This is a genomic window from Ruegeria sp. CG4 (assembly GCF_056537185.1).
Genome location: NZ_JBQFRB010000014.1, coordinates 1 through 89199, shown reverse-complemented (window position 1 = coordinate 89199; position 89199 = coordinate 1). Strand labels below are relative to the sequence as shown.

Below are 89199 nucleotides of genomic sequence, written 5' to 3'. Positions count from 1 at the left end.
AGCGGAACGACACCAACCCAGCCCGATAGCGGCGGCACAGGGGGCGGCAGCAACCTGCTGGCGGTGTGCGATGACTTTATCCTGGACATCGCAGGTTTGCCCGGCAATGGCGAAGCGGATCTTTTGGGGGATGCCTCGGTCGTGAACACGGCTTCTGGCCCGGCCATTCATTTTGACGGGCAGGGCGATGCCGTGAAACTTGGCCGCCTTCAGCAGTTTGAGTCTTCGGATAAGCTGGCGTTTACCGTCGAATTTACCCGCGATCAGGCGGATGGCAGCGAGCAGCGCCTGGTCTGGAACAAGGGCCGCGTGGGTCTGACCCTGGATGATGACGGACTGATTGCGCATGTTCAGAACAATGACGCCAAGTTCAGCAAAGGGTTCCGGGTCGATAATATCGGTCTCAATGACACCGATACTCATCAGATCACACTCATTGTCGATGAAACGGCGGATCGTCTGCAGGTTCTGGTCGACGATGTTCTGGTCCTGGAGGAAACCTCCGTGGATTTCGACTTTGTCGATGCGCATGGTGGCAAGCAATGGGGATGGAACCTCGGCTCAACGCGCAAGTACAACGTGGATGGTGAAATCAGCCACTTTGCCGTCGATGACGACGTTGCCTTCATCGACTCGCCGGTTACACCTGACGATTGGCTGGGCGCCTAAAAATACACTGTCTTGCATGCGTGCAGAGACAGAAAAAAGCGTGTTGGCCGGGTGTAAACTTGCACCCGGCCAAAATAGCATTCAAGGGTATGCGCAGTGTGGACTTGTGCGTTCAGGATAACGGGTTCAGACAGTGCAGAGAGTTTTGGGTTTTTGAGTTATGATTTTATCTGATCGTCACCGCTTTGTGTTCATTCACATACCAAAATGCGCCGGCACATCGGTGCGCAATGCGGTTTTGCCTTTTCACGACGCAGATGTCAGATTTTTGAAAGAGGTCGAGAGCCACCCGGAACTGGGCGAGGTCGATTACCGCCATCTGCCACTTGCGCTTTTGCGTGATCTGGACCCCGAGGCGTTCCGGAAACTGCAGGAATACGAAAGCTATGCTTTGCTGCGCGATCCGTTCCGGCGGTTCCAGTCTGCGATGTCGCAGCGGGCCAAGATGTATCTGGGCAAGGAATTCGCCCAACTCGGCGATGAGGAAATTCGCGGCGAAACCCAAAAGGTCATCGCCTATCTGCAGTCCGGCCCCAAGGTGATCGCGCCCGATTACGTTCACTTTTCGCGGCAGTCCGATTTCATCAGGCTCAATGGGGAACGGCTGGTGCGGCACCTCTATCCGGTCGAGCGGCTTGATCTTCTGGTTCAGGCACTGTCCCGGCATATCGGCACAGACGCGCTGGAAATCGGGCACGCAAACAAGACGACCGTGTTTCGCCATCCGGCCCTGAAACACGCCACATACAAGGGCAGTGCGCTGGCCCGGCGGATTCTGCCGGCCCCGGTGCATGAAACCTTGCGCGTTTCGGCCCGGCGCGTGCTGATGAAACCGGGAAGCGCGCAGCCGCATCCGGTTTTCCACGAATCCGACCTGCAGGATTTTGTCCGGGAATATTACGCCGCTGATATTGCGCTGTATCAGGAGGTTCTGGCAGATGTGGCTGCGTGACTTGAGGTTCGGGTAGAAATTGGAGCGGGCGGGTGCGACCGGTACAGGAATGGCGCATACATCTGGGGGCGCATAAGACAGCGACGACGCATCTGCAGGACACATTGCTCGCGCATCGGGATCAGCTGGCGCAAAAGGGTATCGACTATATTCCCAGAGAGGTGTTCGGCCCGCTGCAACGGCGCTATGCCAACCCAAATCACTGGCGGCGGCGGTTCTGGTCCGCGCCGCTGGCCTATCAGTTCCGGCGTCACATTGATGCTTTGCGCAATGGCGCTGAAGCGGTCATGCTGTCGGATGAAGACTTGCTTGGATATTCCGACGATCTGCTTGCACCCGGTCTCTACCCGTCGTTTCGCGGTGCGCATCTTGTGAATGCGCTGTCACGGGGGGCTTCGGTCAAACTCTTTCTCGGTATCCGGGCTTATGACAAGCTGCTGCCATCTGCTTATGCGCAGATGCTCAAGACCTTCGCACCCAGACCGGAATGGGCATCTCGGATCGGTGACGCAGTTCTTGATGCGCCGCCCAGCTGGCCCGACCTCATCGAGCGGCTTCTGAGCGCTTTCCCCAACGCCAGCCTTCAGGTCTGGCAGCACGAGGAATACCGGGTCCACTGGCAGGAGATTTTGACGGAATTCGCGGGTCGGGATGTCGGAGCTTTCCCGGACTTGCCCCCGCCGGCGCGTACGACCTCGCCATCACACGAGGCGATCCGCAAGGCGGAAGATCTGGACAGGTCCCTGTCGGTTCAGGACCGGCGCGCCCGCGTCAAACGCATCTACTACGAAGAACTGCCTGCCGGATCCGGCCGGTCTCCGTTCCACCCATACCGGCCCGAGACCGCCGCCGCCCTGCAGCAGAAATATGCGCAGGACCTGCAGCGGATCGAACGTGACTATCCGGGGATGCTGCTCCGGATGCCCTGAGCTGCGGAAAGGTCAAACGGCCTTTGGATGTTTCACAGGCTCGGTTTCATCAACATGCAGCAGGGATTTTGCAATTGCCAGTTTCTGCTCATCCCATTGCCAGCGCAGCTTTTGTACCGGTGCCGCGCCGTTGTCCAGAATGCGGGCTATTCGGGCGGTGTCGCGGTTGCGAATGATACAGTCATGGACCAGATGCGGCCCTAAACAACCGATTTTGGGAACTTCACGCCAGGCCCGGCGGAAGGGGCGGCGCATGTAGATCAACAGCTCAAAGAGTGTCTGGCACCAGAAATAGAGATGCGGTTTCTGACGGTTTTCCCAGTAGCGGATGCTGTAACTGTACCAGTCCGCCATGATCGGGCTTCCGGGCTCGGAGGCCAGGAACCAGGTTGCAACCTCGCGGGTATATCCGGGCCAGGTGAACCAGCGGGTTTCCGGGGTCCAGAAGAAGGCGAAGAAGCCTCGCTGCCCCACAATCGGCAACCACTCGTCCAGCGGCTTGATGCAGAAGGCCGTCGCGTCCGCCCAGACGCCGCCGTGATCTTTCAGCAGCTTGAAACGGAGGATGTTGGAATAGGATTGAATCGACATTTCTGGCGACAACGGAGGCAGATCGACGAAATCCTTGACCGTATTCCGATCGAGAACACGTATCGTCCAATCCGGGTTTTTTTCCTGCCAGGACGCGATGCACATTTTGACGACTTCCGGCGCCTCGTCGATGCCCTTGTCCCAGAACATCCAGATGTTGCGCGGAATTGTTCGCGGGACTGCGGCTTCAAAGCCATCTGGCTGTTTTTTTCCGATTTTTCGGGTGAGCTTGCGCACCAGGCTGCGGAGCTTTTTAACTTTAACCAGAGATACAAAAAACAAAATCCAAGGGTTTCTCGCCAATTTAATCGCTCCTATCGTCCCCCGCTGGTGTTTTAGCTGCCAATTTGATGTGGCGCCAGACGTCAGTCGAAAAGTGAAATACCATTCACGGACACTGTTGCTCAGCAGGTATAAACTGGAAACAAAACGGTGATTTTGTAACCATTGTTCGAGGTGGGTTCGGGCGTAAGCGGCGCGATTCAGTTCTGCGTTGCGAGCAGGACGGTGGTGTCGGTATACTCTTATGCGGGTGTCCGGGGCGCATTGGACATCAGAGTGGAACCGAAACGAGCAGCTCATACAGGAAGTGGATGCGTTTTGGTAACGCAGGCAGAAATACAGCATAGGTCACGGAAAGGGCGCGGTGCAAAAAGTACCGGGCCTGCGCTTTTCGTTGTGCCCGCCCTGATCCTTGGCTTTATCCTGCCCTATTATTTTGATGTGGCCGGGCTGCGGCTAGGCGGATACCGCATCATATTGATTTTATTGTTTTTCCCGGCGATCATCCGCTGGCTTGACGGAAGCGACCGGATCCGCGCAATCGATATCCTGATGGTATGTTTTGCGCTGTGGGGCGCGTTGGCCATTCTGGTCAATCACGGATTTTCGCAATGGGAATTTATCGGCATCCGGATCATCGAGACGCTGTCGCCCTACTTCATTGCACGCTGGGTGATCAGGGATGCGGATGCGTTCCGGTTCTTTACCCTCTGGTTGTTTATTGCCGTCCTTCTGATGCTCCCGTTCAGCATTCACCAGAACAATACGAACCGGTCCATCCTGTTGGATTTCTTCGGCAATTTCGGCGATGTGTACCGAACCGTCCAACATGAGCCGAGACTGGGTCTGTATCGCGCACAGGGATCGTTGCCGCATCCGATCCTGTATGGCCTGTTCTGTAGCCCGGTATTTGCCCTGGCGTGGTATGTTCTGGGGTATGACCGGAGCATTTTCTACAAGCTCCCAAGAGTGGGCCTTGTTGCTCTGGCCGTATTCTCATCGCTGTCTTCGGGAGCATGGCTGTCGGTGGCGGTACAGTTCGCACTGATGATGTGGTCGACGGTTCTTGCCACGGTCAAAAAGAAATGGAACCTGCTGCTTTATATGTTTGCGGGCATGTACGTGTTCATTGAAATTTTTTCGAACCGGTCTCCGGCACAGATATTTGCATCATATTTGACGTTGAAGCCGTCAACGGCATGGAACCGGATTCACATCTTCAACAACGTCACCGATGACATCATGCGCAACCCTGTGTTTGGCATTGGTCTGAATGACTGGACCCGCCCAAGATGGATGCTTGCGAGTGTGGATAATTTCTGGCTGGTGCTTGCGATGCGAAATGGCATCCTGGGGTTTGTGTTGTTGCTTGCCCCGGTCATTCTGATTTTTCGCGATGTCGGCCGGGCGCCTCTGACCGGCAGGCTGGCAAGTTATCGGCTGGGGTACCTTTTTTCACTGGCTGGCATGTGCGTTGCGGCCATTTCAGTGCACCTGTGGGACGCGATCTTCTGTCTGCTGATGTTCATTCTGGGGGCGGGCATCTGGTTCATTGATGCCCGGGACGAAAGCGATGTGGAGCAGTCAGAGCCTGTATCCGGGCGCGAGCGGCGGATCAGGTATACCCGGTTTGAATGAGATGAGGGATGCCAGCCAGATGACGGTTCAGGACAGCAAGGTGATGACGGATGCCGGTCTGGGGCATAAACCGAAACGCTCGCGGTTGCGCAAGAAGGTTACTCAGGTTCCCATTTCGATCCGCAAGAATTATGGGCTGCTGAAGAATCCGGAATTCTGGCAGATGCTGCCGCTGCTGCTGGTTTGCAGGTTCAGTGAACGGGCCTTTGCCAAAAGCCGGACCAGGATCTTTGTCGGAACGCACCACAAGGCCATGACCACCTATTTCAAGGCGGTGCTCAAGCTGCTGGCTCTTGGACTTGGGGTGCGGTTCGAGGATATTTCCAAGGGCCCTCCGAAACCGGAAACCCGTGTTTTCCTGTCGCCGCACAGCCGGACGCCTCTGGCCGAGATCGGACCGTACCGGGGGATACATATCATGCGCGATCCACGCGACATGATCGTATCGTCCTATCACTACCATCTGTGGACAAATGAACTCTGGGCCCATGTGCCGGACGAGACCGGCAAGACCTATCAGGAAAAACTGCAGGCTGCCGGAAAGACCGAAGGGCTGTTCATGGAGATCCGCCACTTCATCTATTTCAGCCGCGAGAATCTTGAGAACTGGGATCTGTCCAACCCGGATGTTCTTGAAGTGCAGTATGGTGATCTGATGGGCCCCCGCCGGGACGAAATCTATGCGGAGATTTTCGCGTTCCTCGGGCTGACCGGCAGGGCGCATGAATTGGGCGTCCGGCTGATGCGTCTGTTCGAGGCGGGCAAGCGCAGCAAGGTGTCCGCGACGAAACCAAATGAACGCGCGCATATCCGCAGTGGCCGCAGCGGCCAGTGGAAGGATGAACTGGAGCCCGAACATATCGCCTATATCGAGCAGGAACTCGGGCATATTCTGGACAAGTTCGGGTATGCCCGATCAGGTTAACGGCAAAAGCCGCTTCTTTGTCATTCCAAGCGTACGGCGCAACCGCTTTGCCGGCGGCATACGGCCAGCCAGAATGTCGTCGAACTGAGCTGGTGTCATATCGCCACGCAGGGACGTGCGGGCGCGCAGGAAGCTGTGGTCGTTCATTCGTCCTGCATCGCTGGAAAATGCGACCGTATATCCGTTGCGGCGCAGCGCGCGCAGGACACGGGCGTTGTACAGGCCAAAGGGGATACCCGCCTCGGTAACGGGCAGGCCGCAAATGTCCTGCAGTACACTGCGGGATTGCCCAAGCTCCTGGTCGAGCGCATCCTGATCCAGCCCCGGCCAGCCGACATGCGCGATGCCATGGCTGCCAATACGCATCCCCGCATCCAGCAGGGTCGAAATGTGGCTACGGCCCAGGGACCCGGGCTGGTCCAGCCGTCCGGTCAGCACAAAGAAACTTGCGGATAACCCCCGTTCGGCCAAAGCCGGAAGTGCGATGTCATAATCCGACAGGTTGCCATCATCGAAGGTCAGAACAAAGGCCTGCGGATCGGGGGCTGCGGCGACGCGATCAAGAACTGCCGTAAACTGCGCCTCGGACAACCAATAGGGGGCCTCATCCTTTTCGAGGTCGCGGGCCGGAGAGCCAATGCCGTGAAAATTGAGACCGATCCGTCGTGCCATCTCAGCGCTTCAGCCTCCCGTGCAGCGTTTCGGCCAGGCCGATCAGGCTTGCCATGGGGCCCTTTGGCCAGGCCTCGAAGGGTCCTGCGGCCGTGGTGTCGGTGCCGCCGGTGCGCAACTTGAAACGGGTGACGCTGGGATTTGCATCCTGATCTATGCCACCCAGATCAAAACACCTGATCCCATGTTCCCGGCAATGCAACATGGCGTGCCACATCAGATAGTGCCCGGCATTGAGCGTGCGCCCCGCGTCCGAGGTTGCCCCAAACAGATAGACAGCGTTTGTGCCGGTGCGTCCGATGGTCATTGCGCCGATATCGGCACCGTCCTTGCGCGCGATCAGAACGTCGTGCTCGAAATCCGGCCCCGCGAGCGGATAGTAGAAATCCGGCGGAATATCGGGCTGGAATCCCTTGGCAGCCTGTACCTGTTCGTAAAGCTTGTGAAATCGCCCGGACAGGTCCGAAATCGGGCCGGTCTCAAACTCCATTCCCGTTTTCAGCGCATTGCGCAGCGGATTGCGCCATTTGCCGTGCAGGGCGCGCATCAGGGTATCGTCGTCCTGATCGGGGTCGATCAGAACCGTCCGGTATGAGCTTGCCCGTTCGGAGGGCAGAAACCCTGCCCCTGTTATTGCGTCGTCTGAGGGGGAGGCCATGACCGGGAAGCGCAGGCGCAGGACATGACCGCTTGCATGTACGTGCTGGCGCAGGTCCGAGAGGATTGCGCGGATCATGGCTGCATCGGGGGCGTCGCCCCCCTTGGGGTGGATCAATGGCCCGGCGGCAATCCAGGCGACCCCGCGTTTCAGAACCGGAACCCGCTTGATCCTGAGGCATGCCGCAGCCACCGGTGTTCCCTGCGTATCATGCAGGCTGACAAATTCGGCGGTTGCCCCTATGCGCCTGGCTGCGGCCTCCGCATAGGTCAGGCTTTGTTCATAGGTGAGGTCTTCGAACCCGCCGCTGAGGCGGGGCCAGTCTTCCGCCTCGACCCGGCGCAGAGAGAGAGTGCCAGCCCCCATCAGATCGCCGCGGTTTCCGCACGGGGGGTCAGCATCCGGTCCAAAGCGGCCTCTTCTTCCGCTTCAAGCGGTTTGGAGGCCCGCAGGGTGAACTGTTCGGGAACCGGCCCCTCGGGGCGTGGCGTGGCCGGTACGCCGTGTTGTTCCAGGAATGCCGCAACACTGGTCAGGATGCGTTTCGGGTCGGCGCAAAGCGCCTCGTATTCGACCTGTAAATGCCTGTCTGATCCGATATGGGCGCAATCGCGTTCAATATCATTGGCAACGCCGACAACCTGCCGGCAGGCGCGTTCGATGTCGGTATCACCACCTGCATTCGAGGGGCGGACGGACCACCATTCCTCATGGTCCCGCTCGGGTCCCTTGTTTCGCCTTTGGGCCCGGATGATGGATCTGGCCGTGTCCCTGGCATCACGGCGCACTTCGATGAAAAGGCAACCGGGAAACAACGCGTCCAGCAATCGCACACGATTTGAATGCATCACGTTCTTGTTGATGAACGGAGCGTCCGACAAGGCCGACATGCCGGCCAGCGTTGCCCTGATTTCCTCGACGGGCAGGGACGTAAGGTGCCGTTCATCCACCCAGGGGCCGTCCTCGAGCCATCGCTGCCAGATCCAGCCGCCTTCATTCGGGGCAGCCCACCCCGAAATGTGACCATAGTCGCTTTGGTAGACAGGCGTGTGATCTGAGATCAGTTTCCCTCCGATCCGGGTGGCGGCCAGAGGGGTTTTGTAGAACCGGTGTGCGAGGTTGGAGAAAAAGGAAAAATCGAAGCCGGTTGCCATAAGCTCGTAAAACAGCGAGGTGCCGGATCGGGGGGCGCCGAGAATGAAGACATGCGGCCACCGTGCGGCCGGTTGCCGTGCAAGCATCCGGCGTTCAAGCGGGGTGAGAACGGTGTGGACAATGCCGCGCAACACGGGCTTCGCCATGCTCTTCATGTCATCATGTCCGGGGCGGGTTGCGGCGGCACCTGCCCCTGCGGAGGTCTGATCAGGGCCCCCAGCAAGAACGCAAGCCGCGCCCGCCAGGCTCGGGCGCCTGTGTGGCGGGGCTTTATCAGGCTTACGGGCAGGAACCAGACACCCCGCAGCAGATCACCGATTGTCATGAGGCCGGTTCCCAACCACGCGATCAGGGGGCCACGCGAGAAGCGCAGAAACAGAATATGCCCCTTGGCGATTTCAACGGATTTCCAGGGCGAGGTCTGCCCGGTGGAAACCGCGCCGTAGTGCAGAAGCCGGATATCCGGATTGTAGCGCACTTTCAGACCGGCCTGCCGGACCCGCCAGCACCATTCGGATTCCTCGCTATACATGAAAAAGCGGTCATTCATCACACCGACAGCGTCGATGATGGTCCTTGGCACCATCATGAAACACCCGGCGACGACATCGACATCCTGTACGGTGTCGCGGGCGCGCGAGGCATAGCGCTGATCTCCGAACATGCGGGTTTTGCGGATGATGCGGTTCGGTACCAGAATGTTCCAGAACAGGCTGCTCAGGGAAACCTGACGGAACAGGGTGGGTTGTTGTGCACCGTTTTCAAGTGAGACATGCCCGCCGAGGATGCCAATATCGGGATTGTTTTCCAGATATGAGACGGCGCGTTCGAGCGTTCCGTCATAGACCTGCGCATCCGGGTTGAGGATCAACAGATAGCGTCCCCGCGCCTGCCGGATGCCGATATTGTTGCCCCAGGCATAGCCGCCATTATGCCCCGCCGCCAGGATCCTCGCTTCGGGAAAGGCCGTCCGCAAGGCAGTGACGCTGTCATCGCTTGAATCGTTGTCGACGACAATGACTTCGAGGTTCAGACCCCCGCAATGATCCAGCACGGACTGTACTGCCTTGGACGTCACATCACGGGTGTTGTAATTCACGATTATGACACTGAGATCCAGTTCAGGACGGGCGGGCGGCGTATCGGAAACCGATGATTCCGGCTTCTGACCGTTTTGCTCGTGTTCCATCCTGTCCGGTTCTCTGGCTATGTACATCGAATGATCTGTCACAATTTACTAGTTTAACTCACAGGGTCCCGGCCTGGGATCGGTCTAACGCTGCTTTGCCGGTTTTGAATCCAGGTAATGCTTCAGAAGGCGCTTTGGAAACTTAAGCAGGACTTTTTCAACGCCGTCGGGCTGACCGACAAGCAGCCAAAGCAGCAGATGCGTTGCGATATATGTGAACGTTCCCGCCAGCACCTTTGTCAGGAAGATGACAAGCAGCCTTGGGACGTCATCCCAGGAATCGAAAGCCCAGCCAACATGGGCGGGTGTTCCAAACGCGCTGCCAATGAACAGAACCACCGCAACCATGGCAAGACACGAGATGATGCTTCTCCAGGCCACGGTCAGCGGGCCGAAGAAAGTCCGGGTTCCGTGTCGCTTGGCGATCGTCAGTGTCATTGCAATGGCGGCAACGCTTGCCGCACCAGCGGCGATCAGTGCGCCGGTGAAACCGAAATTGACGCCGACCAACATGAAAATGCACACCAGCATCAACAGAACGGAATTTCGGACAAACAGGAGTTTCGTTGATCCTTCGACATAAGCTGCCGCCCGAACATTGGCCTGCAGGGTCTCAAGGGCCTTGAGCGGAGCCAGGACCCATATCACCTGCGTGGCCGCAAGCCATTTGAAGCCAAAGACAACAAGGATGATGTGATTGGCGACCAAAGCCATGCCGACGGACATGGGCAGTACGATCGCGATGAGTAGTTCGTTCAGCCGGATAAACGCTTCGTCCTTGCGGTCCGTATGGCGGGCGATATCTGCAAGACCCGGATAGATTACCCGCTGCATGGGTGCAAAAAGCTGGGTTGTCACCAGCGTACTGATGCGGTTTCCAAGCCGGAAAATCCCGGCATCTGCCAGCCCCAGGGTCGCGCCGATAATCAGTTGCGGCATGTTCTTGGAAAAGAACTGCGCGATCTGGGCGCCCAGGGACCAGGTGGAGAACGACAGGCTGTCGCGCCACCGCGCCAGCGACAACCGCGGCACCATCGGGGCCATGCTGAATGTCCAGACGCCGCGGGCTGTCAGGGCGCAGAAGTTGGCAACGACAATTGCCCAGAAGTCGCGCCAGATCCAGGCAAGGGCAATCGCGGTAACCGAATAGATGACCCGAATGAGAGTTTCTTCGCCCGCCGCATAACCAAAGCGAAGCGTTCTTTCAAAAAGTATGAAACGCGGGCTTCTGAAGGCGACCGTAATGGCCAGCAGGCAAAGTGCGGGCGTAAGCTGAACCAGTTCAGGGATACCGATAAGGGCAACCAGAGGCCGGGACGCGTAGAACAGAAGTGCGACCGTCACCCCAAATATCACCTGAAAGGTGAAAATGGTCTCAAGGTGGTCCTGTGTGACGTCATCCAGCCGGATCAGCACAATGGCGATCTGGCGTTGCAGCATCTCCAGAAAGGCCGTCGCAATCAGAAAATACGCGGCCACACCGAAATCTTCCGGCGTCAGAAGCCGTGCCGTAATGGCCAGCGTGACCAACCCAAGCCCCTGCCGAAACAAGCCCGAAGCAAGCAGAGTCGCCGCACCCACCGCCAGGGCGGAGCTGCGGTTTGACCTTGGTTCATTAGGGTGTTCCAAAAGCGCTATCTTTCCATTTTGGAGACAAATACCAGCATAGCAGACAATTGTTTCGCTTTCCTCTTTCGCCAAGGCTGCGCCTGAACATACGGAGTCGCCGCACTGGTAAACCGGTGATTGAGTTGATATTCAAACGAATGTTGGTGCGTTGCGAGTGGAAATTGCATGATTTTCGTTTTGAGTCAGAATGTTGAACCGATTTCTAATGTGCACCCTTGTTCCGTGTCAAAAAAATGCAGCACTTTGCAGGGTAATTTTTTTGTAAGTTTCCCAGATTGATCTCTGATTGTGCAAGGGCGCTTAATACAGGGCACCTGATATTTGTATGAGCAGCAGCAGGAACGCCACCTGCCAGTTTTAAAACGGTAAAGCAGTATGAAGATTGCGATTTTTGGCCTGGGGTATGTGGGGTTCACGGCAGCCTGCTGTCTGGCCCGCGAAGGGCATGAGGTGGTCGGCGTCGATGTGAATGCCGACAAGGTTTCCGAAATCAACGCCGGGCAGCCTCCGATCAAGGAACCCAAGGTGGCCGATCTGCTGACGGATGCGCTTGGCCGGAACCTGATCCGCGCAGTGGTTGAAATTCCGGATCTGTCCGATGTCGATCTGGCCATCGTCTGTGTCGGCACGCCCAGCTCGACCGACGGCTCGCACAACATGAATTTCGTGGCCGAGGTGACACGCCAGATCGCCAGGGCCGTCTCGCCCGACCGCGCGCGGCCCCTGACGGTGGCCTATCGCTCCACCTTCCGTCCCGGTACCGTCCGCCAGTTGATCGAGCCGATTTTCCGCAGCACTCTGGGCGACCGGACCGCGCAGGCGGTCGAGATCGTCTATAACCCGGAATTCCTGCGTGAGGCGTCAGCGGTGGATGATTTCTTCAGCCCGCCCAAGATCGTTGTCGGCACAAGTGACGGCGGCCGGTCCGACGTGATGGATGAGATGCACGAAGGTCTGGATGCGCCGGTTTTCTACACCGCCTATGAAGAGGCCGAGATCACCAAGTTCGTCGACAACACCTGGCACGCGACCAAGGTGGCCTTTGCCAACGAGGTTGGCCGCATCTGCCAGCAGATGGGAGTTTCGGCGAAGACCATGCACGAGATTTTCGTCTCGGACACCAAGCTGAACATCTCGGCCTATTACACGCGCCCCGGGGGGGCGTTTGGGGGGTCCTGCCTGCCCAAGGACGTCCGCGCGCTGCAGCATATCGCGGGCGAGGTGGGCGCGCATACGCATCTGATCGACAGCCTGCTGCGCACCAACGAGGCGCACAAGACCCATCAGGTGCAGAACATCATGGCACGGTTGCCCGAAGGGGGCCGGGTCCTGATGGCGGGGCTGGCCTTCAAGGCCGAGACCGACGATCTGCGCGAAAGCCCGAATGTCGACATCGCCCGCCGGCTGCTGCAGGGAGGGTATCAGTTGTCGGTCTACGACCCCGCCATCAGGCCCGCCGATCTGCGCGGTCAGAACCTGGGCTATACCTTTACCCACCTGCCGACGGTGGGCAGCCTGCTGGTCGATCGCGCCACAGCCGAGGCCGGGCCATGGGACTTGGTGATCGGCTCGAACCGGATCATCAACGAGCTGAACCTGGGCGATACAGAGGTGGTGCGAACCTATGAATATGACTAGCCCCGTGCCCGCCGTTCAGCCGGTTTCGTTCGAGGAGCTGCGCCAGAGCCAGCCTCTGAAAGGGCTGAAGGTTCTGATCGTGGTCGAGAACCTGCCGGTGCCCTTCGACCGCCGCGTCTGGATGGAGGCGCGCACGCTGGCCGCCGCAGGCGCGCTGGTCTCGGTCATCTGTCCCACCGGCAAGGGGCATGAGGAACGTGTGTGGGAAGACGAGGGCATCAAGGTCTATCGTCACCCGCTGCCGTTGGATGCCAGTGGCGCGCTGGGGTATCTGCTGGAATATGGCGCGGCGCTGTTCTGGGAAAGCTGGCTGGCGCTGAAGATCAAGTTCACGCGCGGCTTTCACGTCATCCATGGCTGCAACCCGCCCGATCTGATCTTTCTGGTGGCGCTGCCCTTCAAGCTGTTTGGCGTGCGCTATCTGTTCGATCACCACGACATCAACCCCGAGCTGTATGAGGCCAAGTTCAACAAGCGCGGGTTCTTCTGGAAGCTGATGAAGACGTTCGAGCGGCTGACCTTCGCTTCGGCCCGGGTGTCGATTGCCACCAATGAAAGCTATCGCAAGATTGCCATCGAACGCGGCGGCATGGCGCCCGAGGATGTCTTTGTCGTCCGTTCCGGCCCCGACCTCAGCCGGTTGCAGCACCTGCCGCCGAACCCCGCCTGGCGCAATGGTCGGAAGTATATGGTGGGTTATGTCGGTGTGATGGGCGATCAGGAAGGCATCGACCTGCTGCTGGAATCCGTGGCGCATCTGGTGCAGGTGCAGGGCCGCGACGATATCCAGTTCTGCCTTGTCGGCGGTGGCCCCAGCCTTGAGAAGCTGCAACAGCAATCGGTCGATATGGGCCTGTCGGACTACGTCACCTTCACTGGCCGGGCCCCGGACCATGATCTGTTCGAGATCCTGTCGACCGCCGATGTCTGCGTGAACCCGGACCGGGTGAACGAGATGAACGACAAGTCCACCATGAACAAGATCCTCGAATACATGGCGTTCGAAAAGCCCATCGTTCAGTTCGACGTGACCGAAGGGCGGTTTTCGGCGCAGGAGGCTTCGCTTTATGCAAAGGCCAACGATCCGGTGGATATGGCGGACAGGATCGCCGAATTGCTGGCGGATGATGAACGGCGGGCCGTCATGGGCCGCTATGGCCGCGCCCGGGTCGAATCCGAGATGGCCTGGCCGCATCAGGTGCCCGCGCTGATCGCGGCCTACAAGCGGATCTGGAAGGGTTAGAGCGCAATCCGAAAAGTGGGAACCGGTTTTCGGATCACATTGCGCGTCACTTCAAAAGCCTAGAACGGTACGAATTGCGGCAGGCGGTTCAGGCTGGGTTCCATGAACCGTTGCAGCCTTGCATCCGCGTCCGCCTCGGTTTCGCCAGGCAGGATCGGGGTCACAAAACGCACCAGCGCGCCATCGGTGCGCCCCATGGTAAAGCCGTCCTGAACCACACTCATCTTGGCGCGGAAATCGTTGACCATGCGTTTGCCGCGCTGTTCGAACCAGTAATAGACCAGCTGCTTTGAAAGCTCTTTCTGGATCACCGCGCGGTTGACGGTGAAGCTGCCATAGGGCGTGTCGCCCGGGTTGATCTCATAAGGTTCAAGGCTGAAGATTTCCCAGCCGCCCACCGGCAGGCAGACCTCGGGCGAATGGATGCCGTCACCATCGGTCTGCTTGTTGTAGAAGGCCACGAACATGTTCACGAAATCACCCGATCCGCTGTCGATATAAGTGGCATGGAGATAGTCGCTGGCACCCAGCGTCCGTTCGACATTGGGATCAAGGCTGGTGGTCGAGCCGGACCACTCGCCCAGCTGGCGCGGATAAAGAACAAAGGGATCCCGCTCGATCGGTTTTACTTCCGAGGCGGGCCGCAGGGTCCATGCGGTCGAAACCGCAAGCGTCAGAAGGGCGGCGATGGCCAGTGCCACCGAGGCGCGGATGCCCAAAACCCGCAATGCGACGGTGCCCAGCCCTTGGGTGTCCAGATCGATTGTCTCGGCAAAGGGCTGCGGGTTCGGGGCCAGGCGCTGCAGCCCGATGGCCATCAGGAACAGAATGGCCACGCAAAGCAGGAAGATGATCCAGCCTTCGAAGAAATGCATGAACCCTTCGGCCTGCTCGATGCCGTGCTGGTTGACCAGAACGCCAATCACGCCGATGCGGACCGAGTTCATCAGCACGGTCAGTGGCGCGGCTGACACCAGCAGAACCACCTTGTGCCAGATCGGGCCACGGTAAAGCAGCGCAAAGAGGTACGAGAAGCTGAGGATCGGGAACAGGTAGCGCAGTCCGGAACAGGCCTCGGCCACCTGTAGCTTGTAGACCCCCAGATCGATGATGTTGCCTTCGATAAAGACCGAAACGCCCGCCAGTTGCACGAACCAGACGCCAAGCTCGGACGATATCCATTGCAGGAAGATCGTGAGCTTCCAATAGACGAACTGCGGCAGGGGCAGCATGAACACCAGATGCAGCACAGGCAGCTGATGATATTTGCCCCGCTGCCAGCCGAACACGGTCAGCATGACGCCACCGGTCCAGATGATCATGGCATAGGTGACGATATCGGGGATGCGGGCCAGATTGCCCAGAACGGCGATGATCAGTGCGGCCGCGATCACCAGCACACCGGGCCAGCGGTCATGAACAACCGGATTGGGTGGCGGCATGTCCCGCAATTCGCGCAGGAACAGATACAGCGAAATGATCGGGATCAGAGGGCCATGGCTGTATTCCGGGGTGCTCCACGCGGCCCCCAGCGAGACGATCCCGATCCAGAAGATGGGCATTGATCCAAGCAGCAACAGGGCAAACCAGAACAGCCCGGCAGAGCTTATGGCCGGCAGTCCGCCCCGGGCCGCCTCAAGGAGATTGCCGCGGCTGTCTTTCGAATCGAAACGATGCATCACGGATTATCATGCATAATAAAACATGCCCCGAAATCATGACGGCCCGGGCTCCCGCGATTTTGATCCGCAGCCGAAACAATAAGTGATAGCCGGCGCCTTTGTTGACGGTGTGACCCCGGCCCGGAAAAATCAGGGTCTGAGGGTGAACCGCCGCCCAAGTGTCAGGAAGACCGAATTCGAGGTCGCCTTAAAGCCGTTCTGGTCGTCCATCTCGTATTGATAACCCAGATTGACCGCCCAGTCCCTTGAGATCGCGCGCGTATAGGAGGCATTGAACGTGCCGCGCTGTCTTGGATTGGCCGAACCCGTCCCTTCGTCTTCCTGATCGATGAAATTGACGCTGAAAGACAGGCCGGATACCGGGTTTATGAAATAGTCATAGGTCAGGAAAGCCAGGGTTTGCCGGGTTTCCACGCTTTGTGTGCTGGTGCCGACCCGGCGCTGAATCGTTGCGCCGATCCGTGAGCTGGCCAGCTGATAGCTGTAGTCGATCTGACCGATCGGCGTCACCTCGTCAAACGGTCCCCGGGTGAAGCCGGCATTGAAACCGAATACCCCGCTGGCGCGCCGGAACGTTCGGCCGGCGGTTGCGTTGATCCTCGAACCGTTCACGCCGAATGTCTGGTCAAACAGAATATCGGCGTTTCCGTCCGGCAGTATCTTGTTCCAGGCAAAGCTCCAGACGTAATCTTCGGTCACGTCATTTGTGCCATTCGCGCGTTGCGTGTCGTCAACCTGGCTGTAGCCGATATTGGCACTGACACTGGTGATGGCGGAAATGTTGTAGGTTCCACCAACCGATACAACGGTTGTCTGCCGGTCGGTCCGGACGTTGTCGTCAGCTACGAAATCCCTGTAATCAAGGGTCAGGTTCCCCTGTAAAGTCGGAGAAAACCGAAACAGAACCGCTGCCGTGTAGTCGTCGGATTTGTTGTTGAACAGGTTCGGGTCGATTGTGTTCGAATAGCTGCGTTCGCGGTGATTATAGGTGAACCGGAATCCCAGGGGATCGGTCAGACCGGTCTCCCAATCCAGGTTTCCGCGTGTGTTGACTTGATCGCCGATGGTACCGATGACGTCGGAGGCATCGATGACACCGTCCAGGTTGGTATCGGTCAGCGAACGGTTGAAGGACAGATCCCTCTCGCGGTATTCCGCTTGCAGGCCAAGTCGGCTGTTGGCGCGGGTCCGCTGATAGACCAGCCGTGCAAGTGGATCCGAAAAACTGGATTCCGTTCCGATGATCGGTTCATTGGCGATCCGGTACAATCCCGACAGATCGAATCTCAGCGTTGAATCCGATGTCTGGTTCAGGACCCCCAGCGCCAATGTGTTTTCCCACCAGGTGGTGGACCCAAGCGACGGATCGGTCAGGCGCAGGTTGTCGTCATGCCTGAGCGAGGACAGGTAATCCAGCGTGACGGTCAGGCCGGTTCCGGTGCCGGTCTGCTGACCCGCTGCCGGCAGGCCAACCTGCCGCGCGGGGTTTCTCAGCGCCTGCTGCGAAATAAGCTGCTGGCTGGGCGATTGCTGTGCAAGTGTTGAAGCGACCGTCGACTGTTGCGTGGTCGTTTGCTGCGTCGAGGCCTGCGTCTGCTGTGTTGTCTGCTGTGTCGAGGCCTGTTGCCCGACCGCTGGTGTAAGTGAAATTATAAGAGCCGTCCCGCCCCCCAGCATGGTGGACAGCCTGAATTTCGATTTCCCCACCTGTATCAGCCCCTATTCGAACAAGCGGCGTGCTGGCACGACAACAACGTCTCCGGGTCTGAGCACTGTACTGCCTTGGATGCCACTGCCCGAGCCATTGTAGTTATAAGTATACTTGTTCATCACGCCTGTTTTACTGTCAGCCCGGCGCAATTCGATGCGTTTGCGGGCCGCGAAATTGGTCAGGCCGCCGGCCTGCGCCAAAACCTGAAGAATGGTTGTGCCTTCGGTCGCCAGATGTTTGCCGGGTATGTTGACTTCACCCATGATGAAAACATCAATGGTCGGTCCGGTTGCGGCCAGCCCGCCCAGAAGCGGAGGGGGCGCCAGCGAAGCGACCGAAACGAAGACGGTCGGCGGTGTATTGAAATTTGAGGACAACGCCGATGCGAGAGATGAGCTGAGCCCGCTGGTCGAACGACCGGCTGCCCGAAGCGAGCCGGCAAGCGGGAAATTGATGGAACCATCCGGCAGCACCAGAACGGTTCGGTTCAGCGTGGGATCTTCGAGAACTTCAACCTGCAGCGCATCGCCGGCTTTGATCTGATACGAGCCCTGCGCCCACGCCCCGGTCGCCACAATCATGGCGGCGATGAAAGCGATCAATGGTCCTATTACTGTCCGCATATTCAAATCTCTCGTTTTTTTCTTTTATGCCTGTTCGTGGGGCCTGAAACAATCCTTTACGAGTCCGACGGTTATGAGATGCGGCAGAAATGCAGCGAAGCCTGCCATGGGGCACTATTGCCCCGGATTGTCGGTAACGCTGATCTGCTCAATCTCAGTCTCAAGCGAGGGTGAAACGTCCAGTGGAATCCCCGTTTCCAGAGCGGCCCGATACGCCCGCAAGGCGTCTTCTTTCCGGTCAACGGCAACATATGCCTTGCCCAGGTGGTAAAGCACCAGGGGATGGTCGGGAAACGCGCGTGCTGCAGGTTCAAGATAGGTCAGCGCTTCGTCGTAGTTCCCCAGCCGATAGGACAGCCAGCCGTAGGTTTCCTGGAACACGGGATTGCGGGTGCCGCGAAGGCGCCGCGCCAGCATATGGGCGCGTTGCAGGCTTTCCTGATCGCTGCGATGGGTTGTCAGCAGGCTTGCCAGATTGTTGGCGACGACCAGAGACTGGTTGCTGAGGGGATATAGGGTTTCATAAACCGAAATGGCCTGGTCCAGATCGCCGGCGCGTTCATGAACGGCTGCCTGCAGCATCAGCAGATCGGGATTTTCGGGCTGCGCAGCCAGCGCCTGGGTCAGAACGCTCTGGGCCGCGTCCGGGGTGCCGTGTTCGGCTTCCAGCGCATGCAGCGAAATCCATGCCCGGGTAATGTCGGGGCGTTCCCCGAGAACGGCACGGTAAATCTGTGCGGCCTCGTCATATTCTCCGTTGCTGGTCAGGGCATGGGCCTTGATCATCCGGACCGGTAACGAATCAGGATCATCTTCGAGCAACTGATCAAGCCGGGCGAATGCTTCTGCGATTTCGCCCTGCACCAGCATCAGGCGGATCAGGGCGATATCGGCGGGCAGGCCGAATTCGGGATCCTCGGCCAGCTCGTTCAGAAACACTGTCAGGTCATCGGTCTGCTGCCGGGCAGCCAGCCTCTGTGCCTTCAGCTCATTTGCCAGACGCCGCGCTTCTGGGGTATCAAGCTCGCTGATGGACTGCTGTACCGTTTCCAGACGGTCCCAGTCCTGTGTTCCAAGGTAAATCTCACCCAGCAGGAACAGCAGTTCCGGCTGGTTCGTATCCTGACGCAGGGAATCGACCAGAACGCGTTCGGCGATTTCCAGATCGCCATCCGCGATCAGAAACTGCGCATAGCGAAGCGTCTCTTCCGGTGCATTCCGGGACACCTCGGCCGCCAGGGCCAGCATTTCGCCCATCAGTTCCCGGTTGCCGTTGCGCTCATGAGCCTGCGCCAGAAGCGTCATCAGCTGAGGGTCGCGGGGGGCCTGACCAAGGGCTTCACGCAACAGCACGATGGCATCGCCGATATTGTCCTCATCAATCAGCCAGGACGCCTTGAACTTGATCGCATCCACCTGGGTGGCGTCCTCGGAAAGGACCTTTTCGATCAGGGTCCGGGCTTCCTCGGACTGGCCGGCCTGGAACAGAATCCGGGCAAACTCTATCTCGTTCTCACGAGTCTGTTCGGTCCGTTCCGCGCCCTTGAGCAGATCCCGCATGTCGGCAATGGCGGCCTCTTCATCGCCCGAGCGGAATTTCAGTGACGCACGCACGGTCTTGAACCGCGAGGCATTGGGTCCGTCCTGCGCGATGATCCCGTCCAGTTCGGCAATTGCGGCCGCGGTGTCGCGGTGCTGGTCCAGAAAGGCGACCAGCCTCTGGGCCGGCATGTGATCTTCGGCCTGTGGTTCCACTTCGGCGCGCAGCATCCGTTCTGCGGCGTCCAGGTTGTTCTGATCGATGTAATGCTGAATCAGCACCTGCTCGATTCCCTGATCGTCAGGGAAGACCTGCGCCATCTGCTTGAGCAATGCCTCGATTTCAGCGGGCTGATCCAGTTCCTGAAACGCCCGCAGCCGGGTTGAATAGAGATTTGGATGTTCGGGCGCAAATTCCATGGCCGCAGCTGTCTGTTCCAGCACCCCGGTCCAGTCACGCTGACGGATCAGGTGGTCGATCAGGGCCTGCCGGGCAGTCAGAAGCTCGGGGTGGGTGGCCAGCATCTCCTGGGCCGCAATCACGGCAAGCTCAAGGCCGGCAGCGTCGCCATTTCTGACCGCATCCGTATAGGCCAGCGTATTGTTGATGGACCTGATCTCGATATCGTCCGGGGCCAGTGCGGCGGCCGCGGCGCCGTGACGCCGCACACCATCCCAGTTACCCGTCTCAAGCGCAATTTCGGCTAGGCTGCGCTGCCCTTCGAGGTTGTCCGGATATTGCTCTACCAGCCGCAGATACTGACCATAGGCAAGAGACAGATTGCCCTGCTCGCGCTCCAGCCGCGCAAAGGTCAGGCGGGCCTCCTTGTGCTGACCGTTGAGCTTGAAGACATTCTTGAATTCAACGCGCGCGCGGTCGATATCCCCTTTTTCAAGATGCTCCAGCCCGGCCTGGAAATGCGCCTCGGCGCGTTCCTCGGCTGTGTCGCAGGCGCTCAGGAACAGCGAAAGGCTCAGAAAGGCAATCACCAGACGATTGCCGATCAGAAAGCGGGATTTACTAGATGCGGTCATGACTCGGGCTTCCGGCGGCGAAAGATACAGGGTTCTGATCAACTACATTCGGGGGCAGCCCCCGGTGTCAACAGCCTGTGCCGCGCAGAACGACCGAAACCGTTCGCATCAGGATCGAAAGATCGGAGGAAAAAGACATGTTTTTCCAGTATTCGGCGTCGTGATGGGCCCGCTCGGCGAACGAAGAATTGTTGCGCTTGGAAACCTGCCACTGTCCCGTGATGCCGGGCAGCATCGAATAATACTGTTTGCCGGGATACAGTTCCTGCTGGTTCACCATCATCGGGCGGGGGCCGACCATGGACATCTCGCCGATAAGCACGTTCCAGAACTGCGGCAGTTCATCCATCGAGGATTTCCGCAGGAAAGTGCCGAATTTGATGATGCGCGGGTCATTGCGCAGTTTCTGGTTCCGGTTCCACTCCTCGCGCGCCGCGGGATCGTTGGCGAGGTGTTTTTTCAGCACCGCCTCGGCATCGTGGACCATCGTGCGCAGTTTGAGCAGCCTGAACACCTTGCCGTTCCGGCCAACCCGTTCCTGCCAGTAAAACGGTGTAACCCCCTGGCAGGCCAGGAAGATCGCGAGAAAAAGAATCAGCGGCACGGCAAAGGGCGCGGTCAGCAGCACGAACGCGATGTCAAAAATGCGCTTGCCCGTGCTTCTGTAGAACCCCGGACTATTTGTCGGGGCCGACATAACTGCAATATTGTGGTAGCCCGCGCCAGCGTTGGCCACCTCTTTCGAATGACTTGTCACTATTTAAACCCCCAGCACACACGAATACCCAAGAACCACCTACACAACTCAGGAACTAACTACGCTCGACCTCAACTTATATACAAAAAACTTTATGTTTTTATGTCGGTTGCGGTTCCGCCTTCACAAACTCATCAGGCAGACACCCGCAACCAAGTGTTAACAAATTCCAGTCAGCTTGCAAAACATTAATCTCGCGCATCAGCTCCCTTGCCGTGCGATCATAAGTGGCTGAAAGGGGCATCCGGCGCCAGAATTTTTCTGCAATCCGGCGCAGAGAATTGAAGATTTGTTCGCGAACGCAGAACAATGCGAAGGTTTGAGGGGTTTTGGTCCGAAAACGGGCCGATCAGAGGTCGTGGAACGGTTCTGATCATCGGTTTGCGTGGGGCTGCCGCGCCATTTGTTTTGAGCAGGTTTTCAAGGGTTTCAGGGAAACAATCGCCCTATATGTGACGAATTGGATCAGCAGGTGGGTTAATTTACGGCAAGTAGGTATTAGTGGTGCCCCCTGTCTTGATTTTGTGGCAGGGTAAGAGCCAAGTATTATTTGTTCATGTGATTATGTGTGTTGCGTAAAGGTTTGCCGGTGGTTCAGAGTGCGTATTGGAATGTTCTCCAGGGGGGCCGTATTAGTTTTGACAAGGCAGAAGGCAACCGTGGTGCAATGGCGTCCAGCGATGGATTTTATCTAGATTTCTTCGGGCTTGACCGGCGGCCGTTCACGTTGCTTCCGGATCCGGGATTCATGTATTGGTCGCCCCTGCACAAGCGGGGCTACTCGATCCTGCAGTTCGGCGTCATGAGCTGTGCGCCCATTACCGTGCTGACCGGAGAGATCGGCGCCGGCAAAACGACGCTGGTCCAGCATCTGCTCAGTGAAATGGAGCAATCCATCACGGTCGGGCTGATCTCGAATGCGCAGGGCGGCCGGGGAGAGTTGCTGCAATGGGTGCTGCACGCGCTGGGACTGCCGATCGAGGAAAACGCGACCTATGTACAGATGTTCCGCGAGATACAGGACTTCCTGGTCTCGGAATATGCCGAAGGGCGGCGCGTGGTTCTGATCTTCGACGAGGCGCAGAACCTGACGGTCGAAGGGCTGGAAGAGATACGCATGCTGACCAATATCAATGCAAACACGGATGAGCTGATCCAGCTTGTGCTGGTCGGGCAGCCCGAGTTGCGCGATATGGTTCTGGACCCCAAGATGCGACAGCTGACACAGCGGGTGGCGGCCAGTTTTCATCTGGAGCGCATGGATCAAGCCTCGGTCGAGCGCTATATCAGGCACAGGATGAAGATTGCCGGCGGGTCAGGCGAGGAATTCACGGAAGAAGCATGCAGGATCGTTTTTGAACAGACCCGCGGCGTCCCGCGTCTTGTGAATCAGTTCTGTGATTTCGCCTTGCTTTATGCCTGGACCAATGAAACGGACAAGGTAAGCGAAGACGTGGTCAATCAGGTGATCCAGGACGGTGTTTTCTTTGGTGGCAATTCGCTTGAGAAGGAGCTGACAGTCTGAGATGGGCCCGGTTCGCTATTATTCATCTATTTTTCTGAGACGGTTTCAGTATTTCCTCGTTGTGGCGACGATCGTGTCTGCGGTTTCTGTCACAGTCGCGATGATCCTGCCGCCGACTTATGTCTCGCAGATGCGGCTGATCGTGGAATCGCCGCAGATTCCGGGAAGTCTGGCCGCCAGTACCGTCACCACACCGGCGTTCGAGCAGCTGCAGATCGTCGAACAGCGCCTGCTGACACGGCCGGTTCTTCTGGACATATCACGCAAGTTCCAGGTGTTGGCAGATCAGGAAGACGCCAGCCCAGACCAGATCGTCGATGAGCTGCGGGCAAAAACCGATGTCCGTATCGTGGCCGGTCGCAATCAGGCGAACCTGATGACCATCACATTCGAAGGCAGAACCGGGCAGATTGCAGCCGGGGTGCTGAACGAATACCTGACCGAAATCCAGAAACTTGACGTGACCTACCGCAAGGAACGGGCGTCGGATACGCTGGAATTCTTTGAACAGGAGGTCGAGCGCCTGAGTGACGAGCTCGACAAGCGCAGTGCGCGAATTCTCCAGTTTCAGCAGGAAAACTCCGCTGCTCTGCCCGCAAGCCTGCAATTCCGGATGGCACAGCAGGCATCATTGCAGACGAATTTGCAGCAAACCGATCAGCAGGTTTTCTCGCTTCGGGATCAGCGTGAAAAACTGCTGGAAATCTACAGCACGACCGGTCAGATCACCCCCGTCGGGCAACAGCCGCAGACACAGGCGCAGCAGCAGCTCAGCCAGTTGCGCAACCAGCTGGACAACCAGTTGGGGATCTATTCCGAAAGCAGCCCGCAGATTAAGATATTGCGCGCCCGGATCAACCGCCTGGAAGAGGTTGTTGCAGCGGAACAGACCACCACTGCCGCATCGTCTGGCCAGCAGACGGGAAATACGACGCTCGACCTTCAGCTGGCTCAGCTTGATTCACAAATTGCCACGCTTGAAGACCAGCGGGTTGTGACCGAAGAGAACCTTAAGAAGGTGACTCTGACAATCGATCAGACTCCGGCCAATGCGATCACGCTGGCAGAGCTGCAGCGCGACCACAGCAACATCCAGGCCCAGTATAATTCCGCGGTCAGCCGCCTGGCGTCTGCCTCGACCGGTGAGCGCATCGAAGTTACCTCGCAGGGGCAGCGTATTTCGGTGATCGAACATCCCGCCGTGCCAAGTTCGCCAACCAAACCCAACCGGCTGATGATTGCGGGAGGGGGGACAATGTTCGGCATTGCGCTGGGGCTGGGGCTGGTTGTCCTGCTCGAGCTGCTGAACAAGGCCGCGCGCCGGCCCGAGGATCTGATCAACAAGCTGGATGTCTGGCCGATCGCCACCATCCCTTATGTGCGCTCCAAGAGCGAAGTGATGATACAGCGGGCAACCTGGGTGAGTATCATCCTGGCGATCCTGGTGAGCGTGTCCGCAGGGGTCTGGGCCGTGCATACCTACTATCTGCCCCTGGATCTGATTACCGAAAGGGTGATCGAAAAGTTGGAGGTTTATTGGTGATTTCTGTCCTGACTAAATTGGGGGATGCGTGATGGAACGTCTTCAACAGGCGATTCAGAAAGCCCGTGAGGAACGTGAAAGCCGCCAGTATCAACCGCAGCTGCCGCACGAAGATCATGGTCCTGATCCGGATGAAAGCAGCGGAGACAATATCTGGCTGACCGTGCCCGAGATCAGAATTGATCCGCGTTCCGTATCCCGGAAACGCCTGATGTCCTATCGCGGCGGTCCTGATGCCACGCCTTATGACATGCTGCGGACCAAGATGCTGCAGCAGATCCGGTCCAACGGCTGGCGCCGGGTGGCCATCACCTCGCCCTACAGCGGATGTGGTAAAAGCACGACGGCGGCCAATCTGGCCTTCAGCCTGGGGCGGCAGGACGATCTGCGGACGATCGTGATCGATTTTGACATGCGGCGGCGGGGGCTGGCCGAGATCCTGGCCCAGACCGGCAATCACAGCATGGCGGACGTCATTCAGGGGAAGGTGTCCTTTCACGATCATGCTCTGCGCCACGGGGAAAACGTGATTTTCGGCCTGAACTACACGCCGACAAACAACCCGGCGGAAATCCTGCAAAGCAAGCGAATGATCGAAACGCTGGAGCAGATCGAGGCGGAATACCAGCCCGATATCATGTTGTTCGATACGCCGCCGCTGATGGCAAGCGATGACAGCCACGGGTTCCTGAGAAATGTCGATTGCGCCCTGCTTCTGGCGGCTGCCGAAGAGACCAGCATCGACCACATCGATGTTGCCGAGCAGCAGTTGGCAGAGCTGACGAAAGTCATGGGGATCGTGTTGAACAAATGCCGGTATATCAGCGGGGCATTCGGCAATGAGTACGGCAGCTACTGACGCGGTCATTATCCCCCATTACAACGATCTGCCCAGGCTGGAGAGATGCCTTCAGGCCCTCAGAGAGAATGATCTGACGGGGACGGAAATTATTGTCGTCGACAATGCGTCCCCCGTTTCACTGAATGACATGCAGCAGGCCTTTCCCGAGGTGCGCTTTGTGGTGGAGCCGCAAAAAGGCGCGGCCCACGCCCGAAATCGCGGTGTGGCCGAGACCACCGCGTCACGGCTGTTTTTTATCGATGCCGACTGTGTTCCCGCGCCGGACTGGCTGGCGGTGGGGCGTCAGATAGCCGACCGGGCCGATCTGATTGGCGGCCGGGTCGATGTCTTTGATGAAACCCCGCCGCCGCGCAATGGCGCCGAGGCCTTCGAGGCGGTGTTTGCCTTCAACTTTCGCCGGTATATCGAGGTTCAGGGATTTTCCGGTGCGGGCAATCTGCTGACCCGGCGTGATGTGTTCGACGCGATCGGTGGGTTTATCAATGGCGTATCGGAAGACCGGGAATGGACCATGCGGGCGGTCGCCCGCGGCTACAGCCTGATTTACGAAGACAGGTTTCAGGTCAGTCACCCGTCCCGGCAGAACTGGCCTGCGCTCAGGGCGAAATGGCGCCGGACAACGCAAGAGGCTTATCAGCTGAACGGAACCGGGGCTGGTGCGCGTCTGCGATGGGCACTTCGCGGACTGGCGATGCCCGCCAGCGCGGTCGCGCATACGCCGAAAGTCCTGTCCAGCGACAAGCTCGCGTCATCTGGTGAGGTTTTGCGGGCAATATCCACGTTGTTCCGCCTCAGATGCCAGCGGATGCTCTGGATGCTGCGTCAGGCCGCAGGCGGCAACATCTGAACAGACCAAAGAGAAAAGGGACCGCGCTGCGGCCCCTTCCCATAAGGTCAAGTCGTTTACCTTATTCAGGCTGTCTTGCGACGGCGTGTCAGCGCCAGACCACCAAGTGCGGTCAGCAGCAGCAGACCACCGGCCGGCAGCGGAACAGCAGACACATCGAAGTCAAACGTGATCGGACCACCGGTTGCCGATTGCGAATTGGCCCAGCTGAACACCAGGTTCTGGCTCAGAGAACTCGGGCTCACGCTGCTGAAGAGTGTGCGAAGCGTTGTCTGCACACCACCCAGGATCGATGTTGTCGCCAGAACATTGGCAGGGTTTGCCGCGTCGACCCAGCTCATCGTCAGGCCGGTAAACGTACCCAGAACGTTGATCGTCACCGAGGCGTTCGCGGTCCCTTTCAGCGGATCGACCGGCGATGTGAAGTTCACCGAGTACATGCCGGGGCCGCCATTGGTGCCGACAGTTCCGATAAAGAGTTGATCGGACGTAATGTCGTAGCTGTTACCAGCTGACACCACTGTCAGCGCGCTGGCTGATCCGGCCATCATTACAGCTGCGATCAGTCCCGCAGCCATCATTTTCAAAGATTTAAGCATAAATTCCCACCCTCGACCTTTGTACACACAATTACACGCATCTTTGGCGTGGCACCTAACTTCAAAATTTTTACCGTAACTTTCGTGGATTGCGAAGGCTTTTCTGAAAAAATGTGTCTTTTTTAGGGCATTAGGGCGCATCGTGTAACATAATGCGACTATTTGATTAGGTTTGTTTCTCTTGTGTGAACGAATATGCGGCGAATCTGGCATTTGCGAGGCGCCGAGTCGGATCGCGCCCGCCGGGTTTTGCAGATGTTCGCGGCACTTTTTTCCGAACCAGAGGATCGTATCCTTTTGGAAAAGTTGGGAAACAATCGCCGCCAGAGCGGTCAATTGTCCACGGAAAAATTCCCTCAGATCGCCTTCGATCACGCCTGACATGGAAAATTCACCCAAGCGTGCGGCCCGCCATATTTCTCCTTCGACGCACGGGAAGTTTCGTGTAGCGTTGAACTGTTATTGTACCAAGTTCAGGCACGCATTCTCGATCGGGATTTCAGTTCGGCCGTTTGTTTAAACAGTGCCTGCCTATTAGCAAGGAGATGATGCGGATGGGTGGTGAGCCAGAGATGGTGAAAATGACCGGGGACGCTGATGAACGCGCCTGATTTTGATCCCAACGACATGCATCTCGACGCCAAACGGATCCTGGTGACAGGCGGGGCCGGGTTTCTGGGCTCGCACCTTTGCGCCACCCTGCTGGAGCGCGGGTACGAGGTTTTATGTGTCGACAACTTCTTTACCGGGCGGCGCGGGAACCTGCGTCATCTTCTGAGCAATCCCCGGTTCGAGGTCATGCGCCACGATGTGACCTTCCCGCTCTATGTCGAGGTGGACGAGATCTATAATCTGGCCTGTCCCGCCTCGCCGTTTCATTACCAGCACGATCCGGTGCAGACGACCAAGACGGCCGTGCATGGCGCGATCAACATGCTGGGGCTGGCCAAGCGGGTGGGTGCGCGCATCCTGCAGGCCTCGACCTCGGAAGTGTATGGCGATCCGCAAGTCCATCCGCAGACCGAGGATTATGTGGGTCACGTCAATCCGATCGGGCCGCGTTCATGCTATGACGAGGGCAAGCGCTGCGCCGAAACGCTGTTCTTTGACTACAACCGGCAGCACGGCCTGCCGATCAAGGTGGCGCGGATCTTCAACACATACGGGCCGAACATGCACCCCGATGACGGGCGCGTGGTGTCCAATTTCATCATGCAGGCCCTGGCGGGTGAACCGATCACCATCTACGGCGACGGCAGCCAGACCCGGTCCTTCTGTTTCGTCTCGGATCTGATCGACGGGCTGATAAAGCTGATGGAATCGCCCAAGGACGTGACCGGGCCGATCAACCTGGGCAACCCGGTCGAACTGAGTATCCTCGAACTCGCCGAATCCGTGATCCGCCTGACCGGCTCGAAATCGGAACTGGTGTTTCGTCCGCTGCCGCAGGACGATCCGATCCAGCGCCAGCCCGACATCACCCGGGCCCGCGAACAGCTGGGCTGGGCGCCCCGGGTGCCGCTGGAAGAGGGGCTGAAGGCGACGATCACCTATTTCGAGCGGACCGCCATGGCGGTGAAGAACGTATAGGGCGGCAATGACGGCACAGGACGCCTCAGAAAGATCGTCCCGACGGTTTTGGGCCTTTGTCCTGCTGGCCGTGACGGTGATCGGCTGCCTGTCGGTTCTGGCGATCAACCGGGGGCCGCTCTACTACTTCGACACCGGCAGCTATTTTCGGCAGGGCGATGCGGCGCTGTCCTTGATTTTGCCCGAGCCGAAACAGGATGGCGAGGAGGCCGGAACTGGCAATGCCGGCACCAAAGGGTCCGGCAAAAAAGACCAGACGACCGGCGGGTCCCGTTCGATGGTCTATGCGCTGCTGGTTGCCGCATTCTGGCGTGCCGATGCATTGGGCGGGGTTGCGATCGTTCATCTGGCGATGCTGCTGCTTGCGGTCTGGCTGACGATGCGGGTGTTGCAGCGCAGCGCACAGACCGGGCGCAGCACGCTTCAACTGGTGAGCCTTCCACTGTTGGCCGCCGCGACGACCGCGCTGCCTTTCTATGTCGCCTATGTCATGCCGGATATTTTCACATCAGTGATGCTGATCCTGATTGCGGCGGTTGTTGTCGCGGGTCGTTACATGCATCCGCTGGAATGGCTGGGGGCGCTGGCGCTGGCCGGCTTTGCCATTGTGCTGCACCCTTCGCATCTGGGGATTGCCGTGCTGATGGTACCCTTTGCCCTACTGGCGGCCCTGCTGCGCCTTGGGCAGGGGCGGTGGCTTGCGGCAGCGTTTGTCGCGGGGCTGGTCGTTCTGGCCATTGCCGAGCGCAAGGCGTTCGAATTCGCGGCCGAGACCGTCACCAAAAAAGAGGTACTTTACACCCCTCACATCACCGCGCGGCTGATTGTGGATGGTCCCGGGCTGGCCTATCTCAACGATGTGTGCCCCCGGGACGATCTGGCGACCTGCGCTCTGCACGAGGCGCTGTCCTGGTCCGATGACCCTTACCGCCTGACCGCCACCCACATCATTTTCGAACGCTCTGAAAATCTCGGGTCCTTCCGGTTGATGCCGATCGAGGATCAGCAGGCCGTGGCCGCCGAACAGCGTGCCTTCTTCCTGAAGGTTCTGGCGGCGCGTCCCTTTGGCACGATCCTGGCCCTTGGCGGCAATGCGGCAGAGCAGTTGGGTATGAACAGCATCAAGATGACCATCCCGAACGAGGCTGTCATCCGAAATGCGAAATCGCTTTCGGGACTGCCCGAGGCGCAGCTTGCGGTTCTCGACAATACTGTTCTGACCCGCGATCAGCCCTGGCTGAGCCCGGTCAATTCCATCCACGCGACGATCTACCTGATCTCGGCGATTGTCGTGATCGGGTTGCTGCTGTGGCCCGGACGGGTTGCCCCGCCGCTGAAACTGTTTGCGCTGTTCATCCTGATCGGAATTGCCGTCAATGCGCTGGTTTGCGGCGGTGTTTCACAACCCGCGGACCGCTATGGTGCGCGCGTGATGTGGCTGCTGCCCTTTACGGTAGCCTTTCTTCTTCTTGTTCAGCGGTCAGGACCGCCGCGCGCCACTGCCGGAGACCCCACGTGACTTCAGACCAATCCCTTTCCATCAGCGTGATCATGCCCGCCTACAATGCGGAACATCTGCTGCCCCGTGTCCTGCCCCCCCTGATCGGGATGCTGAACACCGGTCAGGTGCAGGAGGTTCTGGTGGTGGATGACCAGTCCCCCGACGGCACCGCGGCGCTGGCCCGCGAAATGGGGGCGAGCGTTCTGACCACGCCGGTCAATGGCGGGCCGGGGGCGGCGCGCAATCTGGCCGCCGAACATGCCACGGGTGACATCCTGTGGTTCGTCGATTCCGATGTCATCGCCTGGCCGGACGGGGCCGAACATATCCGCAGCGCGATGTCCGAAGACAATGTCGGGGCGGTGTTTGGCTCGTATGACGATGCGCCGGACGGGCAGGCCTGGTTTTCGCGCTACAAGAACCTGCTGCACCGCTATCACCATCAGCGCGCGCAGCGCGAGGCCCGCACCTTCTGGGCCGGCTGCGGCGCAATCCGCCGCGATGTGTTCAACGAGGTTGGCGGGTTTGATGTGAAAACCTACGAAGTCCCCTCGATCGAGGATATCGAACTGGGCTACCGGATTGCGGGAACCGGGCGGCGCATCCTTGTCGAGCCCCGGCTGCAGGGCAAGCACCTGAAAGTCTGGACCATGCGCAACAGCCTGAGCACCGATATCTTCTGCCGCGCCCTGCCCTGGTCGCGGCTGATGATTTCACGCGAGGGGCTGACCGATGATCTGAACACCTCGATGGCGGAACGCATCCGGGCCGCGCTGGCCGGGCTGTTGCTGCTGTCGGTTCTGGTGCTGCCCTTCTGGCCGGGGTCGTGGCCCCTGCCCCTGTTGCTGCTGGCTGCTGCTTTTGTCGCCAATTTCGATCTGGTGCGCACGATGGCGGGCCACGGAGGCCCGTGGTTTGCATTCAAATGCCTGCTTTATCATCAGGTCTATTACGTCTACTCGGCCACCGTCTATGTCTGGTGCCTGTTCGAATATCACGTGCTGGGACAAAAGCAGAAACTGCGCGTCACGCGAAACTGACAGATCGCGTGACATTGCCGATCAATCGGGTTGGGATCAGAACTGTTTGGCGGGCAACTGTTCGAACGGCAGCTTCTCGATCTGATCGAAACGCGGGTTGCTTTCGTGCACGTAGAACGTGTCGTAAAGCGAATTGCGCACGAAATGATAGCCATTGGCAAACAGCAACTCGTTCAGTTCGGGCGTCGGGCGTTCGATTGTCATCGCCAGGAAACGGTATTTGTCGAACGGGAAGTCGCGCATGATCCGCGTCTCGGACCCTTCGACATCCAGGCTGAAATAGTCGATGTCCTTGGGGGCGTTGTAACGATCGAACACCTCGTCCAGCGGCACGGCCTCGACCGTGACGACCTTGCCCTTTTCCCGGAACCGGGCCAGCTTTGCGGCGCGGCGCTCGGTCATGTTGTCGGCCTCATCCACCAGCAGGCTGCTGCGCTGGCCGTCGATCATGAATTCCAGCTGACCCGGTTCGGGGTCGACCGCCAGCGGGACCGGGGTGGCCGAACGGTGGTGCCAGTTGATGATCTTGTTGTAATTGACCGGATTGGGCTCGATCAGCAGCCCGGTCCAGCCATAGTGTTTTTCCAGAGCGAAAGTGTTTGAATCGGAAAACCCGTCGGCGGCGCCAAGCTCGACAAAGAACCCGTTGCGCTTGCCGTTGAAGACCTCGTTGATCACCCACATGTCCTGTCCCCGGTCCGAGACGCGCTTGGGCAGATAGCCAAGATTGTTCATGGCGAACCGTCGGCTGAAATTCCGGGTGCTGACCACGCCGATATACGCGAAATAGGCTGGTTTCTGGAGGAGCGGATAGGTTTCAACCAGCTTGGTAAGATTCTGCTTCATAAAGTTCTCCACTTAACCGCCCGCTCTTGGCTTTTCGGGCAAAAACATTGTTGCACAGACATCGGCTATCTTAACCCTGCAATTTTCGCGATATCCCACACCGGGTACAGCGTTTCGCGCGTTCCGCGTCCGAAAATTGTGTCGAATGGCACGTGATAGACACGCGCAATGCTGACCGGAACGTCGGTGGTCCCAAAGTCGCTTTCGTAAGCCGCGCGATCGCGTACCACCAGGATCCGGTCTTCGACCGGTTCACCGATCATGGTCTCCCCGTCTTGCGGGGGTTCGGATGCGGGGCGTATGAAATAGTCGCTGGCGGTGCCGGCCGGTGCCGGCATTCTGGCATGCACGTAAACCGAAAGCCCGCCGGCCATGTAACGGCTTTCAATCTCGGCCTGCGTCCAGATCGGCGGGAAGGCTTCACCAAGCAGCGCCTGCACGACGCGCATCTCGTCCAGATCGGGGAACGGGGCGGCCTCGGTCTCGATGGCGATGCGGTGCCCCAGATCCCGTGTCTGGGTAAACGGGCGCAGAGTTTCCGGCCAGCTGATCCAGGCACTGACCGCCAACCCGGCCAAAGCACAGGCCAGCGCCGGTGCGGTCGCGGCCTGAACCGGACGCAACCGCCAGAAAATGATCAGCGGAATGACTGCGGCGGGCGCGAAATGGTGCGGCAGAATGCGATAGGCCTGAACATAGAAGAACAGAACATAGGCGATAACGGTCAGGGTCAGGGCTTTGGACAGCTTGTCCTGCCAGCGCCACGCCAGCAGGGCCAGCCCGGGCAATATCCCGCAGGGCAGCAGCCAGAACAGGAACCGTCCGGTGTCAAAGATCGTGACAAACCGCAGGCGGCGCAGGATGCTGCCCGTGTTGAACTCGCTGGACGCACTGGTCAGTCCTGACGACCGCAGAACCATTTCAAGCAGCGATGCCAGGATCACGACGCCAAGGGCGATCACCCCTCCGGTGATCACCTGCCGGAACGGCAGGGGCCGGGTCAGCAGGAACCAGGAAATCAGGAAGAAGCCAATCAGCAGAAGGCCGTTCGGCGCGGTCAGCAACGCCAGCGTGGACACAACCGCCATCCAGCCGAATTTCCGCTCGGTAAAGAACAGAATATAGCCCAGCACCCCCAGCAGGATCATCGGTTCGCGCGTCATGGGCAGGGCGATATCGGCGAAATAGGGGTTGTAGGACGGATTGAACGCCATCACGAAGGAGAACAGCAGCAGCGCCATTCCCAGCCCCAGAACGGCCCATACATCGGTGCGCCCGTCCGGGCTGCGCACAAAGCCCAGCATGACCCCGAACAGGATCGAGACGCCCGGCAGATAGGCAAGGCGGATGGAGGCTTCGTAAGGACCAAAGAACCGCATGAACCCGGTTTGCAGGAAGGTTTCCGTCACCATCTTCGGGGTCGGATATCCGCCGATCCCGCCGGAATCCGGCGGCCAGAACGGCAGCCCGCGGGTAATGAACAGCATCGCGTTCAGGAAACTGTGGGCCCCGTCATCATTCAGCGCCTCCCAATAGAACTTGGGCGTCATCAGGATCAGCACCGCCAGCGGCAGCATGATCATCCCGGTGACATCCCATCCCCTGCCCCGAAAAATATCCGGACCGGACCGGGCCGAAACCAGGCCAATGCCGGGCAGGCAGAGCAGAACAATCAGAAAGCTGAAGGCCGCACCCGTCATGGAAATGCCGCTGATGGCCTGCACCGCCGCGGCAGCGGCGGGCACACCAAACAGGGAAAACGTAAACCCCTTGAGTAGCCAGTGTTCGAAACGGTCCCCGGGCGCGGCAATTCCCAGTGCCAGAAGCAGACCCGGCGCAACAAATAGCGCTGACGCCGACAGGACGACCAGTGGTGTCCAGATATACAAAAACAGAGCGTCACCGGGGATGAAGTATGGCGATGGCCCGTCCGCCAGAGCAGTCTTTGCCGCCAGTACCGCCGCCGCATCCTGACCAGCCAGCACAATGCCGGTCAGTACAATCAGGACTATTGAAAGGCGCAATACCATCACGTCTTATACAAACTCATCAAAATACAGCAGGCACAAAGTGCCCTGTAAAAACCATACCGGTTTCCTGCTGAATGTAAGCCACTTCAATCAACCAATTTACGGATAACATGTAATTCTCATCTGGTTGCGAGTTTTATCTCAATTGGATCGATTGCGCGTCTGATACGACATCAATACAGCAAACCGGTTGGCATTGGCGGATATGGGGAAACAAATCGGCTGGGTTGGCCATTCGCGGCGCTCATTGATCCGGTCAGGCAGCCTACCCCGGCCTTCTGCCCCCTCCCGAAGCTGATCGCAAAACAGCGGCACGGGGCCGAGTTCCGGACGGGATCATTCATCGGCAGAAATGATGCGGCGAACAATTCCGGCTTCTGTGCCGGGCAAGATGCACATCACGTCCGCCCCGACCGGAGGTCAGAGGGCGGTGCTTTTGCGAAAACCCTTCTTCAGAGATGATTTCTTCTTGCTGTCGGCCTCGAACTCCTCGTGATAGGACCGTTCGACATTCACATCCCAGACATCGTTGTTTTCACCCATGATGTTGCGGGCGGCATACATCGCCGACAGCATCGAGTGATCCTGATTGTTGTACCTGTGCAGGCCATTGCGGCCGACAGTCTGGAAGTTCTCAAGCGTCTTAAGCCAGCCGCTGACCGTGTCCAGGGCATCCTTGTATTCGCTGTCATAGACCGGATAGGCCTTGGGCTGCCGGATGACCGCGCAATCGATGACGTCACCGGCCTTGGCCAGATTGAGTTTTTCAAGCTCTTCGCTGGCGAGATGTTTGAGATCCTCGTCCGCAGATGACCACAGCCCGTCGCCTTTCTGGCAGAAATATTCCATCCCGATCGAAGCGGTGTTCTGGTCGGGCAGCATTTCCTTGGACCAGGCCCGGAAATTCTGGATACGGCCAACCTTCACCTTGGGACTGTGGATATAGATCCAGTTGTCCGGGAACGGGTCGGCGTGATCCAGGATCAGCGTCACAATCAGGAAATCGCGATACCGCAACCGGTCCGCGGCCTCGATCACTTCGGGTGGCGGCGGCGGGTCGAAGGCGTGGATCAGGTCGCGCACCGCCATCGAATTGATGAACTCTGCGCCTTCAACACGCTCGGTGTGCTTTTCACCATCTTCCGTCCAGTGGCATACATCGATCGACGTGACGCGATTGCCATCGCGGTTCACCTTGGTCACTTCGGAATGGGTTTCGACCGAACCACCCTTTTCCCGGATCAGGTCGCGGGTCTTTTCCCACATCATGCCGGGCCCCAGACGGGGATACTGGAATTCCTCGATCAGGCTGGCCGTGTCATTGGCGCCCGAAATCGCGTTCCAGACCGCCTTGGGCAGGGACAGGTTCTTGATCCGCTGCGCGGCCCAGTCGGCGCGGATTTCCGAGGGCGGGATACCCCATACCTTTTTCGTATAGCTGTGGAAGAAATGCATGTATAACCGCCCGCCAAAGCGGTTGATCACCCATTCTTCGAACGTGTCTTCCTGCGGCTTGGGGCGCAGCTTCCATTTGATGAAGCTGCCTATGATCTTGTAGGTCTCATAGGGACCGATATTGCCCAAAGCGTTGAAAATCCGCAGCGGATAATCATAGAACTTGCCGCGGTAGAAAATTCGGCTGAGGCGCTGCACGGTGATGAAATCATCCCCCATCACCTCGTGCCACATATCCTCGACTTCGCGTACCTTGGTGAAGAACCGATGCCCGCCAATGTCGAAGCGGTATCCTTTATGTGTTTCGGTTCGCGAAATACCCCCCACCATATCCGAGGCCTCAAAGACCCGGGGAACATGTGTATCACTCAGTTTCTGGAGTTCGTAGGCAGCTGTCAGACCGGCTGGTCCACCTCCGATGACTACGACTGGAACAATGTCTTTTGGCAAATCACTAACATCCATACAAAAACCCTTGTCTCAGGGTACAAGAGGTTACCGTCGATTCACAACAAATTCCTAATGGGCCCCAAAAGGCAAATCCCACCCGCCACGTCTTTCCCTCCCGGACGGGGAAAACGGGGGCATGAATAAGCAGGCGGCAGCGGTGTCCGAACCCAAAGGGCCGGAACCCCGGGAAGCCTCGGCCACCTCTTGTGAAAGCGGATAGCTGGCGTGCGGGGCGCGCAGCCCCTGCCGCCTTTCAGGTAACAGATGAGACACCCAACATATTGAATAGTAATACAGTTATTCACCCCAAAAATTGCTTGCACGCCCTTTGAATCCGCCCTTGCCAATCCCGAAACACACCTGCGGCGGGCATCACATATCCGACCTGTACCGCCACCCATTCAGGCTGCGGAATGTGTTGCGATTTGCCCCTGATCCCGGTGCGGAAAGGGGCGTCAACAATACCGCCCCATCCGTCATATTGTGCATGCCCAAGTGCCAGAGTGTCCGGAAATCGGATGCATCATGACTCGGAGCCTTGTGAATCTTGACATGGGCGCAGCGCTCCCGTCCTACTGCTTGCGAGTGTTTGTAGGATCAAGTCACATCGGGTCCGGGTTCGGGGCCTGAAGATTGGTGGCTGGCTTCGTTGTTAACGAGGGAGCAATTTTATGAAGTGCGTTATTCTGGCCGGCGGCTTGGGAACCCGGCTCAGCGAAGAAACCGTCAGGATCCCGAAACCCATGGTCGAGATCGGAGGCAAACCGATCATCTGGCATATCATGAAAATCTATGCCGCCCATGGCATCACCGATTTCATCGTCTGCCTTGGTTACAAAGGTTACGTCATCAAGGAATATTTCGCGAATTTCTTCCTGCACAGTTCAGATGTCACAATCGATCTGGCCAGCGGCGGGCTTGAAATTGCCAACAGCAAGTCGGAACCGTGGCGCGTGACGCTGGTCGACACCGGCGAGGATAGCCAGACCGGGGGGCGGCTGCGCCGCGTCATGCATCTGCTCAAGGATGAAGAGGCCTTTTGCATGACCTACGGGGACGGGGTCGGGAATGTCGACATCAGCTCGCTGGTCGCGTTCCACAAAAGCCACGGCAAACGCGCCACTCTGACAGCGGTCGTGCCGCCAGGGCGTTTTGGCGCGCTGGAACTGGCCAGCGACCAGATCGAACGTTTCGCCGAAAAGCCGGGCGGTGACGGTGGCTTTATCAATGGCGGGTTCTTTGTACTGCATCCTTCGGTCGGTGAACTTCTGGACAACGATGGCGCGATCTGGGAACGCGCCCCGCTTGAAACACTGGCCGCAGACGGCGATCTGATGGCGTTCCGCCATAAAGGCTTCTGGCAGCCGATGGATACGCTCCGCGACCGTCGCCAGCTTGAAGCGCGCTGGCAGGAAGGCAATGCTCCATGGAAGGTCTGGGAATGAAGCTGGGTTCCTCTCCGAAAATCATCCTGCTTGGCAATCTGGGTTATATCGGCCCGGTGGTGGCGTCGGCCTTGCGGAAATCTTATCCCAACGCCAACCTGATCGGCCTTGATCCCGGGTTTTTCTCGGACCGGCTGACCACACATGACGCGTGGCCTGAACGGGTTCTGAACCAGCAGATCATCGCGGATATCCGCGACATCGACGCATCACTGTTCCAGGGGGCCGATGCGGTTGTCGCGCTGGCGGCGATCTCGAACGATCCGATGGGCGCACGGTTTGAAACCGTCACCACGGAAATCAATCAGGACGCCATCGTCCAGGCGGCGCATCTGGCCGCCGAGGCCGGGGTATCGCGTTTTGTGTTCGCCTCCAGCTGTTCGGTCTACGGGTTCGCCGAAGGTGATGCCCGATCCGAGGATGCGCCCCTGAACCCGCTGACCGCCTATGCGCGCAGCAAGATCGGAACCGAGCGCGCGCTTGAGGCCATGGATACGCCGGGGATGCTGCGCACCGCATTGCGCTTTGCCACCGCCTGCGGCCCGTCGCCCCGGTTGCGGCTTGATCTGGTCCTGAACGATTTTGCCGCCTGCGCCATCACCGCAGGCAAGATCACCGTCCTGAGCGACGGCAGCCCGTGGCGCCCGCTGATCGATGTGCGCGACATGGCGCGGGCCATCGACTGGGCGATCACCCGGACCGAAGATGCCGGGGGCCAGTGGCTGGCGGTCAATGCCGGGTCGGATGTGTGGAATTACCAGATCCGCGATCTGGCCCAGGCCGTGGCCGAGGCTGTCCCGGGGGCCAGCTATTCGATCAATCCCGACGCCTCGCCCGACAGCCGTTCCTACCGGGTCGATTTTTCGCTTTATAAGCAGCTCGCGCCTGCGCATCAGCCGGTTCAGACGCTTGAAGGCACCATCCGGGATCTGCTGCAACTGCTGAATGACATCAACTTTGGCGACGCCGATTTCAGATCGTCACCGCTGATGCGGCTGAAGGCGCTTGAAGAGCATATCCGCAATGGCACGCTGAGCGAGGATCTGCGCTGGAGGATGCCGCAATGACACAACCCGTTTGCCGGAGCTGTGGTGCAGCCCTGACCCAGACGCTGGTCGATCTGGGGCTGTCGCCGCTGGCCAATTCCTATGTGCCGCCCGAACGCGCGGACACGGCCTGCCCGCGGTACCCGCTGCATGCCTGGGTCTGCAACGACTGCTATCTGGTGCAGGTCGAAGACGCCGTGCCTGCGGATGAGATTTTCAACGCCGACTATGCCTATTTCTCCAGCTATTCGGACAGCTGGCTGGCCCATGCCAGGGCCTATGTCGAGAAGATGGTCGACCGGCTTGATCTGGGACCGGATGATCTGGTGATCGAGATCGCCTCGAATGACGGGTATTTGCTGCAGTATTTCGTTGAAAAGGGCATTCCGGTTCTGGGGATCGAACCTTCGGGCAGCGTGGCGGCGGCCGCCGAGGAAAAGGGCGTGCGCACGCTGGTCGATTACTTCGGCGAAGCGCTGGCCCGCAAGGTGGCCGAGGCCGAGAAACCTCCGGCGCTGATCACTTCGGCCAATGTGCTGGCGCATGTGCCTGACATCAACGATTTCGTTGCGGGCATCGCCACGCTTCTGACGGGTGATGCGGTTTATACGGTCGAGTTTCCGCACCTTCTGAACCTGATCAACGAAGTGCAGTTCGACACGATCTATCACGAACATTACTCCTATCTGTCGCTGCTGGCGGTCGAGAAGATCTTTGCCAAGGCGGGCCTGCGCGTCTTTGACGTCGAAGAACTGCCCACCCATGGCGGGTCGCTGCGGGTGTTCGCCTGTCTTGAAGGGGCCAGCCATCCCGAAGGGCCCGGTCTGGCCAAGGTCCGTGCGGATGAAGTTGCGGCACAGTTCGACCGCCCGGAAGGCTACATGAACTTCACCACTCAGGTCGAGGCGCTGCGCGACGGGCTGCTTGCCTTCCTGCGCGAGGCCAAGGCCCGGGGCGACACCATCGCCGCCTATGGCGCGGCGGCCAAGGGCAACACGCTGCTGAACTATGCCGGGATCGGCCCCGAGCTGATTTCCTACTGCGTCGACCGCAATCCGGCCAAGCAGAACACATTGCTGCCCGGCAGCCATATTCCCGTGCACGGGGTTGAGGCGCTGCGCGAAGCACCACCCAATTACGTACTGATCCTGCCGTGGAACATTCGGGACGAGGTCACGGACCAACTGGCCGACCTCAAGGCCCATGGCACCCGGTTCGCGACCGCCGTGCCGGAGGTCAGGATCAGCTGATGGCGCGGGTTCTGCTGACCGGGGCGACCGGATTGATCGGTCGCGCGACAGCTTCGGCCCTGGCGGCAGCCGGGCACGAGGTGGTGACGCTGGGCCGGACAGGCTCAAGCGACATCACCTGCGATCTGCTGGACCCCGCAGCGGTCACCACGGCCCTTGAGGGCGCCCGTGCCAGCCACCTGTTACATCTGGCCTGGCATGACGGCGCCCGCGACCGATGGACGTCTCCGGCCAATCTGGACTGGATGGCCGCCACGTTGCATCTGGTGCGCGAATTCGCCCGCACCGGCGGGCAGCGGGCGCTCTGCGCCGGCAGTTGCGCGGAATATGACTGGTCGGTGCCGGAACTGTCCGAGACAACGCCTTTGCGGCCACACACCCTGTACGGGGCGGCCAAGGCCGGGACCGGGCTGGCGCTGTGCGCGGGGCAGGACGCGCTTGGCCTTTCACTGGTCTGGGCACGTATCTTTTTCGTCTATGGGCCGGGTGAACCACCGGGACGCCTGTTCGGCGACCTGATTTCGAACCTCAGGGCGGGTCGGCCGGTGGATTGCACCGACGGCCTGCAAGAGCGGGACTTCCTGCATGTCGGTGATCTGGCGCGCGCGCTGTCACACCTGCTGGAAACCGATGTGACCGGCACGGTCAATGTCGCCAGCGGCACCGCAATCCCGGTGCGCAAGCTGATTGAAGAGGTCGCCAACCAGATGCATCACCCCGACCTGATCCGGCTGGGGGCCATCGCCCGCGCGGCAAACGACCCTGCCCGGCTGGCGGCGGATGTGACCCGGTTGCGGCATGAGGCCGGTTTTGCGCCGCAACATGACATCGCCTCGGGCGTGGCTGATATTCTCAGATCCGAAGGGGGACAGACGTGAAGAAACTGCTTGTCCCCCGAAAGAAGTCTTTCATGCGCTTCGCCATGGTCGGCGTGCTGAACACGGCGTTCGGCTATGCGCTGTTCACCGTTCTCAGCCTGTCCGGCCTGCCCCCGCAGATCGCGCTGATCATCTCGTTCTCCGGCGGGGTTCTGTGGAATTTCATGACCCATGCCCGGCTTGTGTTCGACACCAGGGGCATGGGACGGTTGCCTTATTACATCCTGTCCTACCTGGTGGTGTACGCCTTCAACGCCCTGTCGCTGGAGGGTCTGCTGTCCATGGGATTGCAACCGATCGTTGCGCAGGGGCTGATCGTTCTGCCCGCAGCCATTCTGGCCTTCATCCTGATTTCCCGGGTGCTGACAGACCGTTTCCCCTGGCAGCCGGAGGTTTGAAAATGTGTGAAAACAATACCCCGGCACCTCTGCCATCAAAGAGCAACCCGACCGTGGAGTCTGAAAATTTGACATAGACACTGTCCCGCAAGGATAATTTACAGATGCGTCTTTATCTCGCCGATCTCGGCCACAATCTCGTTACCGCAACGTCGGACACCTATCCGCTGGGTGTCGGCAATCTTGCGACCTTTGCCAAAGCCTATGCGAAAAGCCCGACCCCGATCGAGGTCGCGATCTTTCGTGACCCTGAGGAGCTCAAGGTCGCGATCGACACCGCCACCCCGGATGTGGTCGGCTTTTCCAGTTACTCCTGGAACCACCATCTGGCCCTGTCCTTCGCCGACTATGTGAAAGCGGTCGATCCCGGCATCCTGACCCTGATGGGCGGACCCAACTTTCCGCTGACCGAGGAAGAGCAGGAAAGCTGGATCCGGACCATGCCGCAGATCGACATGCATGTGCGCGGCCCGACCTATGAAGGCGAGCGCGCTTTCCTGAGCACGCTGCAACGTTTCATCGATGTCGGCGGCCGCCGCGAAGGCATGTGGGAAGAAGCGGTCGACGGCGCGCTTTACGTACATCCCAAAACCGGAGAGATCCTGCGCGGCGGCGAACCGCCCCGCATCCGCGATCTGGACGAAATCCCCTCGCCCTATCTTGCCGGGCTGATGGACAAGTTCTTTGACACCGGCCTGTTTGCGCTGATGCAACTGGCGCGGGGCTGCCCGTTTACCTGCGCGTTCTGCAATTCGGCGGTCAAATCGAACTCGAAAGTGTTCCGTCATTCGTTCGAGCGGACCAAGGCCGATCTGGATTACATCGTGGCCCGCATCAACCATGCCAGCCCGCTTTGTTTTGCCGACGACAATTTCGGCATGTACCTGCAGGATGAAGAGGTGGCCGATTATCTGGGCCATCTGATGGAGAAATACGACTGGCCCAAATACATCCGCACGACCACGGGCAAGAACCGGGGTGACCGGATCATCAAGGTGATGCGCAAGGCCAAGGGCCGCTTGCCGATGACCTCGTCGGTGCAATCCCTGAATCCGGAGGTTCTGAAGAACATCAAGCGCGACAACATCAGCCTGGATACCTATACCGAGGTGCAGCAGGAACTGCACGCCAACGGTATGCAATCCTATGGCGAACTGATCCTGTGCATGCCGGGCGAGACCAGGGAATCCTTTATGGACGCGGTGGATCAGCTGATCGAAACCGGTGTCAGCCGGGTGGCCGCGCATCAGCTGATGCTGCTGCATGGCGCACCGCTGGCCAACCCGGACAGCCGCGAGAAATTCGGTTTCAAAACGCTGCATCGCGTGGTTGCCCGGTGCCTGGGCCAGTATACCGGCCCGACGGTCGTCGAAACCGAGGAGATGGTGGTTCAGTCCGAAAACTTCTCGTTCCAGGACTATCTGGACACCCGCGTTTTCCATCTGCTGCTGACGATCTTCTACTACGAGGACAATTTCGAAGAAGCGTTCCGGCTGGCGCGGTCCCGCGGCATCCGGCCCTTCCTGATCGTCAAGCACATGCAGGACATTCTCGATCAGGCCCCGGAACCGTTCCGGGATGCGGTGGCCGGCTATCTGGAAGAGAACCAGCAGGAACTGTTCGAGACCCGCGCCGATTGCGTTGCCTGGGCGCAGGAAAACTACGAGGGTCTGATCAGCGGTGAACTTGGGGGCAATCTGCTCAGCAAGTACTCGATGATTGGCCGGTTCATCGTGCTGGACGAAGCGCTTGCCTTCCTGAAACGGTCCATCAGCGATCTTCTGGACAAGGACGACCACGAAGCGCACGCGATGCTCGACACGATCATCAATTACTACAGCGCCGTGATGCTGCACGTGCCGTTTTCCGAAACCCTGGAACACGAACCCGTCTGGAGTTCGTCCTTCGATGTCGAAGCCTGGCGGAGTTCGGGCTACGAAGGCGTACTGCAGGATTATCAGTTCGACGCGCCGCGCGAGTTCCAGACACAGGTCGATCCGCGTGTGAAAACGACCCTGTTGTCCCGGATCGAAACCTTTGGCGAACATGCCTCGGGGTTGGGGCGGTTTACGCGGACGATGTTTGCCAATGACTTCAGGCGCAACTTCGTGAATGCCGAAAACCAGCACGCCGCCGAATAGGCCCCGGACAGAACGCTGAACGCGCTACTCGGCATCCGCCAGATAGACGACCTCGCGCCCCGGGAAGGCCGCGATCACGGCTGCGTTCTGATCGGCCCCCAGATCGCGCAGGAAGATCGGCTTGTCCTGCGGCAGGAACGGATCGTTCAGATACAGTGCTGACCCGATATCACCTTTGGTCGAGACGAAGACCAGAGCGTTGCCCAGTTCTGAGGCCTGCGCCAGTCGTCTGATGTCACCGGTAAACCCGCCATATCCGTCATATTTCGAAACGCCGCGCCACGAGGTGAAGCTGACAACCGAGACCGCGCAAAGCAGCAGAACGACACAGTGCAGGCGACCGCGATACCGGTCCGGCAGTCGGTCGTTCACCGCCTCGATCCCGGCGGCGGACAGCACCAGAACCGGCAGCAATGCCGTATGCCAGTAGCGCGGCCCCAGATAGAACGTGCCGGTAAACCAATAGAAGAACAGCACACCCACAAGGGCCACAAAGATCACCAGCATGGCCCGGTCGAACCCGGTCAGGTGCTTGCGCCAGATGAACACGATCCAGATCGGCACCAGCGATCCGAAGGTCCAGCCCAGCAGTTCGAGGTTGAGCGAGGCAATCCCGTTGACCAGGTTCAGCAGGCCCTCGGCCGGGCTGTGGCCAACCCAGATATCCAGCGCGCCCCAGCTTTTGGCGGGTGGTCCCACATTGGGTCCGAAACCGAACGCGTTTTGCGTGTCGGGCCAGAGACGGCTGAGGTAATCGGATTGCGGGGTCAGCAGCGCATCACCGGTGATCCCGTAATTGAGCAGCAAAAAGACGGAGCCCGACAGGACACCGCCCACGGCGCAGGCCAGCACCTGACCGATCCCTGAAGGCAGGCGGCGCAGCAGCCACAGGCCCGTCAGCCCGCCCACGATCAGCCCGTCCAGCGGCCGGGTCACAAATCCCCATCCCAGCGCAAGCCCGGCAATGAACGCCAGCAGGATCGCCCCGCGCGCCGAAGCCTCTCCGGCGCGGATCAGGCACCACCAGGCCAGCAGCACCACGACCAGCATCACGGAATGCGTCATCAGCGTGGCCCCGATGGCCAGCACCCAGGGCGAGGTCGCCATCAGCAGCGCGACCAGATCCGCGCGCTCCCGGCTGACGGCGCGGCGGACAATGTCATGGGCCAGCCAGACCGAAATCCCGGTCAGGATCGGATTGATCACCCAGGGTACTCCGATCAGAACACCCAGGCTCAGAACAATGGCCCAGCCCTGCGCCGGAACGCTGATCCATTTGCCCTCATGCGCTTCGAGAAGATAATACTCCAGCGCCGGTTGCGCCGCTTCGGGCGGGGCCGGAGCCCAGAGCGTACCCGCCGCAAAGGTCCGCGCCTGAAAAAGATAGGCCAGTTCATCCTCGACATGGGGCACACGGTCGAACGCCGTCCAGGCAAGGATTGCGCTGGCCACCGCGGCAAAGACCGCCAGAGCGGCAACCGGGATACGCGGCATGTGATCGGGACCCGCCACGGCGAACATGGCGACCAGCGTGGCCATCTGAACAAGGGACAGCGCACCGCCGACACCAACCTGCAGCCCGAAGGCCATGTAATAGCCATAGGCCACGTAAGGCGTTGCGGACAGGCAGAAGACACCGACCAGAACCATCAGAACAAACAGGCGCAAAATGCCCGCCCCGGCGACAAGACCCCTGATAGCCTCGCGGCCGGCAGGGCGCATCAGAACAGCGCCCGTCAGCACCGCCTGCGCGGCCAGTATCATCAGCATGATCAGGTTTTCAGGCGGGTTGGCGGAAATCTCAAGCCGCGGAAACCAAAGCGGCTGGGTCAGCCACAACCGGGCGGAACTGCCCAGAAGAACCAGTGCGGCCAGCGCCCCGAACAGGGGCAGCCCGCGCAACCAGAAGACCCCGATCAGAACCACCGCAGCCGCCGCCATGACCGTAAACCACAGGCGCAACTCGGCCAGCGTGGCATTGGTAACAGGCGCGTCCATGGCCCAGGCGGGACCTGCGCAAATGCAGAACACAAGCGCAAGGCAGCGCCATTGCCACCGGTTTGTCTGCGCGGTCATGCCAGATGCTCTTCTTTGGCCAGGGCCGGATCCCGTGCGGGGCCTTCGATATTGATACGCTCCTGTTCCGTAACGATGGGACCGCCGCGCACCTGATTATGGATCGAGGTGATGTATTCCCCCAGCATCCCGATGAACAGCATCTGGATACCCGACAGGAAGAACAGGGATACGATGATGGTCGTTGTCCCGCGCGGCGCCTGATCGGGATTGACGAAAAACAGCACCACAGAGATGAGCGAGAACAGGATACAGGCAATCGCGATCACCAGCCCGCTGATCGTGCAGAACCGCATCGGGGCCCGCGTGAAGGAGAAGATCGCATTCAACGCCTGATCGACCAGCGCCATCAGGCTGTGTTTCGACAGCCCCTTTGCACGGGCTTTCCAGACATAAGGCTTGATGATCCGACGGAAACCGCAGCTTGCGATGATGCCGCGGATGTAGGGATAGTGGTCCCTATGCGCCAGCACCGCCTTCAGAACCTTGCGGTCGATCAGTTGGAACTCTCCGACCGACGGTTCCAGCCAGACATCCGACAGACCGTTGACGATCCGGTAGAAAAGCCCACGCGCGTTGCGCATCACGAACCCTTCCTCGCGGGTGCTGCGGGCACCGGCCACTACGTCATAGCCGCTTTCCCACAGTTCGACGAATTCCGGGATCAGCTCGGGCGGGTCCTGCAGATCGACCGGCAGCATGACGACGATCCCGTCACCGGTCGCATAGCGCAGCCCGTTGAAGGTTGACCGGAACACCCCGAAATTGCGGGCATTGACCACCACCTTCACATCCTGATCCTTTGCGGCGATCTCGCGCAGGATGTCCACGGTCCGGTCAGAGGAGGCATTGTCGATGAAAATATGCTCGCGCCTGTAGCCCGGCAGTTCCGTGTCGAAAATCGCCTTTACGGTTTCATAACAATTCGCCACGTTGTCTTCTTCGTTGAAGCATGGCGAAACAATGGAAATTGTCTTCATAGCTTTATTTAACATCAAACAGCACCGCTTACCCCACCAATACCCGGGTATAATCATAACATCCCGCGAAGTTCGGGATTCGCACAACACCTAACCTGCAGGAATATCGTGAAATAATGTATGCGAACTGCCACATAGAGGGCTAAATCCCTCCTTGTCCGGCAACTATTCCGCCCTGCTATTGTTTCTTGTGCATTTACTCCGTTTAGTATGCCCGGGCATTGTAAACCGACAGTTGTTCAGATGAATCGTAAAATCCGTAATTCGCTCTTCAAATTTCACACCTGGCTGGGCCTGCATCTGTCGCTTTTCTTCACGTTCATGTTTCTGACCGGCTCGCTGCTTGTCGTCGGATTCGAGCTTGAATCGATCGCCCGTCCGGCAATCTGGACCACCGCCCCACAGGAAGAACGCACCGCCAGTTTCGGCATGATCTACGATGGCGTCAAAGAGGCCCACCCCGAAAGCGATGTCGTCACGGTGCTCAAACACCAGGCCCCGTGGTTTGCGCATCGCGCCTTTAGCCGCACGGGCTGGGGCGAAAGCATAAGTGTCTGGACAGACCCCGCGACCGGGGCCGTTGTCGCGGAAACACGGGCCCTGGGTTTTCGCAGCATCCTGCGCGATCTGCACGACACGTTCCTGACCCAGCAGAAGGTGGTTTTCATGCTGGTTTGCGCCACCTCGGTCCTGCTGCTGTTTCAGATAGTGAGCGGCCTCATTACATACCGGCGCTTCTGGAAAGGGTTCTTCCGATGGCCCAGCAGGTCGGGTGGTTTCCGGGCCTGGGCCGGCAGCACGCACCGGCTGACAGCGCTCTGGTCGGCGCCGATGCTGGTCTTGGTCGCCGTCAGCAGTTTCTATTTCCTGCTGGGTACCCTGGGGTTTGAAGGCTCAGCGCCGAAACCGCAACCGCCGACCCCCCGCGATACGGCCCTGCCCGCCAATTTCAATTCGGCCCTCATCGATCAGGCCGAGGAACGTGCCCGCGCCGCCCTGCCCGGGTTCGAGCCGATCAACATGTTCCTGCCCGGCAGAAAGACCGATGGCCTCGTGTTTGCCGGGTATGTGGAGGGATCTTCGAAACTTTTCGGAACAACCAGCGTGTCGATCGACCCTGTGACGCTTGACGTCCTGAGCACCTCGGCCCCGGGCGAAGCCGGAGTGTTTGCCTATTGGCGGCCCTTGATGAACATGCTTCATTTCGGCACCTGGGGCGGCGCGTTTTCAATGGCCTTGTGGGTCATACTCGGGCTGATCGCCACCGGCCTTGCCTATACCGGTGCACTGATTTTTGCCGCCCGGCTGGCCCCCCAAGCGGCACATCATGGCCCGTTCCGGCGCATCTGGCGTGGCTTGGGATGGACCCGGTGGGCTTATCTGCTGTTGCTGGCGGGTACTTTGGTTACGGCCTTTGTCCGCTATGGTCCCGACTCTTATGAAAAAACCCGCGCTTTCCCGGTTGATGCCCCCGGTTCGGTCGCCCGGCTGATCATGCAGGAACCACTCAGGCGCGATACGCCCCTCGATATCGAATTGCGCATCGGCGAGCCGGATGTCAGTGCCGCTGTGGTAGAAATCAACAAAGGCGAGGCGCAGCCGGTCGATCTTGCCCCAAGCGGCAAAAGGATCAGCGGCCATTTCCGGATGACCCCCTCGGAGGTGGAAAACAACATTGTCGCCCGGTTGCAAAAACCGGATGGAACCGAAAAGACCGTCACTTTCCGGCTGGGGCAGCCGCTGTGGTAGGGGCGGCTTTCCGCCCCTCCTCACTTGTCGGAACAGATACCTGACCGGGCTTTCTATCCTTCCGCCTCACGGATATCGGATTCCGGATTCACATCATCGTCCGGCCGCAGCATCGATACCAACAGGTGCAGCCTGTTGCGCTGAAACAGGAAGGCCAGAAGGCAATAGACCGCAATCCCGGTCAGGGTTCCGACCAGCAGGATCAGAACTCCGGAGACATCCCCCAGTTTCCAGACCACCCCCTGCACCGAAATCGCCATTCCCGCCGACAGCAGGAGCGGTGCCAGATGCTGTTGCATCAGAAGCGGGGCGGGCAAACCGGCGATCTGTCCCAGATTGGCGAACTTGAACGGCCAGACCAACAGAAAGACCAGAACGAAACCTGCGGTCACCACCGTCAGGCCATAAGACGCGGTTGCCGCGATCACGATTGCGGCCAGCACGACCTCGACCCAGGACAGAACCGCCAGACGCCCGGCCTGCCCCGCGGCCAGGCAATAGGTCTGCTGTACCTTTTCGACGCACAGGTACATGCCGAACACTGACATCAGGCTCAGAACCGGGGCCGCCGGGGCCCATTTCTGGCCGAACAACAACACCAGCGCGGGCTCTGACAGAACCGCGAGCCCGGCAAAGGCCGGGAAGGCCACAAACCCGGTCAGACGCATGACATCCAGCAGCAGATCGGCAGCCCGACCGCCCCCCCGCGCTACTGCTCCGAATGCAGGCTGCGCGACGGTACGCATCGGAGTGATCATAAGGAACGAGGCAATCTCGATCACCCGCCAGGCAATCGCGTAATACCCCGCCTGCACCGGCCCCAGCATCGCGCCGATGATCACCGCGGGCGACTGCACCGCAGCCAGTTCCGCCGCGCGCAGTCCCAGGATCCGATGACTGAAATGCAGGATGGCGCGCATGTGATCCCGTGACACGTCAAAGGCCGGCCGCCACGACACCGCGCCCCAGGCCATCACGATATTGGTGGCCGTCATCGCCAGCCGCTGGCCGACCAGGCTCCAGACCCCATATCCCGCCAGTGCCATGCCAATGCCCACGACCCCGCCGACCGCCGCCCCCAGCGCCGCACGGATGGCCAGAACCCGAAACCGCATTTCGCGGCGCAGGATCGCCACCGGCACCGCCGTCAGCGAGATCATCAGTATTGTCGGGGACAATCCGATCAACAATCTTCCCGCAACCGGTTCATTGTAGAAATTCGAGACCGGCACCGCGCCCAGATAAAGCACGATTGTCAGAACTGCCCCCAACAGCGCCAACAGCCAGAAAACCGAATTCAGCCGCTCGGGTGACAGGGCATCATGGGTCAGCAGAATGTCCGAGATCGTCTCACGCACCAGGAATTCGGAAAACAGCACAAACGCCGCAACCATCGCCAGCAAGCCAAAGGCCTCGACCCCTAATATGCGGGCAAGAATGGCAAAAATGATGAAGTTGAACGCCTGCTCGACCCAGATACCGGCCGACATCCAGGCAACTCCGCTGCTGAAACTCTGCCGCCCTGACATCAGTTTCCTTCCCATCGCCCGAAACCGGCCGCCTGCCGGGGGGATATCTGTCTCAGTACATTCACACCTGCTGCACGCAGTAAGAATAAATACAAAACCTGACGCTGAAACGATCGAATGTGGTCAAATTTTTTGTCTATGTTCAGCTCATCTGTGTTTGAATACTATAGACGACAGAGGGAATTAGGCTCGTAGCGCTCCGGATGCCACACATATCATGCGGATGGGAACGGGCAGAATATATTAAGTACGTAAAGGGTTTCCATTTTCATGAACAAGGTTGCCGAGCAGATCACCCCGGACAACGCTACAACCGGTGCGCCGGACACATCGGGCATGAGCCTGAGCGTGGTCATCCCCGCCTATAACGAGGAAAACGCCGTCCGCCATACCGTCGAGGATGTGCGGGCGCATCTCGAACCGCTGGGTATTCCTTATGAGATCATCGTGGTCGATGATGCCAGCCAGGACAACACCCGCGCCGAGGCCAAGGCCAGCGGCGCCACCGTCACCTATAACGACGTCAATTCCGGCTATGGCGCCAGCCTCAAGCGCGGTGTGCGGATGGCGCAGCATGAATATGTGGCCATTCTCGATGCCGACAGCACTTACCCCGCGCGGTATCTGCCAGGCATGCTGGCCATGTGCCGCGATCAGGATATGGTCGTGGGCGACCGGGGGGCTGCGATGAAGAACGTGCCGCTGTTGCGCAGACCGGCCAAGAAATTCCTGTTCGCCTTTGCCTCGTTCCTGGCCGAGCGCAAGATCAACGACCTCAACTCGGGCCTGCGCGTTTTCCGCAAATCCGAACTGATCCCGTTCCTGCCGCTGCTGCCGCAGAATTTTTCCTTCACCACCACCATCACGCTGTGCATGACTTCGAACGGCAAGCGGATGATCTATACGCCGATCGAATACGGCAAACGGGTGGGTAAATCGAAGATCCGGCCGATCGACTTTCTGAACTTCATCATCCTGATCCTGCGCATCAGCACGCTGTTCAACCCGCTGCGCGTTTTCATTCCGCTGGGACTGGCGTTCTTTGTTCTGGGCGTGGTGAAGCTTCTGATCGACATCACGTACTGGAACCTCAGCGAAACGGCGGTGTTCTCGTTCCTGGCGGCGATCATGATCTGGTCGCTGGGGCTGATCGCCGACATGATCTCGCGGCTGCATCTCAGACCGTGAGGTGAGCGGCAGAATGCGTTTCGATTCAACCCGACAGCGCTGGCTGACCCGGATCGCCGGATCGGCTCTTGGTCTGACAATGTCCGGAATGCGGTTTGGCGTTCCGAAAAATTCCCAAAAGGAAAAGTGCAAGTGACGGATGTTTCCCGACCCGAAGGGGGCGACAAGCCTCATATCATCATTCTGGGTGCCGGACCTGCCGGTCTGGCCGCAGCCCATGCCCTGACTGGCCAGGCCCGCATCACGGTGATCGAACGCGCCGCCATCGCGGGCGGCAACTCGGCCTCGTTCCCGATCGAAGGCGTGATCTGCGATTATGGCTCGCACCGGTTTCACCCGGCCGCAGAGCCCGAGGTGCTGCAGGACGTGAAAACACTGCTGGGCGATGATCTGCTGCTGCGTCCGCGCCACGGGCGTATCCGGCTGGGCGGCAAATGGATTCACTTCCCGCTGAAACTGACCGATGCGCTGATGCGTCTGCCCAAACCCTTTGCCGCATCGCTGATCGGGGACATGGTGCTGAAGCCGTTTCGCAAGAAAAGCACGGGGCCCGAGACATTCTCGACCGTGCTTTACGACGGGCTGGGGCCGACGATTTCGGACAATTTCTATTTTCCCTACGTGCGCAAGCTCTGGGGGCTGGACCCCGAGAAACTGGCAGTGACACTGGCGGAACGGCGGGTCGGCAGCGGTTCGGTCGGCAAGATCCTGATGAAGATGCTGCGCCTGCTGCCGGGGCTGCGCAGTGAAACTGCGGGGCGGTTCTTTTACCCGCGCAAGGGGTTCGGACAAATCTCGGGCGCGATGCTGGAAAGCGCGCGCGCAAATGGCGCCACCTTCCTGTTCAACACCGAAATCACCGCCATCGACCGGGACGGCAACCGCATCACCGGCCTGACGATCCGCGACGAAGATGGCGAGCGGCACCTGACCGGCGATCTGATCCTGTCGACCATTCCGCTGACCGGGCTGACGCGCCTGATCGACGCCCCTCCGGCGGAAGTGGTCGAGGCCGCCCGCGCGATCCGCTTCAGGGGCATGATCCTGCTGTATCTGGTGCTGGAAACTGACCAGTTCACCGAGTTCGATGCGCATTACTTCCCCGAACTGTCGATCCCGATCAGCCGGATGTCGGAACCCAAGAACTACAACGCCAGTGGCGAGCCGAAGGGCGTTACCGTGCTGTGTGCCGAGCTGCCCTGCGACCCGGATGAAAAATGGTGGTCCATGTCCGATGAAGAGCTAGGGCAGGAGTTCGCCAAATGGCTGGGCCAGCTGGGCTTGCCCGTCACGGTACCGGTGCGCCGCTGCGAAACCCGGCGGCTGAGCCATGCCTATCCGGTTTACGATGTGGGTTACGAGGCGCGGTTCGATACGGTTGATCAGTGGCTCTCGGATCTGGACGGATTGCTCGTATTTGGAAGGCAGGGATTGTTTGCCCACGACAATACGCACCACGCCTTTGCCATGGCCTATGGCGCGGCGGATTGCATCGACGGCAAAGGCAGTGTCGATCGCGCGAAATGGAACCGGTATCGCGAGGTCTTTGCCACCCATGTGGTGGAAGACTGACCCATGCCCACCTGGCAGGCTGATATCCTGATGTATCATTCGATCTCGGATGCGCCGGGGCCCACCTCGATCGCGCCCGACATCTTTGCCGCGCAGATGCAGGCGCTGGCCGCATCGGGCCTGCCGGTGGTGACGCCGGATGCGCTGGCCAACCCGCCTGCCCCCCGCGTGGTCATCATCAGCTTCGATGACGGGTTTGAGGATTTCGCCGATACCGCATGGCCGATCCTGCGCGATCACGGCTTCTGCCCGATCGTCTATCTGCCATCGGGCCTGATGGGCGGCACCGACAGCTGGGCCGGGGGCAACATCCCCGCCCGCCCCCTGATGGGCTGGGACCGGGTTGAAGCCCTGGCCGGCGAAGGCGTCCGTTTTGGCGCGCACAGCATCAACCACCCCAATCTTGCAGCGCTGGATCCGGAAACGCTGGAAGAAGAAATCTCAGGATCGGGACAGGATATCGCCGCCCGGCTGGACCAGCCCATCCGGCATTTCGCGCCGCCTTACGGTGCGACAAGCACAAGCGTGCGCCGGCAAATCGCGTTGCATTACGACACGTCGGTCGGCACAAGGCTGGGCGTTGCCGGGCCGAAGGATGACATCCACGACCTGCCCCGGCTCGAGATGTTTTATTTCACCGACATTGCCCGCTGGCGGGCGCATCTTGACGGGCGCGGCGGGCCGTATCTTGCAGCGCGCAAACTGATGCGGGGCGTGCGCGCGGCAATACGCGGGAACCCGTGGTGAACAGGTCTTTTTCCACCTGCGGCTATGGCCGGATGCGCAGGGCGGGTTGTACGATCCGGCATATCGGTTCTCAACAAGTGACAGGTACGAACATATGCATATTCTGATTACCGGAGGCGCCGGGTTCATCGGCTCTCACCTGACGGAACGGCTGATCGGGGATGGTCATGCCGTCACTGTTCTTGATGACCTGTCGACCGGGCTGATGTCCAACCTTGGTGCCGTCGCCAATCACCCGGATTTCACCTTTGTCGAAGGCAGCATCCTTGACCGTCAGTTGGTGGCCGATCTGGTTGGCCCGGCGGATATCGTTTTCCATCTGGCGGCGGCTGTCGGGGTCAAGCTGATCATGGACGAACCCAGCCGGTCGATCCTGACCAATGTTGCAGGCACCGAGAACGTGCTGGATGCCGCGCTGGTGGACAAGACGCATACCTTCATCGCCTCCAGTTCCGAAGTCTACGGCAAAAGCACGAACTTCCCGTTTCAGGAAGAGGGTGATCTGACCATCGGCGCCACCCGCAACCTGCGCTGGTCCTATGCCTGCGCCAAGACACTGGACGAGTTTCTGGCGCTGGCCCATGCGCGTGAATCCGGCCTTCCGGTCACGATCCTGCGGTTCTTCAACACCACCGGCCCGCGACAGACGGGGCGCTATGGCATGGTGCTGCCGAACTTCGTGAAATCCGCGCTGGAAGGCGCACCGCTGATGGTGCACGGCACCGGCGAGCAGTCACGCTGTTTCGGCCATGTGGCCGATGTGGTCGAGGCCATGTGCCGGCTGATGACGCTTCCCGAAGCGCGCGGCGATGTTTTCAATGTCGGCACCGATCAGGAAGTCACGATCCGCGCTCTGGCCGAACAGGTCATCCGGACAACCGGGTCTGTTTCGGAAATCCAGTGCGTGCCTTACGAAACGGTCTACCCCGAAGGGTTCGAGGACATGCAGCGCCGCCTGCCCGATGTCTCGAAACTGCAGCGGATCACCGGGTTCCGTCCGATGCGGACGCTGCAGCAGATCATCGATGATATCGTCGCCGAAATGAAACATCCGGTTTCAGCATGAGCGGTCAGGTCCTGTCCCGTGACTGACCTGGTCATCGGCTCGGGGCCGTCGGGCGTGTCCGTGGCCATGGCCCTGCTGAGCCGGGGCCGTCAGGTTCTGATGCTGGACGGGGGCCGCCGGCTGGACGCCCCCGCCCGGGAACGGCGCGACGGGCTGGCCGCCAAAGACCCGGATACCTGGACCGCTGCCGATGTACAGAGCTGGCAGGCCCCGCAATTCGACACCCCGCCCGGACAGGTGCGCCGGTTCGGATCGGATTTCGCCATGGTTCCGGGGGCAGAGACGCTGGTGTCGCCCGAGCGGATCGGATTGCGCGCCTCGCACGCCACAGGCGGGCTGTCCAACCTCTGGGGGTCGGCGGTTCTGCCCAACCGCGCCGAAGATATCGCCGACTGGCCGATCGGAATGGATGACCTGTCACCGCATTACCGCTCGGTCGCGGAATTCCTTCCCATAAGTGGTCGGGTGGACGCATTGCAGACCCTGTTCCCCGCCCTTTCCATGCAGGAACGCGCGCCCCTGACCCCTTCGCCCCAGGCCGAGCGGCTGCTGGCGTATCTGGATCGGCGCAAAACCCGGTTGACGGAACTGGGTGTCCATGCCGGAGCTGCGCGGCTGGCTGTCGGGGCCGGCTGTCGGTATTGCGGCCAGTGCCTGCATGGCTGCCCCTGGGGACTGATCTATGCATCCGGCCAAACGCTCGACACTCTGCGCCACCACTCGGCCTTCCAATACCGCACCGGCCTTGTCCGCCGCTTCGAGGAACACCCCGATCAGGTCACGGTCACGCTGGACGATGGCGAAACCCTGCAAGCCGACCGCATCTTTGTCGCCGCCGGGGTTCTGGAAACGGCACGGCTGATGCTGGCGTCGTCTCCGGACCCGGCAGCGCGGCTGCAACTGCAGGATAGCCAGCATTTCTTTCTGCCCAGCCTGCACCGCTGGCGCGCGCCGCGTCGCCCGGACAGAAGGCCCTATCACACCCTGCCGCAGATTTTCATTGAACTTGATGACCACGAAATCTCGCCCCATCTGGTCCATGCGCAGGTCTACACCTGGAACGAGTTCTACGCCCATGATCTGATCAGCACTTATGGCTCTAAACTGCCCGGATCGGCCCCTTTGTGGCGGCGGCTGGCGCAGCGGCTTGTCGTGGCGCAGGCGTTTTTGCACTCGGCCCATTCCGCCCGGATCGACCTGACACTGGCCGTAGACGGACGGCTGGCCCCGACCGTGCAGGGCAATGACGAAACCGAAAAAGTCATGGAACGGGCAACATCCCGGCTGGCCCGAACCCTGAAGCTGGCGGGGCTTGTCCCGCTTGGCTTCGCCCGGCGTCCGGGTGATGTGGGATCAAGCTTTCATGTTGGCGGCTCGGTCCCGATGGCCAAGGCGCCCGTGTCCGGACAATCCGACATTCTTGGGCGGCCGCACGGGTTGTCACGGGTGCATCTGGTCGATGCCTCAAGCCTGCCCAGCATCCCGGCCACGACCATCACCTTCTCGGTCATGGCCAACGCCCATCGCATCGGGACACTGGCCCCCTGAGATCATAATCCGGTCAGTCCAGTTCGCGCACCAGGCGGATCACATGCCCATGGCCTCGGTTATAATAATGAGGGCCGACACGAAACGCGGAACGGTTCTGCCATGCCGGTGCAGACGGACCGCCTGCGCGAATTGTCCGGAACTCGCACTCTTCGTCCTCGACAAAAGCGGAACCGTCGATCTTTACGGGGTCATGGTAATCTTCGAAACAGTCCTCGACCCATTCGAACCCATTGCCGTGCATGTCATATAATCCAAACCCGTTGGGCGGATGAAGGCCAACGGGGCCCGGCCCGCGTTCGGTCCATATGGACGAACAGTTGACACAAGCGGCGTTGTTCTTCCCGATATCGTTTCCCCATGGAAACCGGGTGACTGTGCCCGCCCGGGCGGCATATTCCCATTCCGCATCCGTTGGCAGGCGATAGGTCTGGCCGGTTCTGGCGCTCAGATATGCGGCATAGGCCTTTGCATCGCTCCAGTCGACGATAGTCATGGGTTGATCGGGCCGATAATCCACCCCCAGGTCGGGAGAGTAGGGTTCGCGCCCGGTGATCGTCTGCCAGTCCGGGTCCGCCTGGGCCTGCTGCCACTGTCCATAGGTGATTTCATAGCGCGAAAACGCCAGAGGGCGCGGGATACGGGCAAGGCGTCGCGGACCTTCCCTGTTGGCATGCTTCAACTGGCGCCGAAGCGGCGGGTAATCAAAAAGATGCACAAACCGCCCGTCCTCAAAAATCGGAGAGCCTAGCAGGAAATAGCCCCGGGGAATCTCGACCATGTCCGGGCAGTCGGCACAGTCGCGGAAAACACGCCCCGGTCCGACCGCCTCATCCCCGGGCTGGCGCAGCGGAAAAAACTGGGCGGCTGCAAAAAGGGCTGCGCTTTGGATCCCCGACAGATCCGGCTCGGGCAGTTCCTCGTGCTCTTCGGTTTTCCGTAAGGTGGTATTGAGATCGCGCACCGCCGTATTGGCGATCACGACCGTCGCAACAACGACGACCGCAAGCAGTGCAATCAGCAGAACCCCGAACAGCATTGTTCCAAACAACCGCAGCGTCCATCGGACGATACGTCCAAGCCAGGACCCGCCATCCCGTGTGTTCGAAGCGTTATTGAGCTGCATAAAAATCCCCCCTTACGGCCCGGCAACTTTGTAATTGTCCGACTATCCGATTCCGGTTTCAAAGGCCCCCGCCTCCAGCGCACGGGCCAGCGCCTGATTTCCATTCTCATGCGCCGCGCGTGCCAGCGCTGCACCATAGGCTTCAAGCACCGGGGCTTCATGCCAGATGTCCACGAAAGCCTTGCGTGCAGCGGCGGCCTGCGCCGCGCGGCGATCCGGCTGATGCTGCAACGCGCGCATGGCGGCGATCAGATCGTCCCGGGTTTCGAAAAGCGATCCGCCCCCCGCCCGTTCGACGATCTCGGGGAACGGCCCCAGGCGGCGGGCGATCACCGGCGTTCCCAACCGGAAGCTTTCGATCAGGATGATGCCAAAGGTTTCATAGCAAACCGACGGCACGATCAGCCCGATAGCACCGCGGTAATAGGCGTTGAGCTCCTCAGGCGTCTTTCGGCCCAGGAATTTGATCCGGTCATTGCCTGCAGCCTGTTTTTTCAGCTCATCCGCGTAGTCGCCATCGCCCAATATCAGAAGGTCGGCGTCCGGGTAGCGGTCGAAGGCCGGGAACACGTCCTGCAGCCCTTTGATCTTTTCCAAACGTCCGACAAACAGGAAATAGGGGCGCTCATGCGTGGCCGGTTCCGGCAGCGCGTCCTGGTCGAGGTCGGGCAGGAAATAGGGCAGCACCTGCATGTCCTGACGCAATCCGAATTCGCGATGCTTGGTCTGGCTGAATTCGCTTTTGGCGATGATCAGATCCATATGATCCAGCGCCCGGTCCAGCGCGCCGGTATACCGCCACAGCTGCGGCGGGCGTTTATAATTCAGCACACAGCGCAGGCATTGGCGCTCGTCGCACAGCTCGCGCCCGTGCCGCCACAGAACATGGGTCGGGCAGACCAGCCAGTGCTCATGCGCCTCATAGATCTTCAGCCCCTCGCCCATCGGCAACAGGCCGGGCCCGCCGATCAGCGATGTGTTGTTGTGCCAGATGATGTCCGGTTTTCGTTCATCCAGTATCTCGCGGATGCGGGCGGCATGAACCACCGGGCGGCCCAGCTGCTGGGTCAGCAGGTTCGACATCATGCCGTTGCGGCTGCGCAACCCGATCCGCCGCACCCCGTCAGGTGGCCCTTCGGGCTGGGGCTTGCCGCCCAGGATCAGATAGCTGTCTTCGTCATGCACCACCGTCACATCGTGCCCTCGCGCCACCAGCGCCCGGGCCATGCGCTGAATACCTACGGCGTCGCCACCGAAGGAAAAGGGCGGGTAAAATGTGGTGAACATCAGAATGCGCAACGACTGCATGCGAATTGTACCGGATTACCAATAACTTTCCGGTATGAAACACGATCCCCGTAACAAGCAAAAGCCCCAAGCCGCACGGACCCCCGGTTCACCACCGGTGTTGCGGACATGCTGCAAAAAAATACGGGCTGCGGCAGGGGTCGACCATGACATGGGCAAACGCAATGCAGATGGTATGGTTGGGAAATCGTTCAGAAATTTGGTCCGGCCCCGCTTCAGATGCAAACCGTCCCCCCAAAAAATCCCCTGCATGTCGTCGAGATGGGCACCCAGTTCGGCATGGGCGGTATCACCCGGCATATCCTTGGGCTGAGTGACTGGTTACAGGTACGAAACCATCGCGTCACGCTGGCGGGAACGGCGGATATCTGGGCGGGGCCGGACCGGCAATCGGGGTTTCTGGACCTGCCCACCCGTTATGTCGCGGGTGACGGCGGCAGCATCGCCAACCGGCTGCGCCACACAGCCGTCGCAGCCTGGCGGTTGCGGCGCTGGCTGGCGGACAACCCGGCTGATCTGATCCATTGCCATGAATCCGCGCCTGCGCTGGTCGCCAACCTGGCCCGCACCGGGCGGCGCATTCCGGTGGCCGTCACCTATCACGGGTCCGAACCTGAACGGATCGCCGCCTTTGGCCGGATTGCCGCGAAATGCGATCTGGTGATCACGCCCAGCCACCGCTCGGCCGAGGATCTGGCCACGATTGGGAACGTGCCGCAGGACAAGCTGAAGGTCATCGGGCTGGGCGTGACGCCACCGCCCGACGACAGCACGGACGAGATCGCAAAGCTGCGCGCCGAACTGCTTGGGGACGGCGAGCGGGTGATTGTCACGCTGGCCCGCCTACTGCCGCAGAAAGGGATCGACATCCTGATCGACTGCGTCGCGCAGATGAAGGAGACGCATCCGGGCTACCGTTTCATCGTAGCAGGCGACGGACCGGATGAGGCGCAACTGCATGCGCTGGCGCAGGAAAAGGGCCTCGGCAAGCACCTGCGTTTCATTGGCCGCACGGACAAGCCGATCCGGCATCTGCGCGCGGCAGACCTGTTCCTGTTGACCTCGCGGTGGGAAGCGCTGCCCTTCACCATCGCCGAAGCGTTCCAGGCCGGCACCCCGGCCGTGGCCACCGCCTGTTCCGGGGTTGTCGAACTGATCGACGACAGCGTTGGCGCGGTCGTGCCCATCGGCGATATCGACGCGATCTGCGCGGCGGTTGCGGACGTCCTGTCAGACGAAGACCGCCGCCGCGCCCTTGCGGAAAACGCCCTGAAACGCAGCCGCGAAGACCGGTTCGACCCGGATTGGGTGCATCGCCAGTTCGAAAAGACCTATTACGATCTGGCGAACCGCCAAAGGTGACAGCAGATCAGGGGCGTTTGGTGATGTAGCCCCAGACCTCGCCCAGCGTCCAAGCGGTCGACAGCAGCATGACATAGGGCAGTGCTTTGAGGTACCGCATCCCCCGCCCCTTGCTGGCCTGCAGCTTATAGTGACGCACCCAGAGCAGTGGCGGGATCAGCGGCCCCGCCAGGATCAGCATCAGGCGTTTTGCGTTGCTTTGGTTGCGCACCCGGATCTCACCGAACAGGCGGCCCCAGTCAAACCGTTCGGGCAGCAATTCCCGAAAGGTTGCCTTGGGGCGATGGTGATGTACGACCACCTCGTTCGACAGCCACAGCTCCTCGCCCTGTTCGATCAGATGCCAATGCACGATCGGCTCGTGATAACGGTCTTTCCACAGGTGCTGGGTCTCATCCAGCGCTTTGCGGCTGTAGGTCAGGTTCACATCCGACACCCAGTCAGCCGGGCCGGTGTCAAAGGGTCGTCCGTAGCGCCCGAAATCGGTGACGTAAAAGGCCCAGTTCAACGGGCTGACCGGCTCCATGCATTCAATCGCGCCGCCGATCACGTTCTTGCCGGTTTCCGCATAAAGCCGCACGATGGTGCGCGCCCAGTCGGATTGCGGCAGGCCGCGATCTTCGAGAATGCCGATGATGTCGCCCGTTGCGGCAGCCAGCCCCGCCGAACGGCGGCGGTCGTAAAGCTCGTGCTTGCCCGCCTCGGACGTGATCGGGCGGATGGGGTCGATGACGCCAAGGTCCAGAAATCGCACTTCGGGATAGTCATCGGCGTATTGCGCCACATCCGCGACGCTGGCGTCATAGGGAATGATCACATCCAGCGGCGGCGGGTCGTCGAAACTGCGCACTGCTTCAAGAAAATCCCGCACATAGCTGCCGCCCTGTACAATGGTCAGAACAATGGAAAGGGTTGGATCGCTGCTCATCGGATTTTCATGTCCCCCAGATTGTCCAGTATGACCGGCTGACCGCTACGGGTGCTTTCCGGCACCGCCGCCGCGATCTCGACCGCGCGCAGACCTGCGTGACCATCGGCGCAGTTCAGGCCGGTCTCGCCCCGGGTCAGACGGATGAAATCGGCCAGTTCCTCACCAAAGGACAGGATGGCGGTCGTCTTCCAGGATTTCAGTTTCTCGCGCACCATGATTTCCGGATAGAATTTGCGCACCCGTTTGGGCGCGCCGCCCGGCTTGTCCATGGTGATGACAAGGTTCTGCATCGGCGCATAGGCCCCGCGCACCATGCCGTGCGATCCGTAAACCTCGATCACGCTCTGATACCCTTTCCAGTCGTTCCAGCAGGCCTGATAGATTGCCGCAATGCCATCGGGGTTCTTGAAAATCGCCATCGCGTTGTCTTCGGACCCCGGCACGTCCCAGACCTTGTTGCTGGCCACCCCGTAAACGCTGGTGATTTCGCCCAGAATGAAGCGCGTCATGTCGGTCATGTGGATGCCCACATCCCATAGGGCACCACCGCCTGAGAACTCGGCCTGATATTCCCAGTCATGGGTGAAATGGCCCAGCCCGTCATGGCCGCCATAGACCCGAACATGGTCGATCTCGCCAATCTCGCCCGAAGTCGCGACCTCTTTCACATGCGCAAAGGACGGGTAATAGCGCATGTTGAACCCGGCCCCCAAAGCCTTGCCCGCCTTTTCCGCCGCAGCAACGATCCGCCTTGCGCCTTCCACGGTCGGGGCCAGCGGCTTTTCGGTCAGCACATGCAGCCCTTCGGCAAAGGCGCGCAGGCACAGCGGTTCGCGCACATGCGCGGGGGTCGAGATCACCACCGCATCCATCGGGGTGGCAAAAAACCGGTCGAGATCGGTAAAGGCGGGTGCACCGTCGGCCACGGCCACGGCACGGTGAAATTCCAGATCCAGAACCGCCGCCAGTTCGGCATCAGGAGACTCGAGAATGTTCTGAACCCGCATCTGGCCGATCTTTCCGGCTGCTCCGATCACACCGATCTTCATTCAATTCCTCATTAACAATCGCGGGCACGTAACGGGCTGTACCCGGCATCTCTAACAACAATTCACCTGCAAGCGGAGTAGCATAGGCGCTGCCTCCACGCTAGGTTTCTGAATGACGGCGCTTGCCGGCACAACGGAATCGCAAAGGGACATGACGCCGTGAACATCGCCGGATCGAACCACCTGAAGGGCAAGGCTGTCTTCGTGACCGGCGCAACCGGCTTTGTCGGCAAACGGCTTGTTCCCGCCCTGCTGGAGACCGGCGCCAGCGTCACCGTTCTGCTGCGCAGCCGTCACGGCGCGCGCGCGCTCGAGGCCATCGGCGCGCAGGTCATGACCGGATCGCTTGGAGACAGGGCCACCATGGAAACCGCACTGCGGGATCAGGATGTGCTGTTTCATCTTGCCTATGACATGCGCGCGCCTGCGGCAGACAATCTTGCCGCTTTCGATACGCTCAGAACGGCAGCGGAAACCGCCGGGGTTGGGCGGATCATCCATATCAGCTCGATCGTTGTCTATGACGGCTGGCCGCAGGAGGACCTGACCGAGGAAAGCCCGTTGTCCCGTGCCGGAGGCACCCCGTACCGGCAGGCCAAAATGGCGATGGAACAGGCTCTGATACAGGGGAAATGCCCGGCGGCGATCCTGCAGCCGACGTTGGTTTATGGCCCCGGAAGCATGCTGTGGACCGACCGGCCTGCGGATTGGATGGCAGCGGGCAGCGTGGTGCTGCCGGACCCCGAGGGGCTGTGCAATGCCGTTTTCGTCGACGATCTGGTGCAGGCCATGCTGCGCGCCGCCGTGCTGGAAGACCTGGGGCGGGAAAGGTTCATTATCTCGGGCGCTGACCCCTTTGCCTGGTCGGATTTACTGACCGGCTATGCCGATATCATCGGCCATGGAAGTGTGCGCCACATCCCCCTTTCATCCCTCAAAGACGGGTTGCCGCCGGAAGAACCCGGCGAGATCCCCGACACACCGCCGCTGACCGCCCGGATCAGTGCCGCCGCGCGAACCTGGATCGGACGGGAAAGGTTCGAAAAGCTGGTCCACAAAGTGAAAGGGTTTCTGCCCGCTCAAAACGAGATGCACCCCGATCGCTATATGCTGGAACTGTTTTCAACCAGGGGGCGCTGCCGGATCGATCATGCCCGGACCCGGCTGGGCTATACACCCGCGCATGACCTTGAGGCCGGACTGGCCGCCACCCGTGCCTATCTGCTGGCCCGCTATGGCAAATGATGCCGCTGTATATAAGATTGTTTAATCATTTCAGGGATGAAGACATTTGATCCATATCGCCGTTGATGCAACGCCTTGGGAAAACGAACGTGGCTTTGGCCGGTTCACTCGTAATCTGATCGCTGCTCTGGCCGCCCGCGACAGCGGCTTTCGCTATACGTTATTATTCGATCAGGAACCAACGCGGCCCGTGCCGGACGGGGTCGAAACTCTTGTTGCAGGGTCTGATTTGTCCATGTCCGAGGCATCTTCGGGTGCCAGGGCCCGGGGCGGTGCCGATCTGCTGACAATGGCCCGGGCGGCCCGGCGTATCGACTGCGACGTGTTCTTCTACCCGGCGGTTTATTCCTATTTCCCCCTGCCCGCCCGGCGCCCCACCGTGGTGTGCTATCACGACACGATCCCCGAACGCTTTCCTGATCTGATCTTTCCCAAACGTCTGAATTTCAGGCTGTGGCAGGCGAAATGCTGGCTGGCCAAGATGCAGGCAACGCGGGTGATGACGATATCAGATGCCTCGGCAGATGATCTGACGCAGATCCTGCGCATTCCCCGTGACCGGATCGACACTATCACGGAGGGGGCCGAACCCGTTTTTCGACCATCTCAGGAAAAATCGGCTCTAACAAAGGCCCGGCAGGCCTATGGAATCCCGTCCGACGCCCCCTTGCTGGTCTATCTGGGTGGCTTCAACCGGCACAAGAATGTGCTGCGCCTGATTGAGGCCATGCCTCGGATTCTGGCACAGGTTCCGGAAACGCGTCTGGCCATCGTCGGGCGCACGACCGGCGCGCGGTTCTGGGACAACATCGAAGACCTGAAAGCCACCGCCGCGGCCGATGCGGCCCGGTCCGAAAGCATCGTATTCACCGGTGAAATCGACGACCCGGATCTGGCCGCCCTGCTCAATACCGCCGATGCGCTGGTGTTCCCTTCGCTGTGGGAAGGGTTCGGCCTGCCCGCGCTTGAGGCGATGTCCTGCGGCACCCCGGTTCTGTCCTCGGATCGCGGCAGCCTGCCCGAGGTGGTGGGCGATGGCGGGCTGTATTTCGACCCCCTGTCCAGCCAGGCATTGGCGGATCAGGCCATCCGGCTGCTGACCGAACCCGGCTTGCAAGATGACTTGTCGCAAAAGGCGCTGGCACAGGCCGCAAACTTCAGCTGGGACAAAGGCGCTGAATTGGCGGAAGAGTCTTTCCGGCGCGCCCTGCGCCCGAAATAATAAAAAATATCGCCCCGATTCACTTTCCCCGGAAAACCTCAACAATTCCTTCCATGGCTGAAAATTAGGCCTGCTTTGGAAACGCAGTGCCGCACTCTTGAACCGGGCTGACAAATCTATTGGATTCGCTCTCGTTCCGCCCTATCCGTGGAAAGGGCCGGAATTCCCGGAGGCTTTGCCGCGAATTGATTTCAGTCTGACTTTGCACGACCAGGATAGATTATGAACTGCGAAACCTCACATCATCAGTCCCTCAGACAACGTATTGCGGCGCGCGACGCGCGGGTTGCCGTGGTGGGACTGGGCTATGTCGGCCTGCCGCTGGCGCTGACCGCCTATGACGAAGGGTTCGACACCACCGGCGTCGACCTCAACCCCGACCGGGTTGCGCGGATCAATCAGGGTGATCAGGTCATCTCGTATCTGGCACAGGACCGGATCGCGCAGGCGGTGAACAGCGGGCGCTTCAGCGCAACGCAGGATGCCGCCGCGCTGACTGACGCCGATATCGTGCTGGTCTGCGTGCCGACCCCGCTGACCGATGCACAGGACCCGGACATGCGCTTTGTCGTGGCGGCCGCGCAGACCATCGCGCAGCATCTGCGCCCCGGTCAGATGGTGGTGCTGGAAAGCAGCGTCTGGCCCGGCGCCACGACCACGCTGGTTCAGCCCATCCTTGAGGCGGGCGGTCTGCGGGCAGGGTCCGATTTCTTCCTGGCTTTCTCGCCCGAGCGGGAAGACCCGGGCAATGACAAGTTCGACACGCACAGCATTCCCAAGGTGGTCGGTGCCGACGATCCGCTGTCGCGGCAACTGGTCGAGGATTTCTACCGCGCCATCGTCACCAGCGCGGTGCCGGTCAGTTCAGCCGCCACCGCCGAGGCGGTGAAGCTGGTCGAAAACAGTTTTCGCACCGTCAATATCGCGCTGGTCAACGAGTTGAAGACCGCGCTTGAAGCGATGGACGTGGATGTCTGGGAGGTGATTGAGGCCGCGGCCACCAAACCGTTCGGCTTCATGCCCTTCTATCCCGGCCCCGGCATTGGTGGGGCCTGCATCCCGGTGTCTCCGGCCTATCTGGCCTGGCGCGCCGCGGATGCAGGATCTGATACGCCGCTTATCAATCTGGCCCGCACCAGCAATGACGCGGTGCCCGAGATGCTGGCGGCCCGGATGGCCGCGGAACTGACCGCGCGCAACGGGTCTGCGCTGGCCGAAACCGGGCAGCCCCTGACCGGGCAGCGGATTTTGCTGATGGGCATCGCCTACAAGCGCGATGTCGAGGATACCCGCCGCAGCCCGGCGCTGGTGCTGCTGGACGAGTTGGAAAAGCTGGGGGCCGGGGTCGATTATCACGATCCGTATTTCCCCTGCCTGCCGGAAGGCGGCGAATACCCGCAGCTGGCCGGGCGGACCTCGCAGCCGCTGACGGGTGAAACCCTGAAACGCTATGCCGCCGTGGCCGTCATCACCGATCACAGCGCGCCGGATTACGATCTGGTCGCACGCGAGGCGGCATTGGTGTTCGACACCCGCAATGTTTTCGAAAAACAGGGAATCCGGGTGGCGGACGGGCGTCTGGTAAAGATGTGATCAGCCCGGCCATATCCCGGGAACCGGGATCGCAAAAAAGGCGGACGGACAGGGAATTAGGCCCCAATACACCCGTTTCGGCGTGTTTCGGACCCATGAAATCGCGCCAATCGGCGGAGCTTTGCACGTTTTGAGGGTTTGGGTGGCCACGGATTGCCGCCATAAAATTTTTGCGAAATAGTGCACCCAACATTCCAATGTCTGCAAACAGGCAGTGTCGAACGAGTAGTTGGGGCAAAGCCCCGTCAGGTAAAATAACCAAATTTTAACCCAAGGTGGTTCACAGTTTTGCCATGATTCCGGCGCGGAATCATACCGGGCACTCACCCGGTGGCACAACTACGGCCACTTTGGAAACTGACGCGGCCAAAACCAATGCCGGAGGACCGGATAACATGATGGGAATTCTCGGAATAGCTGTCCTTGTCGGCCTGGGTGCCAGTGGGATTGCTTTGTACTCCGGTATGTCCGTCCTGATGGTGCTGGGGATCTATATGCTGTCAGGCTGGGTGTTCATTCTTGCGGCCGGCCTCGTGATCTTCGCCATCAGGTCTTTCAAGCCGCAGACGCGGGAACAGGATCACGCCTATTCGGGCTGAGCACCTGTGACACCCGGGAAACCGCCGGGACATCTTTCATTGCTGTTGCAAACGCATGGCAAGGCGCCCGTAATTCCGCGCGCCTTAGTCCCGCCCCGCGACCCGCTTGGCCACATATCCCAGAAAGGCCCGCTGCGGATTTCTGATCTGCGGACGCCCCGACGCGGCCCAATAGGCCAGCCAGTCCGCCTCCAGCGCATAGACATCGCGGCCCGGTGCCATCGCCCTGGCCTCCTCCAGCGCCCCGGATGGCAGAACCGGTTTGTCCGGCCCTTCGACAACCTGACCCCGGCGCGAGAAGCGGATCAGGTCTCCGGGCTCTTCGGTCATCTCGTAATCGGGCAGATGATCGGCGGCGATCATGTCCCGGATCATCTTGCGGAACACCCGCCGGGGTGAGGCCGAACCCGACTTCTTCAGCAGCACCTCGACCGATATCCGCCATTCGGGCTGACGCCCGCAATGCTTGCGCGCCAACTCGTAGATCCGCCGCTCCAGCGGTTTGCGCAGGCGGAAGTAATCGCGGCTGAGCGTCAGCACCGATTTTGCCAACACCGCGCGGAACAGCCAGTCGGACAGTTTCACGCTGACGCTGACCATCCGGCCCGCCCGGGTAAGGCGGACGATCTCCCAGCTTTCGATCAGGCCAAAGCCTGTGGTGGTCTCTTTCTCGCCGGTGACGATGTTGGTGGTGATCCGGGTTCCTGCCAGCCGCTCGAACGCCTCGCGCAGGCGCTTGTAGCCATCGCCGCTGGTCTCGCGGTTGGTGGCCACCAGCAGATCATGCGCCTTCAGATGCAACACCTGGCTGACGGTCCGGCCGGCATTGATCGCCGCCATCAGCTGGCTGATGCAAAAGATCAGGATGTCCTTGTCATGGATCGTCGCCAGACCCCGCACCGAGGGCGTTACCGTGATCTCGACCCCGTTATGTTCGTAATTCAGGATCCGCCGATCCGGTCGGGTCGAGAGCGAAAACATCGGATGCTCCATCGACCCCATATCGGTCTTGGGCAGCGCATCGAAGATATCGCATACAAAAAAATCACCCGTTGGATGCCGGTCAGGCAACAACGCCCCTGACCCGCTCATACTGCCCTGCCCATATGTTCCTGCCCGAATCTTCGTTCGTGGTTTTATTGACGCTTACCGTAAAGTTATCCACAGGAGGCGTAAAGCCGCCGGATCGTGGGTTCAGAGTCACTGCAACGTGGGTTCAGAGTCACCCTTTCGTGGGATCAGATTCACTTGGTGTATCAAAAAACACGAAAAACCTTTTTTTTTCTTATGTTTAAGAACGATGATCCAGCACTGTAACTAATAAAATAACAAGATTCTAACTGAACAATTTTTTGCATCGCGCTTCAAAGCACCGTCTGAACCAGCAATTACCCCTTATTTTTGCTTAGAAAACCCAGTCTTGTACTCATAATGCTTTCGCATGCTGTCTTTTGTGGTATATTGGGGAAAACATAGCACATGGGCAGAATTTCAATGCGAGCAGGCACATCCGAGGGGCTTCCCCCGTATTTCAATATCGACCCGGACCTGGCTTATGAAGAACTTGGGAACCCGACCGGAACCCATGATTTCTCAGCCATTGCCGATGCGTGCGCCCGAGGGCGTGCGGACCTGGCCAGTCGGGGTCTGGAAGAAGGCGGGCACAAAAAACTGCGGCTGTTTTCGACCTGGGAAATCACCAAGTATCTGATCCCCGTTGCCCCTGCTCATTTCCGCCGGGTCCTGAAGGCCAACCCGGATTTGCCTCAGGGGCGATCCGAAACCGAAGGCGGCGCCAAGTGGTTCACACTGGACGAGGTGCTGCGCCTGCGGACGCATTTCGCCTCGGAAGGCTCCAAGGCCAAAGAATATCGCCCCTATCGCCCCAAGGGGCTGCCGGCAAAGATCGTTTCGGTGGCAAATTTCAAGGGCGGTGTCGGCAAGACCTCGACCTGTGCCCATCTGGCCATGTCCGCCGCTCTGGATGGCTACAGGGTGCTGGTCATCGATCTGGACAGCCAGGGGTCGATGACCTCGATCTTCGGCGGCAAGGTGACCGATGAATGGCAGACGGTGTTCCCCCTGCTGGCGCGCCACTATGCCACCCATCTGCGGCGGGACAATCAGGGACGGCTTGACCGGGGCGAGGCCCCGCATCCGATCGACGACACGCTGTCGGATGCGTTGAAACTGCGCGGCGGCGATCTGATCCAGAAAACCCACTGGCCCAACATTGATCTGATCGGCGCACAGCTGAACCTTTACTGGGCCGAATTCCAGATCCCGGTCTGGCGCATGCAGGGCCGCAGCTGGAAGCTGTGGGATGCGCTGACCGAAACGCTGGAAGAGGATGGTGTGCTGGATGAGTATGACATCGTCTTCATCGATACCCCCCCTGCCCTGGGTTATCTGACGATCAACGGGCTGGCGGCCTCGGATATTCTGCTGGTGCCCATGGGTGCTTCGTTCCTGGAATTCGATTCCACCGGCCGGTTCTTCGACATGCTGCATTCCACGTTCCAGTCGATTGAAGAGGGGGAGAATATGGCCGCCCGCGCGCTGGGACGGCCCGAGATGGCCTTTCAGTGGGATGCAGTGCGCACGGTCATCACCCGCTATGACGGCAGCCAGCAGGCAGAGCTGGCCGGGCTGATGCAGGCCTATCTGGGCCGCACTCTGTCACCGCACTGGCAAGGCTACACGGCGCTGATCGGGCAAGCCGGGGAACAGGTCAACGGCATCTACGAGGCCGATTACCGCGATTTCAACCGTGAGACCTATGTGCGCGGGCGCGAAACCTTTGACGCCACCTATGCTTCGTTCAAAAAGCTGCTGATCGGTGTCTGGCGGGGCGAAGAGCTGGCTGGGCAGACCGAAGCGGCAGAAACGCCGGAACTGACGCTTTAAGCGGGATGTTTCGCGCGCGAAACACGATCAGCGGTGCCCGGTGCAGAGTCTGATCCGCGCAGGAAAAGGAGAATGTGATGGCAAAACGAAAGCGACTGACCCCTGCCCGGTCGGATTATCTGGACGACACCCGCCCGGCCATCGGGGCGCAATCCATGTTTGCCCCTGAGGCACCACGATCCGCGCCCCCTGTTGCGCAGGTGGCAGGTGCCACGGCGGCACAGGCCGCGCTGGAAGAGCTGTCCGGGGAATTGCGTGCGGCCCGCGCCGAAGGGCGTCTGGTGCAGGACCTGCCGCTGGATACTGTCGAGGAAACCTATCTGGTACGCGACCGCCTGGCCGCCGATGATGCGGATATGGAGGCCTTGAAGGAAAGTCTGAAGGCCCGCGGACAGCAAACCCCGATCGAGGTTGTCGAGCTGGAGGGCGGGCGGTATGGCCTGATTTCCGGCTGGCGTCGGATGACCGCGTTGCGGGCGCTGGCGCAGGAGACGGGCGAGGCGCGGTTTGAAACCGTGCGGGCGTTCCTCAGACAGCCTCAGAGCGCCTCGGACGCCTATGTGGCCATGGTCGAGGAAAACGAGATCCGGGTCGGGCTGAGCTATTATGAACGTGCCCGGATCGTGGCGCGCGCGGCGGAGCAGGGGGTTTACCCGGATGAGGCCGCTGCTTTGCGCGGGCTGTTCGCATCCGCCAGCCGCGCCAAGCGGTCGAAGATCGGCTCGTTCATTGCGATCTATCACGCGCTGGATGAACATCTGCGCTTTGCCTCGGCCATCCCCGAGCGGCTGGGGTTGTCGATTGCGAAGGTCCTGAAGGATGATCCGAAGGCCGCGCGCCAGCTTGCCGGAAAGCTGGATCATATCCGGGCCGAAACATGCGACGCGGAACTGTCGGCTCTGACACGGGCTGTGAACGGTTCCGGTTCGGATCGCTCGAAATCAGCCGTATCAGAGTCTGATGCACCGCCCAAAGAGACAATTGGAGACATTCAGTTGAAGCAGAGTCGAAACGGCGCGCAGATCACCCTGTCGGGGCGGGGGATGACAGAGACATTCCTTGCAGACTTGCGGAGCTGGCTGCACGCGCGCGACAACTGATGTTTCGCGCGCGAAACAGGGGTCAGGGGATGGCGCGGGCCTCGTCCGCGTCCCAATCCGTTCCCTTGAAACGTTCGACGATGACGGACTGGTAGTCGAACCTGCCAAGACGTTGCGCATAGTGGCACCGACCGTCGATCAGAACGCCCGGATCTTCGAGCGTGAAGATGGCCAGCTTTTCCCGGCCGTCCGCATCCTTTAGCCGAAAGCGCGTCGGGGCACCGGCAAGGGGCAGAACCTCACAGGCGGGGCGTTGCCAGACAAGCATGTCGTCGGTTCGGCACAGGGCTTCATCGTTGCCAAGATCAATGCACCCGGTCTGCTGCTTCAGCCCGGTTGACGGCTCAAGACAGACATGGACCGTATGACCGTCGTGAAAGACCGCACCCTGTTCCGGAAATGCGGGGCAGGGGATCGGGCTGGCGGCAACAAATGTCGGTTCCATCGGGCGGTGATAAAGCTCGGTGAAAATGCCGGGCACAGGGTTGTTGCGATGAAAGACCGTCCACCCCAGCAGGCCGCCCCAGCTGAGTTCCGGATAGTCGAGCCCACCGGAGATGCGAAAACTGTCGCCGTCAAACCCCGGAGTTTCCGAGACCTGCGCAAAGATCGCGTGTGCTGTTTCCGTATCCCGGCGTCCGGTTTCCACCTGGTCCGACCAGACCGTAATGCTCAGGGCAATGGATAGTCCCGTCAAGGCGACCGCACCGCCCTGTACCACGCGTCCAGTGAAAGAACCGCGCTGCCACCAGCCGCATATCTGGCCTGCTGTGATCAGAACCGCGAAGACGGCAAATGGCAGATAAGCCACGACACGCCCCGGCATCCATAGGGTGGCATAAGCAAACCATGCGATCACCGGCAAGATAAACAGCCCGGCAAAAGCGCCAAAGGCCACCCGCACCGCCGGAACCAGGCCAGCCGTCCGCCAGGCGCGGAGCACCGCCCACCCGGACGCCAGCAGGGCCACTGCGAGGGTGGTGGCGTAAATCAGTCGGAACACCCAGGGTGTGTGTTGGAACCCGCCTGAGTGCAGCCTTTTCCAGAATGTCGGCAGAGCTGCCAGTTTTTGTATAACCTGGTCCGAGCCTGGCTGGCTAAACCGGGTGACTTCTCCGGCATGGGAACTCAGGCCGACGGCGATCCGCCACTCCAGCAGATAGACGAGGATGGCGAAAACAGATCCGATCAGGGCCACGAGGACCGCGCGCGAAACGGTTTTTAGGGAAGATGTGTCGTACCGCATGATCTGAAGCGCGATGAACAGGGCACCGAATGGGGCGAAGGGCTGATAGATCGCGCAGGACAGGGCCAGCATTTGTATGGCGAGAAGGGCACGGGCAAACCACGCCAGACCGATTGGTCGTTCGGCAAGGTTCCAGAACATCCGGTAGGCTTGCAGAGAGAGGGCCAGTGACAGGGGAAACGCGAAGACATGGGATGAGAAGTTCAGCGCATCGATCATGTAGATGTGGCAGATGCTGAGGCTGAATATTGCAGTTGCGGCAAGCGGCGTCTGCCGTTCGTCGGTTGCCGTGCGGGCCAGTGTCCAGGAAATCCAGAACAGGCAGGCAAAGGAAAGGGGCGCCTGAATGGGCGTCAGGAACCGCTCGCCCATGATGAAGACATAAAGCGCCTCCATCGCCCATCTGCCTTCCTCGGTTGTCCAGTTGAGGGGCATGCCGCCAGCAGGTGCCCCGTGAACCTGTCGCCAGTCATCGGGGTTGTATCCATCCAGCAGCAACCCCGGAAGGGTTGCGACGCAAAAGATGGCGGCACTTATCGCCAGAGCCTGCACCAAGGTCAGATTGAAATTCTTTAACACTGAAACACTCCGAACCCGTTCAATCCTTGTGTAGCCTATTGTTGGGACATGCGGTTGAGAAGCACGGGATCAGACAAATCTTTTTCGCAGCAGGGCGTTAGTGTGGGGGAAAGGCATCGATGTCGCCCAAGTTCCTTATGGAACAGGCCTGATGGGGGCTTGGTAGGCGGCAAAGTCAGTCAAACCTGATAAGCGGTACTTATCGGATATAAATGGGTCATTTTCAAACCAGGTTTGTAATTTGCAAAACAGGAAAAAAACAATCACCAACCAAAGCAAAGCCTGTTTTATAAAGGTTAGATCCGGGCAGGTCTTGCCCTTGAAGCCCGGGTTTTCTGAAAATTTCCCGCCAATACCGTAAACCGCTGACTGACCGGTGCCGAGATCAACCTTGTGACATGAAACACATGTGTCTTATGGTCGGGAAAGATGGTGTCTTTAAAGTGATTTAACGGTAATGAGCATGTCTTCTCGCAGTGCTGCGGTTCTTCCTGTCCTTTTGCTTGCAATAATTGCTCTCAGCCGCATCGTCTCGATCTGGGACGGGCGGGACCCGGGCTATGATCAGGCAATGCTCATGTCCAATTTCCCGCTTCCGCCCTTTGCCACCTATTTCGGACCGCTGCCCTATTTCGAGCAGGCCGCTCCGCTGGGGTCGGTTTTGGAACTTGATCTTGTTTCGCGGATTTTCGGGAATGAGGGCCTGACACGTTTCACGGTCATTCGCCTTATTGCGGCAGCCCTTGCCGTTGGGGGCTATTTCATCCTCTGGCGCATTATGCGGCGGTATTTTGAAACACCCGAGGTGCTTTGGGCGATTGCATTGCTGGCCTGCACCAACGAAGTGCTTCTTTTTACAACAAACCCCAAACAGTATGTGTTCGGGTTCTTCTTTGCGTGTGCTCTTTTATGGGCCGGTCTTTCCTTTCTGGACAGGCCCACGCTCAAACGTGCTGCGGTGTTTACCGGCTGCGCAATCCTGGCATGTCTGTTTGCGTTTACAGCCCCTTTGATCCTTGCGACCGTTGGCGGGGGATTGCTGGCAGAGCTTATCTCCAGACACCGGAATTCCGCCATGTCAGGGCCGGACTTCCAGCAGGGCCTGTACAGATTGCTCGGTCTGGGGGCGGTGACGCTGACGATCAGTCTGGGGTTCCATGTCTGGTACACCTTGCCGATGGCTGAACTGGACCAGATTGCTTATGCCGACCGTTATTTAGACTCTTTTATCAGCGTCACAGCCCCCTTTTCAGCTCAGACAATCGAATCTGTCCGGGGCATTCTGAACGTCTATTTCCTGATGATCGAACCGGTGTATTTCCCGCAGACACTGCATGTGTCCGGGTTGATCTGGCTGCTGCCGACCATCCATGTCTTGTGCGCCGTGATCGCGTTGGTGGGGTTGCCGACCTACTGGCGCAAAGCACCCGTTCTGGCCGGGGGGCTGGTTATCGGAACCCTGGCCTTTCTGGTGTTCAACGCGTTTCAGAAGCTGCCGATCACATCTGTCCGGCACTTCCTGTTCTTTACGCCGTTTGCTGTTCCCTGTTTCGCAGTCGGTTCAATCGTTATCCTGCGCTGGGTTCTAAACCTTCTGAGGCTGAGCCGCGTGGCAACGCCCGTGATCTGCGTGCTCAGTTTCGGCCTGGTGAGCGTGGCGCTGGCTCGGTCCGCCGATCTGAAAAACAACGAAATCTCGGCGCATCTGGAGATGGTCGAGCGTCATCCGGCAAAAATGTGGGTCTATTACGGGGCTCAACCCAGCTTGCGGGCCCTGCGTCCGGATCTGATGAGCGGCGAAAACTTCGAAGTGGTTGGGCTGCTCAACCACAACAGTACGACACAGTCCTGGCAGATGCAGGCGCGGGACGATGACAACTTTCTGACCAGCGACGATTACGTCGAACGCGCGGCCAAATGGCTTTCAGGGACTGATCCGATCTGGCTTGTTTTTGCGCATTACTGGCCCGAGAAGCTGGTGCCCGGAGGGGTATCCCGGTTTGTCGAGCTGGCACGTGCGGATGGGCGTGTCTGCAAAACAAGCACTGACAAAGGCGGGATTCTGGTGTTTTGCGCCGAGGCTGACGCGATCCCGCAAGCCATCGACGCCGCCTTTAAGTAATTAGGCATTTACAAGACGGGCCAGAGGGTTTGCCTGCATGGCCTGAACCGGCCTGTCACCCGGTCTGCTGTTCTTTTGTCTCGGCCCAGCTTTCCTGCGCCGCCGGGTCGATCCGGTTGGTGATGAAAAGAAAGATCGCGCCGATCCCGCCAACGGTGAACATGACGGCCTGCCAGACCAGACCGGCGGCAACGATTGCTGCGGCATCGGCCCCGAACGGGACAAGCATCGATGCCAGCACGCCCTCGCGCAGACCCAGCCCGTTCAGTGTGACTGGCAGAACGGCGATGATCTTGGCCAGCGGCCAGGCAAACAGCCAGGGCCCGACATCGGTCCCGATGCCTGCCGCCCTGCCCAGCCACCAGGACATGAGCACCAGCGCGGTTTGAATGACGACAGATGACAGGAAGACCGCCAAAAGCCGCTTGGGCTGCCGAGAAATGGATGAAAAATGCCCAACGAGCTTTTCCGCGAAGGACCGCCCGGGCAGGTTGGGGAAGACCCGCCAGACCAGATCGAACAGTTTCGACAACATGACGAGGCACAGAAATACCAGCGACAGCAAAAAGCCGGTCAGCAAAAGAAATTGCAGCTCGCCCGACCGGCCGGATGCATACACGATACCAATGGCGGAAATGGTCAGCAGGGCCGTCATGTCGATCAACCGGTCAACGGCGGCCACACTGACGATCCTGGGGGCGTCTCCGATGGAGCGGTACGCAACAGCGGCCCGGACCGCGTCGCCTCCGATCGCGCCGGGAAGGCACAGATTGGCGGCCAGACCTGCAAAATGCGCGCGAAGGGCAGTTGAAACAGGCAATCCGCCATCAAGCAGATACCGCCATTTCAGCGCCGCACCGATATGGGCCATGATGAACAGGCCAATCACAATCAGGAAGGTTGAAAGGGGGACAGACCGGAAGGCTGCCAGGATCTTCTCGTCTGAGAGCAGCCAGAAAAGCAAGAAAAGGGCGACCAAAGATCCGCCGACACGCAATAACCAGTTGCGATACTTCGGTGACAACCGCTGCAAACCTACACCCTATTACCCCAAGCGATCATGCCCTCTACTGTGAATTGTATCAATTCACATTTAATTCAGGGGCTGCTGGCAGATCGTTTGATCAATTCAAAACATATCCCGGTAAATGAGCGCGGGCTGACCGGTTTGTCACTATCGGCAATCATGCTTTTTAAAGGGCTGTGGTTCTGAAACACCATGAAATCAAGGAAACGCGGCGCTAACGCCCTGAATTTTATCCTGTAAAAAAGGGGTGAATAAGCGGGCAGTGGGCACCTGCCCAATCCGGATGTTTGGTGCCGGCTTTGAAAAATGGCAACATACCTTTTATTTTGGATTGATTGTTGCTTTTTGGTCAACAATTAGGGCTGAGCCAAATTCATGACCCGTGCCGTGCGTGATGCGCGAAGCGCCCCGCTTGGGCATGTTTCTACCATAGGCGACATAAAGATTTATGGCTCTGCACCGACAAACCCTGTTGAAAAAGGCCGGGATGAGCTCGGTTGATTGCTCGACAATCATGTCTCAGCCGTCGGGAATGTCCGTGACAGACTAACATTTTCAGGGTGAAATCGACGGTATCGGCACTTTGTGCCAATGTGCCCGAAAAGGGATGCCCGGAGGACTTTGGCGGCGGGTTCCGCCTGACCGGAACATGATTGTTTTTTGATTGGTGCCCTGAATTGAGTACGAGTGTGACCGGAGAAGCCCCATGACCCAGCCGTCTGCCACGCCTGGCCGCAATGATCTTGCCTTGCTTCTGTTCATCCTGCTTCTTGCAGCCGTGCTCAGAACCGCAGGGCTGAACGCGCCGTTGTGGTACGATGAAATCTGGACCGTCGATATGCATGTCAGCCTGCCCTGGGGCGACATGATGCGCGAATACTCGATGAACCATCATTATTTCTTCAGCATGAAGGCCAAACTTGTGTCCCAGATCTTCGGGGATCAGGCCTGGGCCTATCGCTTTCCCGCGGTGCTGTTCGGTGTCGGCATTGTCGGGGCGATCTGGTGGCTGGCGAAAGAGGTTGCCGGCACCAGGATCGCACATATCTCCGCCCTGCTTGTGGCGCTGTCCTATCATCAGGTCTGGTTTTCCCAGAATGCCCGCGGATACACCGAACTGGCGTTCTGGAGCACACTGGGCCTGATTTTGTTTCTGCGGGGTACGCGCCACCCGACCATCGGCACCTGGATCGCCTTCGGGCTGACCGCCGCTGCCGCTGTTTTCACGCATCTGACCGGTGCGTTTTTCTTTGTCGCTCTGGGGTGTGTCTGGCTGATTTCCCTGATGACCGGGTTTGGCCGGGGCGCCCTGACCCGCAACTGGGTGGTGCAGCCGCTGATCGGCGTGGCGGTGGCGCTGGTTCTGGTCCTGCTGGCATATCTGCCGATTTTGCCAAGCATCGCGGGAACCGTGGGTGAGGTTTCGGCAACATCCGCCGTTGATCCGATGCAGGAATATCAGAACCCGATCTGGACCATTGTAGAAGGCCTGAGAACCGCGGTCGGGAACACTGGGCCCCTGACCCTGATCATTGCCATCGGGGGGCTGATCACCATCGCATTTGGCGCGGTCGGGGCGCACGCGAAGCAACCGCTGTTTTTCCCGTCCATCGCCATGCACATCGTCGTGACGCTTGTCATTCTTCTGGCGCTCGACATGCGGATCTGGCCGAGGTTCTTCTTTGTCGATATCGGTCTTGTCATCGTTCTTGCCGTCATCGGCTGCTGGTACGGTGCCGGTGTCGTAACACGGATGATCGGGCGGCCCCGGTACGGGCAGCCATTGTTTGTCATCGGCGTTCTGGCGATGATTGCCGTGTCCCTGTTTCTGGTGCAGCGCAACTATGTTGCCCCAAAACAGGATCTGGCCGGGGCCTTTACGCTGGTCGAAGAGACCCGCAGCCCGTCAGAGCGGATTTATGCCATCAATCCGGGCGGCCCGATCTTTGCCAGTCATTTTGACGCGGACTGGACAACCGTCGGCGATGCGCAAGCCTATGCGCAGGCGATGGCCGAACCCGGTCCCGTGACGCTGGTTATCCTGTTTCCCAACCGGATGCTGCGCGCCATTCCGGAACTGAAGCGTGATGTCGACGAGCGGCTGGAGTTTGTCCATGCATTCGCCGGAACGCTTGGGGATGGCTACGTCCTTGTTTATCGGCGCAAGTGAGCAACGGGCAATCCGCCGGTCCGGGATCGGGCATCCCTTCCCCGGACGTCACAGTGAATTATCATTTCCGGGATCAAGGCCCAGGCTGCTTTCAACGATGTAAAGCGGGCGCTTTCGGGCCTCTTCGTAAAGCCGGCCCAGATATTCCCCGATCACTCCAAGCACGACCAGTTGCAGCCCGCCGATCAGCAACACCGCGACCATCAATGACGCATAGCCGGGTACATCCACCCCGTGGATCAGGGTGCGCATGATCAGGAAAACGCCATAGACGATCGCCCCCAGCGCGGTCAGCATGCCGATATAGCCTGCAACCCGCAGCGGGACGGTGCTGAACCCGGTGATGCCGTCCAGTGCGAAATTCCACAGTCGCCAGTAGTTGAACTTGGTCTGCCCGGCGGCGCGTTCGGGCCGGTCATAGGATACTTCGGCATGTCGAAATCCGACCCAGGCAAAAAGCCCTTTCATGAACCTGTTCTGTTCGCGCAGGCGTACAATGGCCCGAACCACGCGCTGATCCATAAGGCGGAAGTCACCGGTATTGGCCGGGATCGGCACACCTGACAGCCGGTTGATGACCTGGTAGAACCTGAGCGCCGACCAGCGTTTCATCGCGGTATCGGTATCGCGGTGACGCCGCACGGCATAGACGACATCATACCCTTCGCGCCATTTTTCAAGAAACGTCCCGATCAGTTCGGGCGGGTCCTGCAAATCCGCGTCTATGGGAACAACCGCCTGCCCCGAAGCAACATCGAGCCCCGCCGTCAGGGCAACTTCCTTGCCGAAATTGCGCGAAAAGTTCAGCACCTTGATGCGGTTGTCGCGGTCATGCGCCTCGGCCAGAAGGCGGGCTGTTTCATCCGTGCTGCCATCATTGACGCAGATGATCTCAAAGCTTTCGCCAAGGCTTTCAAGGAAACGGCCCAGACGGTCAAACAGGATCGGCAGGACATCCTCTTCGTTGAACATGGGCACAACGATACTGAGCGTCGGCGCCTCTGCCCGGGGCAGGGGGGGGCGGGTTTTCACGTTCTGCGGCGCCATGGCGCGTGCCCTTTCCTGTCTGTTTGGACACAGGTGATCATGGTTTTGCCCCGGGCTCAAAGAGTTCTGCATGGGCCTGCAGTTTTTCGATTTTCAGTGTCTTTTCATAACCACTCAGCGCCCCGCGCCGTGCATCGGTGATGACAGGCTTCTGGGCGGTGTAGGGGACGCTGGCAGTAAAGACCAGCACGCACAGCAGCGTCACGGCCAGCCTGCGGCCGATGCTTTGAAACAGCCATATCGCACCGGCCGCGCAAAGGATCAGCAGGTAAGGCACAAAGATCAGAAGGGTCGGCCGGGCCGGATTGGATGTTGCAAAAAGGATCAGCGGTGTGACAACCGCCAGCAGCCACAAAAGCAGCGTCCGTTCCTGGGGGTAGTGCAGGGTAGCTGATGGCAGGCGGGGGACAAAGGCGCCCCAGATGGTGCCCAATACCGGAAAAAGCAGTGCCAGAAAGGGCAATATGGGCAAAATCGTCAGGGTTAGGATCTGATTGTGGGGGCTCGGGGCAAGCCAGAACATGAAGCCGGCTGAACAGATGGCGGCAGAAGCCAGAACCCGGATCGGAATTTTCCGCTCGGGGCTGGCCAGGGGCGCTTCGCGTTTGGGGGCTTTCAGGCTGGCCGTCAGCAATAGCAGGGCAAAGGCCAGAAGAAACCCGCTTGGGGTGGGTTTGATCTGTAGCGGCGGAACGGCGAATTCATACTTTGCAAACAGAAACCCGAACGAGAAGTATCCCATCAGAAAGTCGGAAGGCAGGCCGATACCAGCATCCTTGGGGGCATGGTAGACCGCATGGATCAGGGCCGGGGCTGACAGGATGCAGGCCAGGGCCTGTACCTGAAACAGCCGCGGGGCCTGCCGCAGGCTGATCCGCCGTGAAAGGTGAGGGGTTTCCGGTCTGTAACGGGGTAAAACCAGCATCGTCCAGAACAGGTGGATCAGGATCAGGGGCCAGAACAGACGGGCTGTCAGAACCCCGGCCATGACCGAGGCGATATAGGATATCTCGATTCCGGGTCGCGGCACGCGCGCTCGGGCAAGGCGCAGCAAAAGCCAGGTCGAGAGCAGGGACAGGAAGGTCCCGGCGACAAACATTTCGGCCATCTGGCTCCAGAAGATGTGAAAGCCGTGCAGCGCCAGCAGCAGCGCGGCCAGGCAGCCGATAGTCGATCCAAAGACGCTGCGCGCGATCACAAAGATCAGCGGGATCGACCCCACGGCAAGCATGACCCCCGGAAACTGCAGGGCGAAATGCGAGGTTCCGAAAGCCTTGGTCCAGCCCAGCATGGCCACATGCCAGCCCATCGGGCGCGGGTCGTCGTGGAAATGCCACCGAACGGTTTCGGCAAGACCCTGGCGTGGCGACGGGTCGGAAATGCCAGGGGCGTGGATTTCCGCAAGCGACAGACTGCGGAGTTCGATCCCCCAAAGCCGCAATGCGAACGCCAGCGCCACTGCGGCCGCCAACGCGAGTGCAACAGCAAGATTGCGATACTCACGCCTGATCGGGAAAACGCCGTTTCCTCCGAATGGGGTCATCGGATTGTGTCCTGCAGGCATTATTTGTCGGATGCGGATTGCAGACCGAAGATATCCTGCAAAAGCGTTTCGGCATCGTTTTGCAACAAATGCGCGCCCTGCACGCTGAGGTGATCCCCGTTTCTGAAGACCGGTTCATTGTCTTTGAACAAGGGACAGATGGCCGGGCCACAAAGAGACAGAAAGAACGCTCGATAGACCACATTCGGATGCGCCTCTGCCATCTGCACGAGCAATGGTTCATATATTGCCCTTTGGGTCGCATAGTTTTCGGTATGCATACCGATCTCTTCCTGCGGATCGTGGGCCTGGAACAGCAATGAGCGCATGTGCGTTTTCAGATCCAGATCATCGCTGCTGGGGACGTCATCCAACAGAATGAAGCGGCGCTTTGGGAAGGCGGCTGCCAGTCTGTCGATGCCCGTAAGCAAAGCTTCGCGGTTTGTTTGTCCGTTCCGGTCGGTCTGTTGGGCATCGAACCAGATATCGCCGCTATGGCGGTATGTCGCGCCGGTTATCTGATGTTCCCAGAACGCGGTGATGATGACGGTATCGATTTCGGGCCTGTCAGCCAGAAAGCTCATGAACGCGTCGGTCTGGGCGGCATATGTCGGATCACCCTTTTTCTGGATTTGAGGCAGCGGACGAAATCCAGCTTGCGTGTATTGATAACCACTCAGCCCGACGGATTGCGCGGCCGCAAAGATCGCGGGGCTGAAAGCATCGGCATGGCTGTCTCCGACAAGGGCAAAACTGGGGGTGACGCCTGGGGCGCCACGCTGGCAGACATCCCCTGTTGCTGCACGTTCTGGCGTGATGAAATGGCAGTTGCGCTGATCATGCAGGAACCGGTCCTCCTGCAACAGTCTGGCGATGTCCGGCGGCATCCGGGCGGGCAGCCCGCCGGTTGCGACCAGACCACCGCCCAACCCGGCGATGAGGACTGCGCAAACGCTGCCGTAGGCAAAGATTTCCCGGCGGCCGAAGCCCGGGCTTTTCCGGAACGGGGCCTCGACATAACGCCACGACAAAGTCGCCAGCAGAAAGGACAGCAGGACGCATCCCAGGATCTCTGGAAGCGACAGAGGATCGACCGAAACATAAATGGCAAAGACCAGAACCGGCCAGTGCCACAGGTAGAGCGAATAGGAAATCTTTCCGATGAAGACCATTGGTGGCACGGACAGCAATCGCGTTGCGAAGGTCTTTCTGTAGGCTCCGGTCAGGATGAGAATGGCCGTACCAAGGCATGGCGGCATGGCCGACAGCCCGGGAAAAACGGTTTCCGGGCCATAGGCCGCCACCGGCCAGACGATCATCGCCATGGCCGGCAGGACCAGCCAGAAGACCAGATTGGGTCGTGTTTCAAGAAACTTTCCCCACCCCTGCGCGACGCAGATTGCGGTGATAGCCCCCAGCAGCAGTTCCCATGCGCGGGCCTGAGGCAGATAGAAGGCGCCGGGAGGGTTGCGTTGAACCATCCAGATTGACACGACCAGTGAAACCGCCGCAGCGGCAACAAGCCAGATCAGAACGGCCGAAGGGCGGAACAGTCTGAACAACAGGGCGAGTATTGGTGGAAACAGAATATAATACTGCTCTTCCACCGCCAGAGACCACGTATGCAACATTGGTTTGAGGTGCGCGGCCTCGGTAAAATAGTCCGTTTCGAAGTAAAAATAGAGGTTCGACAGGAAGATATTCGCGGCAAACATGCTTTTGCCGAAATCAGCCAGATGGTTTGGCAAGAACAGCAAAACGGCAAACACCGTTGAAACCAGCATCACCACAAACAGGGCAGGAAGAATGCGCCTGACCCGGCGCTCATAGAAGTTCATGATCGAGAACCTGCCGGCTTGCAGATCCGTCCACAGAATTGTCGTGATCAGAAAACCGGAGATGACGAAGAAGATATCGACGCCGACGAACCCCCCCGGAAAGCCAAGCCCGGTGTGGAACAGCACTACAGAGCAAACGGCAACTGTCCGGAGGCCGTCAATATCCGGGCGATATTTCATCTACGTACCCCCTTTGAATGCATATTCTGTGTTAGAATGAAATATAATTGCAAATACTTATGCATTGTTGAGTCAGGTTATGGTCATGAGCAGAATAAGTGCCTGCTTATCCAAAAAATGGTATGAATGATAGAAGATGACGTTTCTGGCGTTTTAACGGCAGGGCTGCGGGAAAGGTCTGTAAACTCCGGCAGGGCGTTCGAGTGCAAAAGGTTTTGGTGGCGAGTTCGGTGTTCGGATGAAAAGGCTGTCCTTCAATACTGTGACAGGATTGGCGCTTGTCGGTCTGGCGCTGCTTTTGCCGGCCGGTGTGCTGATCGCGGTGTTGCGGGGCAGCGATGCGGCTGCCGATCCGGCGTTGTCTCAGGGGATATGGGTGTTCAGGGCCGTCCTGATCCTGACCGGGGGCTATCTGCTGTTGCTGCGGGTTCTGCCGGTTGGCTATCCACAAACGCCGCAACAACCGGAACTTGCGCCGGCAAGCCAGACCCAGACCGTTGTTTTTGGCCTTGTGTTGCTCGTGGCAACCGGTTTGCGGCTTTATCACCTTGGGACCGGGATCTGGTATGACGAGATTCTGACATCCGTGAACTACATGCCCCTGACGGTCGGCCAGATCGTCAGCACCTATCACGATGCCAACAACCATGTCCTGTTCTCGGTGCTGGCGCGCCTGTCCCTGTCGGTGTTTGGCGACAGTGTCTGGGCCCTCAGATTTCCGGCGGCGGTTTTCGGTGTCGCCGGCATTGCCGCGATGTACTTTTTTGCCCGCCGCGTCGGCCCGACCCAACAGGGCCTGTTTGCAGCCGCGCTGATGACATTCTCCTATCACCACATCTGGTTCAGTCAGAACGCCCGTGGCTATACCGCGTTGCTGTTCTTTTCCGTTCTGTCCAGCGCCTGGTTTCTGGATGCGATGCGGCAGGGAAGCCCGCGCAAATGGGGTTTGTATTGTCTTGCGGTCGTGCTGGGTGCCTATGCGCATCCGACCATGGGCCTGATGGTGCTGGCGCATTTTGCGATCTGGGCTGCCGCCTTGTTCCAACAGGACGCAGCGCGCAGACCTTACCGCTGGAACGGGCTGTTTTGCGGGTTCATTCCGGTGGGTCTGCTGACATTGCTGGCCTATGCGCTGGTTTTGCCCAGCATGGTGGGCGGCGCATTGCTGAATTCCGGGCTGCAGGGCAGTGAGAATGAGTGGACCAACCCTCTCTGGGCTCTGGCAGAGGTCTTCAGCAGTCTGCAGATCGGATTTGCAAGCGCCGGTGTTGTCTTTGCCGCGGGTCTTGTCTTTGCCGCCGGGGTTGTCAGTTTCGCCCGAACGCGACCGGCTGTCGTGGCCTTGTTCCTGATCCCGTTCGGGGTCGGGTTCATTGCAATGACCAGCATCGGTTACACGCTGTTCCCGCGGTTTTTCTTTTTCACCTTCGGGTTTGCCATTCTGATCGTGATCCGGGGCGCTTTCGTCACCGGCCAGTTGGCGGCGCGGCTGATACGGTTGCCCGCGCCTGCGGCCGGCTGGCTTCCGGCGGTGCTGTGTGCGGGCATCGTGGCCGTGTCGATCCTGTCTTTGCGCCATGTCTATCTGCCAAAACAGGATTACGCCGGGGCGATCGCGCTGATCGAGCGCGAAAAGCAGGCCGGAGATACAGTTCTGGCTGTCGGGATCGCGGGATTTCCGTTCAATGATTATTACCACATGGGATGGGACATCATCGAAACGGGTGATGACCTGGATCGCCTTGCGGCGCGGTCCGGCAGAACGTGGCTGGTCTATACCATGCCGGTGCATGCCAGGACCACGTACCCGGACATTCTGGCCCGGATCGAGCAGGAGTATTCCCCTGCCGGGCGGTTCTTTGGATCTTTGGGGGGGGGCGAGGTTGTCGTCAGCCTCGAAAACCGGGGCGGGGGCCCTCGCGCGGATGATAATGGTTCGGATTATTTGAAGGATAGCGATTGATATGTGTGGAATTTGCGGAATCCTGCGGATTGATCCGGCGGCCGAACGCCCCGGAGAGGGGCTGGTCTCGGCCATGGCGATGACGCTGATGCATCGCGGGCCGAACGATGACGGTACATGGCTGGATGAGGATATCGCGCTGGGTTTCCGGCGTCTTTCGGTGATCGACCTGTCTTATGCCGGGCATCAGCCAATGACCAACGAGGACGGCACCGTGGTGATCGTCTTCAACGGCGAAATCTACAATTTTCAGGAACTGAAAGAGAAATACCGTCTTGAAGAGCATGGTCATGTTTTCAAGTCGCGTACCGATACCGAGGTTCTGATCCACCTTTATGAAGAGATCGGCCTGGACATGATCCCCGAGCTCAATGGCATGTATGCCTTTGCGATCTGGGATACCCGCAGCAAGTCATTGCATCTGGTGCGCGACCGCTATGGCATCAAGCCGTTTTTCTATCAGAAAGATGACGGTCATTTCCGGTTCGGATCCGAGATCAAGGCGATCATCGCCGATGACCGGGTTGCGCGAAAACCGTCGATACAGGCTTTGCACGACTTTCTGACCTTCAATTATATCCCCGGCACCCAGACGGCCTTCGAGGGGATTTCGGAGGTGCCGCCGGGCCATTACATGTCCGTTTCCGCCGAAGGGGGGATCACCACAAAGCGCTATTGGGATCTGGATTTCAGTGTCGATGCCGGCATCACCGAAGAACAGGCGATCTCGCGGTCATACGAATTGATGGACAAAGCCTTGCAGCGCCGTCTGATCGCGGATGTGCCGATCGGGGTGTTTCTGTCGGGCGGGCTTGATTCCAGTACCCTGGTGGCGCTCATGCACAAACATGTGGACGAGCCCATTCACACGTATTCCGTCGGGTTCAGGGACCAGAGCTTTAACGAACTGCCCTATGCCCGGATCGTGGCCGAAGCGTTCAACACGACACATCGTGAGGTAACGATTACGGTGGATATGGTGCGGGACATGCTGCCGAAATATCTCAGCTTCACTGATGAGCCATATGGAGACGGCTCGGCGATACCGACATATTTCATCAGCGAACTGGCCAAGGACGAGGTGGTGGTCGTTCTGTCGGGTGAAGGCGGCGACGAGGCTTTTGCCGGATATGACACCCATGCGGCTTACAACATCTACAGGCAGGCGCGGAAAATACCGGGGTTCATCCGGAACGGCGTGCTGAAGCCACTGGTGAACTGCCTGCCCGTTTCAGACAAGAAACTCAGCTTCGAATTCAAGGCCAAGAGGTTTCTCGGCGGGCTGGACCTGCCACCGGAGGAGGCGCATCTGTGGTGGCGGATTGTGCTGGGCGAAGCCGAGAAATTCGACCTTTACGCGGATGGGGTGGCCGCGCCCGGTTCGCTGCAGCCTTCGGTGCGGCATTTTCAGGCGGCTTATGAGCATTGCGGGGCGGACGAGATCCTGTCGCGGCTGATGTATATCGATTCAACCGTCTTTCTGCCCGATGATCTGATGATCAAGAACGACCGCATGACCATGGCGCATTCTCTGGAGGCGCGGGTGCCCTTTACCGATCCCGAACTGACCGGGTTTCTCGCCCAAGTGCCGTCAGCGCTGAAGATGAAGAACCGGCGCAAGAAACACCTCATGCGCCGCGCGATGGAGAATGATCTGCCTGACAGCATTCTCGACAAGAAGAAGGTCGGGCTCGAGATGCCCTATTCGCGCTGGCTCAAGACCGAACTGAAAGACCTGATGATGCGCTACCTTGGGCCCGCGAATATCGAAAGGACGGGCCTGTTTCGGGTAAACGCGGTTCAGGCGCTGATCGACGATCATCTGGCCGGCAGGCGTGACAATGGCCGGCCGCTCTGGGGGCTTCTGAATTACATGATGTGGTACGAGCTTTACATCGATGCCTAACCCGGTTTGCGAAACACCCAGAGCGTCGAAATCACGTAGCTGGCAACGAAAGAAGCACCGATCGCGACCAGCAGGATGAACCAGAACGGCAGGGCGGTCACATATCCCAGACCTGCCACCACCACGAGGCGGACCACCAAGGATGACAGGACCGCCAGCAGGTATTTGCCATATCCCCGCAGCGAGATCGTGCTTTTGTCGGTATGCTCATAGCTGAAGATATTGTGCCCGCAGTAATTGATGGCCGATCCCAAGACAAAGCCGCAGGTCGAGGCAAAGACATAAGGGGTGAAAAAGACCAGGGCGAGCAGCACCGCCAGCAGGTAATCCGCAATCGTGCCCACAACGCTGATACCGAGAAACCTGAAGAATTGGTGTTTGTCATTGAGATTGGAAATCATGGTCTGGGCAATCCGGAACACTCATCGGGTGGGTTGATCTACGTCCTGTTCAACAGGTTTTGGGCGGGCCCTGAAAAGGCAGCAAGGCGGATGCCACCTATCGGCGGGTTGGATAGCTTTTCACCAATGAGGAACCGGCGTTTAGGCGTTCGGTCTGGCTGCCGGGGCGCACGCCATATTCATGAAATCCGTTTTCGGCCCCGGTCGCATAATAAATGAATTCACGGTCATAATATCCCTGCGCTGACGGGGACTGATCCTGAACGATGGCGTTGTTGAGGACAACCCAGTCGCGCTGGTTTTCGAAACCCTTGATGCCACTGACGACGTTCTGTTCGATGACGACGTGGCGCGACGATGCGATATTGATGCGCGGGATGGTGATGCCGCCGTCTTTTGCGCGCCGCACCCGAATGATCGAGTTCTTGCGGATTGACAGGTTGTCGATGCCATCCACCGAGATGCCGTGAACATGCGCATTATAGATGACGTTGTTTTCGATCAGGACATTCTGGTGGCGCAATTGGGGGTCGTTCATATTCTTGCCGCTGCTGCCGATGAATATGGTCTGGGTGTAATCCCCGCGACCGATATCGAAGACGTTGTCGCGGATGACAATGTCAGAACTGCGCAGCCCGGAACCGCGCATGATCTGAATCATATCCCGGTGATCGCGGTTCGGAACGCCCCGGAAGTTGTGCAGGCGATTGCCCTCGACCAGAAGGCCCTCGATACCGCCAAACCCCATACCGTCCGACCGGATGTCATATATTTCATTGCCCTTCAGCACGATGTCTGTGCCGTGGCCGCCGGTCACGGCTTTCCACCATTTCCTGAAGGTGTTGTTCAGAATACTGACCGAGGAACTGCCCTTGAAGCGCAAACCGCGCCCGTGTCCGACGCCGGAATTGTGATCCCCGTCGAAAACCGAGTTGGCGATGGTGATCCTGTGGCTGTCCGTAATGCTGAACGGGTTGACCGAATCCTTGTCCCCGGGCGAATAGGCATAGTCGAAGACCAGCCCGTCGAGCGTGACGTTGCCGGCCCTGTCCAGACGCAGTTCGGTGAAGCAGGCGGGCGACCCGGACGTCGCCGAGCGGATCGTGACAGGTTTGCGGAAAGCCTTTTTGATTTTCAAAGAGCCGTAGTTGCCGCCTTCCAGAACGAATGTTTCGCCGCCCTTCGCTTTCTTGATTGCCGCCGAAAGCTCTGAAGGGGAGCGGATGCTCTGCCCGTCGTTCGTGTTGGCCACCTTCGTTGTGATCTTGGGGCCGGTACAGGCTGCGGCCGCTGACAGAGATGCCGGAAAGGAAAGCAGCAATAAGCAGACGCAAGCCAGAACTCCGACAGAGCTGTATATGTGTCGTCGCATAAGAGACCCGCTTTAATCACTACTACCACGCGGAAAGGCTACGAGTGCGGACAGAGCTTGTCCACAGCAGTGTATGGGCGGAGCCTGTGGCGTTTCGGCGGGTAAATCGCACTGGTTGACGTAGGGGAACCGGGCAATTCATTGCCGACACCCTCCGGAGATACGCAAGGACGCGCCGGAAAAAAGGCTTTTCTGTGTCCATTGTTGCGGCATGGGAATCAATCCGTAAAACCCATGATTACCGCTAAGGGAAGTGGAACAATTCCCGGTATCGAGTATCGAGTTCACTCGGAAATGAAGGCAATGGGGCAATATTGTCCCAATACAGGCAACAGTTTCCAAACATAGCCATATTCCGGCCAATCTGTCGCCCTTGTGCGACTGTTCCATCCGTCCTGGGTGAGCGGGATCAATAGCGCTTTGGGTAAGCGCGTTTGGAAACACAGGTGAAAGATGTCGACGACAATCACAGTAACTTCCGCTGCAGAGCTGAACCAGGCTCTGTCACAGGCGACAGGGGGGGAAACCATCCTTCTTGCTGCCGGCGACTACGGCACGTTGAATCTGGATGGGAAATCAGGTTTCAACATCAACTACGCATCGAACGTGACCATCAAATCGGCAGACGCCAATGCGCCCGCCACAATCTCAGAGATGACACTGGACGGCGCATCGAACATAACCTTCGAAAACATTGTGTTCGATTATACGTTCAACGGTGAATCGACGAGTTATAAGCCGTTTGAGGTCAAGAACAGCGCAAACATCACGATCCAGGATTCGGTCTTTGACGGAGATCTGGCTCAGGGCGTTTCCGCCATTGATGATGGCTATGGTACGGGGAAGGCCCTGGCCGTGCGGGACAGTTCGGGTATCGTGATCTCGAACAACGAATTCTATGACTGGTGGAAGGGGCTGAGTGTCGGCGCCAGCACCAACGTCACCGTCTCGGGCAACGATGTGCATTCACTCCGTTCCGACGGGATGTCGTTTGGCGGGAACCAGAACCTTCTGATCGAGAACAACTACCTTCACGATTTCCGCGCCTCGCCCAATTCCGGGGACCACCGGGACATGATCCAGTTCTCCAAGGGGCTTGGGCCCAGTGACAACGTGATCATCCGGGACAATGTGTTCGACATGGGGACGGGCACACACGCGCAGACAATCTTCATGGGCAACGGTAAAACCGACCCGAATGATCCGGCCATGTTCTACACGAACATTCTGATCGAAGATAACGTGATCTACAACGCCCACACTCACGGGATCACGGTGACCGGTGCCAAGGATCTGACGATCTCGCACAACACGATCCTGGCTGTTGACCGGAGTGTCACCGGGGGGATCACGATCCCGAAGATCAATGTGACAAGTACCTCGCAGAACGTCACGATCGACGGGAATGTTGTTTCCGGTGTTGCCGGGCATAACGGTCAGTCCGACTGGACGGTCATAGACAATGTCTATGTTCAGAATACGGACCCGAATGCGGCCAACCACTACGACAACATGTTCATCTATTATGCGACTGCGGCACAGGATGGATATAATCAGTACGGTGTAATCCCGGGCAGCGCTGTTGACACGATGAATGCCGGCGCAGACCTCGCGATGCAGTTTCCCCTGTCCTACGATGCATGGGTTGGCAGCACCGGGGTCAACGCACCACCCGCGTCAAGCAATCCTGCCCCGGCACCAACACAGCCGACCCAGCCGGATAGCGGGACGACACCAACTCAGCCCGATAGCGGAACAGAACAGCCGGACAGCGGGACCACTCAGCCCGATACCGGCACCACTCAACCCGATACCGGGACCACTCAGCCGGACAGCGGGACCACTCAACCCGATAGCGGAACGACACCAACCCAGCCCGATAGCGGCGGCACAGGGGGCGGCAGCAACCTGCTGGCGGTGTGCGATGACTTTATCCTGGACATCG

At 59.4% G+C, this 89199-nt stretch carries 68 protein-coding genes; 38 read left to right on the top strand and 30 right to left on the bottom strand.

Annotated elements, in window-relative coordinates:
• From ACR0J2_RS23120 to ACR0J2_RS23110, 3 genes are all read left to right on the top strand, one after another.
• A partial coding sequence (locus ACR0J2_RS23120; protein WP_480814012.1) for a hypothetical protein occupies positions 1–669 on the top strand: 669 nt, incomplete at its 5' end.
• Between the two features lie 160 nt (positions 670–829).
• On the top strand, positions 830–1621 hold the full coding sequence (locus ACR0J2_RS23115; RefSeq protein ID WP_170617001.1) for a sulfotransferase family 2 domain-containing protein: 792 nt from the start codon (positions 830–832) through the stop codon (positions 1619–1621).
• Between the two features lie 32 nt (positions 1622–1653).
• Positions 1654–2550, top strand: coding sequence for a hypothetical protein (locus tag ACR0J2_RS23110; protein WP_480814011.1), 897 nt, complete (start codon positions 1654–1656; stop codon positions 2548–2550).
• Positions 2551–2562: 12 nt separating this feature from the next.
• Here ACR0J2_RS23110 and ACR0J2_RS23105 read toward each other — a convergent pair whose 3' ends face one another.
• Positions 2563–3768, bottom strand: coding sequence for a capsular polysaccharide synthesis protein (locus ACR0J2_RS23105; protein ID WP_480814010.1), 1206 nt, complete (start codon positions 3766–3768; stop codon positions 2563–2565).
• Between the two features lie 51 nt (positions 3769–3819).
• Between ACR0J2_RS23105 and ACR0J2_RS23100 the strand changes: the two genes are divergently transcribed.
• Together ACR0J2_RS23100 and ACR0J2_RS23095 are read left to right on the top strand one after the other, a co-directional pair.
• The gene (locus ACR0J2_RS23100; RefSeq protein ID WP_480536737.1) at positions 3820–5061 is read left to right on the top strand and encodes an O-antigen ligase family protein; all 1242 of its coding nucleotides are present in this window, start codon (positions 3820–3822) and stop codon (positions 5059–5061) included.
• Positions 5062–5080: 19 nt separating this feature from the next.
• Positions 5081–5986, top strand: a complete 906-nt coding sequence (locus ACR0J2_RS23095; protein WP_480814009.1) for a sulfotransferase domain-containing protein — start codon at positions 5081–5083, stop codon at positions 5984–5986.
• Here the strand turns inward: ACR0J2_RS23095 and ACR0J2_RS23090 are convergent.
• From ACR0J2_RS23090 to ACR0J2_RS23070, 5 genes are all read right to left on the bottom strand, one after another.
• The gene (locus ACR0J2_RS23090) at positions 5978–6658 is read right to left on the bottom strand and encodes a polysaccharide deacetylase family protein (protein ID WP_170808203.1); all 681 of its coding nucleotides are present in this window, start codon (positions 6656–6658) and stop codon (positions 5978–5980) included. The two genes, ACR0J2_RS23095 and ACR0J2_RS23090, sit on opposite strands and share 9 nt — an antisense overlap.
• Before the next feature lies 1 nt (position 6659).
• On the bottom strand, positions 6660–7682 hold the full coding sequence (locus tag ACR0J2_RS23085; protein WP_480814008.1) for a lipid II:glycine glycyltransferase FemX: 1023 nt from the start codon (positions 7680–7682) through the stop codon (positions 6660–6662).
• The gene (locus ACR0J2_RS23080; RefSeq protein WP_170617014.1) at positions 7682–8617 is read right to left on the bottom strand and encodes a sulfotransferase family protein; all 936 of its coding nucleotides are present in this window, start codon (positions 8615–8617) and stop codon (positions 7682–7684) included. Before ACR0J2_RS23080 ends, ACR0J2_RS23085 begins: the two co-directional genes overlap by 1 nt.
• 5 nt (positions 8618–8622) lie before the next feature.
• On the bottom strand, positions 8623–9660 hold the full coding sequence (locus tag ACR0J2_RS23075; RefSeq protein WP_480814007.1) for a glycosyltransferase family 2 protein: 1038 nt from the start codon (positions 9658–9660) through the stop codon (positions 8623–8625).
• Between the two features lie 84 nt (positions 9661–9744).
• Positions 9745–11241, bottom strand: coding sequence for an oligosaccharide flippase family protein (locus tag ACR0J2_RS23070; protein WP_480814006.1), 1497 nt, complete (start codon positions 11239–11241; stop codon positions 9745–9747).
• A 423-nt stretch (positions 11242–11664) separates the two neighbouring features.
• On the opposite strand from ACR0J2_RS23070, the gene ACR0J2_RS23065 reads away from it, so the two are divergent.
• Complete coding sequence (locus tag ACR0J2_RS23065; protein WP_480814005.1) at positions 11665–12927, top strand: nucleotide sugar dehydrogenase; 1263 nt, start codon at positions 11665–11667, stop codon at positions 12925–12927.
• Positions 12914–14170, top strand: a complete 1257-nt coding sequence (locus tag ACR0J2_RS23060) for a glycosyltransferase family 4 protein (RefSeq protein ID WP_480814004.1) — start codon at positions 12914–12916, stop codon at positions 14168–14170. Before ACR0J2_RS23065 ends, ACR0J2_RS23060 begins: the two co-directional genes overlap by 14 nt.
• A gap of 59 nt (positions 14171–14229) precedes the next feature.
• On the opposite strand, the gene xrtD is transcribed toward ACR0J2_RS23060, so the two are convergent.
• From xrtD to ACR0J2_RS23035, 5 genes are all read right to left on the bottom strand, one after another.
• Entirely contained in the window at positions 14230–15849 is a 1620-nt protein-coding gene (gene xrtD / locus ACR0J2_RS23055) for a VPLPA-CTERM-specific exosortase XrtD (RefSeq protein WP_170817314.1), read from the bottom strand.
• A gap of 132 nt (positions 15850–15981) precedes the next feature.
• Positions 15982–17559 (bottom strand): hypothetical protein, encoded by a 1578-nt coding sequence (locus ACR0J2_RS23050; RefSeq protein ID WP_480814003.1) that lies wholly within the window; start codon positions 17557–17559, stop codon positions 15982–15984.
• 12 nt (positions 17560–17571) lie between these two features.
• Positions 17572–18186: a polysaccharide biosynthesis/export family protein gene (locus tag ACR0J2_RS23045; protein ID WP_170682281.1), complete on the bottom strand. Its 615-nt coding sequence runs from the start codon at positions 18184–18186 to the stop codon at positions 17572–17574.
• A gap of 114 nt (positions 18187–18300) precedes the next feature.
• Positions 18301–20760 (bottom strand): tetratricopeptide repeat protein, encoded by a 2460-nt coding sequence (locus tag ACR0J2_RS23040; protein WP_480814002.1) that lies wholly within the window; start codon positions 20758–20760, stop codon positions 18301–18303.
• Between the two features lie 67 nt (positions 20761–20827).
• Positions 20828–21517, bottom strand: a complete 690-nt coding sequence (locus ACR0J2_RS23035) for a sugar transferase (protein ID WP_480814001.1) — start codon at positions 21515–21517, stop codon at positions 20828–20830.
• A 667-nt stretch (positions 21518–22184) separates the two neighbouring features.
• On the opposite strand from ACR0J2_RS23035, the gene ACR0J2_RS23030 reads away from it, so the two are divergent.
• The 4 genes from ACR0J2_RS23030 (at position 22185) to ACR0J2_RS23015 (ending at position 26294) form a co-directional block, all read left to right on the top strand.
• The gene (locus ACR0J2_RS23030; RefSeq protein WP_170617030.1) at positions 22185–23042 is read left to right on the top strand and encodes an AAA family ATPase; all 858 of its coding nucleotides are present in this window, start codon (positions 22185–22187) and stop codon (positions 23040–23042) included.
• A gap of 73 nt (positions 23043–23115) precedes the next feature.
• Positions 23116–24585 carry a GumC domain-containing protein gene (locus ACR0J2_RS23025; RefSeq protein WP_170682283.1) on the top strand — a complete coding sequence of 490 codons (1470 nt, stop codon included), beginning with the start codon at positions 23116–23118 and terminating at the stop codon, positions 24583–24585.
• Positions 24586–24616: 31 nt separating this feature from the next.
• Entirely contained in the window at positions 24617–25444 is an 828-nt protein-coding gene (locus ACR0J2_RS23020; RefSeq protein WP_170617034.1) for a CpsD/CapB family tyrosine-protein kinase, read from the top strand.
• Complete coding sequence (locus ACR0J2_RS23015; protein ID WP_170817358.1) at positions 25425–26294, top strand: glycosyltransferase family A protein; 870 nt, start codon at positions 25425–25427, stop codon at positions 26292–26294. The genes ACR0J2_RS23020 and ACR0J2_RS23015 overlap by 20 nt, the downstream gene beginning before the upstream one ends.
• A 65-nt stretch (positions 26295–26359) precedes the next feature.
• Here the strand turns inward: ACR0J2_RS23015 and ACR0J2_RS23010 are convergent, their stop codons facing one another.
• Positions 26360–27277, bottom strand: coding sequence for a VPLPA-CTERM sorting domain-containing protein (locus tag ACR0J2_RS23010; protein WP_480814000.1), 918 nt, complete (start codon positions 27275–27277; stop codon positions 26360–26362).
• 243 nt (positions 27278–27520) lie between these two features.
• Here ACR0J2_RS23010 and ACR0J2_RS23005 point away from each other — a divergent pair, with 243 nt between their 5' ends.
• From ACR0J2_RS23005 to ACR0J2_RS22995, 3 genes are read left to right on the top strand one after another with little or no spacing between them, the layout of a single operon-like run.
• Positions 27521–28483 carry a UDP-glucuronic acid decarboxylase family protein gene (locus ACR0J2_RS23005; RefSeq protein WP_170617067.1) on the top strand — a complete coding sequence of 321 codons (963 nt, stop codon included), beginning with the start codon at positions 27521–27523 and terminating at the stop codon, positions 28481–28483.
• A 7-nt stretch (positions 28484–28490) separates the two neighbouring features.
• A complete protein-coding gene (locus tag ACR0J2_RS23000) occupies positions 28491–30002 on the top strand; it encodes a hypothetical protein (RefSeq protein WP_480813999.1) in 1512 nt (503 codons plus the stop codon).
• The gene (locus ACR0J2_RS22995; RefSeq protein WP_170682286.1) at positions 29999–31024 is read left to right on the top strand and encodes a glycosyltransferase; all 1026 of its coding nucleotides are present in this window, start codon (positions 29999–30001) and stop codon (positions 31022–31024) included. Before ACR0J2_RS23000 ends, ACR0J2_RS22995 begins: the two co-directional genes overlap by 4 nt.
• A 36-nt stretch (positions 31025–31060) precedes the next feature.
• Here the strand turns inward: ACR0J2_RS22995 and ACR0J2_RS22990 are convergent, their stop codons facing one another.
• The 3 genes from ACR0J2_RS22990 to ACR0J2_RS22980 all read right to left on the bottom strand — a co-directional run bounded on the left by ACR0J2_RS22990 (position 31061) and on the right by ACR0J2_RS22980 (position 35820).
• A complete protein-coding gene (locus ACR0J2_RS22990) occupies positions 31061–31870 on the bottom strand; it encodes an FkbM family methyltransferase (RefSeq protein ID WP_480813998.1) in 810 nt (269 codons plus the stop codon).
• A 65-nt stretch (positions 31871–31935) separates the two neighbouring features.
• Entirely contained in the window at positions 31936–33900 is a 1965-nt protein-coding gene (locus tag ACR0J2_RS22985) for a hypothetical protein (RefSeq protein WP_480813997.1), read from the bottom strand.
• A gap of 420 nt (positions 33901–34320) precedes the next feature.
• On the bottom strand, positions 34321–35820 hold the full coding sequence (locus ACR0J2_RS22980; protein WP_170617048.1) for an NAD(P)/FAD-dependent oxidoreductase: 1500 nt from the start codon (positions 35818–35820) through the stop codon (positions 34321–34323).
• Between the two features lie 656 nt (positions 35821–36476).
• On the opposite strand from ACR0J2_RS22980, the gene rfbF reads away from it, so the two are divergent.
• The 6 genes from rfbF to ACR0J2_RS22950 all read left to right on the top strand — a co-directional run bounded on the left by rfbF (position 36477) and on the right by ACR0J2_RS22950 (position 42963).
• Complete coding sequence (rfbF, locus tag ACR0J2_RS22975) at positions 36477–37250, top strand: glucose-1-phosphate cytidylyltransferase (protein ID WP_170617050.1); 774 nt, start codon at positions 36477–36479, stop codon at positions 37248–37250.
• Entirely contained in the window at positions 37247–38317 is a 1071-nt protein-coding gene (locus ACR0J2_RS22970; protein WP_170817353.1) for an SDR family oxidoreductase, read from the top strand. Before rfbF ends, ACR0J2_RS22970 begins: the two co-directional genes overlap by 4 nt.
• The gene (locus ACR0J2_RS22965; protein WP_170817352.1) at positions 38314–39546 is read left to right on the top strand and encodes a class I SAM-dependent methyltransferase; all 1233 of its coding nucleotides are present in this window, start codon (positions 38314–38316) and stop codon (positions 39544–39546) included. The genes ACR0J2_RS22970 and ACR0J2_RS22965 overlap by 4 nt, the downstream gene beginning before the upstream one ends.
• On the top strand, positions 39546–40424 hold the full coding sequence (locus ACR0J2_RS22960; RefSeq protein ID WP_170682295.1) for an NAD-dependent epimerase/dehydratase family protein: 879 nt from the start codon (positions 39546–39548) through the stop codon (positions 40422–40424). Before ACR0J2_RS22965 ends, ACR0J2_RS22960 begins: the two co-directional genes overlap by 1 nt.
• The gene (locus ACR0J2_RS22955; RefSeq protein WP_170617056.1) at positions 40421–40822 is read left to right on the top strand and encodes a GtrA family protein; all 402 of its coding nucleotides are present in this window, start codon (positions 40421–40423) and stop codon (positions 40820–40822) included. The genes ACR0J2_RS22960 and ACR0J2_RS22955 overlap by 4 nt, the downstream gene beginning before the upstream one ends.
• A gap of 104 nt (positions 40823–40926) precedes the next feature.
• The gene (locus ACR0J2_RS22950; protein WP_170619791.1) at positions 40927–42963 is read left to right on the top strand and encodes a B12-binding domain-containing radical SAM protein; all 2037 of its coding nucleotides are present in this window, start codon (positions 40927–40929) and stop codon (positions 42961–42963) included.
• A 24-nt stretch (positions 42964–42987) separates the two neighbouring features.
• Here the strand turns inward: ACR0J2_RS22950 and ACR0J2_RS22945 are convergent, their stop codons facing one another.
• On the bottom strand, positions 42988–45039 hold the full coding sequence (locus ACR0J2_RS22945; protein ID WP_480813996.1) for a glycosyltransferase family 39 protein: 2052 nt from the start codon (positions 45037–45039) through the stop codon (positions 42988–42990).
• Positions 45036–46019 carry a glycosyltransferase gene (locus ACR0J2_RS22940; RefSeq protein WP_170617060.1) on the bottom strand — a complete coding sequence of 328 codons (984 nt, stop codon included), beginning with the start codon at positions 46017–46019 and terminating at the stop codon, positions 45036–45038. The genes ACR0J2_RS22945 and ACR0J2_RS22940 overlap by 4 nt, the downstream gene beginning before the upstream one ends.
• 243 nt (positions 46020–46262) lie before the next feature.
• Between ACR0J2_RS22940 and ACR0J2_RS22935 the strand changes: the two genes are divergently transcribed.
• On the top strand, positions 46263–47768 hold the full coding sequence (locus ACR0J2_RS22935) for a PepSY-associated TM helix domain-containing protein (protein ID WP_480813995.1): 1506 nt from the start codon (positions 46263–46265) through the stop codon (positions 47766–47768).
• 53 nt (positions 47769–47821) lie between these two features.
• Here the strand turns inward: ACR0J2_RS22935 and ACR0J2_RS22930 are convergent, their stop codons facing one another.
• Positions 47822–49258 (bottom strand): lipopolysaccharide biosynthesis protein, encoded by a 1437-nt coding sequence (locus ACR0J2_RS22930; protein ID WP_480813994.1) that lies wholly within the window; start codon positions 49256–49258, stop codon positions 47822–47824.
• Positions 49259–49567: 309 nt separating this feature from the next.
• Between ACR0J2_RS22930 and ACR0J2_RS22925 the strand changes: the two genes are divergently transcribed.
• The 5 genes from ACR0J2_RS22925 to ACR0J2_RS22905 all read left to right on the top strand — a co-directional run bounded on the left by ACR0J2_RS22925 (position 49568) and on the right by ACR0J2_RS22905 (position 55418).
• Entirely contained in the window at positions 49568–50485 is a 918-nt protein-coding gene (locus tag ACR0J2_RS22925) for a glycosyltransferase family 2 protein (RefSeq protein ID WP_170616935.1), read from the top strand.
• Between the two features lie 132 nt (positions 50486–50617).
• The gene (locus ACR0J2_RS22920; protein ID WP_480813993.1) at positions 50618–52057 is read left to right on the top strand and encodes a protoporphyrinogen/coproporphyrinogen oxidase; all 1440 of its coding nucleotides are present in this window, start codon (positions 50618–50620) and stop codon (positions 52055–52057) included.
• A gap of 3 nt (positions 52058–52060) precedes the next feature.
• On the top strand, positions 52061–52804 hold the full coding sequence (locus ACR0J2_RS22915) for a polysaccharide deacetylase family protein (RefSeq protein ID WP_170616939.1): 744 nt from the start codon (positions 52061–52063) through the stop codon (positions 52802–52804).
• Between the two features lie 94 nt (positions 52805–52898).
• Positions 52899–53870 (top strand): NAD-dependent epimerase/dehydratase family protein, encoded by a 972-nt coding sequence (locus ACR0J2_RS22910; RefSeq protein WP_170616941.1) that lies wholly within the window; start codon positions 52899–52901, stop codon positions 53868–53870.
• Positions 53871–53888: 18 nt separating this feature from the next.
• Positions 53889–55418 carry a GMC oxidoreductase gene (locus ACR0J2_RS22905; protein ID WP_480813992.1) on the top strand — a complete coding sequence of 510 codons (1530 nt, stop codon included), beginning with the start codon at positions 53889–53891 and terminating at the stop codon, positions 55416–55418.
• Positions 55419–55431: 13 nt separating this feature from the next.
• On the opposite strand, the gene ACR0J2_RS22900 is transcribed toward ACR0J2_RS22905, so the two are convergent.
• On the bottom strand, positions 55432–56544 hold the full coding sequence (locus ACR0J2_RS22900; protein WP_480813991.1) for a formylglycine-generating enzyme family protein: 1113 nt from the start codon (positions 56542–56544) through the stop codon (positions 55432–55434).
• A gap of 42 nt (positions 56545–56586) precedes the next feature.
• Complete coding sequence (locus tag ACR0J2_RS22895) at positions 56587–57852, bottom strand: glycosyltransferase (protein WP_480813990.1); 1266 nt, start codon at positions 57850–57852, stop codon at positions 56587–56589.
• Positions 57853–58071: 219 nt separating this feature from the next.
• On the opposite strand from ACR0J2_RS22895, the gene ACR0J2_RS22890 reads away from it, so the two are divergent.
• Positions 58072–59214: a glycosyltransferase family 4 protein gene (locus ACR0J2_RS22890; RefSeq protein ID WP_480813989.1), complete on the top strand. Its 1143-nt coding sequence runs from the start codon at positions 58072–58074 to the stop codon at positions 59212–59214.
• Between the two features lie 7 nt (positions 59215–59221).
• On the opposite strand, the gene ACR0J2_RS22885 is transcribed toward ACR0J2_RS22890, so the two are convergent.
• Positions 59222–60142 (bottom strand): glycosyltransferase, encoded by a 921-nt coding sequence (locus ACR0J2_RS22885; protein ID WP_170816107.1) that lies wholly within the window; start codon positions 60140–60142, stop codon positions 59222–59224.
• Entirely contained in the window at positions 60139–61194 is a 1056-nt protein-coding gene (locus tag ACR0J2_RS22880) for a Gfo/Idh/MocA family protein (RefSeq protein ID WP_480813988.1), read from the bottom strand. The genes ACR0J2_RS22885 and ACR0J2_RS22880 overlap by 4 nt, the downstream gene beginning before the upstream one ends.
• Positions 61195–61353: 159 nt before the next feature.
• On the opposite strand from ACR0J2_RS22880, the gene ACR0J2_RS22875 reads away from it, so the two are divergent.
• The 4 genes from ACR0J2_RS22875 to ACR0J2_RS22860 all read left to right on the top strand — a co-directional run bounded on the left by ACR0J2_RS22875 (position 61354) and on the right by ACR0J2_RS22860 (position 65853).
• Positions 61354–62439: an NAD-dependent epimerase/dehydratase family protein gene (locus ACR0J2_RS22875; RefSeq protein ID WP_480813987.1), complete on the top strand. Its 1086-nt coding sequence runs from the start codon at positions 61354–61356 to the stop codon at positions 62437–62439.
• 46 nt (positions 62440–62485) lie between these two features.
• A complete protein-coding gene (locus tag ACR0J2_RS22870; protein WP_480813986.1) occupies positions 62486–63661 on the top strand; it encodes a glycosyltransferase family 4 protein in 1176 nt (391 codons plus the stop codon).
• A gap of 222 nt (positions 63662–63883) precedes the next feature.
• Complete coding sequence (locus tag ACR0J2_RS22865) at positions 63884–65254, top strand: nucleotide sugar dehydrogenase (RefSeq protein ID WP_480813985.1); 1371 nt, start codon at positions 63884–63886, stop codon at positions 65252–65254.
• 395 nt (positions 65255–65649) lie between these two features.
• Positions 65650–65853 carry a hypothetical protein gene (locus ACR0J2_RS22860; protein ID WP_170616960.1) on the top strand — a complete coding sequence of 68 codons (204 nt, stop codon included), beginning with the start codon at positions 65650–65652 and terminating at the stop codon, positions 65851–65853.
• Positions 65854–65937: 84 nt separating this feature from the next.
• Here the strand turns inward: ACR0J2_RS22860 and ACR0J2_RS22855 are convergent, their stop codons facing one another.
• Positions 65938–66945 (bottom strand): replication initiator protein A, encoded by a 1008-nt coding sequence (locus ACR0J2_RS22855; RefSeq protein WP_170682253.1) that lies wholly within the window; start codon positions 66943–66945, stop codon positions 65938–65940.
• Between the two features lie 387 nt (positions 66946–67332).
• On the opposite strand from ACR0J2_RS22855, the gene ACR0J2_RS22850 reads away from it, so the two are divergent.
• Entirely contained in the window at positions 67333–68760 is a 1428-nt protein-coding gene (locus tag ACR0J2_RS22850; RefSeq protein WP_480813984.1) for an AAA family ATPase, read from the top strand.
• A gap of 77 nt (positions 68761–68837) precedes the next feature.
• Complete coding sequence (locus tag ACR0J2_RS22845; protein ID WP_480813983.1) at positions 68838–69860, top strand: ParB/RepB/Spo0J family partition protein; 1023 nt, start codon at positions 68838–68840, stop codon at positions 69858–69860.
• 22 nt (positions 69861–69882) lie between these two features.
• On the opposite strand, the gene ACR0J2_RS22840 is transcribed toward ACR0J2_RS22845, so the two are convergent.
• A complete protein-coding gene (locus ACR0J2_RS22840; RefSeq protein WP_480813982.1) occupies positions 69883–71685 on the bottom strand; it encodes a hypothetical protein in 1803 nt (600 codons plus the stop codon).
• Between the two features lie 457 nt (positions 71686–72142).
• Here ACR0J2_RS22840 and ACR0J2_RS22835 point away from each other — a divergent pair, with 457 nt between their 5' ends.
• Complete coding sequence (locus ACR0J2_RS22835; protein ID WP_480813981.1) at positions 72143–73807, top strand: glycosyltransferase family 39 protein; 1665 nt, start codon at positions 72143–72145, stop codon at positions 73805–73807.
• Between the two features lie 55 nt (positions 73808–73862).
• On the opposite strand, the gene ACR0J2_RS22830 is transcribed toward ACR0J2_RS22835, so the two are convergent.
• Positions 73863–74840 (bottom strand): lysylphosphatidylglycerol synthase transmembrane domain-containing protein, encoded by a 978-nt coding sequence (locus ACR0J2_RS22830; RefSeq protein WP_480813980.1) that lies wholly within the window; start codon positions 74838–74840, stop codon positions 73863–73865.
• Positions 74841–75540: 700 nt separating this feature from the next.
• Between ACR0J2_RS22830 and ACR0J2_RS22825 the strand changes: the two genes are divergently transcribed.
• The gene (locus ACR0J2_RS22825) at positions 75541–77004 is read left to right on the top strand and encodes a glycosyltransferase family 39 protein (protein ID WP_480813979.1); all 1464 of its coding nucleotides are present in this window, start codon (positions 75541–75543) and stop codon (positions 77002–77004) included.
• Positions 77005–77052: 48 nt separating this feature from the next.
• Here ACR0J2_RS22825 and ACR0J2_RS22820 read toward each other — a convergent pair whose 3' ends face one another.
• The 3 genes from ACR0J2_RS22820 to ACR0J2_RS22810 are packed head-to-tail and all read right to left on the bottom strand — an operon-like array spanning position 77053 to position 81612.
• Positions 77053–78051, bottom strand: a complete 999-nt coding sequence (locus ACR0J2_RS22820; RefSeq protein ID WP_170616987.1) for a glycosyltransferase family 2 protein — start codon at positions 78049–78051, stop codon at positions 77053–77055.
• A gap of 37 nt (positions 78052–78088) precedes the next feature.
• Positions 78089–79594, bottom strand: a complete 1506-nt coding sequence (locus ACR0J2_RS22815) for a glycosyltransferase family 39 protein (RefSeq protein ID WP_480813978.1) — start codon at positions 79592–79594, stop codon at positions 78089–78091.
• A 20-nt stretch (positions 79595–79614) separates the two neighbouring features.
• Positions 79615–81612: an acyltransferase family protein gene (locus tag ACR0J2_RS22810; RefSeq protein WP_480813977.1), complete on the bottom strand. Its 1998-nt coding sequence runs from the start codon at positions 81610–81612 to the stop codon at positions 79615–79617.
• Between the two features lie 238 nt (positions 81613–81850).
• On the opposite strand from ACR0J2_RS22810, the gene ACR0J2_RS22805 reads away from it, so the two are divergent.
• Positions 81851–83575, top strand: a complete 1725-nt coding sequence (locus ACR0J2_RS22805) for a glycosyltransferase family 39 protein (protein WP_480813976.1) — start codon at positions 81851–81853, stop codon at positions 83573–83575.
• A 1-nt stretch (position 83576) separates the two neighbouring features.
• Positions 83577–85481, top strand: a complete 1905-nt coding sequence (asnB, locus tag ACR0J2_RS22800; protein ID WP_480813975.1) for an asparagine synthase (glutamine-hydrolyzing) — start codon at positions 83577–83579, stop codon at positions 85479–85481.
• Here asnB and ACR0J2_RS22795 read toward each other — a convergent pair.
• Together ACR0J2_RS22795 and ACR0J2_RS22790 are read right to left on the bottom strand one after the other, a co-directional pair.
• Positions 85478–85882, bottom strand: coding sequence for a GtrA family protein (locus ACR0J2_RS22795; protein ID WP_170616995.1), 405 nt, complete (start codon positions 85880–85882; stop codon positions 85478–85480). The genes asnB and ACR0J2_RS22795 overlap by 4 nt on opposite strands.
• A 97-nt stretch (positions 85883–85979) precedes the next feature.
• Positions 85980–87254: a right-handed parallel beta-helix repeat-containing protein gene (locus ACR0J2_RS22790; protein WP_480813974.1), complete on the bottom strand. Its 1275-nt coding sequence runs from the start codon at positions 87252–87254 to the stop codon at positions 85980–85982.
• Between the two features lie 453 nt (positions 87255–87707).
• Here ACR0J2_RS22790 and ACR0J2_RS22785 point away from each other — a divergent pair.
• The coding region (locus ACR0J2_RS22785; RefSeq protein ID WP_480813973.1) for a right-handed parallel beta-helix repeat-containing protein at positions 87708–89199 on the top strand (1492 nt) is incomplete at its 3' end.

Excerpts from the sequence above, each read along its gene's own strand:
- ACR0J2_RS22890 (WP_480813989.1), top strand. The coding sequence starts at position 58,072 with ATGCAAACCGTCCCCCCAAAAAATCCCCTGCATGTCGTCGAGATGGGC.
- ACR0J2_RS22940 (WP_170617060.1), bottom strand. The coding sequence starts at position 46,019 with ATGAAGACAATTTCCATTGTTTCGCCATGCTTCAACGAAGAAGACAAC.
- ACR0J2_RS22980 (WP_170617048.1), bottom strand. The coding sequence starts at position 35,820 with ATGGATGTTAGTGATTTGCCAAAAGACATTGTTCCAGTCGTAGTCATC.
- ACR0J2_RS22910 (WP_170616941.1), top strand. The coding sequence starts at position 52,899 with ATGCATATTCTGATTACCGGAGGCGCCGGGTTCATCGGCTCTCACCTG.
- ACR0J2_RS22960 (WP_170682295.1), top strand. The coding sequence starts at position 39,546 with ATGGCGCGGGTTCTGCTGACCGGGGCGACCGGATTGATCGGTCGCGCG.
- ACR0J2_RS22860 (WP_170616960.1), top strand. The coding sequence starts at position 65,650 with ATGATGGGAATTCTCGGAATAGCTGTCCTTGTCGGCCTGGGTGCCAGT.
- ACR0J2_RS23010 (WP_480814000.1), bottom strand. The coding sequence starts at position 27,277 with ATGTCAGGCGTGATCGAAGGCGATCTGAGGGAATTTTTCCGTGGACAA.
- ACR0J2_RS23085 (WP_480814008.1), bottom strand. The coding sequence starts at position 7,682 with ATGGGGGCTGGCACTCTCTCTCTGCGCCGGGTCGAGGCGGAAGACTGG.
- ACR0J2_RS22855 (WP_170682253.1), bottom strand. The coding sequence starts at position 66,945 with ATGAGCGGGTCAGGGGCGTTGTTGCCTGACCGGCATCCAACGGGTGAT.
- ACR0J2_RS22985 (WP_480813997.1), bottom strand. The coding sequence starts at position 33,900 with ATGGTATTGCGCCTTTCAATAGTCCTGATTGTACTGACCGGCATTGTG.
- xrtD (WP_170817314.1), bottom strand. The coding sequence starts at position 15,849 with ATGCATCGTTTCGATTCGAAAGACAGCCGCGGCAATCTCCTTGAGGCG.
- ACR0J2_RS23060 (WP_480814004.1), top strand. The coding sequence starts at position 12,914 with ATGAATATGACTAGCCCCGTGCCCGCCGTTCAGCCGGTTTCGTTCGAG.
- ACR0J2_RS22815 (WP_480813978.1), bottom strand. The coding sequence starts at position 79,594 with ATGACCCCATTCGGAGGAAACGGCGTTTTCCCGATCAGGCGTGAGTAT.
- ACR0J2_RS23030 (WP_170617030.1), top strand. The coding sequence starts at position 22,185 with ATGGCGTCCAGCGATGGATTTTATCTAGATTTCTTCGGGCTTGACCGG.
- ACR0J2_RS23040 (WP_480814002.1), bottom strand. The coding sequence starts at position 20,760 with ATGACCGCATCTAGTAAATCCCGCTTTCTGATCGGCAATCGTCTGGTG.
- ACR0J2_RS22945 (WP_480813996.1), bottom strand. The coding sequence starts at position 45,039 with ATGACCGCGCAGACAAACCGGTGGCAATGGCGCTGCCTTGCGCTTGTG.
- ACR0J2_RS22880 (WP_480813988.1), bottom strand. The coding sequence starts at position 61,194 with ATGAAGATCGGTGTGATCGGAGCAGCCGGAAAGATCGGCCAGATGCGG.
- ACR0J2_RS22990 (WP_480813998.1), bottom strand. The coding sequence starts at position 31,870 with ATGAAGCAGAATCTTACCAAGCTGGTTGAAACCTATCCGCTCCTCCAG.
- ACR0J2_RS23095 (WP_480814009.1), top strand. The coding sequence starts at position 5,081 with ATGACGGTTCAGGACAGCAAGGTGATGACGGATGCCGGTCTGGGGCAT.
- ACR0J2_RS22805 (WP_480813976.1), top strand. The coding sequence starts at position 81,851 with ATGAAAAGGCTGTCCTTCAATACTGTGACAGGATTGGCGCTTGTCGGT.
- ACR0J2_RS23015 (WP_170817358.1), top strand. The coding sequence starts at position 25,425 with ATGAGTACGGCAGCTACTGACGCGGTCATTATCCCCCATTACAACGAT.
- ACR0J2_RS23045 (WP_170682281.1), bottom strand. The coding sequence starts at position 18,186 with ATGCGGACAGTAATAGGACCATTGATCGCTTTCATCGCCGCCATGATT.
- rfbF (WP_170617050.1), top strand. The coding sequence starts at position 36,477 with ATGAAGTGCGTTATTCTGGCCGGCGGCTTGGGAACCCGGCTCAGCGAA.
- ACR0J2_RS22950 (WP_170619791.1), top strand. The coding sequence starts at position 40,927 with ATGCGTCTTTATCTCGCCGATCTCGGCCACAATCTCGTTACCGCAACG.
- ACR0J2_RS22850 (WP_480813984.1), top strand. The coding sequence starts at position 67,333 with ATGGGCAGAATTTCAATGCGAGCAGGCACATCCGAGGGGCTTCCCCCG.
- ACR0J2_RS22965 (WP_170817352.1), top strand. The coding sequence starts at position 38,314 with ATGACACAACCCGTTTGCCGGAGCTGTGGTGCAGCCCTGACCCAGACG.
- ACR0J2_RS22835 (WP_480813981.1), top strand. The coding sequence starts at position 72,143 with ATGAGCATGTCTTCTCGCAGTGCTGCGGTTCTTCCTGTCCTTTTGCTT.
- ACR0J2_RS23020 (WP_170617034.1), top strand. The coding sequence starts at position 24,617 with ATGGAACGTCTTCAACAGGCGATTCAGAAAGCCCGTGAGGAACGTGAA.
- ACR0J2_RS22820 (WP_170616987.1), bottom strand. The coding sequence starts at position 78,051 with ATGGCGCCGCAGAACGTGAAAACCCGCCCCCCCCTGCCCCGGGCAGAG.
- ACR0J2_RS22825 (WP_480813979.1), top strand. The coding sequence starts at position 75,541 with ATGACCCAGCCGTCTGCCACGCCTGGCCGCAATGATCTTGCCTTGCTT.
- ACR0J2_RS22865 (WP_480813985.1), top strand. The coding sequence starts at position 63,884 with ATGAACTGCGAAACCTCACATCATCAGTCCCTCAGACAACGTATTGCG.
- ACR0J2_RS22915 (WP_170616939.1), top strand. The coding sequence starts at position 52,061 with ATGCCCACCTGGCAGGCTGATATCCTGATGTATCATTCGATCTCGGAT.
- ACR0J2_RS22885 (WP_170816107.1), bottom strand. The coding sequence starts at position 60,142 with ATGAGCAGCGATCCAACCCTTTCCATTGTTCTGACCATTGTACAGGGC.
- ACR0J2_RS23105 (WP_480814010.1), bottom strand. The coding sequence starts at position 3,768 with ATGCTGTATTTCTGCCTGCGTTACCAAAACGCATCCACTTCCTGTATG.
- ACR0J2_RS22935 (WP_480813995.1), top strand. The coding sequence starts at position 46,263 with ATGAATCGTAAAATCCGTAATTCGCTCTTCAAATTTCACACCTGGCTG.
- ACR0J2_RS22900 (WP_480813991.1), bottom strand. The coding sequence starts at position 56,544 with ATGCAGCTCAATAACGCTTCGAACACACGGGATGGCGGGTCCTGGCTT.
- ACR0J2_RS22845 (WP_480813983.1), top strand. The coding sequence starts at position 68,838 with ATGGCAAAACGAAAGCGACTGACCCCTGCCCGGTCGGATTATCTGGAC.
- ACR0J2_RS22930 (WP_480813994.1), bottom strand. The coding sequence starts at position 49,258 with ATGTCGGCCGGTATCTGGGTCGAGCAGGCGTTCAACTTCATCATTTTT.
- ACR0J2_RS22925 (WP_170616935.1), top strand. The coding sequence starts at position 49,568 with ATGAACAAGGTTGCCGAGCAGATCACCCCGGACAACGCTACAACCGGT.
- ACR0J2_RS22795 (WP_170616995.1), bottom strand. The coding sequence starts at position 85,882 with ATGATTTCCAATCTCAATGACAAACACCAATTCTTCAGGTTTCTCGGT.
- ACR0J2_RS23115 (WP_170617001.1), top strand. The coding sequence starts at position 830 with ATGATTTTATCTGATCGTCACCGCTTTGTGTTCATTCACATACCAAAA.
- ACR0J2_RS22810 (WP_480813977.1), bottom strand. The coding sequence starts at position 81,612 with ATGAAATATCGCCCGGATATTGACGGCCTCCGGACAGTTGCCGTTTGC.
- ACR0J2_RS22790 (WP_480813974.1), bottom strand. The coding sequence starts at position 87,254 with ATGCGACGACACATATACAGCTCTGTCGGAGTTCTGGCTTGCGTCTGC.
- ACR0J2_RS22895 (WP_480813990.1), bottom strand. The coding sequence starts at position 57,852 with ATGCAGTCGTTGCGCATTCTGATGTTCACCACATTTTACCCGCCCTTT.
- ACR0J2_RS22970 (WP_170817353.1), top strand. The coding sequence starts at position 37,247 with ATGAAGCTGGGTTCCTCTCCGAAAATCATCCTGCTTGGCAATCTGGGT.
- ACR0J2_RS23005 (WP_170617067.1), top strand. The coding sequence starts at position 27,521 with ATGCATCTCGACGCCAAACGGATCCTGGTGACAGGCGGGGCCGGGTTT.
- ACR0J2_RS23065 (WP_480814005.1), top strand. The coding sequence starts at position 11,665 with ATGAAGATTGCGATTTTTGGCCTGGGGTATGTGGGGTTCACGGCAGCC.
- ACR0J2_RS23000 (WP_480813999.1), top strand. The coding sequence starts at position 28,491 with ATGACGGCACAGGACGCCTCAGAAAGATCGTCCCGACGGTTTTGGGCC.
- ACR0J2_RS23075 (WP_480814007.1), bottom strand. The coding sequence starts at position 9,660 with ATGGAACACGAGCAAAACGGTCAGAAGCCGGAATCATCGGTTTCCGAT.
- ACR0J2_RS23080 (WP_170617014.1), bottom strand. The coding sequence starts at position 8,617 with ATGGCGAAGCCCGTGTTGCGCGGCATTGTCCACACCGTTCTCACCCCG.
- asnB (WP_480813975.1), top strand. The coding sequence starts at position 83,577 with ATGTGTGGAATTTGCGGAATCCTGCGGATTGATCCGGCGGCCGAACGC.
- ACR0J2_RS23090 (WP_170808203.1), bottom strand. The coding sequence starts at position 6,658 with ATGGCACGACGGATCGGTCTCAATTTTCACGGCATTGGCTCTCCGGCC.